The sequence below is a fragment of the Streptococcus sp. LYSM12 genome (assembly GCF_004569635.1).
In the GTDB taxonomy this organism is placed as follows: Bacteria; Bacillota; Bacilli; order Lactobacillales; family Streptococcaceae; genus Streptococcus.
This window is the reverse complement of the sequence record NZ_SPOZ01000008.1, coordinates 1-84373: the sequence shown is the minus strand read 5'-3', so window position 1 is coordinate 84373 and position 84373 is coordinate 1. Positions and strand designations below refer to the sequence as shown.

Sequence of the window (84373 nt, the reverse complement as noted above, 5' to 3'; positions counted from 1 at the left end):
AACTTACTGAAGACCCTTATAAAAGAAGAAAGTGAAAACAAGTCCGAAGTAAAGAAGAATTTGATTTCAATAAATAAGGTATTTGGAAATGCTCTTGAAAATAAGACTCCAATGCAATTAGCAGGAGGTGTTTTATAATGGCAAGAACTTCCAAAAGATATATTGAAAAGAAAATTGAAAAGACAGAAAGAAAAGTCTTTAAGGCCGGAATTTATACAAGACTATCAAACGAAAGAACAGAAGAGTGGAGAGAAAAATCATACTCAATAGAAACTCAAATACTGTCTTGTAAAGAATATGCATTAAAAGAAAATATAGATGTTTTAGAAGTTTACACTGACTATGAATATAGTGGGACAAACTTTGAAAGACCATCATTTCAGAATATGATGCAAGATATTAGGGATAGAAGAATCAATTGTATTATTATCAGAGATTTATCAAGACTTGGAAGAGAATACCTTGAAATGGGAAGATTGATTGATAAAGTATTTCCATTTCTAGGTGTTAGATTTATTTCTGTTAATGATAAATTAGACACAGTCAAAGAAACAGATTCAAAGAAATCTTTTGAGGTTACTCTTAAAAATATTATCAACGATATGTATGCTAAGGATATTTCAGTTAAGATAAAGACCTCAAAACACAATAGAGCAAGAAACGGATACTTTATTGGATCTGTTCCACCTTATGGCTATAAGATTAAAAAATCTAAAGAAGGTCAAAAACTTGTAATTGATGAAAATGTTAGATTTATAGTTGAAGATATGTTTGATTTAACTCTTCAAGGTAAAAGCCAATATGAAGTAGCAAAGCATTTTAATGAAAAAGGCTATGCTCCTGGAATGATTTATTATAAAACTGGGAGAGTTTACAGAGAAAATGATGATCCTGAATGGAATAAAGGGACAATTTCTAAAATGCTTACAAACCCAGCTTATACGGGGACTTTAGTACAAGGAGTTAAGCAACAAAATCTTGCAAAAGGAATTAAACAACATTTTGTAGATGAAAGTCAGTATATAATTTGTGAGAATGCACATGAAGCAATCATTTCTAAGGAAGTTCACGAAAGAATCTTACGAGAAAGACGAGAGAGAAAGAAAAATCATGTTTTCAGTTCGCCAATGCACAATTTTGAAAATAGGGACTATGAGAACAGATTTAAGGGTCTTGTAATCAATAATAATACTGGCAAAGAACTTAATAGAAGAACTCGTATCTATGGTAAAAATAAAGATAGACTTTACTATTCATTTCAGAACGAAAGATTTAGTGGAAGTATAAAACCCGAAAAATCAGTATTCATTATGGAAAGAGATTTGGATCAGGCTATTAGCGATAAAATTTCTGAGTTTATTATGAAGACAACTAGCAAGACAAAATTTGTTAATAGAATTAAAGCTAGATTTAATAAAGCAATAGATACTTTTAAGAAAGATATTGAAAATCTTAAAAGAAAAAATATAAATGAAGAAAATATCATTCAAAGAGCCTATGAAGAATATAGTCTAGGTAAGATTGATAGAGATGAGTATATATTAAGAAGAGAGATTGCTCAAAGTCATATATCTACATTTGATAATGAGATTTCAGCAATTGAAGTTAATATCTCAAAGCTTAAAAAAGAAAGATTAAAATCAACAAAATGGATAAATGATTTATATGCTTCAAAGAATTTGGAAAAGCTACCTGGTGATTTAATCCATAGCTTAATTGAAAAAATAATAGTTTATGATAAACACGAATTTGAAATAGTCTTTAAATTCAATATAGATAATTTGGTAGGAGGAACAGACGATGAGTAAGATTGCTCTTTATATTAGATTATCCGTTGAAGATATGATAAAGACTGATGAGAGTGAAAGTATCATAAACCAAAGAGCATATCTAAACGATTATCTCGACAAGAATGAAGAATTTAAGAACTTCACAAGAGAAGAATATGTCGATGACGGATATTCTGGAACAAATGAAAATAGACCAGCCTTTCAAAGAATGCTCGAAGATGTAAAGAAAAATAACATCCAGACGATAATTGTAAAAGACTTGTCCAGATTTATGAGAGATTATATAACACTTGGAGATTATCTTGAAAACATATTTCCATTCCTAGGAGTAAGATTTATCGCCATAAATGATGGCTATGATAGTAACAAAGAAAAGGGAAATGGAACAGATTTAGATATTCAATTCAAGGGACTATTATATGATTTCTACACAAAAGATATTTCTGAAAAGGTAAAGTCATCTATGACTACACTTAAAAAACAAGGAAAGTTTTTAGCTTGGAGTCCACCTTTAGGATATATGAAAGATCCTAATGATAGACACAAAATCATAGTTGATGAAGAAACAGCTTGGATAGTAAAGAAGATTTTTAAACTTGCACTTGATGGTATATCTTCAAGAAATATAGCTAAGATATTAAATGAAGAAAAAATTCCAACACCATCAAAAAGAAAGAGCGAATTAACAAATCTTGATTTCGAATATTCAATAATTAGAACTGCAAAAAAGCCTAGACCAACTTGGACTAATGGCAATGTAATAGATGTATTAGCAAATGAAAATTATACTGGAACTTACACTTTTAATATGCAAGATAAGTCAGTGTTAAATCCATCTTCTTTTAAATTTAAACCAAAAGAAGAATGGGGAAGAGTTGAGAATAATCATGAAGCTATTATATCTAAAGAAGACTTTGAAAAAGTTCAAAAGATTAAAGAGAAGAATCTATTTATGAAAGGTAAAAATACCGATTATGAATGGAGAAAAAAATCTCCACTACAAGGCTTTGCAAAATGTCCAACTTGTAATCACATTTTAGGATGCGTTCAATCAAAAAGAAAACGAAAAGATGGAAGCATAAGAGTTCACACATATTTTACTTGTAGGATATGTAAGTGTAATAATGTAAAACATAAGAACTCAAGAGCAGGAAGCCTTGAAGAGCAAGTATTTGAAGCAATAAAAGAAAAATATGGTCTAGAAGATTCAAGCAAAGATGAAAAAATAAAAGTTAAACCTATGGAAAAATCTATCGAAGATCTTGAAGCTAAGAAAATGCAAAATTTTGAGAAGTATAAATTAGGCAAGATGAATAGACAAAAATTCATTGACTCTAAAAATTTGATAGATGAAGAAATACAAGCGATAAAAGAAAAAATACTAAAAGCAAAAGAAGAAAAAGAAGTAATAGACAACACTAAACTCACCAGAGAATTGATGGAAAAATATATAGACTCAGTATTCTGTGAAGGAAATGAAGTGTTGAACATAATATGGAAGTAGCAAAGGGAGTGAGCAATCACTCTCTTTTACAACTAAATATTGGACAAATTTTGAGAAAAATGTAAAATAATTGACTTTTTCAAAAATATAAGCTACAATATAGACAAATACAATTTGGAGGTTTATAATTGAAAAAGTTAAAAGAAATTATAGCTAATGTCATTGTCGAAGCATTAGAACAAGATTTTTTAGATTGTAAATATAAATTAAACTTAGATACTCATAATTGTTTTGGTGGATTAAAATCAGATGTTATAAATACTAAGTTAAGGGAAGTATTGACTTCTGAGAATTATATAATTCATAAATTTAAAAGATATGCATGGGAAGGAAGATTTATTTTAGATTTAGAAAGCAAATCTTTAGTAAGTATTACTAGTATATCGAATTTGAATAGAATACCAAAAGATAAAAATCGAAGAGTTCCTCATTATATGCAATCTATCTTATATTATTTAAATAGTGAAATTGATACTAATAAGCAAATATCTTTTGATTTAGGTAAAACTTTTAATCCAGATGTATACGAACAAGATTTTAAAAATATATTTTCTGGTTTAGATATAAATTTAAGTGATTTCACTTATTATGTAGTTGCATATGATTATAAGGCAAATAAAATAAATGAAATGAATTGGTATTTATTAGGAAACGAATTTAATATAGCGAAGAAAGAGTCTATTATGAATCTGATAAATCCTGATTTTATCAATTTAACAAGACTAGAAAATGACTTTAGTGATGAATTAACTGAAATAGCAGAAAATAAACCTAATAAAGGTATTAAACTAGGATTAAAAGAGAAAAATGTAAAAAAACATGGCTAAGAGGAGATTAAAGTATGAGTTCGAAATTTAATGGGGATAGATTAAAAACAGCTAGAATATATAGAAGTATGACGTTAGCTGAATTAGGAAAATCTTTAGATTTGAGCAAACAAACACTATCCTTGTATGAAAATAATAAAGGGAATCCTGATTTTTCAACAGTTATTAAATTATCGAAAACATTACATTTTCCTATTAATTATTTTTTTCAAGAGAAAAATATCAATATCACTTCTGGTACTACTTATTTTAGATCATTGAGTAGCACAAGTAAAAAAAGTAGATCAGCAGAAATTACAAAAGTTGAATTTATAGGTGCTTTATATGAAGCACTATACAATTACATCGAATTTCCAGTTCTAAACCTACCAAAAATAAATATAAATAGCCAAAATTTAAAGGATGAAGAAATTGAAAATGTTGCTATAAAACTTAGAGAGTTTTGGGATTTAGGCTATGATCCAATAAATGATTTACAATATACATTAGAAGAGAATGGCTTAATAGTAACAGGAATGAATGTAGCAGACCAAAGAATAGATGCATATAGTCAAGTTGTAAATATTGATGGTATAGAAAACTATATTATTGTGTTATCTGTTGGAAATAAAGGTAAAGCAAGGATAAATTTCGATTTAGCACACGAATTAGGTCACATATTATTACATCCTTGGACAGAAGATATTGAAACCCTATCTAATGATGAATTTAAAGATAGAGAGAGACAAGCAAATAAGTTTGCAAGTTCTCTTTTACTTCCAAAAGAAACATTTTCAAAGGATTGTTCAAGATATCCAACAGAATTAGAATATTATATTAGGCTGAAGAAAAAGTGGGGAGTCTCTATACAAGCTATGCTCTATAGAGCGTGTGATTTGGATATTATATCAAATAATCAGTTTCAGTATTTAATGCGTCAAATTAGTAGTAAAGGTTGGAGAAAAAAAGAACCTGGAGATACACCTCATGTTTTAAATGAAAATATTTTTAAGATGGGTATAGAATTACTATTAGATAACAATTATACCAAACAGGATGTAACTAATATTTTTGAGGAATCATCGATAAATTTGTTCAGTGATGAAATTGAAGAATTGCTAAATTTACCAAGTAAATATTTAAATGTTGATGATAAACCTAAAAATAATATTATAGAATTAAAACTTAATAAACACTAATAATTATGAATTTCGCGGAGCTAATAAGCTCCATTTTTTATCTTAATAATTGGTGATTTTTTGTCATAAGCTTGACATGAGAGGGAACAGGGAATTTCTTTGCGGCTATGCCAAAACACTTAAGAGAAAAGAGTGAGTTGTATGGCGTAGAGTTAGATACTATTACAGGAGCTATTGCCAAACACCTTCATCCTAATAGTCATATTGAAATTAAGGGATTTGAGACGGTGGCTTTTAACGACAATAGTTTTGATTTGGTGATTTCAAATGTGCCCTTTGCCAATATACGAATTGCGGATAATAGGTACGATAGGCCTTACATGATTCATGACTACTTTGTCAAAAAGTCACTTGATTTGCTTCATGATGGTGGACAAGTAGCGATTATCTCTTCCACAGGAACTATGGATAAGCGAACAGAAAACATCTTACAAGATATTCGTGAGACAACTGAATTTCTTGGTGGGGTTCGACTGCCTGACTCTGCCTTTAAGGCCATTGCAGGAACGAGTGTCACAACGGATATGTTATTCTTCCAGAAACACTTAGACAAGGGATATGTGGCAGACGATTTAGCCTTTTCAGGTTCCATTCGCTATGACAAGGATAGTCGCATTTGGCTCAATCCTTATTTTGATGGAGAATACAATAGCCAGGTGCTAGGAACCTACGAGGTCAGGAATTTTAACGGAGGAACACTTTCTGTTAAGGGGACTAGTGATGACTTGATTGCAAGTGTTGAAACAGCTCTAAATCACGTTAAGGCCCCAAGAGAGATTGATAGAAATGAGGTCATCATTAACCCAGATGTGTTGACCAAACAAGTCAATGATACCTCCATTCCAGCTGAAATGAGGGAAAATCTAGGTCAGTACAGTTTTGGTTATCAGGGGTCTACAGTTTACTATCGAGATAACAAAGGCATTCGAGTCGGAACCAAGACGGAAGAAATCAGTTACTATGTCGATGAAGAGGGCAACTTCAAAGCATGGGACACCAAACATTCTCAAAAGCAGATTGATCGCTTTAATGCCTTAGAAGTGACTGATAACACTGCTCTGGATGTCTATGTGACCGATGATGCAGCCAAACGTGGTCAGTTTAAGGGGTATTATAAAAAGACAGTTTTCTATGAAGCTCCATTGTCTTATAAAGAAGTGGCACGTATCAAAGGAATGGTCGATATTCGCAATGCCTACCAAGAAGTTATTGCCATTCAACGCTATTATGACTATGATAAGGAGACCTTTAACCACTTGTTAGGCAAACTCAATCGTACCTATGATAGCTTTGTCAAACACTATGGGTATTTGAATAGTGCTGTGAACCGCAATCTTTTTGATAGTGATGATAAGTATTCGCTTCTTGCTAGTTTGGAAGATGAAAGTCTGGATCCAAGTGGAAAGTCTGTTATCTATACTAAATCCCTTGCCTTTGAGAAGGCTCTAGTGCGTCCTGAAAAAGAGGTTAAAAAGGTGCATACTGCCCTTGATGCCTTAAATTCGAGCTTGGCTGACGGACGAGGTGTTGATTTCGCTTATATGATGTCTATCTATCAGGTTGAATCGCAGATGACCTTGATTGAGGAGTTAGGCGACCTCATTATGCCTGATCCTGAGAAGTATTTGAATGGAGAATTGACCTATGTTTCTCGCCAAGACTTTCTTTCAGGGGATGTCGTCACTAAGTTAGAAGTGGTAGATCTATTCGTCAAACAAGACAATCAGGACTTTAACTGGTCACATTATGCGGGACTTCTAGAAGCTATCAAACCAGCCCGTATTACTTTGGCAGACATTGATTATCGAATCGGTTCACGCTGGATTCCTCTGGCTGTTTATGGAAAATTTGCCCAAGAAACCTTTATGGGGAAAGCCTATGAACTGTCAGACCAAGAAGTAGCGACAGTCCTAGAAGTCAGTCCCATTGACGGGGTTATCACTTACCAATCTAAGTTTGCCTACACCTATTCCAACGCAACGGATAGGAGTTTAGGTGTCCCTGCTTCACGCTATGATAGTGGTCGAAAAATCTTTGAAAATCTCCTGAATTCCAATCAACCAACCATCACAAAACAAGTTGTCGAAGGGGATAAGAAAAAGAATGTGACGGATGTAGAGAAAACAACGGTCCTGCGTGCCAAGGAAACACACCTACAAGAACTCTTTCAAGGTTTTGTAGCAAAGTATCCAGAAGTCCAACAAATGATTGAAGACACCTATAATAGGCTCTACAATCGTACGGTATCAAAGTCCTATGATGGTAGTCATTTAACCATTGATGGACTTGCTCAGAATATCTCCTTACGTCCTCACCAAAAGAATGCCATTCAACGAATTGTCGAGGAAAAACGTGCTCTACTAGCTCATGAAGTTGGTTCAGGTAAAACACTTACCATGCTTGGGGCAGGATTCAAACTGAAAGAACTCGGAATGGTACATAAACCACTTTATGTGGTGCCGTCTAGTCTGACTGCTCAGTTTGGTCAAGAAATCATGAAATTTTTCCCTACCAAGAAAGTCTATGTGACTACTAAGAAAGACTTTGCCAAAGCCAAACGCAAGCAGTTTGTGTCCCGTATTATTACAGGGGACTATGATGCCATTGTCATTGGGGATTCACAATTTGAGAAGATACCGATGAGTCGTGAAAAACAGGTCACCTATATCAATGACAAACTTGAGCAACTCCGAGAAATCAAGCTAGGAAGTGACAGTGATTACACGGTGAAAGAAGCGGAACGTTCGATTAAGGGATTAGAACACCAGTTGGAAGAACTCCAAAAACTAGAGCGAGATACCTTTATTGAGTTTGAAAACCTTGGAATTGATTTTCTTTTTGTGGATGAGGCTCATCACTTCAAGAATATCCGTCCAATCACTGGACTTGGGAATGTAGCTGGAATCACCAACACAACTTCTAAAAAGAACGTGGATATGGAGATGAAGGTGAGACAAGTACAGGCAGAGCATGGAGATAGAAATGTCGTTTTTGCGACAGGAACACCAGTTTCTAACTCTATTAGTGAACTTTTCACCATGATGGATTACATTCAACCTGATGTCTTGGAACGATACCTGGTATCAAATTTTGACTCCTGGGTTGGGGCTTTTGGGAATATCGAAAACTCCATGGAACTAGCCCCGACAGGAGATAAGTACCAACCCAAGAAACGGTTCAAGAAATTTGTCAACCTTCCTGAACTCATGCGAATCTACAAGGAAACTGCCGATATTCAGACCTCAGACATGCTTGATTTACCAGTACCGGAAGCTAAGATTATTGCGGTGGAAAGCGAGTTAACGCAAGCTCAGAAATACTATTTGGAAGAGCTGGTAAAGCGTTCAGACGCTATCAAGTCAGGTAGTGTTGATCCAAGTAGAGATAACATGCTTAAAATCACAGGAGAAGCCAGAAAACTAGCTATTGATATGCGGTTGATTGACCCTACTTACTCCTTATCGGATAATCAGAAAATCCTTCAAGTAGTCGATAATGTCGAGCGGATTTACCGTGATGGAGCTGGAGACAAAGCCACTCAGATGATTTTCTCAGATATTGGAACCCCTAAAAGTAAGGAAGAAGGGTTTGATGTCTACAATGAACTTAAGGACTTGTTTGTCGATCGAGGGATACCAAAAGAAGAAATTGCCTTTGTCCATGATGCCAATACTGATGAGAAGAAAAACTCTCTGTCACGCAAGGTCAATAGTGGAGAAGTACGGATTCTCATGGCTTCTACGGAAAAAGGGGGAACAGGATTAAACGTCCAATCTCGCATGAAAGCTGTCCACCATTTAGACGTTCCCTGGAGGCCCTCAGACATTGTCCAGCGAAATGGACGACTAATTCGACAAGGAAACATGCACCAGGAGGTAGATATTTATCACTATATTACTAAAGGGAGCTTTGACAATTACCTCTGGCAGACGCAGGAGAATAAGCTAAAGTATATCACCCAGATAATGACCTCAAAAGATCCTGTGAGATCAGCTGAAGACATTGATGAACAAACCATGACCGCCTCAGACTTTAAGGCATTGGCAACTGGGAACCCTTATCTCAAACTCAAAATGGAGTTGGAAAATGAACTGACAGTTTTAGAGAATCAAAAACGAGCCTTTAATCGCTCCAAAGACGAGTATCGCCATACCATTTCCTATAGCGAGAAGCACCTCCCTATTATGGAAAAACGGTTGAGTCAATATGATAAAGATATTGCCCAATCTTTGGCAACAAAGTCGCAAGATTTTGTCATGAGATTTGATAATCAGAAAATGGATAATCGTGCAGAAGCAGGGGACTATCTGCGAAAACTCATTACCTATAACCGCTCAGAGACCAAGGAAGTCAGAACACTTGCAAGCTTTAGAGGATTTGACTTAAAAATGACTACACGAGGTCTTAGTGAGCCCTTACAAGAGACCGTCTCTTTAACGATTGTAGGTGATAACCAATATACAGTCGCTCTTGATTTGAAATCAGACGTGGGAACCATTCAACGGATTAGTAATGCCATTGACCATATAATAGATGACCAAGAAAAGACAGAAGGGCTGGTAAAGGATTTAAAAGATAAGCTACGAGTAGCCAAAGTAGAAGTTGAAAAAGTCTTTCCAAAGGAAGAAGATTATCAACTTGTAAAGGCTAAGTATGATGTTTTAGCTCCCTTGGTTGAAAAAGAAGCAGAAATTGAGGAGATAGATGCAGCTTTGGCCAAGTTTAGTGAAGATACAACACCCCAAATGAAGCAACAAATAGCACTCGAGATATAAGAAAAAAGGCTGACAAATATTTTTGAACGCGGTAAAATGAAGTCAAGAAATCACAAAAGGAGAATAGATCATGGCCCAAACACTAGATGAAATGCGTTATCAACTTGAAGAATGGTTGACACAAGGCTTTACAAGCCCAGAAGATAGGGCAAACTACCAAACTTTAAAGGAACAGTATGAAGATGAAACACTTGATTATAGCTATTCAAAGCGTGAAATCACTGGACAGCTGGAACTCATCATCACAAGTCGTGAGAGTGATTTTCCAAGCTTAGATGAGGTAATGAAAGCGGAATACCTTGACTTGGTTGCCCAACTTGATGAACTTGACCAGGAACAGGCTAGCTACTACCGTAAGCAGTTGCCCTAGAAAGAGGTGTAGGATGTTGGAACAAATTCTACAAAGCCTCCTGATTATCGTAGCAATAGGACTAATGTTGCTTGTCCTTTATCAGATTGTGAAAGTTTCAGGTGCTTTGTTTCTTATAGGACTCATCAGTGGATTAGTCTTTATTGAAATCTATGGAATTTACCTCTTTTTCACAGAGAGAGGTCTCTATACAGAAGATTTAGCCACCAATGGTATTTGGAGTTTTACTGGATTTTTTATAGCTTTAAATCTATTTCTAGTTTTTAGCATTATTATGAAGTGGTGGAAAAATAGAATAGTTTAACATGGAGGATTACCAAATGGTAGTCCTTTTTCTTGTGATAAAATCTCCAAGTTAATCTTGTTATGATGTGGCTATCACTAATAAAGGAGTAAGCCATGTTAAACAAAGTGAAAGCTCGATTTCTGATTGGAGTTGGAGGTTTAATCGCAGTCAGTTTTATGGTCATGATTGGCTACACGATTGGCTCACAATCCGTTTCAAAACAAACAGAGAACCAAATACGAGCAGAAGCAAATAAACTTGTGACAAAGGAAAAGCAGGAAGAAAAAGCAACTGTTTTATCAGATGAGCTTGTCAATGAATTTCTCACTCAATATTTCACCAAGGTTCAGCTGGGTGAAAATAACGCTCGTATCAAGCCTTACATGACAGACTCGGCATTTTCGGAAGAGGAAGCAAATCAGAATAAAGCGATCAATCAAGTTTATAAAGATTATATGCTTGACTACCGATTAGAATCAGCCAGTATCTATGTCAATACAGAAAGCAATGTTGCACTTGCGGAAGTTTCATATCAAGTGAGCTATGTTTCTGATTTGAGTGAGCAACAACAGCGAACCACTCAGACAGAAACCAAGACGGTTATCTTATCCTACTCCAAAGTTTCCGACAAGCTCTTGGTAAATCAAGTAACCATCTGGAATGGAAAACTGGAAGACATGAAAGAAGCAACAGATGGAGCCAATTCCAGCATACCAACGATCCAAGGAACTACAACAAGCGAGAATAACTAGCAGGAGACAGTCTTCTGCTTTTTTTGATAGGGAGACAAGATGACACGAATTAAAGCAGTAAAACAAAAGGCCATTTTAGATGTGGCTGAAAGTCTGGGTTATTCCTTCAGACGTTTATCAGGACAAATTTTTGAACATCCAGACCATGATTCCTTTCGGATTTTTGCCGATACCAATACTTTCAAATGGTTTTCAAGAGATATACAAGGGGATGTGATAGACTTTGTTCAATTAGTAGCAGGTGTTACTTTCAAAGAGGCTGTGTCTTATCTTGAAACTGGAGATTTTGAACAAGCTAAGGTGATAGAAGAAACTTATCAACCGTTTTACTATTATTTGCGTGAAGAACCCTTTCAGCAAGCACGTACTTACTTGAAAGACATCCGTGGACTAAGTAATCAGACTATCAATTCCTTTGGCAGACAAGGATTGCTTGCTCAAGCTACTTATCAAGCGGAGTCAGTTTTAGTGTTTAAAAGCTATGACCATAATGGTAGATTACAGGCCGCAAGCTTTCAGGGTCTCGTCAAAAATGAAGAAAAACACAAACGTGGTTATTTGAAGAAAATCATGAATGGATCTCATGGCCATGTCGGTATTAGTTTCGATATTGGGAATCCCAAGCGACTCATTTTTTGTGAATCCGTTATCGATATGATGAGTTATTATCAGCTTCACCAAAAGCAATTATCCGATGTTCGCCTGATTTCAATGGAAGGCTTAAAACTTTCTGTGATTGCTTATCAGACCTTGCGTCTAGCAGCAGAGGAACAGGGGAAATTGGTATTTCTAGATACAGTAAAACCAAGCAGACTTAGCCATTATCTTCAGGCAATACAAGAGACGACAACCTTTTTTCAAACTCATTCAAACGTCATAACAATGGCTGTTGATAACGATGAAGCAGGAAGAGAATTTTTTCAGAAACTGTCAGATAAAGGACTTCCAATCACCAAAGATTTACCACCATTGCAGGGACTTGAAACAAAGTCAGATTGGAATGATATTGTGAAACAACAGAAAGAAATATCCTTAAGCAATCTTATTCAGTCAGCCCATATACAAGCCATTAAGAATCATCCTCCACCAAAACGAGAGCGTGCTATGGAATTGTGATAACAAAATCAAGTCCACTATCATAATCTAGAAAGTGACAAGGAGGACACCCTATGAGTGCGATTGAACGTCTGGCTGAAAAAGTAGCTAGACAAGAAGAAAAAGTCTCACGTGAGACTGAGAAATTGGAACACTATCGTGACCAACTACAAACTGCAATGTATAGCACCTTTATTAAACGGCAACAATCTAGTCAGTTGTCATTTCATGAAGCACTAGAGCAAGCCTTTGGTAAAGAAACCACACTACACCTAAATTACAGAAATGAGGATATAGAATGAGTAAAACATGGAATTTTGATCAGCCACTAGACGATGTGAAATCAACATCGTCCCATGAAGAACGAGCTAAAATCGCAGCACTCTTCCATAAACAGGATGAAAAACCAATTGAAGAAGTAGATTATGTGGCTGCTTTTGAACAGCAACAAAAGGAGTCAGAATCTAAAGATGTACAAACGCTCGCATCAACCATTAAACAAAGTCAGCCGAAGAAGGTAAATATCACAAGTGACTATAAACAACACTTGGCTGATACCATTGCACAAAACAACAAGGATATTTCCGCCTGTCAGAAGCAAATTGAAGAACTTCATCAATTGATTGATGAAAAGAAAATCCAAAATAAAAAGTTACAGGCTATTTCAGTAGCCATTGATGATTTATAAGTCAGGTAGTCCTATGCGGGCTACCTTTTTACGATTTAAGGAGAAGAAAATGAAATTCTTTAAAAAGAAAAATCAGAACCAGGATCAATTTAAACGACTGATTCATAGACTATCAGAGATGTCAGATACTGAACAAACCAAAGTAGAGCAACTCCTAGATGTGGTTTTTGATCCAAGTTTCAAGCCTAGCAAGAACGTAGAAGTGTCTCGAAACATTACAAACACAGAGGAACATAATCTTGATAAGACAATTCAAGAAGCGAAAAATAAACTGAATACTGAGCAGTTGAAAAAAAACATTGAGAGATTTAGACAAGGTAGGCGAGAGAGCAATAATAACAAATAACAGACCAATTATTTTGGCCTGTTTTTTGAAATATGTGTCATCGTTGAATCGTAACAATATAGTCTAACTAGATTATTATCTCGTGAAGGTTCTACATTGAACATAAAATAATGGTCACGATGGTCTTTCGAATTTTCCTTATTTAGCTTAAAATAGGGCTTTTGAGATTTTGCCATGGCAAGCATAATATCATCTGTTAAGAAAGTAAGTGGAGGGTTCTGTTGCAAAGTTTTAAATCTACTACCAAATAAGGTAGAATAATAGAAAAAGATAGCAGGAGGAATGACGATGAATCCTTTTAAAGGAAAGAAATTTCAGCAGGATGTGATTATTGTAGCCGTGGGCTACTATCTTCGTTATAACCTTAGCTATCGTGAAGTTCAAGAAATCTTATATGATCGTGGCATTAACGTTTCTCATACGACGATTTATCGTTGGGTGCAAGAATATGGCAAACTACTCTATCAAATTTGGAAAAAAAATAAAAAATCCTTTTATTCATGGAAAATGGATGAAACGTACATCAAAATTAAAGGAAAATGGCATTATTTGTATCGAGCCATCGATGCAGATGGTTTAACCTTGGATATTTGGTTACGTAAAAAACGGGACACACAAGCAGCCTATGCTTTTCTTAAGCGGTTAGTGAAGCAGTTTGATGAACCGAAGGTTGTAGTCACAGATAAAGCCCCCTCTATTACAAGTGCCTTTAAGAAACTAAAAGAATACGGCTTTTATCAAGGGACAGAACATCGTACCATTAAATACCTGAATAATTTGATTGAACAAGACCATCGTCCAGTAAAGAGACGCAATAAATTCTATCGAAGTTTACGCACTGCCTCTACCACGATTAAAGGCATGGAAGCCATTCGAGGATTATATAAGAAAACCCGGAAAGAAGGCACTCTCTTCGAGTTTTCGGTCTGTACTGAAATCAAGGTATTATTGGGAATCCCAGCTTAAATCATAGATACCGTAAGGGATTTTATTCTTTATTTAAAACTTTGCAACTGAACCTTTCAGGAGATGCTTTAAGAGGTATTTTATAATTTACGATAGGATATAACTCATATTTTACTCATTGACAAAATATAGATAAAGTTCTATATTAAATATAGATGAATTTCTATGTGGAGGTGAGAATATAGATTATTTAGGATTATCAAAAATTATGAAGGCAATTGCAGAGCCTAATAGACTTCAAATATTAGATATGATTTCAACTGGTGAAAAGTGTGCATGTGATATTTTGGATAATTTTGATTTTACTCATTGACAAAATATAGATAAAGTTCTATATTAAATATAGATGAATTTCTATGTGGAGGTGAGAATATGGATTATTTAGGATTATCAAAAATTATGAAGGCAATTGCAGAGCCTAATAGACTTCAAATATTAGATATGATTTCAACTGGTGAAAAGTGTGCATGTGATATTTTGGATAATTTTGATTTTACTCAGCCGACACTATCACATCATATGAAGGTTTTAATTGAGGCGGGAGTAGTAACCGCACGTAAAGAAGGCAAATGGCAATATTATTCTCTGGTAACAGAGAATATTGAAGAATTTCAAGAATTAATACATCAGATATTGAATACAAAACAAAAAGAAGGAGTTATGTAAAATGAGTAAAGTATCGTTGTACGAACCAGCAATGTGTTGTGACACAGGAGTTTGTGGTCCCGGAGTAGATACAGAATTGCTTCGAGTTTCCTCTATTATTCAAACATTGGAAAAAGCCGATGGTGTAGAAGTAGAGCGTTTTAATTTAACAGGTAACCCTGCGGCATTCGTTGAAAATGAAAAAATTGGGGAGTTGTTACAGTCTAAAGGAGCCGACATACTACCAGTTGTTTTATTAGATGGTGAAATTGTGAAAATGGCTGGTTATCCGTCAAATGAGGAGTTTAGTGTCTATACTGGTGTTAATTTCTCAGAGGATAAGAAAGAAGAACAATCAAATAGTTGCTGCTCTCCATCATCTGGATGTTGCTAAAACTAAGAAACTAAAGCTTATGAGAAGAGATTCTCATAGGCTTTTTTATTAAGTGAGACAGAATCTATTGACAATAGATGGATGAACATCTATACTATATATAGAAGAACTTCTATGTATGGAGGGATGAAAGATGGATTATGAATTAACAGCAAAAGTTTTTAAAGCATTAGGAGACCCAAAAAGGGTTCAAATTGTGGATATGCTCTCTTGTGGTGAGCGTTGTGCATGTGATTTATTAGAGCATTTTGAATTTACACAACCAACGCTTTCCCATCACATGAAAGTGTTAATGAATGCAGGGATTGTTCAAGCCAGAAAATCAGGGACATGGCACAATTATTCATTGAATGCGGAGAATATGAAAGTATTATCTGGTGTCATTCAAACAATCATTCAAAACACAGATGACTGTATTTGTCATACGATTGATAATGCTGCATGTTCTTGTGAGGTTAAATGGAGAGTAACAACTGCTTAGAATGATGATGTTAAATTTAAAGGAGGAAACCAAACATGAAATTGTACCAACCAGATCAGCTACCATTAACAAAGTATCTATTTTTTACAGGAAAGGGAGGTGTTGGTAAAACAACGACTGCTTGTGGCACTGCTACTTATTTAGCAGATAGTGGGAAAAAAGTTATGTTAGTCAGTACCGATCCAGCAAGTAATTTACAAGATGTTTTTCAAACAGAATTAACAAATAAAGGGAAAGAAATTCCAGAAGTTCCGGGATTAACTGTAGCAAATTTTGATCCTGTAACAGCAGCTGATGACTATAAAGAAAGTGTTGTAGGACCATTTAGAGGGAAACTACCTGATTCTGCTTTAGCGAATATGGAGGAACAATTATCTGGTTCTTGTACAGTAGAGATTGCTGCCTTCAATGAATTTTCTGGTTTTTTAACTGATCCAGAAGCAGAGAAAAAGTATGATTATATTATTTTTGATACCGCACCAACAGGTCACACGTTAAGGATGTTACAGTTACCGTCTGCATGGAGTAATTTTATGGATGAAAATACAACAGGAGCTTCATGCTTAGGTCAATTATCTGGTTTAGGTGATAAAAAGGAAATTTATGAGCATGCTGTAGCTACATTAGCTGATGGAGCAAAAACAACTTTAATGCTTGTAACTAGACCACAAAAGGCACCACTTTTAGAAGCAGATCGAGCTTCTAAAGAATTACAAGAGATAGGCATTGAAAATCAAGTTTTATTAGTGAATGGCGTCTTAGAGGAAGCAACAGATAGAGTATCTCAATTGATTTATGATGGACAACAAGAAGCGTTGGCACAAATGCCAGATAGTTTGAAAGCTTTTCCTGAGTACAGTATTCCTTTACGTTCTTACAATGTGACTGGTGTTGAAAATCTACGCCAATTGTTGAAATCCAATCAAGGTGAATTTTTAACTGAAATAGTCACACCAAGAGCATTTCCTAGATTGAAAGACATCGTGAATGAGTTGCATCAATCTGATAAAAAAGTGATTTTTACAATGGGTAAAGGTGGCGTTGGGAAAACGACTATTGCTGCGGCAATTGCCACTGGTTTAGCAGATAAAGGCAAGAAAGTTCATTTGGCTACAACCGATCCAGCTGCTCATTTACAATTTGTGATTTCTGAATCCGATCAAATCAAGGTGAGTCATATCGATGAGGACAAGGAATTAGCAGATTATACAGAAGAAGTATTAAGCAAGGCTCGTGAAACGATGTCACCAGATGATGTTGCTTATGTAGAAGAAGATTTACGTTCGCCTTGTACACAAGAAATCGCTGTATTCAGAGCTTTTGCAGAGATTGTGGATGATGCCGATTGTGATGTGGTAGTTATTGATACCGCACCAACAGGACATACATTACTATTACTTGATTCTACCCAAAGCTACCATAAAGAAGTAGAGCGGACATCTGGTGAAGTACCAGAATCAGTGAAACGTCTCTTACCTCGTTTGCAAGATGGAAAAGAAACCGAAGTGGTCATGGTCACTTTACCTGAAACAACACCTGTTTATGAATCTATGCGACTACAGGAAGACTTGGATCGAGCAGGCATTGCTCATACATGGTGGGTCGTGAATAACAGTATGTTAACAAGTGGTACAACAAATCCAATGTTACTAGTCCGAGCACAAAATGAAAATACATGGATTGATAAAGTAGCAGAATTATCTAATAATCATTATGGGGTTGTAGAATGGCATGCAGAAGAAATCTCTGGAGAAGCACTACACAATATATTGAATTAGAAGCATTTTATTTTTTTTATTGATAGATAGAAATTTTTCTATATTTCTAAACGTATGGGAACCAGTTATCCAATTGCAGCTTCATTATCGTTTACCGCAGCGAGCAATAATTTTGAATTAGCAATTGCGGTAGCAGTTGGCGTATTTGGTATTAATTCAGGGGAAGCCTTTGCAGCAGTAATTGGTCCACTAGTGGAAGTTCCGGTTTTGATTGGTTTAGTAAATGTAGCATTGAAATTTAAGCAAAAATATTTTAAGCAAACTTAAAAAAGGAATGAGGCATCTTTATGAAAATTGTGATTATTGGTTCAGTAGCAGCTGGGACAAGTGTGGCTGCAAAGGCTAGACGAAATACAGAGGAAGCAGAGATTGTTGTCTACGACCAAGACAAGGATATTTCCTATTCAATTTGCGGGATTCCTTATTATATAGGAGATGAAGTTGAAGAGTTAGATAAGTTGACCCCTAGAAATGCTGCATGGTTTAAAAAGCGTTATAATGTAGATATTTTTACAGAGCATCGAGTGACAGCTATTCATCCTGAAACTCAAACGCTTGAGGTTGAGAATCTTCAAACAAAGGAGAAGAAAACCGAATCCTATGATGAATTGGTTTTAGCAACAGGAGCCAAACCGATTGTGCCAGAGATTTTTAAAGCACAGCAAGCTAATAGAAATCTTTTTCATGTTCGTACTATTCAAGATGCTGCTGCCATTCACTCATTTATTGAAAAAGAAAAGCCACAACAAGCTACTATTATTGGTGCAGGCTTTATTGGATTAGAAATGGCAGAGCAATTGGTCCATAAAGGAATAGAGGTAACTATTATTCAACGTGGCAATCAAGTCATGAAACAAATGGATGCTGATATGGCTTATCGTGTCCAAAAGGAGCTTGAAAAGAATCATGTTAAGCTCCAACTGAATACAACAATCACAAAAGTAATAGAGAAGGATGGCTATATTACTGAATTAGCAACCAATCAAGAGCAAACAATCAAATCGGATTTAGTCATTCTTGCAGCTGGTGTTACTCCGAATACTTCACTTATTCAATCGACAACTATTCAATTGGGAAAATCTGGTGCGATTAAAGTGAATAAGAAAATGCAGACAACGGTACCACATATTTATGCGGTAGGAGATGTTTCTGAGAGCTATTCTGTCATTACAGATAAACCAATATATCGTCCACTTGGATCAACTGCTAATAAGATGGGTAGAATTGCTGGTGATATCATCACAGGAGGAACACTGGAACATCGTGGTATTTTAGGAACTGGTATTGTTCGAGTTTTTGATTTAGCGGTTGCATATACTGGTTTAACAGAAAAAGAAGCTAAATTAGAAGGATTAGAGACAGCTATTCTTTATAATATTAAGCCAGATCATGCGGACTACTTAGGTGGAAAAGAGCTGACAATCAAAGCTTTAGCAGATAAAAGTAGCGGGAGAATTCTTGGAGCTCAGATTATTGGAGAGCAAGGTGTAGATAAACGAATTGACGTAATTGCCACTGCAATTTCATTTGGTGCAGTAGCAGAAGATTTGTTCCATTTAGACCTTGCTTATGCACCACCATTTGCGACAACGAAAGACCCCGTTCTTTATACTGGAATGGCGTTAGATAATGCAATAAGCAATGGAACACCTTTAATGACCCCAACTGAATTGATTGAGCGACAAGCAAGTGGAGAACAACTGCAAATTATTGATACTCGTTCCAAAAAACAATATGAAATTTCTTGTGTTAAAGGGGCTATCCATATTCCATTAGCAGAAATACGTGATAGAGTGGCGGAGCTAGATAAAAATGTAACAACAATCACGTATTGTAATAAGGGCGTAACTGGAAATGCTGCTCAAAATATCCTGTTAAACGAAGGATTTAAAGAAGTCTATAATTTATCTGGAGGAAATAAAAATTACCAGATAATTGCCCAAATGCTCGCCTCTAACTGATTTAATGATGAAGGGATTAAATAGATGACAGAAGAAAAAAGAGCGTTGGCAAGACTTGCTGGTATCTTGGGAGCTTTCCTCGCTGCCAAACTATTAAACTATCAAATAAATGTTGGTATATTTGTATATTTGTAAATTTTGTTATAATTGTTGTGGTTCTATATGTTTTAGCTAAAAAAAGAGAATCTAAAGCTAAAGAAGACAAAAAATAGTTTGTCGCAAATGCAGTTGCACCTTGACTGCATTTGTTTTTTGACAAAAGAAATATAAGTAAGGAGGTAATGAGTAAATGAGCTATGCACTAGTTTTAAAAGGCTTAAAAAAAGTATATGCGACCGGTGTTGAGGCGCTGCGTGGTATTGATTTAACTGTAGAAGAAGGAGATTTTTACGCACTGCTAGGTCCAAACGGTGCTGGAAAATCAACAACAATTGGAATTATTACCTCACTTGTTAATAAGACTGCTGGTCAAGTGAAGGTTTTTGATTATGATATTGATAATGATTTAGAGCGAGCAAAGCAACAGATTGGTCTTGTGCCGCAGGAATTTAATTTTAATCCGTTTGAAACGGTACAACAAATTGTAGTAAATCAAGCAGGATATTATGGTGTCTCAAGAAAAGAGGCACTGAAACGTAGTGAAAAGTATTTGAAGCAGTCCAATTTATGGGATAAAAGAAATGTTCGTGCCCGTATGTTATCTGGAGGGATGAAACGAAGACTTATGATAGCTCGAGCATTAATGCACGAGCCACGTCTGCTAATTCTTGATGAACCAACTGCTGGAGTGGACATTGAGCTTAGAAGAGAAATGTGGGCATTTTTAAAAGAGTTAAATGAAAGTGGCACAACAATCATTCTTACAACTCATTATTTAGAAGAAGCAGAGATGCTTTGTCGTAACATTGGAATTATTCAATCAGGTGAGCTAATTGAGAATACAAGTATGAAAGCACTTCTATCAAAACTACAATATGAGACTTTCATTTTTGATTTAGATAGCTACGACAAAAAGCCTGTGATAAAAGGTTATAAGCACTTTTTTGAAGATGATCTAACACTTGCTATAGAAGTTGAACGAAATCAGGGAGTTAATAATATTTTTGAGCAGCTCAATCAGCAAAATATCAAGGTTCTTTCTATGCGCAATAAATCAAATAGATTGGAAGAGTTGTTCTTAAAAATTACCGAAGACAAACATCAAAAGGAGGAGAAAAATGTTTAGTTTCTACTTTACAGCACTTAAAAGCTTAGCAGTTAAGGAAACCAACCGTTACCTACGGATATGGGTACAAACTTTAGTGCCTCCTGTTATTACGACCTCATTATATTTTGTTATTTTTGGAAAAATGATTGGTGGTCGTATTGGTGATATGGGCGGCTTCTCCTATATGGAATTTATTGTACCAGGTTTAATTATGATGTCTGCAATCACAAGTTCTTACGCAAATGTTTCTTCATCTTTCTTTTCTCAAAAATTCCAAAAGAATATTGAAGAGCTATTAGTTGCACCTGTACCCACACATGTTATTATTTGGGGATTTGTTATTGGTGGACTGGGTAGGAGTATCTTAGTTGGGACATTGGTTACAGTCATTTCTCTATTTTTTGTTCCACTTCATGTTTATTCATGGTTTATTGTGGTGATTACATTATTGATGACTGCAATTTTATTTTCATTAGCAGGCTTAATTAATGGTGTTTTTGCACAATCTTATGATGATGTTTCAATTGTACCAACATTTGTTTTACAGCCATTAACTTATTTAGGTGGTGTATTTTACGCCATTTCAATGTTGCCGCCATTCTGGCAGTCAGTATCGAAAATTAATCCAATTGTTTATATGATTTCAGGATTTCGTTATGGATTTCTTGGAACGACAGATGTACCAATTATGGTTTCAATTACAATATTAATCCTTTTTATCATCGTTCTTTATGCAATTTGTTATTATTTAGTAGATAAAGGAAAGGGATTAAGAAGTTAATAATTAAAAGACAGTTATTAGAATTAGCTCTTACCTCTAACATATTTGTGGAGATAAGAGCTTTTTTATTTTATTTCATGAAGATTGTACTTTAATGTATCAAAGAATTTGATTATGGTGTCCCATATCCCATGATATAAGGACTGTTTTTTTCATAACTTAGTTTAGCAATTTTGTCTCCTGAATTACCTTCAATTGTGTAAACAATGTTATTTTCTACTTTCTCAACAATTCCTACATGGTCGCTAACAGAATCACCATCCCAGTCAAAAAAGATGATATTACCACTTTTAGGCAAATTACCTTTTCCCAACCACTGATTTTTAGCTTTAAAACTTTGCAACAGAACCGTTCAGGATCTTGAGAATAGGGTCGCTATCTCAAAGATTGCAACAGACTACAATGTGACTAGGCAAACAATTTACCGAATAAAAAAAGAAATCGACCAACTAATTGTATGATTTCTTTTTTGAATCACGTAAACCTGTTTTTAGGATGATATTTATTGTTTTAGTAGTCACATTTACCACTCTAATTATAAATATCATCCAAGGAGATCCTATACTTCAAAATATAGATTTTACTTTACTTTTAATAGGCATGTATGGATATATTTTTCTCCTCCAAAAATATATCCACCAGATATGGCTTCAATTTTTAATTAGCTTTATTGCAGCATTTTTACTCTTCAAATGTTTAGTGATGGTAGCTATGCTGATTATACTTCTTTTATTGTCGTTGGTGTAGTAGCTTTGTTTTTAGCTTTTATAATGGTGGTGCTCATAAAAGCTCTCTTTAAAAATTCAAAATAATAATTTTTAAAGAGATGAAATTTATAATTTGAAGATCTTATTTTATTTCTCTGGAGCTTTTTATTATCTAAGGAAATCAAAGTATTAATGGGAACACCTACTTAATAAGGTTAGACTGTCATTTTAATATTTAAATGACGCATAGTTTGCTTCATAACTAGCGTTCAAAAAAACTAAAAATGTATCATAAAAAGAAGGCACGCTTATAAACATGCCTTCTTTTATTTGTTGTGTTATTTAACTTTCATCAATCGTAATCCGTTTAATGTTACTAAAAGCGTTGCTCCCATATCTGCTACAATAGCAATCCATAGTGTTAGCCAACCTGGTATGACTAGTAGTAGAGCTAATAGTTTTATACCTAATGAGAAGGTGATATTTTGCTTAATTACTTTTAGAGTTTGACGGCTAAGTCTAACAATGAATGGTAATTTTTGTAAATCGTCGCCCATTAGAGCAACATCAGCAGTTTCGAGAGCCGTATCTGTTCCTGCACCGCCCATTGCAATACCAACCGTCGATGCAGCTAATGCTGGTGCATCATTAATGCCGTCGCCCACCATTGCTACTTTATTATAAGTTGTCCGCAACGCTTTAATCGAATCTAATTTTTCTTGAGGCATTAGATCTCCTTTTATTTCAGTCACACCTAATTGCTTACCAATAGATTCAGCGGTTTTAGTATTATCACCAGTAAGCATAATAGTGTGTTCAATTGACAACTTGTGGAGTTCAGAAATAACGGCAGCACTTGAATCTCTTACTTCATCCGCGACAGCAATTACTCCTAAAATTTGTTCGTCAGTACCGAAATACATGGCGGTTTTCCCTTGTTCTTGAAATTGTCTGTATTGTACTTTGACCGCTGTTTCTTCGATTACTGATGCAGAAAACAGTTTAGGGCTTCCAATATAGTAACGTATGTTTTGATGTATACCTGTAAGTCCTTTACCTGTGATAGATTGGAAATCCTCGATTTGTATTGACTTGTAATCCACATTAGTTTTATCCGCTTCGTTTAAAATAGCAGAAGCTAATGGGTGTTGAGAAAGAGATTCCAACGATGAAATAATCGATAGATAATTTATATCAGTTTCAGAACTGGTTGCAATGAAATCCGTTACGACAGGCTTTCCTTTTGTTAAGGTTCCAGTCTTATCGAAAGCAATTGCTCTCAAATGACCAATTTCTTCCAGATAGACTCCGCCTTTTACTAAAACACCATTTTTTGCTGCATTACCAATAGCCGAAACAATTGAAACAGGTGTTGAGATCACTAATGAACAAGGACATCCGACAACTAAAATGGATAACCCTTGGTAAAGCCATTTATTCCAGTCACCACCAAAGAATAGCGGAGGAACAACCACTATCAAAAGGGCCATAATAATTATGAATGGCGTATAGTATTTTGCAAATTTATCTACAAAGGCTTGTGCAGGAGCTCGTTCTCCTTGCGCTTCTTCAACTAAGTGAATGATTTTGGCAATCGTTGTATCCGTTACTTTTTTTGTTACTTTGACTTCAAGAACACCTTCTTCATTTAGTGTTCCTGCAAACACTTCATCATCTAACTGTTTTTCAACAGGAACCGATTCTCCTGTTATTGCTGCTTGATTTACTGAAGAATGACCGTTGATAACAAGCCCATCCATGGCTATTTTTTGTCCGGGTTTAATGATCATAATATCGTCGATATCGATTTTATCGACACTGACTAATTGCTCTACATTGTTTCTCCTGATAAGAGCTTCTTTGGGAGCTATATCCATAAGAGAACGAATCGACTGTCTTGCTTTATCCATTGAAAATCGTTCCAAAGCTTCGCTAATAGCAAATAGTATTACTACAATAGAACCTTCGGCCCATTCTCCAATAAATGCGGCCCCAATAATTGCAATAGTCATTAAAGATTCCATGGAGAAGTCCAATTTGATCAAATCAGAGAACCCTTCTTTAAATAAATCAAATCCACCAATTATTATTGCCAATATATAAAGAGCTTTCGTTAATAAATGATCTTCGCCCAATGATAGTTGGGAAATCACAGCAACAAGTATAAAACCAAGAGAGATGATTAAAGCGATATTCCGTTTAATAAAAGACTCTTTTGATCTAACTTGTTCATCATTTTCTTGATCATCACGAATGATAAGATTTTCGAAGGCTCCCGCTTCTTCGAGTTCTTCAATTGTTGTTTGGCCTTCTACTGAAATCTTACTTGCACCAAAGTTTACTGTTGCACTCGTAACTCCTGGCAACTGCTTTACATTTTTTTCAAATTTACCTGCACAATTTGTACAGCTTAATCCTTCTATTCGATAGGTTTTTTCGGTCATTTTCTCACTCATGCTAGCACCTCTTCTTTAAAATTTACGCCAAGCTCCATAAGATTTTGATATTTTTAATAAAATAATAGACTAACTTACCATCCTTGTGACTATCAACTACTCCCAATTTTTTTAAGGAGTTCAGATAGTGTGAAGTTGTTGCGACCGAAGCATCAATGATATTAGCAATATCACAAACACATAGCTCATCTTCATGAACTAAAGCATGTACAATTTTAAGTCGATTTTCATCTGACAATATTTTAAAGAAACCACTTACTGACGGAGTATCAAAGTTTGCTAGTTTAGATTTAGCACGATTAACTTTGTCTTCATGAATACAAGTTATTTCACAAATTTCATTATTCATACGATCATTCCTTTACATTCAAATATTTTTTTGAATATATTATATCAGAACATTCATCTATATTCAAGTGAATGTTTGAATGTTCATAAAATGGTCATTTTCTGATCACATAATTGGTGTGATAAAATCAGACCAAACAAAAAAAACAGATTTACATTTTAAAACAATCTGTTTTTTTGTTTCAACTTTAATCTTCATTTCTCATGATATAGTAGTAAGTTCCGACTCCACATACAATTGCAACAGAACCAAGGAATGATATTTGAAATTATCTATTCTGCGAAACAAAAAAGACGATAAGTAGATAAGTATAGAAGGGGGCTGTCAAAAATGGTTCGAAGAATCACTTTTTGACTTGCGAGTTTCGGCGAGCATTTGTCTGCGCGGTTCGCAGACGCCGGCACGAAGTGGCGAGACCAGGAGAAAATCAAAACGATTGAGTTTTGTGTTTTCGGGCAGTATGCCAGCGTGTTTAGCGCAATCGAAGGGTGCGCTAAACACGCAAACCTAGAATTTTGCGATTATCTCAGAGAAGGTCACGGTTTTTTAACCGTGATTTTTTTGATTTTAAAAATATGGCAGACTATTAGTATGAAATATTGAATGACTAGAGCGTAAATAAATAGGAGGAAACGGGTGTTAAAATATATCAATCACGCAGGACGTTTATCAATATTAAAATTTAAAATCGTAATGGAACAGTTTGAAGTAGTAGATACCTATGAATGTTTTTATCTGATGCGGTTTGATGAGAATGGTCAACCGGATTGGTCAGACCCTACCATTGTGCAGGAAGGTTCAGTAGAAAGTGAGGTGACCGATGAAGGAACTGTTAACTCTTAATAAGATTTTATTTTCCATGATTGGAGGCTTGATTGGTAGTCTATTTGGAGAGTTGGATGGTATCCTATATGCCCTACTTGTCTTCATTATTATTGACTATCTAACAGGAATTTTTGCGGCAGTTGTAGAGAAACAATTGTCAAGTAGTATCGGTTTTCGTGGCATCTTTAAAAAGATAGCCATTTTATTTTTAGTTTCACTAGGTCATTTAATTGATACTGCAATCATCAAGCAGGGTGGAACGATTCGAACAATGGTCATTTTCTTTTATCTCAGTAATGAGGGGTTAAGTATTCTAGAAAATACCGTTCGAATTGGTTTACCAATATCTGAGAAACTACAAGCAATCTTAAAACAAATCAATGAGAGGTGAGAAGATATGGGAAAACATCTAGTCATTTGTGGTCATGGACAAGGGCGAACAGGCTATGATCCTGGAGCAGTGAATGCCAAACTAGGTATCACAGAAGCAGGAAAGGTTCGAGAATTAGCCAACTTAATGTCTAAGTACGGTGGACAACAGATTGATTTTATTACCGTACAAAATGTTTATGATTATCGGAGTATTACCAGTATTGGAAAGGGATACGACTCAATTACTGAATTGCACTTCAATGCCTTTAATGGTAGTGCCAAAGGGACAGAAGTCTTGATTCAGTCTTCCTTAGAAGCGGATAAGGAAGATATGGCAATCCTATCTCTTCTTTCACGTTTTTTCCAAAATCGTGGCATTAAGAAGGTAGATTGGCTCTATAATGCCAACCAAGCAGCAAGTCGTGGATACACCTATCGTTTGGTGGAAATTGCCTTCATTGATAATGAACAAGATATGGCGATTTTTGAGAACAAGAAAGAGGATATTGCGAGAGTTCTTATATCAGCTATAACAGGAGTTGAAGTCAAGACCACAGTTCCCTCGACACCCAGTTCAACCGTTGGGAGTTCAGGAACTCCTTCAAAACCAATCTATCTTGTTGGTGATAGTCTTAGGGTGTTGTCTCATGCGACTCATTATCAGACTGGTCAGAAAATCGCCAACTGGGTCAAGGGGCGCACCTACAAAATCCTCCAAGTGAAGAATGTGCACCATTCCAACAGTAAGAGAGCATATCTACTTGATGGAATCAAGTCTTGGGTGCTTGAGCAGGATGTAGAAGGAACAACCAAAGGCCATAGTGAGCAGACCTATCAAGCACAGAAAGGCGATACCTATTATGGAATCGCTCGGAAGTTTGGTTTAACAGCTGATGCTCTTCTTGCGGTAAATGGCTTGAAGAAGACGGATATTTTAAAAGTTGGACAAACTCTAAAGGTCAATGCGGCTTCAAGGACAACAACCGCTATTCCAACCAGTGTTGCAAGTCGAGTGGTTGCGTCAGCATTGTCCAAGGTCGGTCAAAAGGTGGCTGTTCCATCCAACCCTTATGGAGGACAATGCGTCAGTCTGGTGGATAAGATTGTACAGGAGTTGACCGACAAGGACATGGCTTACACCAATGCCATTGATTGCTTAACCAAAGCAAAATCCAATGGCTTTACAGTCATCAAAGATGCATGGGGAGTAAATCCAAAAGCTGGTGATTTCTATGTTATTAAGACGGACGGTCATCCTTATGGTCATATTGGCATTTGTATTACCGATTCAGATGGTACAAGCATTGATGGGGTGGAACAAAATGTCGATGGCTACTCTGACCACAACAAGAATGGTATCAATGACCAACTGGAAATTGGTGGTGGCGGTATTACTCGCCGAGTGAAACGTGTCTGGATGGGAGATGGCTCACTCTATGATGCGACTGGAACTGTCAAACTTGGTAAAGTTGTTGGTTGGTTTAGAATATCATAATTAAGTCTTAAGCCTGGTGGGAACATCAGGCTTTATTTTTTTTGCCTTTTTTTCAAAAAGTGCGGAAAAATCTCTCCCAAACCTACCTAGTAAAGTAGGAGGATAATATGGACGTTAAAAAAATTAATAATGAGATGACCTACCAACTAACAATGATACAAGCAAAGGTACTTCTAAATAATGGAGCAATCACTATTGAGGAATTTGAACTATTTAGGCAGTTGATGCTTGAAAAATATCAACCGTTTATAAGTCAATTATCGACCTAATAACTGGATATTTTTTTCTATTAGAGTGATATATAGTAGCGAAAGGAGTGTATTAATTTGAGAACAGTTAGAAGAATACAACCCATAAAATCACCCTGCAAGCCAAGATTTAAGGTTGCGGCCTATGAAAGGGTTTCCGATAGTCGTCTTCATCATTCTCTGTCAACATAGTCTTAGCTCAGAAGGAGAATTGATGTTAACCCTCCTTGCCTCAGTAGCTCAAGAGGAGTCTCAAAACCTGAGTGAAAATATAAGATGGCGAATCCAAAAGAAGTTTGAAAAAGGGATTCCGCACACTCCACAGGATATGTATGGATACCGTTGGGATGGAGAACAATATCAGATTGAACCTAATGAGGCAAAAGTTATAAGAAAAGTCTTTAAATGGTATCTGGATGGAGATTCGGTACAGCAGATAGTTGATAAACTCAATCAGGAACAAGTCTTAACAAGGCTTAGTAATCCATTTACCGTAGCAAGTATCAGAGAATTCTTCAAGCAAGAAGCATACTTTGGTCGCCTTGTCCTACAGAAGACCTATCGTGAGGCATTCTCTAGGAATCCGAAAAGGAATAAAGGGCAACGCAATAAGTACATCATTGAAAATGCACACGAGCCAATTGTTACAAAAGAATATTTTGATTTAGTACTTCATGAGAAGGAGCGAAGATATCAGTTAATGAGTCAAGAAAGCCACTTAAATAAAGGTATCTTTCGTGACAAAATTTCATGTTCAGAATGCGGATGTTTGATGATTGTTAAAGTGGATTCAAAACAAGTTAATAAAACTGTACGATATTATTGTCGAACACGAAATCGATTCGGAGCATCATCATGTTCATGTAGGACGTTAGGAGAAAAGCGACTTTTGGCATCTTTTAAAAGCAAGTTAGACATTATCCCTGATAAAGAGTGGGTTGAAAATAATATTAAACACATCGATTATGATTTTGGTCAACGTATCATCTGGGTTATACCAGTAAAAGGAAGGAAATATCCTATAGAAATTAGAGAGGGGCGATATTAGTGAAGAAAGTAATTACTATTGAGGCAACACCAAGTATTATTAGGTCAAGTTCAGATGAATTCTCTTTGAAAAAGCGTAGAGTTGCAGGCTATGCCAGGGTATCAACTGACCATGAAGTCCAAGCAACAAGCTATGAATCACAGATGCGATACTACTCTGAATACATTAATGGGAGGGATGATTGGGAATTTGTTAAAATGTACTCTGATGAAGGTATCAGTGGGACAAATACAAAACTAAGAACTGGTTTCAAATCAATGGTGGAAGATGCACTTGATGGCAAAATCGATTTGATTATTACAAAATCAGTTAGTCGATTTGCGAGGAATACTGTAGACTCACTGACTACGGTTAGGCAGTTGAAAGAGGTAGGTGTAGAAATCTACTTTGAGAAAGAAAACATTTGGACATTAGATTCAAAAGGTGAGCTACTCATAACCATCATGTCTAGTTTGGCACAAGAAGAAAGTCGGAGTATCTCAGAGAACGTGACTTGGGGCTTAAGGAAACAATTCGCAGAAGGGAAGGTTCATTTTCCTTATACCAATGTTTTAGGCTTTAAGGCTGGTGAAGATGGGGCAATTGTAGTTGATCAGGATGAAGCCAAAACTGTTAGGTATATCTTTCAGCAAGCTCTTATTGGAAAATCACCATATCATATCGCAAAGGATTTGACTGAACAAGTTATACCTTCTCCTAGCGGCAAATCTCATTGGAACGCAACCACAATCAAGCGAATGCTTAGAAATGAGAAGTATAAAGGGGATGCCTTGCTACAGAAAACATATACAACTGATTTTCTGACCAAAAAGAAGAACATCAACAGAGGTGAGTTGCCTCAGTATTATGTGGAGAATAACCATGAAGCAATAGTAGATAGAGAGACCTTTGATGCAGTTCAACAAGTGCTCGAAAATAAAGGTAGAAAGTCGAGCACAACAATCTTTAGTTCAAAACTTGTATGCGGAGATTGTGGTCATTTCTTTGGTAGCAAGGTATGGCATTCAACCTCCAAATACAGAAGGGTGATTTATCAATGTAACGAAAAATACAAAGGCATTAGTAAATGTTCTACCCCTCACGTTACTGAGGAGGAGGTGATACAGTGGTTCATCTCAGCGGTAAATCAAGTATTAGATAATAGGATTGAAGTTATTGACAATCTATATGTATTACTATCCATTGGAAACCTTGAGGTAATTGACGAACAGATAAAGGTCCTTGAAACTGAAGCAGAAGTTGTCAGTCAGTTAGTTGCAAATCTAGTTTCGGAAAATGCCATTATAAGGCAAGACCAAGACAAGTACCTCAAAAAGTATAATCAACTGACTTCAAAGTATGAAGGTATAGTACAGGATATTGAATCACTAGAACTCCAGAGGATGCAAAAATCTAAAAGGAATAAGGAATTGCAAGACTTTATCGGAACTTTAGAAAAGCTGGGGAAAGTATTAACCGATTTTGATGAATTATTATGGGAATCACTAGTTGAGAGTGTCATGATTAACGAGGATAAGGGAGCCAAATTTAAATTTAAAAATGGAGCGGTTGTAGCAATTTAGGCTATGACCTCTTTGACATCTACAAAGTTTAATGTTAAAATTCATTCAAAAATATATTTTAATGAGGTGTTTTATGATTCAAAATGTTGTTACTTCAATAATCCTGTATTCTGGGACAGCCGTAGACTTACTTATTATCCTAATGTTATTTTTTGCCAAAAGAAAAAGCAGAAAAGACATCATTAACATCTATTTAGGACAATTTCTAGGCTCTGTTAGCCTAATATTGCTAAGTTTGCTTTTTGCATTTGTCTTAGATTATATTCCTAGTAAAGAGATTTTAGGTTTGCTCGGTTTGATTCCAATTTTCCTAGGCCTCAAAGTTTTGCTTTTAGGAGATTCTGATGGAGAAGCTATTGCCAAAGAAGGTTTGAGCAAAGATAATAAAAACCTGATTTTTCTAGTCGCTATGATTACTTTTGCAAGTTGTGGTGCTGACAATATTGGTGTCTTTGTCCCATATTTTACTACCTTAAATTTATCGAATTTGATAGTGGCTTTACTGACCTTTCTAGTCATGATTTATCTCTTGGTTTTTTCTGCCCAAAAATTGTCACAAGTCCCTTCTGTTGGAGAAACTTTGGAAAAATATAGCAGATGGTTTATTGCCGTTGTCTATTTAGGATTGGGGATGTATATCCTGATTGAAAACAACAGCTTTGACATGCTATGGGCTGTGTTAGGCTAGGAGAAAAAAATTATGAAAAAAGATAGTATCTGTCAAGTGGATGTTATAAATCAACAAAATGTTACAACCGCAACGAACTACCTTGAAAAGGAAAAAGTCCAAAAATCACTTCGCATTTTATCAAAATTTACCGATAATAAACAGATAAATATCATCTTTTATCTCCTTGCCGTCGAAGAACTCTGTGTCTGCGATATAGCCTGTTTATTAAATCTCAGTATGGCATCTGCCTCCCACCATCTTCGTAAACTAGCCAATCAAAACATCTTGGACACTAGAAGAGAGGGGAAAATTATATATTATTTTATAAAAGATGAGGAAATCAGAGATTTTTTTAATCAACTAGGATAACAACTATTTTTACTACTTTTCCATGATTATAGGGAGATTATATATGAAATTTTTGATGAAAATTACTCACAAGAAATACCTACTCGTATCAAATGTTTAAGAAAAAAGTATAATTTAAAGCAAAGCGACCTACGATTATATCAGCGTTTACAGACATTCAAGAGAAATCTCTTGGATGTCTTTTTTGGGCTAAAGCAAGGCTATGATTAGCCTTGGCAAATTTGCCTAACAGCTCCAAACCTGTCATCAAATGAAATCGATGAGTTATCAGAATGAGTCGTAGCCTTCATCTCACAGTATAGGTAGATGGCTAATTTCATTTTAAAACTTTCAGTTTTAAGGGACTGACCCCAAAAAGTGAGAATTTAATAAAAAGACTTGACATATTTCGTTTACAATAGTAAACTTATTTTGAACATATTCGTTTACATACGTAAACAACAAGGAGGAAAGGAAAATGAGCACAATAGAACTTAATACTTCTATCACAGATGCTGAATGGGAAGTCATGCGTGTAGTTTGGGCAAATGATCGAGTAACTAGTAAAAAAGTCATTTCCGTAATGCAAGAAAAAATGGACTGGACACAATCCACTATCAAAACGATCTTAGGTCGATTAGTTGGAAAAGGCGTACTAAATACAGAGCATGAAGGTAGAAAGTTTATTTACACTGCCAATATTGAAGAGACAGAAGCCGTAAGGGATTATGCAGAAGATATTTTTAACCGTATTTGCAATAAGAAAGTCGGAAATGTAATAGGAAGCATCATTGAAGATCATGTTTTAAGCTTCGATGATATAGATCGACTAGAGAAAATATTAGAGATAAAAAAATCTTTCGCAGTAGAAGAAGTGGATTGTCAGTGTACAGAAGGGCAATGCGATTGCCATGAAGGCTGTTAAAGAACTTAGAAGACGCGGTGTTGAAGTAATCATGATTACTGGAGATAACAAACGAACAGCCAAAGCGATTGCTAAGCAAGTGGGTATAGACAGTGTATTAAGTGAAGTATTACTTGAAGATAAAGCAGAGGAAGTCAAAAAACTACAAGAGGCAGGCAAGAAGGTAGCGATGGTTGGAGACGGCATTAACGATGCACCCGCATTAGCTCAAGCAGATGTCGGAATTGCAGTTGGATCAGGTACAGACGTGGCGATTGAATCGGCTGATATTGTCCTTATGCGTAATGATTTAACCGCTGTATTGACTATGATTGATTTAAGTCATGCAACGCTACGAAACATTAAACAAAACTTGTTCTGGGCTTTTGCTTACAACCTTGTAGGTATTCCAGTTGCGATGGGTCTTTTGTATATTTTTGGCGGACCATTGATGAGTCCAATGTTGGCGGGGCAGTCGCCGTGAGTTTCAGCTCCGTATCGGTCTTGCTCAATGCTTTACGGTTAAGACGATTCAAACCAGCAGTTGTTTAGAAAACACGTAGCTTATCTGGGATTTAAACTTCTACCTATTCTATATAATAGGAGAAGATAAAAAAAGGGGAATAAAATAATGAAAAAAGAAATCTTATTAGATGGCGTAAAATGTGCAGGTTGTGCGAACACGGTACAAGAAAGATTTTCAGCTATTGAAGGGGTTGAATCTGTAGAGGTTGATTTAGCGACTAAAAAAGCAGTACTTGAAAGTCAAACAGAGATTGATACCGAAACGCTCAATGCTGCTTTAGCAGAAACTAACTATTCAGTATTAAGTGCATAAAGTACGAATAACATTTATTCATAGATAGTAGCTAGAGATAAAGTATAGAACCCTTTTCGTGAGAATTATATGCAGTGTTAGATGAGAAAGTTCTAAAACTTTAAAATCAGTCTCTAATATAATAAGGAGGAATTAAAAATGAGAAATAACAAAAAACATTCGTCACATAGTCATCATAATCACGGCGACATGGATCACTCAAAACACGACCATAATGAAATGGAACATAGTCAGATGGATCACAGCAATATGGATCACAGTGAAATGGATCATGGCGCAATGGGAGGGCATGCCCACCACCATCACGGTAGCTTTAAGGAGATTTTCTTGAAGTCACTCCCATTAGGAATTGCAATCTTACTCATTACGCCTATGATGGATATTCAGTTGCCTTTCCAAATTATCTTTCCTTATGCAGACGTTGTAGCAGCTGTATTGGCAACAATTCTATACATTTATGGCGGAAAACCATTCTACATGGGTGCGAAAGATGAGTTTAATTCAAAAGCTCCAGGCATGATGTCCTTGATTACTTTGGGAATAACGGTTTCTTATGCCTATAGTCTTTACGCAGTGGCCGCTCGATATGTGACCGGAGAACATGTCATGGACTTCTTCTTTGAGTTTACAACGTTAATTTTAATCATGTTATTAGGACACTGGATTGAAATGAAGGCATTGGGTGAAGCAGGGGACGCGCAAAAAGCATTGGCTGAGTTGGTGCCGAAAGATGCTCATGTTGTTTTAGAAGACGATTCGATTGAGACTCGTCCTGTGTCTGAACTTCAGATTGGAGATGTTATCCGTGTTCAAGCAGGAGAAAATGTTCCAGCTGATGGTATCATTATCCGCGGAGAATCCCGTGTAAACGAAGCGCTTGTGACTGGGGAATCGAAACCAATTGAAAAAAAACCCGGAGATGAGGTCATCGGTGGATCAACCAATGGTGGCGGAGTCCTCTATGTGGAAATAAAGCAGACGGGCGATAAGTCCTTCATTTCTCAGGTTCAGACATTAATCAGCCAAGCACAAAGCCAACCATCTCGAGCAGAGAATGTGGCTCACAAAGTAGCTAGCTGGTTGTTCTACATTGCCGTTGTAGTAGCTTTAATCGCTCTAGTAGCCTGGATGATCATTGCAGATTTACCTACAGCCGTTATCTTTACTGTGACTGCGTTAGTTATTGCCTGCCCACATGCTTTGGGTCTTGCTATTCCCTTGGTAGTATCACGTAGTACTAGTTTGGGTGCAAGCCGAGGATTACTGGTTAAAAATAGAGAAGCTTTGGAATTAACTACTAAAGCGGATGTTATGGTATTGGATAAAACAGGTACTTTAACAACTGGTGAATTTAAAGTCTTGGACGTCACTGTTTTGAGTGATAAATATTCTGAAGAAGAAATTACAGGCTTGTTGGCGGGTATAGAGGCGGGCTCCAGTCACCCGATTGCCCAATCGATTGTGAACCACGCTGAAGCGAAAGGCATTAAGTCAGTTTCCTTTGACTCCATTGAAATCGTTTCGGGAGCAGGAATAGAAGGGGAGGCGAACGGCCACCACTATCAATTAATCAGCCAAAAGGCATACGGAAAAGCATTGCGTATGGATATTCCGAAAGGCGCTACTTTAAGTATCCTTGTAGAAAATAATGAAGCAATCGGCGCTGTCGCATTGGGAGATGAACTGAAAGAAACCAGCAGAAACTTGATCGAGGTGCTGAAAAAATACGGAATTGAACCACTCATGGCTACTGGTGATAACGAGGAAGCTGCACAAGGAGTTGCAGAAGTTCTAGGTATTCAATACCAAGCCAATCAATCTCCGGAAGATAAGTACAAGCTGGTCGAGTCCATGAAAAACCAAAACAAGACGGTTATCATGGTAGGAGACGGGGTCAATGACGCACCTTCCCTTGCCTTGGCAGACGTAGGTATTGCAATCGGAGCTGGAACGCAAGTAGCTTTGGATTCTGCGGATATTATCCTTACTCAGTCTGATCCAGGGGATATTGAATCCTTTATCGAGTTAGCAAACAAGACGACACGTAAAATGAAACAAAACTTGGTATGGGGAGCAGGCTACAATTTTATCGCGATTCCAATTGCTGCTGGCCTCCTTGCTCCTATCGGCATTACCTTGGGTCCGGCCTTCGGCGCCGTCCTCATGTCCTTATCGACCGTTATTGTTGCCATCAATGCTATGACATTGAAATTAGAGCCGAAATAAAACGAAGCAGGAACGAAAAAACACTGGCTGGTTTGACCCCCTTCCAGAATCGGGTCAGACCAGCCAGTATGCTGTATAAGGAAAATCATAGATCGATAAATTTTCGATAAAAACAGGGCTCCCATGCTTTCGATGGAGAGCCCTGTTTTTCTTATGAACCATAACCTTTTTAATCAACGGCTTGGGGCAGAGATTCGATATTTAGTAGTGAAGTACCCCAGGATTAGGAAGACTTCGATTAATCCAAAGGCCAAGAGGAAACTGTGCATAAAGAACTCGGCAGGTAAAGCTAAGATAATAGGATCAGTAGTGGCATTGAAGAGCCAGGCGTCATTGTTAAAGAAAACTTTATGGAAAAGCACAAACAGCGTGTCGAAGCTAACCAGGAGAGCCAAAAGGATAGCAAGGGGAATAAGGGTTCCCTGGCGGAAGTAGGGTAGGAGCCGCCAAGATTCTCGTCTCCTATTTAGATGTCGTACAAACCATAGCGTGCCCATTCCAGAAAAGATCAAGATCAGGTAGTCCAGCATAAAAAGCTTCTTGACCTCGAAAAAGTGGAAAAGCCCACTAGCCGAACTAGGGAAATCCGGCATATCCAATGCGAGAAACCATGGGATATTCAAATAGGTCAGGAGGATGCGGTAGTTTTCCAGAATCTGCTCCTTTGATAGACCGACATATTTAGGAATATTCAGATAATCAATGTCGAAAGCATATAAGGGAGTAACTATTTTACTCTCTTCAAAATGCAGAAAATATTGATTTAACATCAATAGCCATGGGGTATTTTAAATCTATTGAACAATTTCTATTTTCCTATATCTCTTTACATACCATAGAAAAGGATTCTGTAAACCGTAAAATATTTGCAGGAGCTAAACCGTTAGATACACTCTCTGACAAACTCCTTAATGATAGTTCAAAAGTTAAAAATATAAATCTTAAATCTATTACAAGTTTTTTTGGAGATTTTAACAGTCAGAAATTCTATCCACGTAATATGGATTTACTTGCTGATGGTATTGATGACGAAACGTATTATTATATTGTTGAGTCATTGTCAACTTTTGTAGGATTAAGAAATGGCTATTTTCATAAGCATAATTTAAATGATTGGACAACAATTGAAGAAACTAGAAACCATGCATTGTTAATTTTTTATCTAGTACTAGGAGGGTATAGAATATCGGAGCAAGATAAACTAGATCTCGGTTTGATTAAAACTGTAGAAAGTGGCTACTTAAATCTATGTGAGTATATTCATAATAGAAAAATTGATAATATGCTTGAGATACCAATCTTTTATTTTGGGAGAGATCGTAACGAGTTTGATTTTTACATTTCGAATAAAGACCCTTTTATCACAAATGACAGTAATCAGGAGCCAATTTATTCTGGAGCATATTTTAAACGACTTGGAAACTCAAAAAGTTTGTTTAAGCTAACAGATAGTAATATCCCTGAGGAAATCTGGGAAGGAAAATTAATAATTGGTCGGCAGGGACCTAGTTTTAAACCATCTGGTCCTTTGGAAAAATATTCGAAGATGGTAAATTTTTCAAAATAGAATAGCTTAGATTTTATGAAGATTAAAAATAGGAACAGTCAATTGAACAGTTCCTATTTTTGTGTTAAGTATGTAGTTGTTTTCTTATATGTATAATGATAGATTAGTGGATTCTCTTCTAAGGTTCTTACTTCAAATATGAAGAAGTGATCGCGGTTATCTTTGGACTTTTCCTTATTCAGGACAAAGTAATTCTTACGTGAAGTCGCCATTGTTTTGAGGATATCATCGGTCAGGAAGATCAATGGAATATTCATGTTGGAGTAGCGGTAGAAGTCACGTTCAAAATCTTGGTAGCTCTCGCTGTAATAGTCCATTTGCAGGTGATTACGCTGAAACTCAAGCTGATTCATAAAGCACCTCCTCAACAAGTTCAATACTAATAATGTTATGTACTTAAAGTCTTATGCAGTTTGGTTATTTTGTTATTAGAATTGGGTACTCCAAGTCTTTTTTTATGAATTTTTTTATTCATTCAAAAAAACACTTGAATTAATTAATGAAAAGGGTTATACTATATTCAAACAAATACTTGAATGATATTGAGGTGAGAATATGATTAAAAAAATACTTGTGAAATTTATTGTTATGACGAAGAAAAGGTCAATCGAATACAAGGTAATTTACAGACAGTAGATATTTCTAGTGTTGCCCAAATGTTAAAAGCTATTGCAGATAAAAATAGAGCAAAAATTACCTATGCATTGTGTCAAGATGACGAACTGTGTGTGTGTGATATTGCAAATATTATAGGTGTTACGGTTGCAAATACCTCTCATCACCTGCGAACGCTCCATAAGCAAGGGATTGTTAAGTTTCGAAAAGAGGGAAAACTTGCATTTTATTCCTTAGATGATGAGTATATCAGACAAATTATGATGATTGCATTGGCACATAAGAAAGAGGTGAAGATCAATGTCTAGAGGGAAAGCAAAACAGTCTGAAAAAGAAATGAAAGCCTATCGTGTTCAAGGATTTACTTGTACTAACTGTGCAGCCATTTTTGAAAATAATGTTAAAGAACTTCCCGGTGTTCAGGATGCGAAAGTAAATTTCGGAGCATCTAAAGTTTATGTTAAAGGGACGACAACCATTGAAGAATTAGAAAAAGCAGGAGCATTTGAAAATTTAAAAATTCGAGATGAAAAAGAACAAAGGGTAGGAGGAGAACCTTTTTGGAAGCAGAAAGAAAACATTAAGGTATATATATCAGCTCTTTTACTTGTAGTTAGCTGGTTCTTAGGAGAGCAGTATGGTGAAGAGCATGTTCTACCGACAATTGGTTATGCAGCGTCCATTTTAATCGGTGGATATTCGTTATTTATTAAAGGTCTCAAAAATTTAAGAAGATTAAATTTCGATATGAATACGCTTATGACTATTGCCATTATAGGAGCTGCAATTATTGGTGAATGGGGTGAAGGGGCAACCGTTGTTATCCTATTTGCGATTAGTGAAGCATTAGAGCGTTATTCAATGGATAAAGCACGTCAATCTATTGAATCTTTAATGGATATTGCCCCAAAAGAAGCGTTAATTCGACGAGGCAATGAAGAAATGATGATTCATGTTGATGAGATTCAAGTTGGAGACATCATGATAGTTAAGCCCGGTCAAAAGTTAGCAATGGATGGAATAGTGGTTAAAGGTACATCGACATTAAATCAGGCTGCGATTACAGGTGAAAGTGTTCCAGTAACGAAAATCACAAATGATGAAGTATTTGCAGGAACCTTGAATGAAGAAGGGTTACTTGAGGTTAAAGTAACAAAACGAGTTGAAGATACTACTCTTTCAAAAATCATTCACTTGGTAGAAGAAGCCCAAGCAGAACGGGCCCCCTCTCAAGCGTTTGTCGATAAATTTGCAAAATACTATACACCAGCTATTGTCATACTAGCTCTTTTAATTGCAGTAGTTCCACCATTATTTGGCGGAGACTGGAGCCAATGGATTTATCAAGGATTAGCTGTATTAGTGGTTGGTTGTCCTTGTGCCTTAGTAGTCTCAACTCCAGTTGCTGTGGTTACAGCAATAGGAAATGCAGCGAAAAATGGTGTATTAATTAAAGGTGGTATCCATTTAGAAGCAGCAGGACACTTAAAAGCGATAGCATTTGATAAAACAGGAACATTAACCAAAGGGATTCCAGCTGTAACAGACATTGTGACATATGGTAGAAATGAAAATGAATTAATAACCATAACATCAGCCATTGAAAAAGGATCGCAGCACCCTCTTGCTTCAGCGATTATGCGAAAAGCAGAAGAAAATGGATTAAAATTCAATGAAGTAACAGTAGAGGATTTTCAATCCATTACAGGTAAAGGCGTTAAAGCCAAAATAAATAATGAAATGTATTATGTGGGAAGTCAAAATCTTTTTGAGGAATTACACGGAAGCATTTCAAGCGATAAAAAAGAAAAAATTGCCGATATGCAAACTCAAGGTAAAACGGTGATGGTGTTAGGAACAGAAAAAGAAATTCTTTCGTTTATTGCCGTAGCCGATGAAATGAGGGAATCGTCTAAAGAAGTTATCGGCAAGTTGAACAATATGGGAATCGAAACAGTGATGCTAACAGGCGATAACCAAAGAACGGCAACAGCCATCGGAAAACAAGTTGGTGTTTCGGATATTAAAGCTGACTTACTTCCAGAAGATAAGCTTAATTTTATTAAAGAACTTCGAGAAAAACATCAAAGTGTGGGGATGGTCGGAGATGGCGTGAATGATGCTCCAGCCCTTGCGGCATCTACCGTTGGTGTAGCAATGGGTGGTGCTGGAACTGATACAGCTTTAGAAACGGCTGACATCGCCTTAATGTCTGATGATTTGAGTAAATTGCCATATACAATAAAATTAAGCCGTAAGGCTTTAGCAATCATCAAGCAAAACATTACCTTCTCTTTGGCGATTAAATTAGTGGCATTACTTTTGGTCATGCCCGGTTGGTTAACACTTTGGATAGCGATATTTGCTGATATGGGAGCAACTTTACTTGTAACATTAAACAGTTTACGCTTATTGAAAATCAAAGAATAGGTTCTAAAATGGGTGTCAACAATCGGATGCGATCATTGAAAACAATGTTATGCTTCAAAAGGGATATTAACAGGAAATATACAACTAAAGGACGCTTTAACTGAGCAACGGAAAAAGCCAAATTTCTCAATTGATGTTGAGAAATTTGGAGAATGTTTATACGATTAGTAAAGTTGGCTAAAATAATAAAGTTATTAATCTCATGGAGTATTTGAACTTGCAAAAAAATATTTATGAGTCATTGTACTGACCCCAAAAAGTTAGACAAAAAATATTATTGAAAGGATTTAATTCTATACTGAACAGGACTAAGTCCTTTTAGTTTTTCTTTAATGCATTTATTGTTGTAGTAAAAAATATACTCGGTGATAGCTTGCTCCAGTTGATCCAGAGACTTGAAAGTCTTCTCAAAGCCATAAAACATCTCTTTCTTCAAGACACCAAAGAAGGATTCCATCATACCATTATCCGTGCTGGTCCCTTTGCGAGACATGGAAGGATGTATGCCTTTACTTGCAAGAAAGCGGTGATAGACTTCATGTTGGTATTGCCAACCTTGGTCACTATGGAGAATGGTATTTGGGTAAGTTTCCTCAGGGAAGACCTTCTCAAGCATGGTCTTGACTTGTATGAGGTTTGGAGAGCGGGATAAGGTAAAATCAATAATTTCGCTATTATAGCCATCCAGAACAGGAGAAAGATATCTTCTTTTTTCTTAATTCTTTTTTTCTTGTCACTAGCTGGCAATACGTTCTTAATGACTTTTGGTGTTAGTGAAGCATAAGTGACAGTAGGACTAACGTCTTTCGAGTACACTACAAAGTAGAGCACACCACCTTCAGTTAGATAATGCTCCAAATTAATCCTGCTTAGAGGGTATCCAACATTTTCGTTATAATAATCATCACAACCTTTAAACTGAACAGGAATTCGCTCCAAAAAATCAATATTTCGTCTTTCTATATTTTTGTAAAAGTATATGTGACCATCCCAGATTGGTTATTTATCTCCCTCAGAAATTTCTCTGTTAATATGTTTTGATTTTTTTAACGCCATTTTTAAATAATCGACAGCATCTTCTTCAATTTGTTTAGATGATTTGGACATAATGCACCTCTTTGAAAATATTCCTATAAAAGTATTATATCAATTTTGTGATACCTTTTCCAAATCATCCCTGTTATCCTAATACCATTCCTAAGAAAATCAATCCTTGATTTTTCACTGGGGGTTTGGGGGCGGAGCCACCAAGTTATCTTATCGTTGGCTGTCAAAACTGGAAGGTTTTGGTCAGCTGGCGATATGATTTTTGGGATATTGTGGACACAATATCTGAGCTCGCAAAGACCTGAAAGGAAGATATTATGCAGTGCCGTGTCTAATACGAGGGCGGGGATATACCGATATTAAAGAATGAGGAGGATACAGGATGGGAAATCTAGTTAGAGAGATACGTAAGGAAGTCAATTTCTCAATAGAAGAGTATCAACAGATACAAAATTTTATGGAACAGGAGGGATATGAACAATTTTCCCCTTTTGCTAGAGGTAAATTATTGAAAATAGACCACCAACCATCTCAGCAGCTTGAAGAATGGATAAAATATTTACAGCACCAAAAAGTAGAACAGATTTACCGGGATGTACATGAAATACTTGTTCTGGCAAAGTTGTCTCAATCAGTTACTATGGAACATCTTGAAATCATCCTGACTTGTATCAAAGACTTGATGAAGGAAATTGAGGTAACTATTCCATTAAGCTATTCATTCAAAGACAAGTACATGGGGTAAGTTATTATGGAAAATCGTTATCGAACCAATGTGAAAAAGGTGTATTTGAGTGATCAAGAATTAATTATCCTCAATAAAAATCTTGCTCAGAGTCAGTGTCCAAACTTTTCGCATTATGCCAGAAAAACCTTACTCAATCCTCGTATGAATTTTATCACAATCGATACAAGAGGTTTTCAAGACCTGATTTTTGAAATTCGTAGGATTGGAAATAATATAAACCAGATTGCACGTTCGGTAAATCAAAGCCACCTACTTAGTCTTCAACAAGTCAAAGAATTGCAGCTCGGTATAGCAGAGTTAGAAACACAGTTACAACAAGATTTTGACATAAAGTGTCAGCGATTGAGAGAATTTTATGGTCATCACTAAGCATTATGCTGTTCATGGGAAAAAATACCGCCGTCAATTGATTAAGTATATTCTTGATCCTAAGAAAACCAGGAATTTATCATTGATTTCAGATTTTGGGATGAGTAATTATCTTGATTTTCCTGACTATGTGGAACTGGTGAAGATGTATCAAAATAATTTTCTTTCAAATGACCAACTCTACGACTCACGGTTTGATAGACAAGAGAAAAAGCAACAGAAAATACATGCTCATCATATTATTCAGTCTTTCTCACCTGAAGATAAATTAAGCCCAGAGGAAATCAATCGTATTGGCTATGAAACGATAAAAGAGTTGATAGGTGGTCAATATAAATTCATTGTTGCCACTCATGTTGATCAGGACCATTGTCATAATCACATTATTATCAACTCAATCAATAGCCAATCTCAAAAAAAGTTGAAGTGGGACTACGCTCTTGAAAGAAATTTACAAATGATTTCGGATAGAATTTCTAAAGTAGCGGGTGCTAAAATCATTCCACCTAAACGTTATTCTCATAGAGATTATGAGGTCTATCGACGTTCTAATCACAAATACGAATTGAAGCAGCGGTTATTTTTTCTCATGGAACATTCAATTGATTTCAATGATTTTATGCAAAAAGCTGAGCAACTAAATGTCAAAATAGATTTCTCAAGGAAACATAGCCGATTTTTTATGACAGATAGAAATATGAAGCAAGTCATCCAAGGAGATAAGCTGAATAAGAGAGAACCCTATTCAAAAGAATATTTTCAACGTTACTTTGCCAAGAAAAAGATTGAACTGATTTTAGAATTTTTATTGCTAAGATCCAACTCATTTGATGATTTAGTTGAGAAAGCTCGGTTACTGGGATTAGAATTGAAGAGCAAGAAAAAAACGATAGATTTTGTTCTTTCTGATGGAAAAAGCTGCATTTCCATACCAAATAAGTCATTAAGAAAGAAAAATCTTTATGATACTACGTATTTTGATAGTTATTTCAAGGAACATGATGTGTTTGAAGTGCTTCATAATAATGAAGTAAAAATAGAATTTGAAAAGTTTGAGACACAACAGCTTTCAGAAATATTGACTGTAGAAGAAATAACCGAAGCTTATGAAACGTATAAAACTAAGAGAGATGCTGTACATGAGTTTGAAGTTGAGATCACGGAGGAGCAAATTGAAAAAATTGTGCTAGATGGTCTATTTGTTAAAGTTTGGATGGGTATTGGACAAGAAGGACTAATCTTCATTCCAAATCATCAACTTAATATCTTAGAACAAGAAAATAAGAAGCAGTATCAGGTGTTTATTCGAGAAACATCTTCTTATTTCATTTATCATAAAGAGGACTCAGAAATGAATCGATTTATGAAAGGAAGGGACTTGATTCGCCAACTAACGTTTGACAATAAGTCTTTACCTTATAAGAGACGAATAAGTCTGGTCAGTCTTCAACAAAAAATTGAAGAAATCAATTTATTGATGACATTAAACATTCAAAATAAATCCTTTCTAGAATTAAAAGATGAATTGGTTGGAGACATCGCACAGCTAGATATTGAATTGACAAATCTTCAAGACAAAAACACCACCTTAAACAAGATGGCAGAAGTAGTTGTTAACCTACAAAGTGATAATCAAGATACCAAGCAATTAGCTAAGTATGAATGTTCCAAGATGAATTTATCGCAGAATGTAACAATTGGACAGATTGAATCTGAGATTGAAATGATACAGAATCAGCTAGACAATAAAATCGAAGAATACGAAAATGCGGTTAGAAAGTTGGATGAATATGTAAGAGTTTTAAATATGGATAAATACAAGACAGACGATTTTTCCATTCATATTGAATAAATGTTCAAATTTCCAACATATTCTTGTTTATTTTTGTATAATGTATAATAAAGCTACTCTCAAACCGTCTAATTTGTAAAGAAATAAACGGTTTGGGAGTTTTATTTCTATTGTCCAATTAGGACAATATATCAAATTTCTCCTAGTTATCCTCTATACTTTTCCTTAGGAGAAAGATTGATGTACCGACGTTTAAGGGATTTGAGAGAAGACAATGATTTCACTCAAAAATACGTTGCCGAAAAGCTTTCGTTTACCCACTCTGCTTATTCAAAAATTGAGAGAGGAGAACGTATTTTATCGGCAGATGTAATAATAAAACTTTCAAATCTATATAACGTTAGTACAGATTATTTGTTGGGGCAAACTGACTTTCCCCACCGAATAAAGAATAATTTAAAATAGTCCCTCCTGATTTGTTCATTGACAATTGAATAATTCTAGGTGGGACTTTATTTATTTGTTGAGCAATAGAATGTAATGCGCCAGGAAATGAGCGAAAATCATTTATTCAAAAATAGGATGGTGACCTATCTGCCATAACACAAATAATGATAATGATACTTCTGACCGTTCAGGCTGCCATCGAAAAAGGACAGCGGGTGAAATTCCCATGATTGAACTAACCATTCAAATCCCATCTAGCGTGTAAAATAACTTAGTGATTTGAAGGAGGAAAGTGTATGAGAACTGCTACATATAAAGATTTAATGAACTTAGGATTTCCTGAACATACCTCTAGAGACATTATTCGTGAAGCTAAAAAAATTGCTGTAAAAAAGTTTGAAGAAGCTCGCAAAGTTGACCATAATGCGGTACAATTAAGTAAATCGCCCTTTGACAATCGAAGACTAGGTATCGCACCAGCAGAAATTGTGGAACAATTAATAGGGATTCCACTATCTAAATAACATTTAGAAAGTGAGAATCCAAATGGCAACAAAAAGTAGTAAAAAATACAAAGGTGTTTATTGTGATAATAAGGGAAAGATATTTTATCAGATTGATCTTGGAATCGACCCAGTAACTGGCAAAAGGGTACAAAAGAAAGCTAGAAAAAATCAATATGGTAAAACCTTTGAAACAATGAAAGAAGCATATGACGAATTAGTTCGTATAAAATATGAATTTGCCAACAAAGTCAGTTTAGAAAATTACAATATGACTTTTGAAAACTATATGAACAAAATTTATTTAAGAGCATATAAGCAAAAGGTTCAGTCTGTGACATATAAGACGGCTCTTCCTCATCATAAACTTTTTATTCAATATTTTGGTTTAAAGCCATTAAAAGCAATAACTCCTAGAGATTGCGAAGCTTTTAGATTGCATATCATAGAGAATTATTCTGAAAACTATGCGAAAAATTTATGGTCAAGGTTTAAAGCTTGTATGGGTTATGCAGAAAGACTTGGCTATATTTCAAATATGCCTTGTAAAGCATTAGATAATCCTAGAGGTAAACATCCAGAAACTCCATTTTGGACCTATGCGGAGTTTCAGACATTTATCAAATCATTTGACTTACATGATTATGAAGAATTGCAACGATTTACTGCCATCTGGTTATATTATATGACAGGTGTACGAGTGAGCGAAGGTTTATCTTTATGTTGGGAGGATATTGATTTTGATAAAAAATTTCTAAAGGTACATACAACCTTAGAGAAAGATGAAAATGGTAATTGGTATCGTAAAGACCAAACAAAGACTCCAGCAGGTGAACGACTTATTGAATTGGATGATATTACTATTGAAGTACTTCAAGTTTGGCGAAAAAATCAGTTTGCAAATCAAGATACAGATTTTATCATTTCAAGATTTGGAGATCCTTTTTGCAAATCAACCATTTGTCGCATCATCAAACGGAAAGCTCAACAGGTAGGAGTTCCAGTAATTACAGGAAAAGGTCTCAGACATAGCCATGCATCCTATCTAATCAATGTCTTGAAAAAAGATATTTTATATGTAGCCAGACGTATGGGACATGCCGATAAATCAACAACTTTGAATACTTACAGTCACTGGTTTAATGCTTTAGATAAAACAGTTTCTGAAGAAATCACACAAAATATCAAAAGTGCAGGATTGGATTCAATTTTATGCCAAAATTCCTGCCAAACTTCAAATTAAGAACTCAAACCCCTTGATATTGCACATTTAACAGGTTGTGCAATTGTTACTCTTAAATAAGAAGTATGTAGCAATATGAGAGCAGAGCCCTGATTTACCAGTCTTCGAGAACCATAAGTGGTGGATAGAAACTGATAAAGAGTTGGTTTTCTGCCAAAAATCCTGCCAAAAATTTTTGGCAGGATTTTTTTGTGATGCTTTAAGACCATTGTGCTAAGCAAGGTGCGTGATATAGCCGTTTCGTTTATTTTTAGTATAGTCTTTTAGTTTACTTTTAGTACTAGGCAACGAGCTGCAGGCTGTACTGGAGTACGGCAAAGCGAGTTAACGAAATAATAAGAGATAAATGAAATGACTATACTAGGCAAGGAGTCGCAGGTAGTACTGGAGTACAGCGAGATGAGGGAACGAAGTAATAAAAAGATAAATGAAATGACTATAAATAAACGACCCGCTATGCGGATGTATAACAAAGGTTCTATCGTTTTTTCGTTTGCTTTTAGTACTAGGCAAGGTGTTGCAGGCCTTACTAGAGTACAGTAAAGTGAGTTAATGAAGCAATAAAAGATAAACGAAATTGACTATACTAAAAACTTCAAGCGCGATGCAATAAGGAGGTTCCAGTCTACGTAAAGCGAACAGCCACTTCTGAAGCACGATTTATTTTTTACAGTATGCTATGCGATTGAATATACCCTATAGTGTGAGTTCATTCATGTAGGATTGACTATACCATGGAGCATAGGTCTTTCCTCCTGCTACAAATACCAGTCATCATTTATAGGTGATTGAAAGTTGGTTGCTTTCTGAGAAAAGCATTGTTAAATAGTTTCTTTCGAGCAGTTTTATATGAGAGCATTGTTTTTATGCTAGATTTGCAGCGTAGCATTAATCAGTATTCTGGGAGTGGTCATTTTTCCCCTCGAAGAGCTACGGCTCTTTTTCTTTAATGCGAAGACTATTCTACTTTTTCAATACATTTTACTTATTTTTTTAGAAGATGAGAAATTACCTTGATTATTGTTTTTAAAGAGGATAGAATGAGGACGTAAATATATGTCAGGATAAGCTCGCTAGACTTTTGAAATATAAAGGAGGGAGAAAGATTTAATCTTCAAAAGGTAATGAGGTATTTGTGACATTGCTTATATACTAATATAGAAATTTGCAAAGGGAGAAGTAGATGAAAAACTATCATTCAGAAAAAAAGTGTTTTCATAGTATTCGGACACTAGCGGTAGGAGCCTGCTCTGTGATGATTGGAATGGCGTTTTTGGGTGGACCGGTTGTTTCCGCGGAAGAAGTAGCAGAAACAGAGGTAGACACAAGTGTCGTTACTGTAGCAGAAGAAAGCCCTACGATTGCAGATGAAACAGAAATATCAGTTGAAAATCTAGTAGCTGATGAAGAGATACCTATAGTTGATGAAGTCGTACCTACTCTTGAGCCGACTCCTGTACCAGCAGTAGAAAATAGAGCCGTACCAGCGGAATCAGAGCCTGAAACTGTTGTATCTACACCGGTAGAAGAAAGTGGAGAAGCACTCAAAGATGATGTCCATTTTCCAGAGGAAACGCAGTTACGACCAAAGGAAGTCAAGTTTGATACCTGGACTGATTTATTAAACTGGCAACCAGATGCTCGAGGCGACGATGCTTTGAATCGTGGTTCTGTTGAGCTAGCCAAGCGGCATCAAGGAGAAATCATCAATCCAAAAGCAAGCAGCGAAGCTAAGGTTCAAGCCTTGTCCAATATGAATTCTAAAGCAGAGAATCATGCTTCTGTCGGAGGTGAAGAATTTAAGGCTTACGCTTTTGACTACTGGCAATATGTGGATTCTATGGTCTTTTGGGATGGTCTCGTTCCAACGCCTGATGTGATAGATGCTGCTCACAGAAATGGTGTACCAATCTATGGAAGTCTCTTCTTCAACTGGTCTAGTAGCCAAGAGGACCAGGATCGTCTTGTTGAAGCCATGCAGCAGGATGAGAATGGAGGTTTCCCAATTGCCCGTAAATTAGTAGATATTGCTAAGTACTATGGTTACGATGGGTATTTTATCAACCAAGAAACTGACGGTCAAAAAGTGTCTGAGTTGCCAGAAAAAATTCGTGACTTTATGCTCTATATCAAGGAGTATGGCGAATCAGTTGGACATCCAATCAAGGTATCTTGGTATGATTCCATGACCAATTCTGGTCGCAGACACTATGTAAATGGTGTTAGTAAGGTCAATGACTACTATATCAAACCTGTAGATGGCAAAAATCCTGCGGATACAGTATTTGCAAACTTTAACTGGTCAAAACGGATAAATGATACTACCGTTGGTCATATGACATCAATTGGTCGCAATCCATTTGATGTGTTTGCTGGATTTGAATTGCAACAAGGGGGCTCATATCATTCGAATATCAACTGGAATGCTCTGATTGATAAGGATACAGGAAAGCTCCGTCTATCTTTGGGACTCTTTTCTCCAGATACCATTACTAGCCTTGGAAAAACAGGTGAAGATTATCATGAAAATGAAAATATTTTTTGGACTGGTTATCAAGGTAACCCAACAGGTAATAAGCCTACTGATAAAAAATGGTATGGCATCGCTAATCTAGTTGCAGATAGGACACCGATTGTTGGGCGAACTTTCCATACATCATTTAATACAGGTCATGGAAAGAAGTGGTTTGTAGATGGAAAAGTATCCAAAGATTCTGAGTGGAACTATCGTTCTGTGTCAGGGATATTGCCAACATGGAGATGGTGGGTGACAACTGATGGAACACCTTTAGGCATTCATTATGATTTTGATGATGCTTATAATGGTGGAAATTCCCTAGCTTTTAAAGGAGCAATTGAGCAACCAAGCAAGCAAGATGTGATGTTGTACTCAACCAAACTGGAGACAACAGCTAGCTCTACACTTCGCCTATCGTATCAAGGAGGAGAAGGAGCGATTGTTAAAGTTGGTTTAGCAACGACACCAGACTACAAGAATGTAGAATTTTATACCTTACCAACTGCAAGTGGGAGAGATTGGAAAACAGAAAGTTTTGATTTAACCAAGTTGACAGGTAAGACCATCTATGGAATCAAGCTAACCTTTGAGTATGATCGAGCTGTAGAAGACTACTCTTTCAAGTTGGGTGAACTATCTATTGTAGAGAATGATACAGCACCTGCTACTCCAACTGAGATAAGGGTAAAAGAGAAAAGTATCAAAAATGCCCAAGATGCGGAAGCTATTTTGCAATTCAAGGGAAATGACGATGCGGATTATTATGAAGTATATGCAGAAGTTGGCAATGAATGGAAATTGCTAACAGGATCATCTTCTACGACTGTTTATATACCAAGAGTAACTCGGACAGCTCAAGATACCGGCACTACACAACGTCTCAAGGTTGTTTCAGTCGGTAGGAACGGGATTCGTTCAGAAGCAGGAATTGCAGATTTTGATTGGGGATTAACGGTTCGTGACACGACTTTACCAAGAGAAGCAGCACCGAATGTGGTGTTAGGAGCTGTAGTCACAGGCACTAGCTATCCTCAAAATGGTGGAAATGAAGGCCCTGAAAGTATGTTAAATGGTACCATCACTAGTCTGTCGGATAAGTGGTGTATTACAGATACGAATGCTTCTGTGGATATCAAATTGACCCAGCCCCGTACGATTGTCCGTTGGGTAGTGGACCATGCTGGAGCTGGTGGAGAATCGGTCAATGATGGGTTGATGAATACCAAAGATTTTGACTTGTATTACAAGAATGAAAATGGTGAATGGCAGTTAGCGAAAGCTGTTCGAGGCAATAAAGCTCATACATCTGATATTATCCTTGACCAGCCAATCACTGCCCAAGAATGGCGTATGCATGTAATCACTGCGGACAATGGTACACCATGGAAAGCGATTCGGATTTATAATTGGAAGATGTATGAGAAACTTGATATGGAAACGCCAAATATTCCAATGCATCATGCCCTTGCGCGTGATTTGGGGAATAACCATATTCAACTTGGATTTAAAGACGTTCCTGCTAATACAACAATCCGGATTTATGATTCTAATGAAGCGCTAGAGCCAATTGCGGTGACAAGAACAGATCGAGATGGTAATCTTATCCTAGATCCGATTGCTTTTGACAAGCGTCCGTCTGTCCTCTATTACAGAGCACAGGCAGAGAATATGGACATGAGCAATCTGTTGGCAGTGGTCGTACCGAAAGAAGAGAAAGTTATCAAGACAGTAAGTTGGGAAAACCCAGTAATGAAACGGGTCTACAAAGATGGGGAAGCCTTATCCTTGGCAGGAGCTACAATCCGAGTATCCTACGGTAGTGGCGAAGCTGATAAGATTCTCCCACTGGCTCATACTGGTGTTAGTGTTGAACCTATTGCAGCGAATCAATATGGTGAGCAACGCTTGGCTGTTAAGTATCTAGGCCGTCCATTGGCTACCCCGATAACGGTCTATGTCTTGAAATCAAATGATACCCCAGCTACAGAGGTTGTTGGTTTAGAAGTAACAAAATTGCCTAAATCAGAATATGTAGCAGGTGAGGATTTGGTTTTAGATGCCGGACTGTTCAAGGCTTGGACAGCAGATAACCAGTCAGACGAACATAGATTGACTGATGAAGGTGTCACGGTGACAGGATATGATAAGAACCAGATTGGGGAGCAAATCCTTACGCTTACCTATAGGGGGGCAAGCACCCAGTATATGGTGCGCGTGTTGCCAAAAACAGTGACGGAAGTCCCAGCACCCCAACCGCAACCTCATCCGAACACTACTCCAGTTGATAACACGACTAAGGAAGAATGGAAGCCTACAGTGCGACCACCGAAAGTAGAGAAAGAGCCAGACGTGGTTGAACAAGAGCAACCGACTGCTCCTATCATCACACAAGTGGTTCATAATGAGCAAACAGACAGTCAAGAACCTGCTTATGTTCATCAGACTTCTTCAGAAAAACCAGCAAATGCTAGATCAGAGATAAAGGCTGAGAAAAAAGAAGAAGCGACCAAAGCAACACCAGCTTCTGGTGATAAGAGTAAGAAAGTAGAGAAGAGTACAGGATCTTCGTCAGTGACTAAGAAAGAAAAAATGCCTAAATCTTCTTCTGAAACGATGAAAGAAGCTAGGGCTGAGGAAGCAACACCTGCAAGTAAAAGCAATTCTGGACAAATTGCAGCAGTACTAGCCCTCGGAATAGCCGTAGTCGGTGCCATTTACTATTTTGTGATGAAAAATAGAAAAAAAGAAAACTAATTTCATCTGTTTAGAAAAAAGGGAATGTTCAAGAACTTGAAACTATCCAAAATAGATCTTGCTCTCTTTCTTAAATTCAGGTAACAACAGTTATTACCCTGACTCTTGTTATAGTCATTTCGTTTATCTTTTATTACTTCGTTACCTCGCTTTGCCGTACTCCAGTACAGCCGGCAGCTTCTTGCCTAGTACTAAAAGTAAACGAAAAGACTATATCTTAGAGTTAGGCAAGATGAGGTAACGCTGTGATAAATATGACACGATGATACTAAATCTGATGAGAGAGTGGGAAAGAACTCGATAGGTCAAAAAAGAGTTGGTTTTTCCTTATTTCCTCCATTCTAGCTTCTGTCTGAAACGGTCTATTCTTAGACCGTTTCACTCCCACCCCGCACAGCTCCAACGGTCACTACTCTGACTGTTGGAGCTTGGACATGAAGCGAATGCGTTCGCATCAGTCGTAGAGGCCGGATTTGGAGTGGGAAACAGGAACAAATATGACTAAAAAGCTCCACTGGAGCTTTTTAGCCTGTTCCCTTAAAACAAAAAGGAGCAGCAGTTCATTTCCAATTTTCAAGGGCATGATAGCAGCCATTGAAGCAATCAACCACTACGTCAACGTCATTCGGTTCATGAAATTAGAAAGCTGGGACTTATATCCCAGCCTCTTTTTCGTGAGTACTTCCCAGCAGTTACAGTCTTTGCGTTTGCTTTTAGTACTGGGCAAGGAGCTGCAGGCTATACTAAAGTACGGCAAAGCGAAGTAACGAAGCAATAAAAGATAAACGAAATGACTATATCTTGTGTTTTCTGAGAGTTTAGAATATCCTATGCTCCCTCAAATCAGCATGATACTAGTTGTTCAAGAAAGTATGGGGATTTCAATGTGAATAGAAGTAGCAGGTTCGTTAGAGCCATGTTGCAAGTGGGTCTTTGCCTTTCTACAAATTCTTCAAAGGTGGTCTTTCGTCTTGACTGATATAACTTTTTCCCTTTTATAGCCGTTTCGTTTATTTTTAGTACTAGGCAAGGAGTCGCAGGTAGTACTGGAGTACAGCAAGACGAGTGAACGAAGTATTAAAAATAAACGAAATAACTATACTATCTCACCCACTAGTATACTGACTGCTCTACCCATTTTTGGAGACGATTTCTAGAAGAAATTTCATATCTTTCAAGAATGGAATGTAAACCTCCTTGGCTGTGCGATATAATCCTGTGTATCTTATGCAGGGGGAAGCGGAAGAAGTTGATGTTTGGCGACGAGTATAGGTTGTTTTTCTTCAAGTGATTAGGAGAGTTAGTGATGCTCCTTCTTTACCTTTGTTTTTCTGATTTACCTAAAAAGTCAAACATTCTATGTTGTTTTTTTCAACATTTCAATCAAAATTTGATATAATGAAACTAGCAAAAGATAAAAGGGGAAGAGATGAACAAGCAGGAGCGTTTGGAAGAAATTACTAGATTGGTTCATAAAAAGGGAACGATTCGCATTTCGGAGATTGTCGATTTGTTGAATGTGACAGATATGACGGTTAGGAGGGATTTTAGTGAGTTAGAAGAAAAGGGGATTTTAACAAAGATTCATGGCGGTGCTAGGAGTAATAAGGCCTTTCAACTACGGGAGTTTTCTCATTCAGAAAAGCATGTTCAGAATATTGAAGCTAAGCGCTCTATTGCAGCAAAAGCAGCCTTGTTGATTGAAGAGGGAGATACTATCTTTTTAGGTCCTGGTACAACGGTGGCTTGTCTTGCTGAGGCGATTACTAATTCTAAGTTAACGGTGATGACGAACTGTCTCCCTATATTTATGACCTTATCCCCTAAAAAATCAGAAGACTTCCAATTATTTTTATTGGGAGGAGAATGGCGACAAGTGACTGAATCTTTTGTAGGAGAGATGACGAACACTGTTTTAGAAAGTATGCACTTCAGTAAGATGTTTTTTAGTGGTAATGCGGTTAAAGGAAATGATATTATGACTTCTACTCTGACAGAATCTTACACTCAACGGCTGGCTCTAAAGCATTCACTTGAAAAATATCTCTTGATTGATTCCAGTAAAATTGGTAAAGAAGATTTTTCCACTTTTTGTCAATTAAAAGATGTTACAGCAGTAATTAGTGATCATTTGACAGATGAAGAGCAGTATCGTTATTTGACGTCTTATACAGAGGTTATCAGTGAATAATGTTTAAAAAGTAGCGGTTTAAAGAAACTTCTGCTTTTTTTGTTTGGTTTATCGACAAAAACGAACAAAATATGTTGACTTTGTGTTTGGATTTGTGTATAATACAAACATAAAAGCGAGTCGCTTTTAGCTGTTTTGCAAAACATTTTTCCGGAAGAACACACAAGACACATAAGGAGAAAACAATGACAATTATTATCGGTGCTGATCCAGCAGGGGAAAAACTAAAAGACGTTCTTCATCATTTTCTCGTTGAACTAGGCTATTCGGTACTTGATGTAAGTAATGGCAAGGACTTTGTTGATACTACATTAGCGATTGCACAGGAAGTGAATAGACAAGAGGGCAATCTCGGCATTGCAATTGATGCTTACGGTGTTGGTTCTTTTATGACAGCGACAAAAATCAAAGGTATGATTGCAGCAGAAGTTTCAGATGAACGTTCTGCCTATATGACACGTGGTCACAATAATTCTCGTATCATTACCATTGGTAGTGAGATTGTGGGGGAAAGTTTAGCCCAAAATATCGTCCGAGGATTTGTAGAGGGTGTCTATGACGGAGGCCGCCACCAGATCCGCGTCGATATGTTAAATAAGATGTGTTAGATGTTATCGTAGATGAAGGAGAAAAAGATGAAAATTGCAGTTGGATGCGATCATATCGTGACCTATGAAAAAATCGCAGTGGTTAATCATTTGAAAAATCAAGGTTATGAAGTGCTTGACTGTGGGACTTATGATAGCGTCAGAACCCACTATCCTATCTTTGGTAAAAAGGTTGGAGAAGCAGTTGTCAGTGGCGAAGCAGACTTAGGAATTTGTCTTTGTGGAACAGGTGTTGGTATCAACAATGCAGTAAATAAGGTACCAGGTGTCCGTTCAGCGCTTGTCCGAGATATGACATCAGCCTTGTATGCTAAGACAGAGCTAAATGCAAATGTCATTGGCTTTGGTGCGAAAGTGACTGGCGAATTGTTGATGTGCGATATTATTGATGCTTTCATTCAAGCAGAATATCAGCCAACGGATGAAAACAAACAGTTGATTGAAAAATTAGCTAAAATTGAAAGCATCAATCAGGATCAAAAAGACAGCGCTTTCTTTGATGAATTCATTGAAAAATGGAATCGTGGTGAGTACCAGGACCCAGCCTAAAAAGTAAATCGGTGGAATAAGAAGATGACAGTAAAAAATCAAAAATATGCCTTAATAGAAAAAGTCAGTAACTCAGCAGGAATTATCTCTGCCCTTGCCTTTGATCAGCGGGGAGCTCTGAAAAAAATGATGGCCAAGTACCAGGATACAGAGCCGACAGCTGAAGACATGGAAGTCTTAAAAAGTATCGTATCAGAAAAGTTAACACCCTATTCTTCGTCTATCCTGCTCGATCCAGAGTACGGTCTTCCAGCTTCTCACATCCGTGCTAGTCAATCAGGATTATTATTAGCTTATGAAAAGACAGGATACGATGTAAGCAGCACTAGTCGCTTGCCTGATTGTTTGGTCGAGTGGTCTGTCAAACGCCTTAAAAAAGAGGGAGCAGATGCTATTAAATTTCTCTTATACTATGATATAGACGGTGACCCATATGTAAATTTACAAAAGCACGCTTATATTGAACGCTTGGGTTCAGAATGTGCAGCGGAGGGTCTTCCTTTCTTCTTGGAAATTCTAAGCTATGATGAGCAGATTCAAGATACTAATGGTCCTGAGTTTGCCAAGATTAAGCCGAGAAAAGTTATTGAGGCAATGAGGGTATTTTCTGATGAGTGCTTTGGAGTAGATGTTCTCAAAGTAGAAGTGCCTGTCAATATGGCCTATGTTGAAGGATTTGCACAAGGAAATGAAATCGTGTATACAAAAGAAGAGGCAGCGGCTTACTTCCAACAACAAGATGCGGCGACTCCACTACCATATATCTATTTGAGTGCAGGTGTGTCTGCCACTCTCTTCCAGGAAACGTTGAAATTTGCCCACGAATCTGGAGCGGCCTTTAATGGTGTCTTATGTGGGCGTGCTACTTGGGCGGATTCTGTCCAAATCTACATGGAAGAGGGAGAAGAGGCTGCTAGAAATTGGTTGAGAACGCAAGGTCGTCAGAATATTGAATCTCTGAACGAAGTGCTTGCTACAACAGCTTCCTCTTGGAAAAAACGGGTTCATTTACATTCGTAAATGTAAAGGTTTACAAGAATAGCGTTTCGTGATATAATTGTTCCAATAGTTTGCATAGAGTGGATTGTAACTAAGAAAATTAGGCAAGACCGCAGATGAATAGGGGAGAGGACTTCCTTATCTCATTTGTGGTCTTTTGTATTTAAAAAGGGTAAAGGAGATTATTTTGTAGATGTATCGGATTGTACAATCTTTAAATAATAATGCAGCTTTAGTTAAAAATGAACAGGGAGAGCAGTCAGTAGTGATGGGAATGGGAGTTGCTTTTCAGAAGAAAAAAGGAGATTTGGTTACTGCTCACAAAATCGAAAAGGTTTTTTCTCTCAAAAGTTCTGAATCGAAAGACCATTTCTTGATGTTACTAAAAGATATCCCGCTAGACTTTATTACAGTTACTTATCAGGCTATTGATCAACTATCTTATCGATACGATTATTCAATACAAGATTATCTCTATGTAACCTTGACAACTCATATTTACTGTGCGTATAAGGATGTTTTAGATCAGACCTATCAAGAAAGCAAGCTTCCCAATATGTTGCCAGACTATCCTATTGAATATCAGATTGCGACAGAAGCTTTGGCTATTTTCCGTCAAAAAATACTCCAGGATTTTCCAGAAGATGAAATCGGAAGAATTGCCTTACATTTTATTAATGCCAAAGGTGAGAAAGCAGAAGATCAGAATCTAAAAGTGGAAACATTGCAGGCAGTCTTATCTTTGGTTGAAAGAGAGCTAGCAACCCATGGTATTTTAAGGACGAAAGAAAATAGCAAATTTTACGACCGCTTGATGGTTCATTTGACCTATTTTATCCGCTATTCAGATAAAGAAAAAGATAGGTCTTCCTCGTTAGAACAGATGGCAGCAACCATGCAACTAGCCTATCCCAAGGCCTATGCATTAGGAGCACAGATCCATGATATGATAGCTGAGGAGTTAGGAATCAGTTCAAATGAGGGAGAAAAAATGTACATCGTTCTTCACGTTCAGCGTTTACTATCATAAACTCTATTATTCAACACATCAAAAGGAGGAAATAAAATGAATAGAGAGGAAATTACTTTACTTGGTTTTGAAATCGTTGCCTTTGCAGGAGATGCTCGATCCAAACTATTGGAGGCCTTAACAGCTGCACAGCAGGGTGACTTTGATTTGGCAGAACAGTTGATTGCAGCAGCTAATGAATGCATCGTAGAAGCCCATCATGCTCAAACCTCTCTTCTGCAAAAAGAAGCAGCAGGAGATGATTTGGCGTTTAGTGTGACCTTGATGCATGGGCAGGATCACTTGATGACGACTTTATTGTTGAAAGACATGATGTCGCATATGCTTGAACTCTATAAACGGGGTTAAGGATAAAAGGAGTTAGAAAATGAATGGATTAATTACACAAATTGAGAAAGCTAAGCCTTTCTTTGAGAGAATTTCACGAAACATTTATCTTAGGGCTATTCGTGATGGATTTATCGCAGGCATGCCAGTTGTCTTGTTTTCAAGTATATTTTTGCTCATTGCCTTTGTGCCAAACTCATGGGGTTTTTATTGGCCGGAGAATGTCGTATCACTTTTGATGAAGCCGTATGGTTACACGATGGGAATCTTGGCAATGTTGGTTGCTGGTACAACTGCTAAATCGTTGACGGATTCAGTTAACCGTAACCTGGAAAGAACAAATCAAATCAACTTTATTTCAAGCATGCTTGCTTCAATCAGTGGCTTACTCATCCTAGCGGCTGATAGTATTGAGGGAGGCTTGGCAAATGGCTTCCTCGGAACAAAAGGACTACTTTCAGCTTTCCTTGCTGCTTTTATCACAGTTACAATTTATAAATTCTGTGTGAAAAACAATGTGACGATTCGCATGCCAGAAGAGGTTCCGCCGAATATTGCCCAAGCCTTTAAAGATGTTTTCCCATTTGCGGGCTCTATTCTTTCGCTCTATGCCTTGGATATTCTTGCTCGCAATACAGTAGGTACAGGTGTTGCTGAAGCAATCGGTAAGTTCTTTGAGCCACTCTTTAGCGCGGCAGATTCTTACCTTGGGATTACAATTATTTTCGGAGCCTTTGCCTTTTTCTGGTTCGTAGGGATTCATGGACCGTCAATCGTAGAACCAGCGATTGTGGCTGTTACATATGCCAATGCTGAATTGAACTTGGGCTTAGTTCAAGCTGGACAGCATGCTGATAAGATCTTGACTTCAGGTACTCAGATGTTCATTGTCACTATGGGTGGTACAGGGGCAACCTTGGTGGTTCCATTTATGTTCATGTGGCTATGTAAATCAAAACGTAACAAAGCGATCGGCCGCGCATCAGTAGTGCCTACTTTCTTCGGTGTTAATGAACCAATTTTGTTCGGTGCTCCATTGGTGCTAAATCCAATTTTCTTCATTCCATTTATCATGGCACCAATCGTTAACGTTTGGCTCTTCAAATTCTTCGTTGATACATTGGGAATGAATTCGTTTACTACAAACTTGCCATGGACTACTCCTGCACCACTTGGTTTGGTAATGGGGACAAACTTCCAACTTCTAGCCGTCGTCCTTGCGGTTTTACTGGTTGTAGTGGATGTGGCCATTTATTATCCATTCTTAAAAGTATATGACCGCCAAGTATTGGCAGAAGAGGAAGCAGGTAAGGCAAACAGTCAGCTCCATGAAAAAGTAGCAGAGAACTTTAATACGTCAAAAGCAGATGCCATTCTTGAGCGCACTATTTCTGATAATACGATCACGAAAGAAACCAATGTTTTGGTCTTGTGTGCGGGCGGTGGAACCAGTGGTCTATTGGCCAATGCTTTGATAAAGGCTGCTAAAGAATACAATGTACCTATAAAAGCTTCCGCAGGAAGTTATGGATCTCACCGTGAGATTCTACCAGAGTATGACCTTGTGATTCTTGCACCTCAGGTAGCATCAAACTATGCAGACATAAAACAAGAAACGGATGCCTTGCAGATTCGCCTTGCGAAAACAGAGGGTGCAGAGTACATCAAACTGACCCGAGATGGCAAGGGAGCCTTAGCTTTTGTCACGAAACAATTAGAAGACTAGAGGTGGAAAATGGTCAAACAGTTACCGACAGACTTTATTTTTGGAGGAGCAACAGCAGCTTATCAAGCAGAAGGTGCAACCAAATTAGATGGTAAGGGAGCAGTTGCTTGGGATAAATATTTAGAAGATAACTATTGGTATCGAGCAGATCCTGCGAGTGATTTTTATCATCGTTACCCCATTGACTTGGAGTTAGCAGAGAGATTTGGGGTCAATGGTATTCGGATCTCTATTGCCTGGTCCCGCATTTTTCCAACAGGATATGGTGAGGTTAATCCAAAAGGTGTAGAGTTCTATCATCAATTATTTGCAGAATGTCACAAGCGGCATGTCGAGCCCTTTGTGACCCTGCATCATTTTGATACACCAGAAGCTTTGCATTCACAAGGAGATTTTCTAAACCGTACCACCATTGACCATTTTGTTGCCTATGCAGCCTTTTGCTTTGAAGAATTTTCCGAAGTCAATTTCTGGACGACCTTTAATGAAATTGGACCGATTGGTGACGGTCAGTATTTGGTTGGAAAATTTCCTCCAGGTATCCAGTACAATCTTGAAAAAGTCTTTCAGTCTCACCATAATATGATGGTGGCTCATGCACGAGCAGTCAAACTTTTTAAAGATAAGGGCTATACAGGTGAGATTGGAGTCGTCCACGCTCTCCCAACCAAATATCCATACAATCCTGAAAATCCAGCCGATGTTCGGGCTGCAGAATTGGAAGATATCATCCACAATCGTTTTATCTTGGATGCTACCTACCTTGGAGAATACTCAGAGGAAACGATGCAGGGTGTTCGACATATCTTGGCAGTAAATGGTGGGCAACTGGAATTGCTTGAGGAAGATTTTGAGCATTTGCAAGCAGCTAAAGATTTAAATGATTTCTTAGGTATCAATTACTATATGAGTGACTGGATGCGCGGAGATTTTGAGGGCGAAACGGAAATCACCCACAATGGAAAAGGAGAAAAAGGCGGATCCAAGTACCAGATTAAAGGCGTTGGTCGCAGAGAATTCGATGTAGATATTCCAAGAACAGACTGGGATTGGATGATTTATCCACAGGGATTATACGATCAAATTATGCGGGTCAAAGCAGATTATCCAAACTATAAGAAAATTTATATTACAGAAAATGGTCTAGGGTATAAGGATACGTTTGTAGATGGTACAGTCTATGATGATGCTCGCATTGACTATGTGAAACAACATTTAAGTGTCATTTCTGATGCCATTGTTGCAGGAGCTAATGTTAAAGGGTATTTCCTCTGGTCCTTGATGGATGTCTTTTCATGGTCAAACGGTTATGAGAAACGCTATGGTCTTTTCTATGTTGACTTTGAGACTCAAGAGCGCTATCCAAAGAAAAGTGCGTATTGGTACAAGGAAGTTGCAGAAAGCAAGATGATTAAATAGAAGTCGCTTCACATTAAAGTGCTTAACATCAGCATGAGGGGAGTAGGACAAGGTCGTGATTTTCAAATCTCGATTGTCCTGCTCTCTTATTTTTAGGATCAGACGAAAGTAATTCCTGGAGATCTAGTCCTGGTTCTGATCTGATGGTTTGAGTAAAGGATATTGCATAGTCTTTTGGTTTACTTTTAGTACTAGGCAAGGATCTGCAGGCTGTACTGGAGTACGGTAAAGCGAGTGAACGAAGTAATAAAAGATAAACGAAATGACTATAACTAGCATTGAAAAGAGGAAAAACCGAACTCTTTATGCCTGTCGCGTTCTCTTTTTCTTCCATTTTATCCTGTTCAATCTCTTATTTTGAATTGAAAAAGGGTATAAAAAAAGCTAGAATAATAGAGAGATGAAGAAAAGGAGAGAATATGAAGACTTTAGAAACCAGAATTCAGACTGCAGGAGAGGTCTTAGGAGAATCAATTTTAAAGGTGGATTCTTTTTTAACCCATCAGGTGGATATAGCACTAATGAAAGATATCGGTCAAGTATTAGCTGGACGATTTGCTCAGGAGAACATTACTAAAGTGGTGACGATTGAAGCCTCGGGTATTGCACCTGCGCTATATACGGCAGAAGCTTTACAGGTGCCGATGGTTTTTGCGAAAAAATCAAAGAATATCACTATGACTGAAGGAATTTTGACAGCAGAAGTCTATTCATTTACCAAACAAGTAACAAGTACAGTATCGATCGCTCAACGTTTTCTCACATCAAAGGACCGTGTGCTGATAGTTGATGATTTCTTGGCCAATGGAGAAGCGGCTAAGGGCTTGATTGATATCATAGAGCAAGCGGGTGCTGAGGTAGTAGCGGTTGGTATTGTCATTGAAAAATCATTCCAGCAAGGACGTAAACTTTTGGAAGAAGCAGGTCATACTATTGTTTCCCTCGCACGATTGGACCGTTTTGAAAATGGTCAAGTTATTTTTAGAGAAGCAGATGTTTAGAAAGGTGGGACGGGAAAACTGTCTAATCCCAAACCTTTAGTGGTAAGATAGATACTCTTACTCGTCAAAAATCAGTTTCTCTCGCCTAGCTTACTTTACTGAACGTTAGATTTCCCCTCCCTTTAAAGGAGGCTATAGCCTTGCTACCCTTTATCCCCAAGAAGTTGGGAGTGGGTGAGAACTCAAAACACATACTCTTACTTTTCAGAGTTTGCATCAACATCTCAGCGCAGTGGTTGGGTTGATGACTTTAAGGGCAGTATAGCCGTTGAAAGGTTGGAGATGAAACGCTGTTCTTGTTGTGACAAGGGAATAGGAGTGAAAACCTCCACTGGAGTTCTTTACTCCTATTTATTCACTTTTTAAGCTCCAAATCTAGCCTCACCAACTGTATGGGAATGGAGCGTTTCAGCCCCAACCTAGAATGGAAGAAGTGGGTAAAAACTGAACCTTTTTTTCGATTGGTCGAATGCTTTCTCGCTTCCTCATCAGGTATAGTCTTTTAGTTGGCTTTTATACTAGACAAGGAGCTGCAGGCTATACGAGAGTGCGGCAAAGCGAGTGAACGAAAGAATAAAAGATATGCTAAATGATGACGATAGTGATTTTTTAGAGTATCAAAAAGGCTTAACACTGGTCCAAGAAGTGGCGGTGTTAAGCCTTTGTTGTTTTGGAGAGTTGTAAGGTGCTATTGTCCAATGGTTTGGAGCAATCCGTCCGCAGTTGTGACTGGTAGGATACGGACACGGTTGAGGGTGAGGAGTCCGTCAGCAGCAGAAGCTAGTCCTTCGTTGGTGGTTACTCCGAGTTTGTATTGGGCATTTTCAACTGTTTTGACGGTTTGTTCAGAATAGCGACCAGCAGGATAGGCAAGTACAATGGTATCTTGATTAAGATTATGGTCCAGATATTCCTTAGAATCTATTACTTCAGCATTTTGAGCTTCTGGTGTACTATATTCCAAATCGGGATGATTGACTGTATGGCTTTGGAAAGACATGCCATTTTCTTGCATTTCCTTGATTTGCTCCAATGTCAGATGGTCTGGTTGAGTATCAGTGGTACCTGTGATGACATTATTGGTCGCTTTCATATGGTATTGTTTGAGTAAGGGATAAGCGATACTGTAGAAATCCCATAGACTGTCATCAAAGGTGAGCCAGACGACTTTTTTATCTTTTGGGAGAACATTTTCCGTCAGGATTTTATAAGCTTCTTCAGGTGTAAGCGTATAGTAGCCTGCTTCTTGAAATGCTTTGAGATGGCTTTCAAATGTAGTCGGATCAACAATCAGATTGGCATTAGCTGCCTCTTCAGGAGCCATAATGTGGACGGCATGGTACATGAGAATTGGAATTTTTACAGGTTCTGTCTGTTTTTCCCATGTCATCTCCTCGCTACTTGCTTGATTTGCCTTGCTAGCTTCGCTTGTTGGTTCCTGCTTGGTAGAGATTGAGGTTGTAGCGACCGTCTTATCCTCTTGAGTTTTAGGATATATAAGGGTTAACATGCTATCGTGATAGAGATAGAAAACAATCGCTAGCAAGGAGACTAACAGAATCCCTATCATCCTCCATAGGAATGTAGTATGGCTGTGGTGTTTGTGATTGATTCGTTTGGCACGACTTCTTTGTGCTGGCATAAGAAACCTCCTTTTATCTTCATCTACTAGTATAGCAAAATTTTTGCCAACTGCTTTAATTATCTGATATAATGATAAAAATAGTTTTTTAAGGAGTAGATATGACGGTGAAAATTGGATTGTTAGGCTTCGGTACGGTAGCGAGTGGAATTCCATTCTTGTTGGAAGAAAATGCAGAAAAGATTCAACAAGCTGCCCAAGATAAGATTGAAATTGCAAAGGTTTTGGTGCGAGATGACAAGGAAAAGGAACGCTTGGAAGTAGCGGGACACCAATACCACTTTGTGACAAATGTAGATGAGATTTTAGCAGATGATGAGATTCAAATCGTCGTTGAGTTAATGGGACGAATTGAGCCTGCGAAGACTTTTATTAGCCGTGCTTTAGAGGTGGGCAAACACGTCGTAACAGCCAACAAAGATTTGCTTGCGGTGCATGGTAGTGAATTGCGGAGACTTGCTGCAAAGCATGGTGTGGCTCTTTATTATGAGGCAGCGGTTGCAGGTGGGATTCCAATTTTACGAACCTTGTCAAACTCATTTGCATCTGACAAAGTAACCCGCATACTCGGAGTTTTGAATGGAACTTCTAACTTCATGATGACTAAAATGGTCGATGAGGGTTGGAGCTACGAGGAAGCGTTGAAAACAGCCCAGGAATTGGGCTATGCTGAATCTGACCCGACCAATGACGTAGAAGGAATTGATGCGGCTTATAAGGCTGTTATTCTTAGCCAATTCGCTTTTGGTATGACCATTGATTTTGACAATGTTGAGCATAAGGGAATTTCAAGGATTTCCCCAGATGATGTGGCAATGGCGCAAGAATTGGGCTATGTTATCAAATTGGTCGGTGATATTCGTGAAACAGTTTCTGGTTTATCAGCTGAGGTTTCTCCTACTTTCTTGCCGAAAGATCATCCCTTGGCTAGTGTCAATGGTGTGATGAATGCTGTTTTTGTTGAGTCAGTTGGTATTGGTGAATCTATGTACTATGGACCAGGGGCTGGACAGAAACCAACAGCAGCTAGTGTAACAGCAGATATTATCCGCATTGTCCGTCGTTTGAAGGACCAGACTATCGGCAAAGCCTTTAATGAATTTGCTCGTCCGCTCCAACTTGCGGCACCTAGCGATGTGCGTAGCCAATACTATTTCTCTCTTATGGCTCCTGATAAAAGTGAGACTTTGTTGCAATTAGCAGAGATGTTTCATGCTGAGGATATTTCCTTTAAGCAGGTTCTCCAGCAAGCGTCTGAGGGCAATCAAGCACGTTTTGTTCTCCTTACTCATTGTATGAGCAAGGCACAACTAGAACATATAATTGCTAAATTAGCAGAGATTGCAGATTTCAAGCTTCAAAATACCTTCAAAGTTTTGGGGGAGTGAGATGAAAATAATTGTACCAGCAACGAGTGCTAATATTGGACCAGGATTTGATTCTTTGGGGATTGCCTTGTCCAAATATCTGACCATAGACATCGTAAAGGCTCAAGATGAGTGGTTTGTCGAACATGATTTAGAGTTTGTTCCGTCCGATAAATACAATCTTTTGATTAAGACAGCCTTAAAAGTATGCCCAGACTTGCAACCGCACCATGTTCGCATGACCAGTGATATTCCGTTGGCGCGTGGTCTGGGCTCTTCAAGTTCGGTTATTGTAGCAGGGATTGAACTGGCAAATCAACTGGCTGATTTGCAGCTGAACGATGATGCAAAATTAAGCTTGGCAACGGAAATTGAAGGACACCCTGATAATGTTGCACCTGCGATTTTTGGAAACTTAGTTATCTCCAGTTATGTCAATAAAAAAGTGTCGAAGATTGTGACAGAATTTCCAGAAGCTAGTTTTATCGCCTTTATTCCCAATTATCCTTTACGGACCAGTGACAGTCGTGGTGTCTTACCGAAACAATTCTCATCGAAAAATGCTGTTGCAGCAAGTGCCATTGCTAATGTTGCGATTGCAGCCTTGCTGACAGGAGATTTAGTGGAAGCCGGCAAAGCGATTGAATCAGACTTATTTCACGAGCCTTTCCGTCAAAAATTGGTGCAAGAATTTTATCCGATTCGCCAATTAGGACATGAACTGGGGGTATATGCAACCTATCTATCGGGAGCAGGACCAACTGTTATGGTTTTGGTAGAAAAAGCCAAAGAAGTCATGGTAAAAGAAGCGATTGATGCCTTGAAACTAGACGGAGAGAGCTTTATTTTAACCGTCGATAGACAAGGTGTACGTGTAGAAGTATGAGGAGCTTTTGATGCTTTCGTGTAGTTTACGATTAAGATGATAACCAATCCATAAATAAAAGCCGAAAAATAAACAAAAGAATCCATTCTTTTGTTTATTTTTATCGTTTTCTAATAAGAATTTTGGTATAATGAACTGAATGTACTTTGGGAGTAGGAAATATGAAAGAGAAAATCAAACAAACGTTAGCAGAAGTCGATATTCGTTTCGATGAGCCTCTAAAAAACTATACGTATACAAAGGTCGGGGGCAGGGTCGACTACCTGGCCTTTCCTCGTAATCGCTATGAATTGGTCCGGATTGTTGAATTTGCAAATCAAGAAAATATCCCGTGGATGGTACTTGGAAATTCGAGCAATATTATTGTGCGAGATGGCGGGATTCGTGGATTTGTCATTCGTATGGATAAGCTAAATAGTATTACCGTATCAGGTTATACGATTGAAGCAGAAGCGGGAGCCAATTTAATTCAAACCACGCAGGTTGCTGCGCATCATTCTCTATCAGGCTTTGAGTTTGCCTGCGGTATTCCTGGAAGTGTTGGCGGTGCGGTCTTTATGAATGCTGGTGCCTATGGGGGTGAGATTGCTCATATTCTAGTTTCTGCACAGATTTTGACACCGAAAGGCTATGTAGAAACGCTGGATGCACGTGAGTTGACATTTGGCTATCGTTCGTCTATTTTGCAGGAAAATGGGGCCATTGTTCTATCAGCGAAGTTTGCCCTAAAACCTGGCAACTATACAATGATTAAGCAAGAAATGGAACGCTTGACTCACTTGCGTAAATTGAAACAACCCTTGGAATATCCCTCCTGCGGGTCGGTCTTCAAACGCCCGATGGGTTATTTTGCAGGTCAATTAATCATGGAGGCAGGTTTGAAAGGCTATCGAATCGGTGGGATTGAAGTATCCGAAAAACACGCAGGGTTCATGGTCAATGTTGCAGACGGAACGGCGCAGGATTATGAAGATTTAGTGGCTTATGTCATTGAAGCAGTTGAAAAACATTCAGGAGTGACCTTAGAACGCGAAGTGCGGATTTTGGGAGATTTCCTAGACTAAAAAATCATACGATATAGTAAGGGAGGTGAAGCCTATCGTAGCCGGTAGTATAGAGGGTAGTTATCATACCTTAGAGTCAGAAAAGGCCTAACAGAGCCTTTAATCTGTAATCCATATAAAGAAGGAATTTATGAGAATTGAAGAAACCAATTATCGAATTTAAGAACGTTTCCAAAGTATTTGAAGATAGTGGGACAGTTGTTTTAAAAGATATTAACTTTGAGCTGGAAGAAGGGAAATTTTACACCCTCTTAGGTGCTTCTGGTTCAGGAAAATCAACTATTTTAAATATCATTGCGGGACTGCTAGATGCTACTTCAGGTGACATTTATCTAGACGGTGAGCGGATGAATGACGTGCCGACCAATAAGCGTGATGTTCACACAGTCTTCCAGTCATATGCGCTTTTTCCACATATGACTGTTTTTGAAAACGTGGCCTTTCCCCTTAAATTGCGAAAAATCCCCAAGGAAGAAATTGAGTACCGTGTGACAGAAGCTCTGAAGTTAGTTCGCTTAGGAGGCTATGAAAAACGTGCCATTCAAAAATTATCAGGCGGTCAACGTCAGCGAGTGGCTATCGCACGCGCTATTATCAATGAGCCACGGGTGGTCTTGCTCGATGAGCCCTTGTCAGCCCTTGACTTGAAACTGCGAACCGATATGCAGTACGAATTGCGTGAATTGCAACAGCGTTTAGGTATTACTTTCGTCTTTGTTACCCATGACCAAGAAGAGGCGCTTGCCATGAGTGACTGGATTTTTGTCATGAATGATGGTGAGATTGTCCAATCAGGTACGCCAGTTGATATTTATGATGAGCCGATTAACCATTTCGTTGCCACCTTTATTGGAGAATCCAATATTATTTCTGGTCGAATGATTGAAGACTACCTAGTTGAATTTAATGGTAAGCGGTTTGAGGCAGTTGACGGTGGGATGAAACCGAATGAGCCAGTTCAGGTTGTCATTCGTCCAGAAGATTTGCAACTGACCTTGCCGGATGAAGGTAAATTAAAGGTGAAAGTTGATACCCAGCTCTTTCGCGGTGTTCACTATGAAATTATCGCCTACGATGATTTGGGCAACGAGTGGATGATTCACTCGACCCGTAAGGCGATTGAGGGAGAGGTTATTGGACTGGACTTTGAACCTGAAGATATTCATATCATGCGTCTCAATGAAACAGAAGAAGAGTTTGATGCTCGTATCGAAGAATATGTGGAGGTCGAAGAAGTCGAAGATGGCTTGATTCATGCCATCGAGGAGGAACGAAATGAAGAAAACCTCTAGATTAGTCGTTCTTCCCTATGCCCTTTGGATTCTCCTTTTTGTCCTAGCCCCTGTTGCCATGATTGTCTATAAATCCTTTTTTGACATTGATGGCAATCTTACGCTTTCAAACTATCAAACCTATTTCAACTCTCCTAATATGACCTATCTGCGCATGAGTATGAACTCAATTCTCTATGCAGGTATTATCACCCTTGTGACTTTGCTGATTAGCTATCCAACTGCTTTTTTTCTCACGCAGTTAAAGCATAAGCAGCTTTGGTTGATGTTGATTATTTTACCGACCTGGGTCAACTTGCTCTTGAAAGCTTATGCTTTTATTGGTATCTTTGGTCAACACGGGTCTATCAATCAATTTTTGAATTTTCTAGGCTTAGGCACCCAGCAGATTCTTTTTACAGACTTTTCATTTATCACGGTTGCAAGCTATATCGAAATTCCTTTTATGATTTTGCCGATTTTTAATGCTCTTGATGATTTGGACCAGAATCTCATCCATGCGAGCCGTGACTTGGGAGCCAATTCTTGGCAAACCTTTACCAAAGTGATTTTTCCTCTCTCTATGAATGGGGTAAGAAGCGGTGTACAGGCTGTCTTTATTCCAAGTTTGAGCTTGTTCATGCTGACCCGTCTGATCGGTGGAAATCGTGTGATTACGCTTGGTACAGCAATTGAGCAACATTTCCTTACCACTCAAAACTGGGGAATGGGGTCAACTATCGGCGTGGTTTTGATTCTAGCCATGCTCTTGACCATGTGGCTAACGAAAGAGAGGAAGAAATAATGAAAAAAATTGGAAAAGTTTATTTGACAATTACCTTCCTTGTCCTTTATCTCCCGATTGTTTACCTAATCGCCTATGCCTTTAATAAGGGTGGGGATATGAACGGGTTTACAGGCTTTACGGTGGACTATTTTTCATCTATGTTAGGCGATAGTCGGTTGATGTTGATTTTAGCTCAGACCTTCCTCTTAGCCTTTCTTAGTTCCTTGATTGCAACGATTATTGGTACCTTTGGTGCAATTTATATTTACCAAAGCAAACAAAAATGGCAAAATATGCTACTTTCGATTAACAATATTCTGATGGTAGCGCCAGATGTCATGATTGGAGCGAGTTTTTTAATTCTCTTCACTGTCATTGGTTTCCAACTTGGTTTTGTTTCAGTTCTTCTGAGTCATGTGGCATTTTCTATTCCGATTGTGGTTTTGATGGTCTTGCCGCGTCTTAAGGAAATGAATGCTGATATGGTGCTAGCGGCTTATGACTTGGGAGCCAGCCAGTTCCAGATGCTCAAGGAAATCATGTTGCCCTACCTGACACCGGCCATTATTGCAGGCTATTTTATGGCTTTTACTTATTCTTTAGACGATTTTGCAGTGACTTTCTTCGTTACAGGAAATGGTTATTCCAACCTTTCTGTAGAAATTTATTCACGCGCCCGTCAAGGAATCTCCCTTGAAATAAATGCTCTTTCAACCCTTGTCTTCCTCTTTAGTATCTTATTAGTGGTGGGCTATTATTTCATTTCTCGTGAAAAGGAGGTCAACTAATGAAACGTTTGTATTCCTTTTTAATCGGAATTATCGTGATTGTCCTTGTCCTCTTTGGGATTAGCCACAAGCTGGAAAGCCAGTCGAGGGAGGGAACGACAGAAAAATTAGTCATCTATAACTGGGGAGACTACATTAATCCCGAACTTTTAGAGAAGTTTACAGAAGAAACAGGGATTAAGGTTGATTACCAGACCTTTGATTCTAATGAAGCTATGTATACCAAAATTCAACAAGGTGGAACGACCTATGATTTGACCATTCCGTCTGAGTATATGATTGCCAAGATGTTAGATGAAAATCTTCTTGTTCAATTAGACAAGAAAAAAATCAAGGGTCTTGAAAATATTGACCCTAAGTTTCTTGGGTTGAGTTTTGATGAGAAAAACGAGTATTCAATCCCTTATTTCTGGGGAACTCTGGGAATTGTCTATAATGAAACAATGGTGGAACATCCTCCGCAAGAATGGGAAGATTTATGGTCGGAAGAGTATCATGATAACATCATGTTGGTGGACGGTGCCCGTGAGGGCATGGGGATTGGTCTTCAGACCCTTGGTTACAGCTTAAATTCCCGCAATCAAGCCGAGTTAGAAGAGGCTGCTAATTACCTGTATGAATTAACGCCCAACATCAAGGCTATCGTATCTGATGAAATCAAGGGCTACATGATTCAAGATGCGGCTGCGATTGCTGTAAGTTTCTCAGGTGAAGCAAGTGAAATGCTTGATGGCAATGAAAACTTGCGCTACGTTGTACCGTCAAAAGGTTCTAACCTTTGGTTTGACAACATGGTCATACCAAAGACCTCCAAAAATATCGAAGGAGCCTATGCTTTCATTAACTTTATGTTACGTCCTGAAAATGCCTACCAAAATGCCTTGTACATAGGCTATGCAACGCCAAATACTAAGGCTAGGGAAATGCTACCAGATGATGTAAAAAACGATGAGGCTTTCTACCCCTCAGAAAAAACCTTGAAAAATCTAGAAGTCTACGACAATCTCGGTCGCAAACTCCTAGGTGATTACAACGATCTTTACCTACAATTTAAGATGTATCGTAAATAAAGAAAAAACACATTGAGTTTCTGTTAAACGGAATTACTCAATGTGTTTTTCTATAGCGAGAATACTATTTTAACACTGTATTACTATAGAATCAGTATCTGACTGCTTTGACCCTTGAAAATGGTGAAAACTTGGAGATATAGTCATTTCGTTTATCTTTTATGACTTGGTTCACTCGCTTTGCAGTACTCTCTACAGCCTGCAGCTCGTTGCCTATACTATAGCCGTTCCGTTTATTTTTGGTACTAGGCAACGAGTCGCAGGTAGTACTGGAGTACAGCAAGACGAGTTAACGAAGTAATAAAAATGTAAACTAAAGGACTATAAAAACAAAGGAAAAGACGATAAGGATAGCAAAGCTCTCTTTCTCTAATAAATTGAAAGCAGTGCAGAAGTTCAGTAAGGTCAAGGTGAGCAAGCGATGAAAGGAGCTGTTTGCTGCATATTCGTTTTACCAGTACCACAGATAGTAGCTGTCTTAAACTAAGGAGATAGGTAGTAGTTTTGAAATGGGGTTCTGAAAATGTTAGTGGCGCCTAATGTATCACATAATACATAAGGTTAAAGATTCCTAAGGTCAAGACGAAAAGGAGGACAATGTGATAGAAGAAGAAGATTTTCTTCTCAGAAATATGGTTGCTGATAGAAGCACCAATCCATCCCCCTGTGAGGGCTGCTAAGATGATGATAAGACTAAGACCGCTGTCAATTCCTGAAACGTTTCCTGACAAAAGAGCCTGGCCAATCTTTGCTGCTTGGCTGAAGAAGATAGTGATGATAGAATAAATCGTTGCTTTTCTGATACCAATTCCAAAGAAAAATAAAAAACAGGAAATATTGATAGGACCACCACCAATTCCTAAAATGGTAGAAAATAAGCCTAAAAATAGGCCAATAGGCAACATGAACCATCTTCCTTTTACCATGAGATAAGTTATCCTATTACTCGATATCCAAAGGGCTAGTAAGAGGGAAACAATGATAAGGAACATCTGTAATACAACGCTCTTGTCATTCCCAATAGCAGTATTCAAATAATGAAAACTAAGGTCTCCGATTATCCCTCCCAGGCTGGATCCGATTCCTAGCAAACCTACGGTAAGCAGATCAATTGTTTGTTTTTGTTGGATTTGTTTCCAGGTAGAGCTAATGGACATGGTCAACACTGCAAGACTTGAATAAAAATTGATCAATAAGGCAGAGTCTAGATGAAAAAATTGGAGAGCTGGTTTGATGATGATACCGCCTCCCATTCCAGACACTGCCCCAACTGTATTGGCTAGCAAAATAACGAGGGCATACAATAGTGTTTTAATCATGCGTTACCTCTCTGATACAACGAAATCCTAGGTGACTAGTTGTCGATTGGATATGTGAGCCATTTCTGGCTGCAACCCTATATCGGTTGCAGTAAGAGGAGTGACATAAGAAAGAGCCTCCTCGAATCGCATATTCTTCTCCAAGTATCTCATCTGTTAGCTCAAAAGGTCGACGATTAAAATCTTCTAAAAGGGTGTAGCGAGGGTTGCAGCACCATTCCCATACATTGCCAATCATTTGATAAAGACCAAACTGATTTGGTTCAAAGTATGTCACAGGAGCTGTTCCAATAAAACCGTCGTCTTGACTATTTTCCCAAGGGAATGCTCCTTGCCAGGTATTTGCATGGTGACCTTTTTCATCTACCAATTCTTGACCCCAAGGATAAGTGGTCGTATTTCCAGCTCGTGCGGCATATTCCCATTGGGCTTCTGTCGGTAAATGTAAGCCTGCCCATCGACAATAAGCGAAAGCATCTTCTAAGGCCATATGGACAACTGGATGGTCTTCTAAACCTTGGATACTACTTGTTGGTCCATAAGGATGGGCCCAGTCTGTACCAGGAACAACTTTCCACCAAGGGGCCCCTGCTGGATGTGGATAGTGCGACCTTTTTGTTTCTTCAATAAATAGGTGAAACACAAAAGAATTTCCTTTTCTTTCAGCCAGTGTTTGGTAGCCAGTCTGTTGGACAAAGGTAGCAAAGTCTTGATTGCTCACTGTCGTAGTTGCTATTTCAAAATCGGATACAAAAACAGAAGTAGCTGGTCCTTCATAATCTCCGCTAAATCCAATCTTATCATCTGTCCCCATCAGAAATCTTCCACCTTTGATGAATTGAAATTCCATTACTACCTCTATTTTTTAAAGTTTCGCAGATATGGTTGAACGGATCTGCTCCATGGAAACAGCTGTTAGTTTTCCATGTTGGACAAAACCCTCCTCCCTATCTTGTAAATAGTCTATCAATTTTGCCCGCAATTCGTCAATAACTGGGGCATATTTACGTTCATGGATGAGATTGTTCATCTCATGTGGATCGTTTTCCATATCAAATAGTTGGTACTCATCCCGAACTGAAAACCAGATAAACTTCCATTTATCTGTTAAAATATACTGACTGGAGTCTTCCCCTAAGCAGTGCTCTCCATGAAAATCCGTCCGCCAGCCCTCATACTTTCCAAATAAGAGCTGTTTGACACTCTTTCCGTCCAACCCTCCTTTTTCCTTTCCTAATGCAAGATCCAACAATGATGGGAAAATATCTTGAAGTTTCACGAGCTGCTTAATACTATGCTGGTTGGCTGCAATCAAATTACCCGGGTCATAGATGAAAGAGGGTACGTGGATACTTCCTTGATAAGGATAGCCTTTTCTAAACAGGTAATGTTCTCCTAGTTGGTCACCGTGATCAGACACAAACCAAATAATGGTATCCTTATCATGCTGAAACTCTTTGAGAGCTGTTAAAAAACGGCAAATTTGATGATCGATATGAGTGATAAGACCAAAATAAGCAGCAAGCATGCGTCTGTGATCATCTGCCTTTAATTTTCCATGAAGAGCATAGATATCGTAAGTTTGCTCGTCGTACATCTCCCAATTCCCGATATGGAGGTCAAGTTCTTCTGGAAGTCGCTCCATATACATATTAAAATAATATTCCGGAGGATCAAGAGGAGCATGGGGTTTTTCAAATGATAGTTTGAGGAAAAAGGGAACTGTGGGATCCCTTTTTTCAAGAAAACGAATGCCCTCACTGACGACCCAATTAGTGGGGTGTAGGTATTCCTCGTGCTGCCAGGGTCTGGCTTCCCAAGAATTACAGTTCAGGCCGTTATCCATTAGGTCCACTTGATGTCCGAGATTTGTTTTTAAAAATGTTAGGTAATCATTTGCATACTCAAACTGAGAACCATAGGGTTTATCATACTTTCTATCAATATGTAAATAGCCATCATGTAGCAATACATGATCAAAACCGAGTCGCTTACGAGAAGGATAGACGTGCATTTTTCCGATACATTCTGTCTGATACCCCATATCTTTAAAGGTTTGAGGGAGAGTATTCTTGAAATTCCAAGGGACCTCATCTTCATACCCGACCCGTCCACTATGGTCTTGATCCAGTCCTGTTAAGAGAGCGACTCGTGCGGGCACGCAACTAGGGACAGGGGAATAGGCATTTTCAAAATTGTAGCCTTGCGCAGCCATCATATCGAGGGTAGGGGTGCTAACTAGGCTGTGGATATTATTATAGGCTAGAGCATCTGCACGCATTTGATCTACCACGATTAACATCACATTCGGTCTTTTTTCATACGACATTAGATATACCTTTCTATTACTGTGTGCTACTGTACGTTAACCAATGGCAAGAATTTTGAAGCTGTAACATACAATAGATGCGATGAGAAAGAGCCAGATAAGCCGAGTTGAATTCATGTGTTTAAGTCCGAGCAACCAGTAGGCTAGAGCTACTAACGTGACTGGAACCAAGTTTGGTAAGATAGCATCAAGCAGATCGGTTTGCAAGACTAGAACCTTTTCTCCTATTTTCAATTCGAAAGGTACCGTAACTTTTACGACAGTTGGAATTAAGCCACCGATGACCAACACTCCCATGAGAGTTGCAGCATCTGTCATATTATTTAAAAGATTTCCAAGGTTGCTAACTAATTTTTTACCCTCACGAAAGGCAAAAGGCATTTCAAAATAACGTAAGAACAGGATGACCAGTGCAGCTCCTAACCAGATGATGACCCCAACTGGATTTCCTTGCTGGCCCATATAAGCTGCTAATGATCCAAAAATAGTTGGAATAACAGCTCCAAACAGAGCATCTCCGACGGCTGCAAAGGGTCCCATTAAACCTGTCTTAACCGCGGCGATAGCATCTTTTGATTTGGCTCCTTTTTCGTTTTGTAAACTCAAATCAATTCCTGTGATAATCGCGGATAAAAAAGGACTGGTATTGTAGAATTGCATTTCCATTTTGAGCATTTCTTGTAAGGTGTCTGGGTCTTCGCCATATAATTGATGTAGGATCGGATAGATGGAGCGAACATAAGCGACACTCATCATTCGCTCATAGTTCCAACCTAACTGTCCGCCAAACATATAACGTAAGCTAGCTTTGCGAATATCTTTTTCTGTTATTCGTTTGTCTGTAAGAGTTGCAGTTGGCTTTAATTTCTTAGAGTTCATCATCCTCTATCTCCTCTCCATTTCCTCCAACATGAGCGATTTGTGGGCTTGTTCCTTACTCGTTTAATTTGTTAAAGTGAAGTGCTGCACAGGCTGCGCCAAATAGTGCAATTCCCATCATCGGAACGTGCAAGTAAGCAGCAAGTAAGTAACCAATTAGCAAGAATGGTATGAATTTTTTTACGGGTAGGTAACGAAGCAAGATAGCAATCCCTACGACTGGTAAGGTTGCACCTGCTAAACGGAGACCTCCCATCAACCATTCAGGAGCATATGCGGTCACTTTTTCAATCATCTGATTTCCGAAGAAGAGTGGCATAGCGACTGGAAAGGCACGAGATAAACCGATTGGTAGTAAGCTAAACCATGCTTCACGATTGATTTTGTAAAATTCTTTGTTTTCAATATGTTTATCAATCCGATGCAAGAAGAAGACATTACAGAAACGGGCCAAAATATCTAACTGAACCATGAGCAGTCCGACTGGAACAGATAGTCCGATGGCAAATTCTAAGTCTTTGCCACTCACCACCCCCAGGGCTGTTCCGATAATGGCACCAGAAGCGAAGTCCGGAATGGAGGCACCACCAAAGGTCCCAACCCCCAAGACCATTAGCTGCAAGGTTGATCCGACAAATAAACCTGTCTGAATATCTCCCATGATAAGACCTGCCAAGAATCCAGCAATTGCAGGCTTACTTAACTGTAATCCTGAAATATATGGATCTAGTCCGCATACCACTGCTAATAAGGTCAGCAGCACAATTTGAACAACTGTTAAACCTGTCATTTTTCTTCCTCCTATAGGCATTTATACTCTTTGAAACTCAAACTGCTAATTTGTCAGCAAGGAGTGATAAATACTGTTTGACCTAGCTCGTCGTTTCCTTGCTTCCTGTTGATTTTCAGTAAGTATTATTTAAATGACAAGCGAAGTAATCGCTTTCAGAACCATTGTACTATAGGGTTTACTAAAAATCAATATTTTACTAAAAATAATCCTGGATAATCTAGTTTGTTTGCTAATTAAAACCAAATAAACTATAATAAATAGAAAGCAAAGAATCGGTTGATGAAAGGAAGAGGGAATGGCTACAATCAAAGACATTGCTCGGCTAGCAGGAGTATCCAACGCGACTGTTTCACGTATTTTAAATAACGATCCTCATTTATCGGTCAGTCTAGAAACGCGTGATAAAGTTTGGAGTGCTGCTCAGCGACTAAACTATGATGTACAGCCGTCTAAGGTTGAACAAAAACATGCCACTATCGCTGTGACCCACTGGTACACAAAAGAAGTCGGTGTGACTGACCTCTATTTACGTTCTATTCGTTGGGGAGTAGAAGTAGCTTTGAAAAATAAGGGATTTCAAATTGTTCACAATTTCTTCAACGAAAAATTACCTGAAACGAATAAGATTGATGGCATTATCGCAATTGGCTATTTTGGAGATGAACAGCTGCAGCAATTAGTGGCACTTGGAAAACCTCTCGTTGTGATTAACCAAGATACGCTCAAAGAACAGATTCACTGTGTCCTTGCCGACTATAAAAGCTCTGTCTATGAAATTTTAGATTACCTTGTCCAAGATGGCCATAAGGAAATCGGCTTTTTGGCGGGTATGTCAGAGAATGAAACATCTTATACAGATCCTCGTACAAAAGCTTATTACAGTTATATGACTGCACACCATATTCTAAATGAAAAATTTGTGTTCACAGGAGATTTCAGTATTGAAAGTGGCTATCAGCAGATGAAGAAAGCCATCGAAATCTTGGGAGATGAGCTCCCCACCGCTTTTTTTATTGCTAGCGATACCATGGGAATTGGCTCTATCAAGGCTTTGAGTGAGTCTGGCATCCCGATTCCAGAACGAGTACGCCTGATTGCCTTTGGTGATTTGAGTATGAGTCAGTACACTGTCCCCAGTCTTAGCACAGTCCAATTAGCTACCAAGCAGATGGGAACCTCTGCAGTGCTTTTATTAGAGGCAACTCTTGATGGGAGTCTCACATCTCCGGTAAAAATCATCACAAAAAACAAATTGATTATCCGTGAAACCTAACAATAGTAATCGACATGAAGATGATAGCTGACCATGTTGCCAAGAGCAAGGAAGCGAGGACTAGGCTACTGTATGATCTTGAAAGATGGAGGACCAAGTGATATAGTAGCTAAGAAAAACAATTTTAAACCAGTTCAGAAATAAGATAACCACATTATCAAATTGTATGTTGTGTTTGAAATGCTTACAATAAGGCTGTTCTATCAGGATAAATTCAAGACCTACATCGGGTAGGGAATGATAAGGGGACTGGGGAGTATTACATTGAGCTAACCTGGGGCCCACTATACTGATAGCTATATAGACAGTAGTCAAGCCTTTCGTTAAACCGGCTTGGTTTTGTTTTTGATGTACTTCCATTAAGATAGCTTAGACCTGACGACGACTGTCAGGTCTATTATTTTTACTATTTTATCCCTCCCAGAACGTTTCCGTTTAAGAGGCATAGTGGACAAAAGTCCCCTCTCCACCAGGTAAAATTTACAGCAATATCTCAGGTCGGTGGTTGGATGCTTCAATGGCTATTGTAGTGTTGAAGCTGAAAGTGAAGCGTCATTTTGGGTTTCAAGGGGACAGGCTAAAAACCGCTACTAGAGCTTTTCGCTCAGCTTTGTTCACTTTTAGGCGCAAACCTATCTTAGGGGATTGAAGCGGTCTATTCCCAGCCCCTTTCAGACTGAACCTAAAATGTGGGAAGTGTGGAAAAACCGAACTCGGTTTTTCCACCTGTCGCGTTCTTTCCCGCTTTTAGAAATGGATAGGGTCAACGTTTTCAATGTTTTCAATCTAAAACGGGCCAGAACAATTCAATGGGGGTGAGAACAGGGGAAATAAGGTGGAGAACCCTTTTTCCTGCTGAAAGGTCATCACCGCTGGTTTTGGTAAGGATACTGACGTGGTATTAGTGCACGGTTTTACTGTCATACTGGATCATAGCCACAGCAGAGTAGCTGTAATGAAATGCCCTAATTTTCTAGCTATAACAAATGTTCATTCAAAAAATGATTAGAATAGTTGGAAAACGTCCCCATATATTGCGACTGTATCTACTGTTTTTTCTAGCTTACTTATTCCTTGTGGCTTGCGTCTTTTTTTAACCTAGTAGAAGAGGAAGGAGGCGCAGCTGAATTGTCCCAAATGTCTGCTGTTGAGAGGGGCATGCGTGTGGGCATAAAGAACTCTACGTCATTAGATACTTTAAGCCTAAGCCATGATGTTTTACCTATATCTTCTAAATAAGCGCTATTAAGCAGGTTTGGACAGGCCTATGCCAAACAGCTTTTAGTTGCGGGGAAATTCTTCTTTCGTGTACTATTTACAATACTTTTACAGAAAACGATATAAAACATAAAAAATTGTTTGCTATACTTACAGTAAATGGTTATATAGGTGAGAATAGCCCTTTCATTATTGTGGTTTGCTTATGGTATTTAAGAAATATCTATCATGAGAATGGTAAAGGATGTTACTGAGTGTTAGCTCACTAGTATTTGTAGTCGGATTTTTTAACTGGATTGTCTCTTAGTTTACTTATAAGGATATTGCTGCATGTCATTTAAATATAATTCAATGAAGAATGCTTTTTCAATTCTATTCTTCATCTTGCCTGCTTTGATTCCACTCTTTGTCTTTTGGATTTATCCTATCCTCCAGACGGCTTGGTTAAGCTTTACTGACTGGAGTTTCGTGACGCCAGAGTATCAGGTGGTTTTCTTTGAGAATTATAGGGATCTGATGACAGATTCTCGCTTTTATGAAGCGCTTTTTAATACAGTAGTCTTTACACTAGGAACCTTGGTACCAACAATCATTGGTGGCTTATTTCTCGCCCTCTTGTTGCAGAAAAGTATCCCAGGAGGTAGTTTTTTTAAGTTCATTCTTTTTTCACCTTGGATTACTCCGACGGTGGCTATTTCCATTGTATGGACATGGATTTATGAACCTAAAAATGGTTTTGCAAATCAGTTATTAAAATTGTTTCATTTGCCAGCTCTAAACTGGTTGCAAAGTTCCAAGACAGCTATGTTGGCAGTTATCATTGTAACGGTATGGAAAAGCTTGGGATACGCTATGATAGTTTATCTCTCTGCTCTTGAAAGGGTTCCAAAAGATATTTACGAGGCGAGTGCCTTAGATGGGGCAAAGCCATGGCGACAATTTTTCGATATGACCTTACCTAGTATCTCTCCAACGACTTTTTTCTTGATGATTATTACCATGGTTAATTCCTTACAAGTTTATGATCAGGTTCAGATTCTCACGCAAGGTGGACCGAGTGGGAGTACAAGGACACTATTGTATATGTATTATCAATTAGGTTTTGAAGAGTATAATATGGGTCAGGCGACTGCCGTTGCTGTGATAATGGTTCTCATAACAGTCTTTTTGTCCTATTTGCAATTTATTGCTTCTAAGAAATGGGTTCACTATTAAGGAGAAAACATGGTCAACCACATACAGTCCAATTTTAAAATCACGACGAAGATAGTTGCTAAGTGGCTCATCTTACTCTTTGTTGGTCTTTTCACAGCTTTTCCGTTTATTTGGATGGTAGTATCTTCGCTAAAAACCAAGCTAGAAGTGATGGATGTAAAGATTTTCCTACCCAAGATACCACAATGGTCGAACTTTTTGGAAGTCTTATTTCATTCGCCCATCCCACGCTACATTTGGAATAGTTTATGGACTTCACTGATAATTGTGGTAATTCAAATGATAACAGGTGCTATGCTGGCTTATGCCCTTGTATTTCTAAAATTTAAGGGCCGCCATCTCCTTTTTTCCGTCATAATGAGCACCTATATGCTACCAACAGCCGCTACTTATATACCAAGTTATATTATCTTATCCAAAGGGGGGATGTTAAATACTCTAACAGGTTTAATTGTATCCAGTACGATTAGTATTTTTGGAATCTTTTTGCTGAGACAGGCCTTTATGCAAATCCCTAAAGCGCTAGTAGAGGCAGCGTGGATGGATGGTGCAGCACATTTTCGAGTGCTCTGGGAGATTTTATATCCTATGACGAAATCCTCCTTTAGTACCTTTGGTTGGATGAGTTTTATTGCTGCTTACAATAGTTATATGTGGCCATCGTTAATTACTAATGATCAGTCAAAATATCTTGTATCACAGGGGTTACGGAGTTTCTTCATTGAAGGAGGAGCCTATGGTACAGAATGGGCTAAGGTTATGGCTGCTAGTACGGTCATTGTAGCCCCATTGTTGGTTATTTTTGCAGTTGCACAAAAATGGTTTATAAAGGGTGTCGGAGGAGAAACCGGCATGAAAGGATAAAAGAGGAGATTGTCATGAAAAGAACGTTGTTTTCATTTGTAACAGTAGGTATTTTGACTATGGGAGCACTAACTGCATGTAGCTCTACTTCTTCTACAGAAGCTCCTGAGGGGAAAGCTGGAAAAACAGAAGTAGAATTTTGGTTTGCAGGCGGAAAGACAGCTGTCAATGTTTGGAGTGATATGGTAGAAGATTACAATCAATCACAAGACAAATATGAAGTGAAGATTGTCACGCAAGCAGATTACAATGAAACGTTTATCAAACTGCAAGCAGCGCTTGCAGGAAATAAGGCACCGGATGTTGTCTTATTGGACAGTAGGGCAGCTCGAAATTTGAATAAACAAAAGCTATTGGCAGATATGGACGCATTAGGGAAAGCAAGCGAAACTTTTGATATAAACAATTATCTAGAAGTATTTGCAAATCAAGCTGTATCTGAAGACGGAAAACGTTTTGGTCTCCCCGCTTATGGTACCACTCAAATTCTTTATTACAATCAAGAGGCTTTCAAGAAAGCCAATATCAATCCGGCTTCTATCAAGACATGGCAAGACCTGGGTGATGTTGCTAGAAAAATCAAAGATACGGGGGAGTTTCAATATGGCTGGGAACCAATGTGGGGACAGTATAATTTGATAGATGCTTCTCTCAGTAATGGAGCCAAGCTGTTTAGTGAAGATGGTAAGACTGTGACGATAAATGCCCAGGAATGGATAGAAGTGTGGGAACAGTTCCGTGTATGGATTCATGATGACCAGACGATGAAAGTTCATTCAGGAGGTCAAGGTTGGGAATACTGGTATAAGACAATCGAAGATGTTCTTGACAATACTGCAGGTGGCTACACAGGTTCATCAGGTGACCAAGCGGATCTTGACTTTACCAAAGTACAAGCCATGGAACAGCCAGCTTGGGATACGGATTCTTCATCGGTACCAGCAGCAGATGCCCTATTAATGAGTATCTTAGAAAGCTCCACAGTTGAAGAGAAAAGGGGTGCCTTTGAGTTTATTCAATTCTTTACTAATGTTGAAAACCAAATTCATTGGACCAAGTCGGTTGGTTATGTAGCAGTGAACAAAGGTATTACTGAGAATCAGGACTACCAAGAATATATTAAAGAAAATCCACAAGCTCTTGTACCGTTTGAACAGGCTAAACATGGCTCTATCTTGCCAGTTGATCCAACCGGTGGTGCTATTTACGATGCTTTGAAGATTGCTGCAGACAAGGTAGAATTGGAAAATATACCAGCTAAAGAAGCCTTGAACGAGGCTCAAGAAACGGCGCAAAAGGCTCTTGACAAAGCCTTGAAAAAGGAGTAGCGAGGAACGGAATGACGCAGACCTATCATTTTCAATTAAATAGTAAGAATATACCTGTATGTCAGAATCACTTTGCCATGCCTCCTCAGTGTCAAGGCATTACCCTACATCATGACCTAAAATATCCCTATACCATGCTAGTGCTTTTAATGATTAAGGATAGTAGGGGAAAGATTCGTTTCCAAAAGCAATTAAGCTATAGTCAGCCCTGTATTTCTTTGAGCACCAGACCTGAGCGGACTACGATTGGTGGAGTTCCAGGTACCATGCCTACTGGATCATGGACAATTGAAGCTATTTACAACCAAGAATATGGGAAATATTTTGACCAAGAACCCCTTGCATTTAATATCCAATTAGATTTTGGAGATAGCGACGTTGCAGAAGCAATCAATGGTCCAAGTTGGGTAAATGAAGATTTTGAATATGTTTACTTTGATATGAAAAAAATCTACCAAAAGGGGAAAAAATGGTACCGGGGGGATTTTCATACCCATACTCAGCTGTCTGACGGCAAAGAGTTGATTGGGAGTGTGACGGCTAAGGTATTAGAAGAGGGATTGGATTTTTATGTTGCTACTGAGCATAATCTTCTCCATACAGGTTGGGAAAAGACGGAGCTATTTGTCATGCCTGGGATTGAGATGACGACTAATTTTGGTCATGCCAATGTTTTTGGGTTAACTAAAAGACCGGAGAATTTAGATGCTATCATCTTGGAGAAAGAAAAGCAGAATGTTCTATTCGCTATGGATACCTTTATCAAGGAATGTCAAGACAACGGCTGGCTTTTTTCTATAAATCATCCTTACTTATATGAATGGAAATGGTTATTTGGAGACTTGGAATGGCACCGCGTCAACTGCTTGGAAATTATCAATGACCCGACTTATGAATTGGAGCCGCACGCAGAAGGAAGAAAGGCCAATCAACAAGCGGTTGCTTTGGCCGACCTTCTTTGGTCAGAGGGCTACCGAATTTGTGCGATTGGAGGCAGTGATTCTCACATGTTAAAAGGGGAATGTTATGCAACTGCCAAGACTCCATCAGTTCCTGGAGATCCCTCCACCTGGTTGCTGATGGAGCATTTATCAGTAGAAAATCTTCTGACAGCTCTCCAAGATTGCCATGCCTATGTAACTCGTTTTTGCAAGCTTGAAGCACGATTTACTACTGACGATGGGCAAGAATTTCTATTTGGAGATACGTTACCCAAAGATGCAGAGTATCTTCTATTTGACCTGAGCCTTACTATTGCAGAAGAGCCAATCCTTTTCTACCTCTACAATGGTAAGAAAGTGGAGCTTGAACTGGAGCAAGTCGGTAAAAATCTGTATCATGTGTCTGGTCAAATCCCGTTGCAAGCGGACTTCTACCAATGGATTCGTTTTGGTGCCAATACCAAAGTTGGTGACGATTTCCGTTTTTATGGGAATGCGATTACAAAAGGCAAGAAAGAGCCACAGATTAGGACTTTTGCGCAAGCGAGCCAGCAGTTAGGAATCAACATATGATAAAAGGAATACTCTTTGATAAAGACGGAACAATCTTGGACTTTTTTGCCCTTTGGCAACCAGCTATCAAGCCGGTTCTTGAACGCCTTATGGCAGACTATGGTGTGCAGCCACAGGAGGAGTATCTACCTGTATTGGAAGAAGCAATCGGTATCAAGAACGGTCAGATTGATCCGGAGGGAGCTATTGCTTGGAAACCCTATGATCTTATTGCTCAAGATGTAGCAGCAGTTGTTAAAACGGTAGTACCTGATTTAGAGTTGAAAGACTTAAGCGAACGTTTAGAAAACTATTTTGGCAACGAAATTGCCTGTGCCGATATGAAAGAAGCAACCTTTACAGATATGAAGTCCCTCTTTCAGCAGTTGAGGGAGCGGGGGATTTTCATCGGGATTGTGACGACGGATACTTTCCAAGCTACTTGGAAGTGTATGAACGATTTGGAGTTGACATCTTTTATTAGCTTTTTAGGAGCTTCAGATAATGGTCTACCTGTCAAACCAGACAGAAGTCTTCTACAGAAAGTCGCTACTTTATGGGAGTGCCATCCAGCGGAGATTATGGTCGTTGGTGACACTCCAAATGATATGCGTTTTGCGAAAAATGGCCATGCTTTAGCAGTCGGAGTTACTAGTGGCGTAGGAACAGTGGAATGTCTATCTGCCTACACACCGTACGTCATTCCGTCCCTGGCAGATTTGCTGCCCTTGCTTGAAAGACTAGAAAGAAATCGGGCTTGTCAATAATAGAATTAAATCAGATTTATATACTCCTTTAGTTTATAAACAGTATATGGTATAGTAGTTATATGGCATATGATTTAGATTTTAGGAACCGAGTATTAGAATACGTAACTGCTGGTCACAGCAAAAAAGAAACCTGTGCGCTTTTTGGCATTAGCACAAACACACTTTACGTTTGGGAAAAACAACTTTCANAACANGGGCATCTAGAGCGGAAAAAACGTGTTGCTAAGTCTCGCAAAATTCCCTTAGAACAGTTGGAAGCCTA

General features: G+C 38.0%; 74 protein-coding genes and 8 pseudogenes. 69 read left to right on the top strand and 13 right to left on the bottom strand.

From position 1 onward, the window contains the following. Positions 1-137 precede the first annotated feature (137 nt). The 12 genes and pseudogenes from E4T79_RS04045 to E4T79_RS03990 all read left to right on the top strand — a co-directional run bounded on the left by E4T79_RS04045 (position 138) and on the right by E4T79_RS03990 (position 13611). Positions 138-1808 carry a recombinase family protein gene (locus tag E4T79_RS04045; protein ID WP_135027968.1) on the top strand — a complete coding sequence of 557 codons (1671 nt, stop codon included), beginning with the start codon at positions 138-140 and terminating at the stop codon, positions 1806-1808. Further along, on the top strand, positions 1801-3294 hold the full coding sequence (locus E4T79_RS04040) for a recombinase family protein (RefSeq protein ID WP_135027966.1): 1494 nt from the start codon (positions 1801-1803) through the stop codon (positions 3292-3294). Before E4T79_RS04045 ends, E4T79_RS04040 begins: the two co-directional genes overlap by 8 nt. A 128-nt stretch (positions 3295-3422) precedes the next feature. Beyond that, entirely contained in the window at positions 3423-4121 is a 699-nt protein-coding gene (locus tag E4T79_RS04035; RefSeq protein WP_135027964.1) for a DUF5986 family protein, read from the top strand. A gap of 14 nt (positions 4122-4135) precedes the next feature. Further along, on the top strand, positions 4136-5299 hold the full coding sequence (locus E4T79_RS04030; RefSeq protein ID WP_135027962.1) for an XRE family transcriptional regulator: 1164 nt from the start codon (positions 4136-4138) through the stop codon (positions 5297-5299). 83 nt (positions 5300-5382) lie between these two features. After that, a pseudogene (locus E4T79_RS04025) lies at positions 5383-10074 on the top strand (SNF2-related protein); the annotation flags it as partial. Between the two features lie 70 nt (positions 10075-10144). Further along, a complete protein-coding gene (locus E4T79_RS04020; protein ID WP_000079455.1) occupies positions 10145-10444 on the top strand; it encodes a DUF5962 family protein in 300 nt (99 codons plus the stop codon). Positions 10445-10457: 13 nt separating this feature from the next. Next, positions 10458-10748 carry a DUF5966 family protein gene (locus tag E4T79_RS04015; protein WP_000893087.1) on the top strand — a complete coding sequence of 97 codons (291 nt, stop codon included), beginning with the start codon at positions 10458-10460 and terminating at the stop codon, positions 10746-10748. 95 nt (positions 10749-10843) lie between these two features. Beyond that, positions 10844-11482 carry a hypothetical protein gene (locus E4T79_RS04010; RefSeq protein ID WP_000933071.1) on the top strand — a complete coding sequence of 213 codons (639 nt, stop codon included), beginning with the start codon at positions 10844-10846 and terminating at the stop codon, positions 11480-11482. Positions 11483-11521: 39 nt separating this feature from the next. Beyond that, complete coding sequence (locus tag E4T79_RS04005) at positions 11522-12598, top strand: toprim domain-containing protein (RefSeq protein ID WP_000196869.1); 1077 nt, start codon at positions 11522-11524, stop codon at positions 12596-12598. Positions 12599-12651: 53 nt separating this feature from the next. Then, entirely contained in the window at positions 12652-12879 is a 228-nt protein-coding gene (locus E4T79_RS04000) for a DUF5965 family protein (protein ID WP_001272968.1), read from the top strand. Next, positions 12876-13265: a DUF5945 family protein gene (locus E4T79_RS03995; RefSeq protein WP_000048070.1), complete on the top strand. Its 390-nt coding sequence runs from the start codon at positions 12876-12878 to the stop codon at positions 13263-13265. Before E4T79_RS04000 ends, E4T79_RS03995 begins: the two co-directional genes overlap by 4 nt. Before the next feature lie 49 nt (positions 13266-13314). Continuing rightward, positions 13315-13611, top strand: a complete 297-nt coding sequence (locus E4T79_RS03990) for a hypothetical protein (protein WP_000667758.1) — start codon at positions 13315-13317, stop codon at positions 13609-13611. An 8-nt stretch (positions 13612-13619) separates the two neighbouring features. Here the strand turns inward: E4T79_RS03990 and E4T79_RS11300 are convergent. After that, positions 13620-13829, bottom strand: a pseudogene (locus tag E4T79_RS11300) (DUF5960 family protein); the annotation flags it as partial. 70 nt (positions 13830-13899) lie between these two features. On the opposite strand from E4T79_RS11300, the gene E4T79_RS03980 reads away from it, so the two are divergent. The 10 genes and pseudogenes from E4T79_RS03980 to E4T79_RS03930 all read left to right on the top strand — a co-directional run bounded on the left by E4T79_RS03980 (position 13900) and on the right by E4T79_RS03930 (position 21824). Continuing rightward, on the top strand, positions 13900-14577 hold the full coding sequence (locus E4T79_RS03980; protein ID WP_001067797.1) for an IS6-like element IS1216 family transposase: 678 nt from the start codon (positions 13900-13902) through the stop codon (positions 14575-14577). Between the two features lie 181 nt (positions 14578-14758). Beyond that, a pseudogene (locus E4T79_RS03975) lies at positions 14759-14884 on the top strand (ArsR family transcriptional regulator); the annotation flags it as partial. Between the two features lie 65 nt (positions 14885-14949). Next, positions 14950-15243: a metalloregulator ArsR/SmtB family transcription factor gene (locus E4T79_RS03970; protein ID WP_000385048.1), complete on the top strand. Its 294-nt coding sequence runs from the start codon at positions 14950-14952 to the stop codon at positions 15241-15243. 1 nt (position 15244) lies between these two features. Continuing rightward, entirely contained in the window at positions 15245-15616 is a 372-nt protein-coding gene (gene arsD, locus E4T79_RS03965) for an arsenite efflux transporter metallochaperone ArsD (RefSeq protein WP_000049327.1), read from the top strand. Positions 15617-15749: 133 nt separating this feature from the next. Beyond that, positions 15750-16097 (top strand): As(III)-sensing metalloregulatory transcriptional repressor ArsR, encoded by a 348-nt coding sequence (gene arsR, locus E4T79_RS03960; RefSeq protein WP_000384355.1) that lies wholly within the window; start codon positions 15750-15752, stop codon positions 16095-16097. A gap of 35 nt (positions 16098-16132) precedes the next feature. Beyond that, positions 16133-17875 carry an arsenite efflux transporter ATPase subunit ArsA gene (gene arsA, locus E4T79_RS03955; RefSeq protein ID WP_000781150.1) on the top strand — a complete coding sequence of 581 codons (1743 nt, stop codon included), beginning with the start codon at positions 16133-16135 and terminating at the stop codon, positions 17873-17875. A gap of 36 nt (positions 17876-17911) precedes the next feature. Continuing rightward, positions 17912-18142: pseudogene (locus tag E4T79_RS03950) on the top strand (arsenical-resistance protein); the annotation flags it as partial. 20 nt (positions 18143-18162) lie between these two features. Continuing rightward, positions 18163-19836: an FAD-dependent oxidoreductase gene (locus tag E4T79_RS03945; RefSeq protein ID WP_000706535.1), complete on the top strand. Its 1674-nt coding sequence runs from the start codon at positions 18163-18165 to the stop codon at positions 19834-19836. A gap of 289 nt (positions 19837-20125) precedes the next feature. Further along, the gene (locus E4T79_RS03935) at positions 20126-21061 is read left to right on the top strand and encodes an ABC transporter ATP-binding protein (RefSeq protein WP_000119359.1); all 936 of its coding nucleotides are present in this window, start codon (positions 20126-20128) and stop codon (positions 21059-21061) included. Further along, positions 21054-21824 (top strand): ABC transporter permease, encoded by a 771-nt coding sequence (locus tag E4T79_RS03930; protein ID WP_000490874.1) that lies wholly within the window; start codon positions 21054-21056, stop codon positions 21822-21824. The genes E4T79_RS03935 and E4T79_RS03930 overlap by 8 nt, the downstream gene beginning before the upstream one ends. Before the next feature lie 112 nt (positions 21825-21936). Here the strand turns inward: E4T79_RS03930 and E4T79_RS03925 are convergent, their stop codons facing one another. Next, positions 21937-22167: a CHAP domain-containing protein gene (locus E4T79_RS03925; RefSeq protein WP_001875682.1), complete on the bottom strand. Its 231-nt coding sequence runs from the start codon at positions 22165-22167 to the stop codon at positions 21937-21939. A 7-nt stretch (positions 22168-22174) separates the two neighbouring features. Between E4T79_RS03925 and E4T79_RS03920 the strand changes: the two are divergent. Then, positions 22175-22285 (top strand): annotated as a pseudogene (locus tag E4T79_RS03920) (helix-turn-helix domain-containing protein); the annotation flags it as partial. 584 nt (positions 22286-22869) lie between these two features. Here the strand turns inward: E4T79_RS03920 and E4T79_RS03910 are convergent. Together E4T79_RS03910 and E4T79_RS03905 are read right to left on the bottom strand one after the other, a co-directional pair. Beyond that, positions 22870-24987 carry a heavy metal translocating P-type ATPase gene (locus E4T79_RS03910; protein WP_001291323.1) on the bottom strand — a complete coding sequence of 706 codons (2118 nt, stop codon included), beginning with the start codon at positions 24985-24987 and terminating at the stop codon, positions 22870-22872. Next, positions 24984-25336 (bottom strand): annotated as a pseudogene (locus E4T79_RS03905) (metalloregulator ArsR/SmtB family transcription factor). Before E4T79_RS03905 ends, E4T79_RS03910 begins: the two are co-directional and overlap by 4 nt. Before the next feature lie 636 nt (positions 25337-25972). On the opposite strand from E4T79_RS03905, the gene E4T79_RS03895 reads away from it, so the two are divergent. The 12 genes and pseudogenes from E4T79_RS03895 (at position 25973) to E4T79_RS03840 (ending at position 35872) form a co-directional block, all read left to right on the top strand. Then, positions 25973-26179 carry a hypothetical protein gene (locus tag E4T79_RS03895; RefSeq protein ID WP_000922387.1) on the top strand — a complete coding sequence of 69 codons (207 nt, stop codon included), beginning with the start codon at positions 25973-25975 and terminating at the stop codon, positions 26177-26179. Further along, positions 26157-26552 (top strand): phage holin family protein, encoded by a 396-nt coding sequence (locus tag E4T79_RS03890; RefSeq protein WP_000661395.1) that lies wholly within the window; start codon positions 26157-26159, stop codon positions 26550-26552. Before E4T79_RS03895 ends, E4T79_RS03890 begins: the two co-directional genes overlap by 23 nt. Before the next feature lie 6 nt (positions 26553-26558). After that, a complete protein-coding gene (locus E4T79_RS03885; protein WP_000515884.1) occupies positions 26559-28028 on the top strand; it encodes a LysM peptidoglycan-binding domain-containing protein in 1470 nt (489 codons plus the stop codon). Between the two features lie 107 nt (positions 28029-28135). Continuing rightward, entirely contained in the window at positions 28136-28297 is a 162-nt protein-coding gene (locus E4T79_RS10990) for an SHOCT domain-containing protein (RefSeq protein WP_000382663.1), read from the top strand. Between the two features lie 193 nt (positions 28298-28490). Further along, entirely contained in the window at positions 28491-29324 is an 834-nt protein-coding gene (locus tag E4T79_RS03880) for a recombinase family protein (RefSeq protein ID WP_000956790.1), read from the top strand. Beyond that, positions 29324-30886, top strand: a complete 1563-nt coding sequence (locus tag E4T79_RS03875; protein WP_000756015.1) for a recombinase family protein — start codon at positions 29324-29326, stop codon at positions 30884-30886. Before E4T79_RS03880 ends, E4T79_RS03875 begins: the two co-directional genes overlap by 1 nt. Positions 30887-30959: 73 nt before the next feature. Further along, the gene (locus E4T79_RS03870; protein WP_000615743.1) at positions 30960-31574 is read left to right on the top strand and encodes a CadD family cadmium resistance transporter; all 615 of its coding nucleotides are present in this window, start codon (positions 30960-30962) and stop codon (positions 31572-31574) included. 12 nt (positions 31575-31586) lie between these two features. Further along, complete coding sequence (gene cadX / locus E4T79_RS03865) at positions 31587-31925, top strand: Cd(II)/Zn(II)-sensing metalloregulatory transcriptional regulator CadX (protein WP_000711078.1); 339 nt, start codon at positions 31587-31589, stop codon at positions 31923-31925. Positions 31926-32382: 457 nt separating this feature from the next. Further along, the gene (locus tag E4T79_RS03855; protein WP_000103845.1) at positions 32383-32829 is read left to right on the top strand and encodes a CopY/TcrY family copper transport repressor; all 447 of its coding nucleotides are present in this window, start codon (positions 32383-32385) and stop codon (positions 32827-32829) included. Next, positions 32819-33360 (top strand): annotated as a pseudogene (locus tag E4T79_RS03850) (HAD-IC family P-type ATPase); the annotation flags it as partial. The gene E4T79_RS03855 and the pseudogene E4T79_RS03850, both read left to right, overlap by 11 nt. A 79-nt stretch (positions 33361-33439) precedes the next feature. Then, the gene (gene tcrZ, locus E4T79_RS03845; protein WP_000711500.1) at positions 33440-33646 is read left to right on the top strand and encodes a copper chaperone TcrZ; all 207 of its coding nucleotides are present in this window, start codon (positions 33440-33442) and stop codon (positions 33644-33646) included. Between the two features lie 138 nt (positions 33647-33784). Then, positions 33785-35872 (top strand): heavy metal translocating P-type ATPase, encoded by a 2088-nt coding sequence (locus E4T79_RS03840; protein ID WP_001245437.1) that lies wholly within the window; start codon positions 33785-33787, stop codon positions 35870-35872. A 173-nt stretch (positions 35873-36045) separates the two neighbouring features. On the opposite strand, the gene E4T79_RS03835 is transcribed toward E4T79_RS03840, so the two are convergent. Beyond that, positions 36046-36642 (bottom strand): TIGR01906 family membrane protein, encoded by a 597-nt coding sequence (locus tag E4T79_RS03835; protein WP_000934381.1) that lies wholly within the window; start codon positions 36640-36642, stop codon positions 36046-36048. Between the two features lie 8 nt (positions 36643-36650). Here E4T79_RS03835 and E4T79_RS03830 point away from each other — a divergent pair, with 8 nt between their 5' ends. After that, positions 36651-37439, top strand: coding sequence for a hypothetical protein (locus tag E4T79_RS03830; RefSeq protein ID WP_000540327.1), 789 nt, complete (start codon positions 36651-36653; stop codon positions 37437-37439). A 53-nt stretch (positions 37440-37492) separates the two neighbouring features. On the opposite strand, the gene E4T79_RS03825 is transcribed toward E4T79_RS03830, so the two are convergent. Beyond that, positions 37493-37792, bottom strand: coding sequence for a DUF5960 family protein (locus E4T79_RS03825; RefSeq protein ID WP_001072464.1), 300 nt, complete (start codon positions 37790-37792; stop codon positions 37493-37495). Positions 37793-38017: 225 nt separating this feature from the next. Between E4T79_RS03825 and E4T79_RS03820 the strand changes: the two genes are divergently transcribed. Together E4T79_RS03820 and E4T79_RS03815 are read left to right on the top strand one after the other, a co-directional pair. After that, positions 38018-38362 (top strand): metalloregulator ArsR/SmtB family transcription factor, encoded by a 345-nt coding sequence (locus E4T79_RS03820; protein WP_037598943.1) that lies wholly within the window; start codon positions 38018-38020, stop codon positions 38360-38362. Further along, entirely contained in the window at positions 38355-40484 is a 2130-nt protein-coding gene (locus tag E4T79_RS03815; protein ID WP_000086363.1) for a heavy metal translocating P-type ATPase, read from the top strand. Before E4T79_RS03820 ends, E4T79_RS03815 begins: the two co-directional genes overlap by 8 nt. A gap of 274 nt (positions 40485-40758) precedes the next feature. Here the strand turns inward: E4T79_RS03815 and E4T79_RS03810 are convergent. Next, positions 40759-41196, bottom strand: a pseudogene (locus E4T79_RS03810) (IS3 family transposase); the annotation flags it as partial. A 717-nt stretch (positions 41197-41913) separates the two neighbouring features. On the opposite strand from E4T79_RS03810, the gene E4T79_RS03805 reads away from it, so the two are divergent. The 17 genes from E4T79_RS03805 (at position 41914) to E4T79_RS03725 (ending at position 61755) form a co-directional block, all read left to right on the top strand. Then, on the top strand, positions 41914-42276 hold the full coding sequence (locus E4T79_RS03805) for an SAG1252 family conjugative relaxosome accessory protein (RefSeq protein WP_000527641.1): 363 nt from the start codon (positions 41914-41916) through the stop codon (positions 42274-42276). A gap of 6 nt (positions 42277-42282) precedes the next feature. Then, positions 42283-42648 carry a MobC family plasmid mobilization relaxosome protein gene (locus tag E4T79_RS03800; RefSeq protein WP_007891272.1) on the top strand — a complete coding sequence of 122 codons (366 nt, stop codon included), beginning with the start codon at positions 42283-42285 and terminating at the stop codon, positions 42646-42648. Then, the gene (locus E4T79_RS03795; protein WP_000237149.1) at positions 42635-44500 is read left to right on the top strand and encodes an SAG1250 family conjugative relaxase; all 1866 of its coding nucleotides are present in this window, start codon (positions 42635-42637) and stop codon (positions 44498-44500) included. The genes E4T79_RS03800 and E4T79_RS03795 overlap by 14 nt, the downstream gene beginning before the upstream one ends. A 180-nt stretch (positions 44501-44680) precedes the next feature. Beyond that, positions 44681-44905 (top strand): helix-turn-helix transcriptional regulator, encoded by a 225-nt coding sequence (locus E4T79_RS03790; RefSeq protein ID WP_000286254.1) that lies wholly within the window; start codon positions 44681-44683, stop codon positions 44903-44905. Between the two features lie 278 nt (positions 44906-45183). Next, positions 45184-45411 carry a DUF3173 domain-containing protein gene (locus E4T79_RS03785; RefSeq protein ID WP_001258319.1) on the top strand — a complete coding sequence of 76 codons (228 nt, stop codon included), beginning with the start codon at positions 45184-45186 and terminating at the stop codon, positions 45409-45411. A 22-nt stretch (positions 45412-45433) separates the two neighbouring features. Continuing rightward, entirely contained in the window at positions 45434-46633 is a 1200-nt protein-coding gene (locus tag E4T79_RS03780; protein ID WP_000201988.1) for a site-specific integrase, read from the top strand. Between the two features lie 1183 nt (positions 46634-47816). Then, a complete protein-coding gene (locus tag E4T79_RS03775) occupies positions 47817-51905 on the top strand; it encodes a bacterial Ig-like domain-containing protein (RefSeq protein WP_135027958.1) in 4089 nt (1362 codons plus the stop codon). Positions 51906-52378: 473 nt separating this feature from the next. Beyond that, the gene (locus E4T79_RS03770) at positions 52379-52672 is read left to right on the top strand and encodes a hypothetical protein (protein WP_135027956.1); all 294 of its coding nucleotides are present in this window, start codon (positions 52379-52381) and stop codon (positions 52670-52672) included. A gap of 662 nt (positions 52673-53334) precedes the next feature. After that, positions 53335-54096 (top strand): DeoR/GlpR family DNA-binding transcription regulator, encoded by a 762-nt coding sequence (locus E4T79_RS03765; RefSeq protein WP_135027954.1) that lies wholly within the window; start codon positions 53335-53337, stop codon positions 54094-54096. Between the two features lie 185 nt (positions 54097-54281). Beyond that, positions 54282-54704, top strand: coding sequence for a galactose-6-phosphate isomerase subunit LacA (gene lacA / locus E4T79_RS03760; protein WP_135027952.1), 423 nt, complete (start codon positions 54282-54284; stop codon positions 54702-54704). Positions 54705-54731: 27 nt separating this feature from the next. After that, a complete protein-coding gene (lacB, locus tag E4T79_RS03755; protein ID WP_135027950.1) occupies positions 54732-55253 on the top strand; it encodes a galactose-6-phosphate isomerase subunit LacB in 522 nt (173 codons plus the stop codon). Between the two features lie 24 nt (positions 55254-55277). Further along, a complete protein-coding gene (lacD, locus tag E4T79_RS03750) occupies positions 55278-56273 on the top strand; it encodes a tagatose-bisphosphate aldolase (protein ID WP_135027948.1) in 996 nt (331 codons plus the stop codon). A gap of 172 nt (positions 56274-56445) precedes the next feature. Continuing rightward, positions 56446-57282 carry a PRD domain-containing protein gene (locus tag E4T79_RS03745; protein ID WP_135027946.1) on the top strand — a complete coding sequence of 279 codons (837 nt, stop codon included), beginning with the start codon at positions 56446-56448 and terminating at the stop codon, positions 57280-57282. A gap of 36 nt (positions 57283-57318) precedes the next feature. Next, entirely contained in the window at positions 57319-57630 is a 312-nt protein-coding gene (locus E4T79_RS03740) for a PTS lactose/cellobiose transporter subunit IIA (RefSeq protein ID WP_135027944.1), read from the top strand. A 19-nt stretch (positions 57631-57649) separates the two neighbouring features. Then, on the top strand, positions 57650-59335 hold the full coding sequence (locus tag E4T79_RS03735) for a lactose-specific PTS transporter subunit EIIC (protein ID WP_135027942.1): 1686 nt from the start codon (positions 57650-57652) through the stop codon (positions 59333-59335). A gap of 9 nt (positions 59336-59344) precedes the next feature. Further along, positions 59345-60754, top strand: coding sequence for a 6-phospho-beta-galactosidase (gene lacG, locus E4T79_RS03730; protein ID WP_135027940.1), 1410 nt, complete (start codon positions 59345-59347; stop codon positions 60752-60754). A gap of 419 nt (positions 60755-61173) precedes the next feature. Next, entirely contained in the window at positions 61174-61755 is a 582-nt protein-coding gene (locus E4T79_RS03725; protein WP_135027938.1) for a xanthine phosphoribosyltransferase, read from the top strand. 688 nt (positions 61756-62443) lie between these two features. Here E4T79_RS03725 and E4T79_RS03720 read toward each other — a convergent pair. After that, complete coding sequence (locus E4T79_RS03720; protein WP_228063785.1) at positions 62444-63397, bottom strand: polysaccharide deacetylase family protein; 954 nt, start codon at positions 63395-63397, stop codon at positions 62444-62446. Positions 63398-63498: 101 nt separating this feature from the next. Between E4T79_RS03720 and E4T79_RS03715 the strand changes: the two genes are divergently transcribed. The 7 genes from E4T79_RS03715 to E4T79_RS03685 all read left to right on the top strand — a co-directional run bounded on the left by E4T79_RS03715 (position 63499) and on the right by E4T79_RS03685 (position 70630). Further along, positions 63499-64785 carry a homoserine dehydrogenase gene (locus tag E4T79_RS03715; RefSeq protein ID WP_135027936.1) on the top strand — a complete coding sequence of 429 codons (1287 nt, stop codon included), beginning with the start codon at positions 63499-63501 and terminating at the stop codon, positions 64783-64785. A 1-nt stretch (position 64786) separates the two neighbouring features. Continuing rightward, positions 64787-65650 carry a homoserine kinase gene (thrB, locus tag E4T79_RS03710; RefSeq protein ID WP_135027934.1) on the top strand — a complete coding sequence of 288 codons (864 nt, stop codon included), beginning with the start codon at positions 64787-64789 and terminating at the stop codon, positions 65648-65650. Between the two features lie 161 nt (positions 65651-65811). Beyond that, positions 65812-66714, top strand: coding sequence for a UDP-N-acetylmuramate dehydrogenase (gene murB, locus E4T79_RS03705; protein ID WP_135027932.1), 903 nt, complete (start codon positions 65812-65814; stop codon positions 66712-66714). 137 nt (positions 66715-66851) lie between these two features. After that, positions 66852-68006, top strand: coding sequence for an ABC transporter ATP-binding protein (locus tag E4T79_RS03700; RefSeq protein WP_135027930.1), 1155 nt, complete (start codon positions 66852-66854; stop codon positions 68004-68006). After that, positions 67990-68790, top strand: a complete 801-nt coding sequence (locus E4T79_RS03695; RefSeq protein ID WP_135027928.1) for an ABC transporter permease — start codon at positions 67990-67992, stop codon at positions 68788-68790. Before E4T79_RS03700 ends, E4T79_RS03695 begins: the two co-directional genes overlap by 17 nt. Then, complete coding sequence (locus tag E4T79_RS03690) at positions 68790-69560, top strand: ABC transporter permease (protein WP_135027926.1); 771 nt, start codon at positions 68790-68792, stop codon at positions 69558-69560. The genes E4T79_RS03695 and E4T79_RS03690 overlap by 1 nt, the downstream gene beginning before the upstream one ends. Beyond that, a complete protein-coding gene (locus E4T79_RS03685) occupies positions 69560-70630 on the top strand; it encodes an ABC transporter substrate-binding protein (protein ID WP_135027924.1) in 1071 nt (356 codons plus the stop codon). The genes E4T79_RS03690 and E4T79_RS03685 overlap by 1 nt, the downstream gene beginning before the upstream one ends. A gap of 536 nt (positions 70631-71166) precedes the next feature. Here the strand turns inward: E4T79_RS03685 and E4T79_RS03680 are convergent. From E4T79_RS03680 to E4T79_RS03660, 5 genes are read right to left on the bottom strand one after another with little or no spacing between them, the layout of a single operon-like run. Next, complete coding sequence (locus E4T79_RS03680) at positions 71167-71949, bottom strand: sulfite exporter TauE/SafE family protein (protein ID WP_135027922.1); 783 nt, start codon at positions 71947-71949, stop codon at positions 71167-71169. After that, a complete protein-coding gene (locus tag E4T79_RS03675) occupies positions 71942-72799 on the bottom strand; it encodes a formylglycine-generating enzyme family protein (protein WP_135027919.1) in 858 nt (285 codons plus the stop codon). The genes E4T79_RS03680 and E4T79_RS03675 overlap by 8 nt, the downstream gene beginning before the upstream one ends. A 15-nt stretch (positions 72800-72814) precedes the next feature. Further along, the gene (locus E4T79_RS03670; protein WP_135027916.1) at positions 72815-74278 is read right to left on the bottom strand and encodes an arylsulfatase; all 1464 of its coding nucleotides are present in this window, start codon (positions 74276-74278) and stop codon (positions 72815-72817) included. A 36-nt stretch (positions 74279-74314) separates the two neighbouring features. Next, positions 74315-75160 (bottom strand): PTS system mannose/fructose/sorbose family transporter subunit IID, encoded by an 846-nt coding sequence (locus tag E4T79_RS03665; protein WP_135027913.1) that lies wholly within the window; start codon positions 75158-75160, stop codon positions 74315-74317. A 52-nt stretch (positions 75161-75212) separates the two neighbouring features. Beyond that, on the bottom strand, positions 75213-75947 hold the full coding sequence (locus tag E4T79_RS03660; protein WP_135027910.1) for a PTS sugar transporter subunit IIC: 735 nt from the start codon (positions 75945-75947) through the stop codon (positions 75213-75215). 298 nt (positions 75948-76245) lie between these two features. Here E4T79_RS03660 and E4T79_RS03655 point away from each other — a divergent pair, with 298 nt between their 5' ends. The 7 genes from E4T79_RS03655 to E4T79_RS03625 all read left to right on the top strand — a co-directional run. Further along, the gene (locus E4T79_RS03655) at positions 76246-77223 is read left to right on the top strand and encodes a LacI family DNA-binding transcriptional regulator (RefSeq protein ID WP_135027907.1); all 978 of its coding nucleotides are present in this window, start codon (positions 76246-76248) and stop codon (positions 77221-77223) included. A gap of 1548 nt (positions 77224-78771) precedes the next feature. Then, complete coding sequence (locus E4T79_RS03650) at positions 78772-79656, top strand: sugar ABC transporter permease (RefSeq protein WP_135027905.1); 885 nt, start codon at positions 78772-78774, stop codon at positions 79654-79656. Between the two features lie 9 nt (positions 79657-79665). Next, a complete protein-coding gene (locus E4T79_RS03645) occupies positions 79666-80520 on the top strand; it encodes a carbohydrate ABC transporter permease (RefSeq protein WP_135027903.1) in 855 nt (284 codons plus the stop codon). A 14-nt stretch (positions 80521-80534) separates the two neighbouring features. After that, a complete protein-coding gene (locus E4T79_RS03640) occupies positions 80535-81848 on the top strand; it encodes an extracellular solute-binding protein (protein ID WP_135027901.1) in 1314 nt (437 codons plus the stop codon). An 11-nt stretch (positions 81849-81859) separates the two neighbouring features. After that, positions 81860-83362 carry a CehA/McbA family metallohydrolase gene (locus E4T79_RS03635; RefSeq protein ID WP_135027899.1) on the top strand — a complete coding sequence of 501 codons (1503 nt, stop codon included), beginning with the start codon at positions 81860-81862 and terminating at the stop codon, positions 83360-83362. Beyond that, positions 83359-84108 (top strand): HAD-IA family hydrolase, encoded by a 750-nt coding sequence (locus E4T79_RS03630; RefSeq protein ID WP_135027896.1) that lies wholly within the window; start codon positions 83359-83361, stop codon positions 84106-84108. Before E4T79_RS03635 ends, E4T79_RS03630 begins: the two co-directional genes overlap by 4 nt. A gap of 62 nt (positions 84109-84170) precedes the next feature. Beyond that, positions 84171-84373, top strand: a 203-nt coding sequence (locus E4T79_RS03625) for an IS630 transposase-related protein (protein ID WP_167752614.1), incomplete at its 3' end; no start/stop codon positions are given.

Bases quoted from the DNA above. Each gene is read 5' to 3' on its own strand.
- E4T79_RS03785 (WP_001258319.1), top strand. From the start codon at position 45,184: ATGAGAACTGCTACATATAAAGATTTAATGAACTTAGGATTTCCTGAA.
- lacG (WP_135027940.1), top strand. From the start codon at position 59,345: ATGGTCAAACAGTTACCGACAGACTTTATTTTTGGAGGAGCAACAGCA.
- arsD (WP_000049327.1), top strand. From the start codon at position 15,245: ATGAGTAAAGTATCGTTGTACGAACCAGCAATGTGTTGTGACACAGGA.
- E4T79_RS03635 (WP_135027899.1), top strand. From the start codon at position 81,860: ATGACGCAGACCTATCATTTTCAATTAAATAGTAAGAATATACCTGTA.
- E4T79_RS04015 (WP_000893087.1), top strand. From the start codon at position 10,458: ATGTTGGAACAAATTCTACAAAGCCTCCTGATTATCGTAGCAATAGGA.
- E4T79_RS03670 (WP_135027916.1), bottom strand. From the start codon at position 74,278: ATGTCGTATGAAAAAAGACCGAATGTGATGTTAATCGTGGTAGATCAA.
- E4T79_RS03890 (WP_000661395.1), top strand. From the start codon at position 26,157: ATGAAGGAACTGTTAACTCTTAATAAGATTTTATTTTCCATGATTGGA.
- E4T79_RS03715 (WP_135027936.1), top strand. From the start codon at position 63,499: ATGACGGTGAAAATTGGATTGTTAGGCTTCGGTACGGTAGCGAGTGGA.
- tcrZ (WP_000711500.1), top strand. From the start codon at position 33,440: ATGAAAAAAGAAATCTTATTAGATGGCGTAAAATGTGCAGGTTGTGCG.
- E4T79_RS03645 (WP_135027903.1), top strand. From the start codon at position 79,666: ATGGTCAACCACATACAGTCCAATTTTAAAATCACGACGAAGATAGTT.
- E4T79_RS03660 (WP_135027910.1), bottom strand. From the start codon at position 75,947: ATGACAGGTTTAACAGTTGTTCAAATTGTGCTGCTGACCTTATTAGCA.
- arsA (WP_000781150.1), top strand. From the start codon at position 16,133: ATGAAATTGTACCAACCAGATCAGCTACCATTAACAAAGTATCTATTT.
- arsR (WP_000384355.1), top strand. From the start codon at position 15,750: ATGGATTATGAATTAACAGCAAAAGTTTTTAAAGCATTAGGAGACCCA.
- E4T79_RS03790 (WP_000286254.1), top strand. From the start codon at position 44,681: ATGTACCGACGTTTAAGGGATTTGAGAGAAGACAATGATTTCACTCAA.
- E4T79_RS03930 (WP_000490874.1), top strand. From the start codon at position 21,054: ATGTTTAGTTTCTACTTTACAGCACTTAAAAGCTTAGCAGTTAAGGAA.
- E4T79_RS04030 (WP_135027962.1), top strand. From the start codon at position 4,136: ATGAGTTCGAAATTTAATGGGGATAGATTAAAAACAGCTAGAATATAT.
- E4T79_RS03685 (WP_135027924.1), top strand. From the start codon at position 69,560: ATGAAACGTTTGTATTCCTTTTTAATCGGAATTATCGTGATTGTCCTT.
- E4T79_RS03725 (WP_135027938.1), top strand. From the start codon at position 61,174: ATGAAGACTTTAGAAACCAGAATTCAGACTGCAGGAGAGGTCTTAGGA.
- E4T79_RS03910 (WP_001291323.1), bottom strand. From the start codon at position 24,987: ATGAGTGAGAAAATGACCGAAAAAACCTATCGAATAGAAGGATTAAGC.
- E4T79_RS03830 (WP_000540327.1), top strand. From the start codon at position 36,651: ATGGGGTATTTTAAATCTATTGAACAATTTCTATTTTCCTATATCTCT.
- E4T79_RS03935 (WP_000119359.1), top strand. From the start codon at position 20,126: ATGAGCTATGCACTAGTTTTAAAAGGCTTAAAAAAAGTATATGCGACC.
- E4T79_RS03745 (WP_135027946.1), top strand. From the start codon at position 56,446: ATGTATCGGATTGTACAATCTTTAAATAATAATGCAGCTTTAGTTAAA.
- E4T79_RS03690 (WP_135027926.1), top strand. From the start codon at position 68,790: ATGAAAAAAATTGGAAAAGTTTATTTGACAATTACCTTCCTTGTCCTT.
- E4T79_RS03720 (WP_228063785.1), bottom strand. From the start codon at position 63,397: ATGCCAGCACAAAGAAGTCGTGCCAAACGAATCAATCACAAACACCAC.
- E4T79_RS03695 (WP_135027928.1), top strand. From the start codon at position 67,990: ATGAAGAAAACCTCTAGATTAGTCGTTCTTCCCTATGCCCTTTGGATT.
- E4T79_RS04000 (WP_001272968.1), top strand. From the start codon at position 12,652: ATGAGTGCGATTGAACGTCTGGCTGAAAAAGTAGCTAGACAAGAAGAA.
- E4T79_RS03870 (WP_000615743.1), top strand. From the start codon at position 30,960: ATGATTCAAAATGTTGTTACTTCAATAATCCTGTATTCTGGGACAGCC.
- E4T79_RS03980 (WP_001067797.1), top strand. From the start codon at position 13,900: ATGAATCCTTTTAAAGGAAAGAAATTTCAGCAGGATGTGATTATTGTA.
- E4T79_RS03970 (WP_000385048.1), top strand. From the start codon at position 14,950: ATGGATTATTTAGGATTATCAAAAATTATGAAGGCAATTGCAGAGCCT.
- E4T79_RS04045 (WP_135027968.1), top strand. From the start codon at position 138: ATGGCAAGAACTTCCAAAAGATATATTGAAAAGAAAATTGAAAAGACA.
- E4T79_RS04010 (WP_000933071.1), top strand. From the start codon at position 10,844: ATGTTAAACAAAGTGAAAGCTCGATTTCTGATTGGAGTTGGAGGTTTA.
- E4T79_RS10990 (WP_000382663.1), top strand. From the start codon at position 28,136: ATGGACGTTAAAAAAATTAATAATGAGATGACCTACCAACTAACAATG.
- E4T79_RS03795 (WP_000237149.1), top strand. From the start codon at position 42,635: ATGGTCATCACTAAGCATTATGCTGTTCATGGGAAAAAATACCGCCGT.
- E4T79_RS03655 (WP_135027907.1), top strand. From the start codon at position 76,246: ATGGCTACAATCAAAGACATTGCTCGGCTAGCAGGAGTATCCAACGCG.
- E4T79_RS03855 (WP_000103845.1), top strand. From the start codon at position 32,383: ATGAGCACAATAGAACTTAATACTTCTATCACAGATGCTGAATGGGAA.
- lacA (WP_135027952.1), top strand. From the start codon at position 54,282: ATGACAATTATTATCGGTGCTGATCCAGCAGGGGAAAAACTAAAAGAC.
- E4T79_RS03815 (WP_000086363.1), top strand. From the start codon at position 38,355: ATGTCTAGAGGGAAAGCAAAACAGTCTGAAAAAGAAATGAAAGCCTAT.
- E4T79_RS03665 (WP_135027913.1), bottom strand. From the start codon at position 75,160: ATGATGAACTCTAAGAAATTAAAGCCAACTGCAACTCTTACAGACAAA.
- lacD (WP_135027948.1), top strand. From the start codon at position 55,278: ATGACAGTAAAAAATCAAAAATATGCCTTAATAGAAAAAGTCAGTAAC.
- E4T79_RS03945 (WP_000706535.1), top strand. From the start codon at position 18,163: ATGAAAATTGTGATTATTGGTTCAGTAGCAGCTGGGACAAGTGTGGCT.
- E4T79_RS04040 (WP_135027966.1), top strand. From the start codon at position 1,801: ATGAGTAAGATTGCTCTTTATATTAGATTATCCGTTGAAGATATGATA.
- E4T79_RS03640 (WP_135027901.1), top strand. From the start codon at position 80,535: ATGAAAAGAACGTTGTTTTCATTTGTAACAGTAGGTATTTTGACTATG.
- cadX (WP_000711078.1), top strand. From the start codon at position 31,587: ATGAAAAAAGATAGTATCTGTCAAGTGGATGTTATAAATCAACAAAAT.
- E4T79_RS03805 (WP_000527641.1), top strand. From the start codon at position 41,914: ATGGGAAATCTAGTTAGAGAGATACGTAAGGAAGTCAATTTCTCAATA.
- thrB (WP_135027934.1), top strand. From the start codon at position 64,787: ATGAAAATAATTGTACCAGCAACGAGTGCTAATATTGGACCAGGATTT.
- E4T79_RS03740 (WP_135027944.1), top strand. From the start codon at position 57,319: ATGAATAGAGAGGAAATTACTTTACTTGGTTTTGAAATCGTTGCCTTT.
- E4T79_RS04005 (WP_000196869.1), top strand. From the start codon at position 11,522: ATGACACGAATTAAAGCAGTAAAACAAAAGGCCATTTTAGATGTGGCT.
- E4T79_RS03650 (WP_135027905.1), top strand. From the start codon at position 78,772: ATGTCATTTAAATATAATTCAATGAAGAATGCTTTTTCAATTCTATTC.
- E4T79_RS03800 (WP_007891272.1), top strand. From the start codon at position 42,283: ATGGAAAATCGTTATCGAACCAATGTGAAAAAGGTGTATTTGAGTGAT.
- E4T79_RS03630 (WP_135027896.1), top strand. From the start codon at position 83,359: ATGATAAAAGGAATACTCTTTGATAAAGACGGAACAATCTTGGACTTT.
- E4T79_RS03840 (WP_001245437.1), top strand. From the start codon at position 33,785: ATGAGAAATAACAAAAAACATTCGTCACATAGTCATCATAATCACGGC.
- E4T79_RS03680 (WP_135027922.1), bottom strand. From the start codon at position 71,949: ATGATTAAAACACTATTGTATGCCCTCGTTATTTTGCTAGCCAATACA.
- E4T79_RS03675 (WP_135027919.1), bottom strand. From the start codon at position 72,799: ATGGAATTTCAATTCATCAAAGGTGGAAGATTTCTGATGGGGACAGAT.
- E4T79_RS03735 (WP_135027942.1), top strand. From the start codon at position 57,650: ATGAATGGATTAATTACACAAATTGAGAAAGCTAAGCCTTTCTTTGAG.
- lacB (WP_135027950.1), top strand. From the start codon at position 54,732: ATGAAAATTGCAGTTGGATGCGATCATATCGTGACCTATGAAAAAATC.
- E4T79_RS03765 (WP_135027954.1), top strand. From the start codon at position 53,335: ATGAACAAGCAGGAGCGTTTGGAAGAAATTACTAGATTGGTTCATAAA.
- murB (WP_135027932.1), top strand. From the start codon at position 65,812: ATGAAAGAGAAAATCAAACAAACGTTAGCAGAAGTCGATATTCGTTTC.
- E4T79_RS03780 (WP_000201988.1), top strand. From the start codon at position 45,434: ATGGCAACAAAAAGTAGTAAAAAATACAAAGGTGTTTATTGTGATAAT.
- E4T79_RS03825 (WP_001072464.1), bottom strand. From the start codon at position 37,792: ATGAATCAGCTTGAGTTTCAGCGTAATCACCTGCAAATGGACTATTAC.
- E4T79_RS03990 (WP_000667758.1), top strand. From the start codon at position 13,315: ATGAAATTCTTTAAAAAGAAAAATCAGAACCAGGATCAATTTAAACGA.
- E4T79_RS03885 (WP_000515884.1), top strand. From the start codon at position 26,559: ATGGGAAAACATCTAGTCATTTGTGGTCATGGACAAGGGCGAACAGGC.
- E4T79_RS03775 (WP_135027958.1), top strand. From the start codon at position 47,817: ATGAAAAACTATCATTCAGAAAAAAAGTGTTTTCATAGTATTCGGACA.
- E4T79_RS03880 (WP_000956790.1), top strand. From the start codon at position 28,491: ATGTTAACCCTCCTTGCCTCAGTAGCTCAAGAGGAGTCTCAAAACCTG.
- E4T79_RS03995 (WP_000048070.1), top strand. From the start codon at position 12,876: ATGAGTAAAACATGGAATTTTGATCAGCCACTAGACGATGTGAAATCA.
- E4T79_RS03835 (WP_000934381.1), bottom strand. From the start codon at position 36,642: ATGTTAAATCAATATTTTCTGCATTTTGAAGAGAGTAAAATAGTTACT.
- E4T79_RS04020 (WP_000079455.1), top strand. From the start codon at position 10,145: ATGGCCCAAACACTAGATGAAATGCGTTATCAACTTGAAGAATGGTTG.